At 68.8% G+C, this 109060-nt stretch carries 113 protein-coding genes (1 of these 113 running past the window's edge); 50 read left to right on the plus strand and 63 right to left on the minus strand.

The window, feature by feature from the left end; translation table 11 throughout:
• Positions 1-42: 42 nt before the first annotated feature.
• From E5P3_RS12905 to E5P3_RS12920, 4 genes are all read left to right on the plus strand, one after another.
• On the plus strand, positions 43-576 hold the full coding sequence (locus E5P3_RS12905; protein ID WP_162586341.1) for an OmpA family protein: 534 nt from the start codon (positions 43-45) through the stop codon (positions 574-576).
• A 126-nt stretch (positions 577-702) separates the two neighbouring features.
• Positions 703-2541 carry a phosphogluconate dehydratase gene (gene edd / locus E5P3_RS12910; RefSeq protein WP_162586342.1) on the plus strand — a complete coding sequence of 613 codons (1839 nt, stop codon included), beginning with the start codon at positions 703-705 and terminating at the stop codon, positions 2539-2541.
• Positions 2532-3176: a bifunctional 4-hydroxy-2-oxoglutarate aldolase/2-dehydro-3-deoxy-phosphogluconate aldolase gene (eda, locus tag E5P3_RS12915; protein ID WP_162586343.1), complete on the plus strand. Its 645-nt coding sequence runs from the start codon at positions 2532-2534 to the stop codon at positions 3174-3176. Before edd ends, eda begins: the two co-directional genes overlap by 10 nt.
• A complete protein-coding gene (locus tag E5P3_RS12920) occupies positions 3173-3898 on the plus strand; it encodes a haloacid dehalogenase type II (protein WP_162586344.1) in 726 nt (241 codons plus the stop codon). The genes eda and E5P3_RS12920 overlap by 4 nt, the downstream gene beginning before the upstream one ends.
• Positions 3899-3917: 19 nt before the next feature.
• On the opposite strand, the gene gloA is transcribed toward E5P3_RS12920, so the two are convergent.
• The 4 genes from gloA to E5P3_RS12940 form a co-directional block, all read right to left on the minus strand.
• Positions 3918-4328 (minus strand): lactoylglutathione lyase, encoded by a 411-nt coding sequence (gene gloA, locus E5P3_RS12925; protein WP_162586345.1) that lies wholly within the window; start codon positions 4326-4328, stop codon positions 3918-3920.
• A gap of 99 nt (positions 4329-4427) precedes the next feature.
• Positions 4428-5102, minus strand: coding sequence for an ABC transporter ATP-binding protein (locus tag E5P3_RS12930; protein ID WP_162586346.1), 675 nt, complete (start codon positions 5100-5102; stop codon positions 4428-4430).
• A complete protein-coding gene (locus tag E5P3_RS12935) occupies positions 5099-6751 on the minus strand; it encodes an ABC transporter permease (protein WP_162586347.1) in 1653 nt (550 codons plus the stop codon). Before E5P3_RS12935 ends, E5P3_RS12930 begins: the two co-directional genes overlap by 4 nt.
• The gene (locus E5P3_RS12940) at positions 6748-7800 is read right to left on the minus strand and encodes a Fe(3+) ABC transporter substrate-binding protein (RefSeq protein ID WP_162586348.1); all 1053 of its coding nucleotides are present in this window, start codon (positions 7798-7800) and stop codon (positions 6748-6750) included. The genes E5P3_RS12935 and E5P3_RS12940 overlap by 4 nt, the downstream gene beginning before the upstream one ends.
• 302 nt (positions 7801-8102) lie before the next feature.
• Between E5P3_RS12940 and E5P3_RS12945 the strand changes: the two genes are divergently transcribed.
• The 6 genes from E5P3_RS12945 to E5P3_RS12970 all read left to right on the plus strand — a co-directional run bounded on the left by E5P3_RS12945 (position 8103) and on the right by E5P3_RS12970 (position 14168).
• The gene (locus E5P3_RS12945) at positions 8103-9653 is read left to right on the plus strand and encodes a class I adenylate-forming enzyme family protein (protein WP_162586349.1); all 1551 of its coding nucleotides are present in this window, start codon (positions 8103-8105) and stop codon (positions 9651-9653) included.
• A 129-nt stretch (positions 9654-9782) separates the two neighbouring features.
• Positions 9783-10736, plus strand: coding sequence for an NAD(P)H-dependent flavin oxidoreductase (locus tag E5P3_RS12950; protein ID WP_162586350.1), 954 nt, complete (start codon positions 9783-9785; stop codon positions 10734-10736).
• 37 nt (positions 10737-10773) lie between these two features.
• A complete protein-coding gene (locus tag E5P3_RS12955) occupies positions 10774-11502 on the plus strand; it encodes an SDR family oxidoreductase (RefSeq protein WP_162586351.1) in 729 nt (242 codons plus the stop codon).
• Positions 11503-11524: 22 nt separating this feature from the next.
• Positions 11525-12142: a 2-hydroxychromene-2-carboxylate isomerase gene (locus tag E5P3_RS12960; protein ID WP_162586352.1), complete on the plus strand. Its 618-nt coding sequence runs from the start codon at positions 11525-11527 to the stop codon at positions 12140-12142.
• A 23-nt stretch (positions 12143-12165) separates the two neighbouring features.
• Positions 12166-13146 carry a Bug family tripartite tricarboxylate transporter substrate binding protein gene (locus E5P3_RS12965; RefSeq protein WP_162586353.1) on the plus strand — a complete coding sequence of 327 codons (981 nt, stop codon included), beginning with the start codon at positions 12166-12168 and terminating at the stop codon, positions 13144-13146.
• 32 nt (positions 13147-13178) lie between these two features.
• A complete protein-coding gene (locus E5P3_RS12970) occupies positions 13179-14168 on the plus strand; it encodes a Bug family tripartite tricarboxylate transporter substrate binding protein (RefSeq protein WP_162586354.1) in 990 nt (329 codons plus the stop codon).
• A gap of 6 nt (positions 14169-14174) precedes the next feature.
• On the opposite strand, the gene E5P3_RS12975 is transcribed toward E5P3_RS12970, so the two are convergent.
• From E5P3_RS12975 to E5P3_RS13030, 12 genes are read right to left on the minus strand one after another with little or no spacing between them, the layout of a single operon-like run.
• Positions 14175-14849 (minus strand): SDR family NAD(P)-dependent oxidoreductase, encoded by a 675-nt coding sequence (locus E5P3_RS12975; RefSeq protein ID WP_162586355.1) that lies wholly within the window; start codon positions 14847-14849, stop codon positions 14175-14177.
• Positions 14846-15580: an SDR family NAD(P)-dependent oxidoreductase gene (locus tag E5P3_RS12980; protein ID WP_162586356.1), complete on the minus strand. Its 735-nt coding sequence runs from the start codon at positions 15578-15580 to the stop codon at positions 14846-14848. The genes E5P3_RS12975 and E5P3_RS12980 overlap by 4 nt, the downstream gene beginning before the upstream one ends.
• Complete coding sequence (locus tag E5P3_RS12985) at positions 15577-16509, minus strand: alpha/beta fold hydrolase (RefSeq protein WP_197893964.1); 933 nt, start codon at positions 16507-16509, stop codon at positions 15577-15579. The genes E5P3_RS12980 and E5P3_RS12985 overlap by 4 nt, the downstream gene beginning before the upstream one ends.
• On the minus strand, positions 16509-17318 hold the full coding sequence (locus E5P3_RS12990) for an ABC transporter ATP-binding protein (protein WP_162586357.1): 810 nt from the start codon (positions 17316-17318) through the stop codon (positions 16509-16511). Before E5P3_RS12990 ends, E5P3_RS12985 begins: the two co-directional genes overlap by 1 nt.
• A gap of 22 nt (positions 17319-17340) precedes the next feature.
• A complete protein-coding gene (locus E5P3_RS12995; protein ID WP_162586358.1) occupies positions 17341-18363 on the minus strand; it encodes a LacI family DNA-binding transcriptional regulator in 1023 nt (340 codons plus the stop codon).
• Positions 18360-19217 carry a sugar phosphate isomerase/epimerase family protein gene (locus E5P3_RS13000; RefSeq protein ID WP_162586359.1) on the minus strand — a complete coding sequence of 286 codons (858 nt, stop codon included), beginning with the start codon at positions 19215-19217 and terminating at the stop codon, positions 18360-18362. Before E5P3_RS13000 ends, E5P3_RS12995 begins: the two co-directional genes overlap by 4 nt.
• Positions 19214-20107 carry an SDR family NAD(P)-dependent oxidoreductase gene (locus tag E5P3_RS13005; protein ID WP_162586360.1) on the minus strand — a complete coding sequence of 298 codons (894 nt, stop codon included), beginning with the start codon at positions 20105-20107 and terminating at the stop codon, positions 19214-19216. The genes E5P3_RS13000 and E5P3_RS13005 overlap by 4 nt, the downstream gene beginning before the upstream one ends.
• Positions 20104-21180 carry an ABC transporter substrate-binding protein gene (locus tag E5P3_RS13010; RefSeq protein WP_162586361.1) on the minus strand — a complete coding sequence of 359 codons (1077 nt, stop codon included), beginning with the start codon at positions 21178-21180 and terminating at the stop codon, positions 20104-20106. Before E5P3_RS13010 ends, E5P3_RS13005 begins: the two co-directional genes overlap by 4 nt.
• Positions 21181-21230: 50 nt before the next feature.
• Complete coding sequence (locus tag E5P3_RS13015) at positions 21231-22097, minus strand: ABC transporter permease (RefSeq protein ID WP_232073119.1); 867 nt, start codon at positions 22095-22097, stop codon at positions 21231-21233.
• A complete protein-coding gene (locus E5P3_RS13020; protein WP_162586362.1) occupies positions 22082-22858 on the minus strand; it encodes an ABC transporter permease in 777 nt (258 codons plus the stop codon). Before E5P3_RS13020 ends, E5P3_RS13015 begins: the two co-directional genes overlap by 16 nt.
• Complete coding sequence (locus E5P3_RS13025; RefSeq protein WP_162586363.1) at positions 22855-24834, minus strand: bifunctional 5-dehydro-2-deoxygluconokinase/5-dehydro-2-deoxyphosphogluconate aldolase; 1980 nt, start codon at positions 24832-24834, stop codon at positions 22855-22857. The genes E5P3_RS13020 and E5P3_RS13025 overlap by 4 nt, the downstream gene beginning before the upstream one ends.
• 54 nt (positions 24835-24888) lie before the next feature.
• Positions 24889-25704 carry an IclR family transcriptional regulator gene (locus E5P3_RS13030; RefSeq protein WP_162586364.1) on the minus strand — a complete coding sequence of 272 codons (816 nt, stop codon included), beginning with the start codon at positions 25702-25704 and terminating at the stop codon, positions 24889-24891.
• Between the two features lie 145 nt (positions 25705-25849).
• On the opposite strand from E5P3_RS13030, the gene E5P3_RS13035 reads away from it, so the two are divergent.
• The gene (locus E5P3_RS13035) at positions 25850-27052 is read left to right on the plus strand and encodes an iron-containing alcohol dehydrogenase (protein ID WP_162586365.1); all 1203 of its coding nucleotides are present in this window, start codon (positions 25850-25852) and stop codon (positions 27050-27052) included.
• A 168-nt stretch (positions 27053-27220) separates the two neighbouring features.
• Here E5P3_RS13035 and E5P3_RS13040 read toward each other — a convergent pair whose 3' ends face one another.
• Positions 27221-27757 carry a PaaI family thioesterase gene (locus E5P3_RS13040; protein WP_443083246.1) on the minus strand — a complete coding sequence of 179 codons (537 nt, stop codon included), beginning with the start codon at positions 27755-27757 and terminating at the stop codon, positions 27221-27223.
• 61 nt (positions 27758-27818) lie between these two features.
• On the opposite strand from E5P3_RS13040, the gene E5P3_RS13045 reads away from it, so the two are divergent.
• The 4 genes from E5P3_RS13045 to E5P3_RS13060 are packed head-to-tail and all read left to right on the plus strand — an operon-like array spanning position 27819 to position 31702.
• Positions 27819-28283 (plus strand): MarR family winged helix-turn-helix transcriptional regulator, encoded by a 465-nt coding sequence (locus tag E5P3_RS13045; RefSeq protein ID WP_162586367.1) that lies wholly within the window; start codon positions 27819-27821, stop codon positions 28281-28283.
• Positions 28276-29535: an MFS transporter gene (locus E5P3_RS13050; protein ID WP_162586368.1), complete on the plus strand. Its 1260-nt coding sequence runs from the start codon at positions 28276-28278 to the stop codon at positions 29533-29535. Before E5P3_RS13045 ends, E5P3_RS13050 begins: the two co-directional genes overlap by 8 nt.
• Before the next feature lie 25 nt (positions 29536-29560).
• On the plus strand, positions 29561-30964 hold the full coding sequence (locus E5P3_RS13055) for an MATE family efflux transporter (protein ID WP_232073120.1): 1404 nt from the start codon (positions 29561-29563) through the stop codon (positions 30962-30964).
• Between the two features lie 36 nt (positions 30965-31000).
• Positions 31001-31702, plus strand: coding sequence for an SDR family oxidoreductase (locus E5P3_RS13060; protein WP_162586369.1), 702 nt, complete (start codon positions 31001-31003; stop codon positions 31700-31702).
• Between the two features lie 138 nt (positions 31703-31840).
• Here E5P3_RS13060 and E5P3_RS13065 read toward each other — a convergent pair whose 3' ends face one another.
• From E5P3_RS13065 to E5P3_RS13085, 5 genes are all read right to left on the minus strand, one after another.
• On the minus strand, positions 31841-32065 hold the full coding sequence (locus E5P3_RS13065) for a hypothetical protein (RefSeq protein WP_232073121.1): 225 nt from the start codon (positions 32063-32065) through the stop codon (positions 31841-31843).
• 435 nt (positions 32066-32500) lie between these two features.
• Positions 32501-33268, minus strand: a complete 768-nt coding sequence (locus E5P3_RS13070; protein WP_162586371.1) for an aldolase — start codon at positions 33266-33268, stop codon at positions 32501-32503.
• Positions 33265-33906 (minus strand): 2-dehydro-3-deoxy-6-phosphogalactonate aldolase, encoded by a 642-nt coding sequence (locus E5P3_RS13075; RefSeq protein ID WP_162586372.1) that lies wholly within the window; start codon positions 33904-33906, stop codon positions 33265-33267. Before E5P3_RS13075 ends, E5P3_RS13070 begins: the two co-directional genes overlap by 4 nt.
• On the minus strand, positions 33903-34796 hold the full coding sequence (locus tag E5P3_RS13080; protein ID WP_162586373.1) for a 2-dehydro-3-deoxygalactonokinase: 894 nt from the start codon (positions 34794-34796) through the stop codon (positions 33903-33905). The genes E5P3_RS13075 and E5P3_RS13080 overlap by 4 nt, the downstream gene beginning before the upstream one ends.
• Before the next feature lie 26 nt (positions 34797-34822).
• Positions 34823-36559, minus strand: coding sequence for an IlvD/Edd family dehydratase (locus tag E5P3_RS13085; RefSeq protein WP_162586374.1), 1737 nt, complete (start codon positions 36557-36559; stop codon positions 34823-34825).
• A 316-nt stretch (positions 36560-36875) separates the two neighbouring features.
• Here E5P3_RS13085 and E5P3_RS13090 point away from each other — a divergent pair, with 316 nt between their 5' ends.
• The 6 genes from E5P3_RS13090 (at position 36876) to E5P3_RS13115 (ending at position 42885) form a co-directional block, all read left to right on the plus strand.
• Entirely contained in the window at positions 36876-37826 is a 951-nt protein-coding gene (locus tag E5P3_RS13090; protein ID WP_162586375.1) for a 2-hydroxyacid dehydrogenase, read from the plus strand.
• Between the two features lie 23 nt (positions 37827-37849).
• Positions 37850-38596 carry a FadR/GntR family transcriptional regulator gene (locus tag E5P3_RS13095; protein WP_162586376.1) on the plus strand — a complete coding sequence of 249 codons (747 nt, stop codon included), beginning with the start codon at positions 37850-37852 and terminating at the stop codon, positions 38594-38596.
• A 70-nt stretch (positions 38597-38666) separates the two neighbouring features.
• Positions 38667-40043, plus strand: coding sequence for an ABC transporter substrate-binding protein (locus tag E5P3_RS13100; RefSeq protein WP_162586377.1), 1377 nt, complete (start codon positions 38667-38669; stop codon positions 40041-40043).
• A gap of 22 nt (positions 40044-40065) precedes the next feature.
• Positions 40066-40944, plus strand: a complete 879-nt coding sequence (locus E5P3_RS13105; RefSeq protein WP_162586378.1) for a carbohydrate ABC transporter permease — start codon at positions 40066-40068, stop codon at positions 40942-40944.
• Positions 40941-41792, plus strand: coding sequence for a carbohydrate ABC transporter permease (locus E5P3_RS13110; RefSeq protein ID WP_162586379.1), 852 nt, complete (start codon positions 40941-40943; stop codon positions 41790-41792). The genes E5P3_RS13105 and E5P3_RS13110 overlap by 4 nt, the downstream gene beginning before the upstream one ends.
• A gap of 22 nt (positions 41793-41814) precedes the next feature.
• Entirely contained in the window at positions 41815-42885 is a 1071-nt protein-coding gene (locus E5P3_RS13115; RefSeq protein WP_162586380.1) for an ABC transporter ATP-binding protein, read from the plus strand.
• 93 nt (positions 42886-42978) lie between these two features.
• Here E5P3_RS13115 and E5P3_RS13120 read toward each other — a convergent pair whose 3' ends face one another.
• A complete protein-coding gene (locus E5P3_RS13120; protein WP_162586381.1) occupies positions 42979-44742 on the minus strand; it encodes a DEAD/DEAH box helicase in 1764 nt (587 codons plus the stop codon).
• 222 nt (positions 44743-44964) lie between these two features.
• Positions 44965-46224 (minus strand): tetratricopeptide repeat protein, encoded by a 1260-nt coding sequence (locus tag E5P3_RS13125; protein ID WP_162586382.1) that lies wholly within the window; start codon positions 46222-46224, stop codon positions 44965-44967.
• A gap of 203 nt (positions 46225-46427) precedes the next feature.
• On the opposite strand from E5P3_RS13125, the gene ettA reads away from it, so the two are divergent.
• Positions 46428-48089, plus strand: coding sequence for an energy-dependent translational throttle protein EttA (gene ettA, locus E5P3_RS13130; RefSeq protein ID WP_162586383.1), 1662 nt, complete (start codon positions 46428-46430; stop codon positions 48087-48089).
• 82 nt (positions 48090-48171) lie between these two features.
• A complete protein-coding gene (locus tag E5P3_RS13135) occupies positions 48172-49488 on the plus strand; it encodes a PQQ-dependent sugar dehydrogenase (RefSeq protein ID WP_162586384.1) in 1317 nt (438 codons plus the stop codon).
• Between the two features lie 63 nt (positions 49489-49551).
• On the opposite strand, the gene E5P3_RS13140 is transcribed toward E5P3_RS13135, so the two are convergent.
• On the minus strand, positions 49552-50895 hold the full coding sequence (locus E5P3_RS13140; RefSeq protein WP_162586385.1) for a TAXI family TRAP transporter solute-binding subunit: 1344 nt from the start codon (positions 50893-50895) through the stop codon (positions 49552-49554).
• A gap of 109 nt (positions 50896-51004) precedes the next feature.
• Between E5P3_RS13140 and E5P3_RS13145 the strand changes: the two genes are divergently transcribed.
• Positions 51005-51835: a helix-turn-helix transcriptional regulator gene (locus E5P3_RS13145; protein ID WP_162586386.1), complete on the plus strand. Its 831-nt coding sequence runs from the start codon at positions 51005-51007 to the stop codon at positions 51833-51835.
• Between the two features lie 256 nt (positions 51836-52091).
• Positions 52092-52316: a hypothetical protein gene (locus tag E5P3_RS13150; protein WP_162586387.1), complete on the plus strand. Its 225-nt coding sequence runs from the start codon at positions 52092-52094 to the stop codon at positions 52314-52316.
• Positions 52317-52434: 118 nt separating this feature from the next.
• Here the strand turns inward: E5P3_RS13150 and E5P3_RS13155 are convergent, their stop codons facing one another.
• The 3 genes from E5P3_RS13155 to E5P3_RS13165 form a co-directional block, all read right to left on the minus strand.
• Entirely contained in the window at positions 52435-52626 is a 192-nt protein-coding gene (locus tag E5P3_RS13155; protein ID WP_162586388.1) for a hypothetical protein, read from the minus strand.
• A 123-nt stretch (positions 52627-52749) separates the two neighbouring features.
• On the minus strand, positions 52750-53784 hold the full coding sequence (locus E5P3_RS13160; RefSeq protein ID WP_162586389.1) for a P1 family peptidase: 1035 nt from the start codon (positions 53782-53784) through the stop codon (positions 52750-52752).
• Positions 53785-53864: 80 nt separating this feature from the next.
• The gene (locus E5P3_RS13165; RefSeq protein WP_162586390.1) at positions 53865-54515 is read right to left on the minus strand and encodes a cation transporter; all 651 of its coding nucleotides are present in this window, start codon (positions 54513-54515) and stop codon (positions 53865-53867) included.
• A 55-nt stretch (positions 54516-54570) separates the two neighbouring features.
• On the opposite strand from E5P3_RS13165, the gene E5P3_RS13170 reads away from it, so the two are divergent.
• Positions 54571-55044, plus strand: a complete 474-nt coding sequence (locus E5P3_RS13170) for a Cd(II)/Pb(II)-responsive transcriptional regulator (protein WP_162586391.1) — start codon at positions 54571-54573, stop codon at positions 55042-55044.
• A 21-nt stretch (positions 55045-55065) separates the two neighbouring features.
• On the opposite strand, the gene E5P3_RS13175 is transcribed toward E5P3_RS13170, so the two are convergent.
• From E5P3_RS13175 to E5P3_RS13210, 8 genes are all read right to left on the minus strand, one after another.
• A complete protein-coding gene (locus E5P3_RS13175) occupies positions 55066-56055 on the minus strand; it encodes a glycerophosphodiester phosphodiesterase (protein ID WP_162586392.1) in 990 nt (329 codons plus the stop codon).
• Positions 56052-56630 (minus strand): DUF1439 domain-containing protein, encoded by a 579-nt coding sequence (locus tag E5P3_RS13180; protein ID WP_162586393.1) that lies wholly within the window; start codon positions 56628-56630, stop codon positions 56052-56054. Before E5P3_RS13180 ends, E5P3_RS13175 begins: the two co-directional genes overlap by 4 nt.
• Before the next feature lie 35 nt (positions 56631-56665).
• Complete coding sequence (locus tag E5P3_RS13185; RefSeq protein ID WP_162586394.1) at positions 56666-57451, minus strand: amino acid ABC transporter ATP-binding protein; 786 nt, start codon at positions 57449-57451, stop codon at positions 56666-56668.
• Complete coding sequence (locus E5P3_RS13190; RefSeq protein ID WP_162586395.1) at positions 57435-58088, minus strand: amino acid ABC transporter permease; 654 nt, start codon at positions 58086-58088, stop codon at positions 57435-57437. Before E5P3_RS13190 ends, E5P3_RS13185 begins: the two co-directional genes overlap by 17 nt.
• A gap of 93 nt (positions 58089-58181) precedes the next feature.
• On the minus strand, positions 58182-58844 hold the full coding sequence (locus E5P3_RS13195; RefSeq protein WP_162586396.1) for an amino acid ABC transporter permease: 663 nt from the start codon (positions 58842-58844) through the stop codon (positions 58182-58184).
• Positions 58845-58856: 12 nt separating this feature from the next.
• Positions 58857-59648: a transporter substrate-binding domain-containing protein gene (locus tag E5P3_RS13200; protein ID WP_162586397.1), complete on the minus strand. Its 792-nt coding sequence runs from the start codon at positions 59646-59648 to the stop codon at positions 58857-58859.
• The gene (locus E5P3_RS13205) at positions 59645-60433 is read right to left on the minus strand and encodes a GntR family transcriptional regulator (protein WP_162586398.1); all 789 of its coding nucleotides are present in this window, start codon (positions 60431-60433) and stop codon (positions 59645-59647) included. Before E5P3_RS13205 ends, E5P3_RS13200 begins: the two co-directional genes overlap by 4 nt.
• Before the next feature lie 100 nt (positions 60434-60533).
• Entirely contained in the window at positions 60534-60974 is a 441-nt protein-coding gene (locus tag E5P3_RS13210) for an OsmC family protein (RefSeq protein ID WP_162586399.1), read from the minus strand.
• Between the two features lie 187 nt (positions 60975-61161).
• Between E5P3_RS13210 and E5P3_RS13215 the strand changes: the two genes are divergently transcribed.
• Positions 61162-62856 (plus strand): long-chain fatty acid--CoA ligase, encoded by a 1695-nt coding sequence (locus tag E5P3_RS13215; RefSeq protein ID WP_162586400.1) that lies wholly within the window; start codon positions 61162-61164, stop codon positions 62854-62856.
• Between the two features lie 469 nt (positions 62857-63325).
• On the opposite strand, the gene E5P3_RS13220 is transcribed toward E5P3_RS13215, so the two are convergent.
• From E5P3_RS13220 to E5P3_RS13240, 5 genes are all read right to left on the minus strand, one after another.
• Entirely contained in the window at positions 63326-63715 is a 390-nt protein-coding gene (locus E5P3_RS13220; protein WP_162586401.1) for a lysozyme inhibitor LprI family protein, read from the minus strand.
• Between the two features lie 56 nt (positions 63716-63771).
• Entirely contained in the window at positions 63772-64257 is a 486-nt protein-coding gene (locus E5P3_RS13225) for a RidA family protein (RefSeq protein ID WP_162586402.1), read from the minus strand.
• A gap of 7 nt (positions 64258-64264) precedes the next feature.
• Entirely contained in the window at positions 64265-64687 is a 423-nt protein-coding gene (locus tag E5P3_RS13230; RefSeq protein ID WP_162586403.1) for a GNAT family acetyltransferase, read from the minus strand.
• Between the two features lie 67 nt (positions 64688-64754).
• Entirely contained in the window at positions 64755-65165 is a 411-nt protein-coding gene (locus E5P3_RS13235; RefSeq protein WP_162586404.1) for a VOC family protein, read from the minus strand.
• Between the two features lie 14 nt (positions 65166-65179).
• Positions 65180-66523, minus strand: coding sequence for an NAD(P)/FAD-dependent oxidoreductase (locus tag E5P3_RS13240; protein WP_162586405.1), 1344 nt, complete (start codon positions 66521-66523; stop codon positions 65180-65182).
• Between the two features lie 164 nt (positions 66524-66687).
• Between E5P3_RS13240 and egtB the strand changes: the two genes are divergently transcribed.
• The 5 genes from egtB (at position 66688) to E5P3_RS13265 (ending at position 70535) form a co-directional block, all read left to right on the plus strand.
• A complete protein-coding gene (gene egtB / locus E5P3_RS13245) occupies positions 66688-67941 on the plus strand; it encodes an ergothioneine biosynthesis protein EgtB (protein ID WP_162586406.1) in 1254 nt (417 codons plus the stop codon).
• Entirely contained in the window at positions 67938-68924 is a 987-nt protein-coding gene (gene egtD / locus E5P3_RS13250) for an L-histidine N(alpha)-methyltransferase (protein WP_162586407.1), read from the plus strand. The genes egtB and egtD overlap by 4 nt, the downstream gene beginning before the upstream one ends.
• Positions 68925-68959: 35 nt before the next feature.
• A complete protein-coding gene (locus E5P3_RS13255; protein WP_162586408.1) occupies positions 68960-69241 on the plus strand; it encodes a DUF427 domain-containing protein in 282 nt (93 codons plus the stop codon).
• Entirely contained in the window at positions 69238-69981 is a 744-nt protein-coding gene (locus tag E5P3_RS13260) for a 2OG-Fe dioxygenase family protein (protein ID WP_162586409.1), read from the plus strand. The genes E5P3_RS13255 and E5P3_RS13260 overlap by 4 nt, the downstream gene beginning before the upstream one ends.
• A 116-nt stretch (positions 69982-70097) precedes the next feature.
• Positions 70098-70535: a universal stress protein gene (locus E5P3_RS13265; RefSeq protein WP_068683349.1), complete on the plus strand. Its 438-nt coding sequence runs from the start codon at positions 70098-70100 to the stop codon at positions 70533-70535.
• Between the two features lie 12 nt (positions 70536-70547).
• Here the strand turns inward: E5P3_RS13265 and E5P3_RS13270 are convergent, their stop codons facing one another.
• Positions 70548-71189 carry an RluA family pseudouridine synthase gene (locus tag E5P3_RS13270; RefSeq protein WP_162586410.1) on the minus strand — a complete coding sequence of 214 codons (642 nt, stop codon included), beginning with the start codon at positions 71187-71189 and terminating at the stop codon, positions 70548-70550.
• Positions 71190-71236: 47 nt separating this feature from the next.
• On the opposite strand from E5P3_RS13270, the gene E5P3_RS13275 reads away from it, so the two are divergent.
• Positions 71237-72478 carry an MFS transporter gene (locus E5P3_RS13275; RefSeq protein WP_269474005.1) on the plus strand — a complete coding sequence of 414 codons (1242 nt, stop codon included), beginning with the start codon at positions 71237-71239 and terminating at the stop codon, positions 72476-72478.
• On the opposite strand, the gene E5P3_RS13280 is transcribed toward E5P3_RS13275, so the two are convergent.
• Positions 72475-72777, minus strand: a complete 303-nt coding sequence (locus E5P3_RS13280) for a 2Fe-2S iron-sulfur cluster-binding protein (RefSeq protein WP_162586411.1) — start codon at positions 72775-72777, stop codon at positions 72475-72477. The genes E5P3_RS13275 and E5P3_RS13280 overlap by 4 nt on opposite strands.
• The gene (locus E5P3_RS13285; RefSeq protein ID WP_174263066.1) at positions 72774-72923 is read right to left on the minus strand and encodes a hypothetical protein; all 150 of its coding nucleotides are present in this window, start codon (positions 72921-72923) and stop codon (positions 72774-72776) included. Before E5P3_RS13285 ends, E5P3_RS13280 begins: the two co-directional genes overlap by 4 nt.
• Before the next feature lie 77 nt (positions 72924-73000).
• On the opposite strand from E5P3_RS13285, the gene E5P3_RS13290 reads away from it, so the two are divergent.
• Positions 73001-73519, plus strand: coding sequence for a GNAT family N-acetyltransferase (locus tag E5P3_RS13290; protein ID WP_162586412.1), 519 nt, complete (start codon positions 73001-73003; stop codon positions 73517-73519).
• 20 nt (positions 73520-73539) lie between these two features.
• Positions 73540-74466 carry a DUF808 domain-containing protein gene (locus tag E5P3_RS13295; RefSeq protein ID WP_162586413.1) on the plus strand — a complete coding sequence of 309 codons (927 nt, stop codon included), beginning with the start codon at positions 73540-73542 and terminating at the stop codon, positions 74464-74466.
• 24 nt (positions 74467-74490) lie between these two features.
• Here E5P3_RS13295 and mnmH read toward each other — a convergent pair whose 3' ends face one another.
• Both mnmH and E5P3_RS13305 read right to left on the minus strand, forming a co-directional pair.
• Positions 74491-75540, minus strand: a complete 1050-nt coding sequence (gene mnmH, locus E5P3_RS13300; RefSeq protein ID WP_162586414.1) for a tRNA 2-selenouridine(34) synthase MnmH — start codon at positions 75538-75540, stop codon at positions 74491-74493.
• Positions 75540-75758, minus strand: a complete 219-nt coding sequence (locus tag E5P3_RS13305) for a hypothetical protein (protein ID WP_162586415.1) — start codon at positions 75756-75758, stop codon at positions 75540-75542. The genes mnmH and E5P3_RS13305 overlap by 1 nt, the downstream gene beginning before the upstream one ends.
• A gap of 152 nt (positions 75759-75910) precedes the next feature.
• Between E5P3_RS13305 and E5P3_RS13310 the strand changes: the two genes are divergently transcribed.
• Both E5P3_RS13310 and E5P3_RS13315 read left to right on the plus strand, forming a co-directional pair.
• Entirely contained in the window at positions 75911-78739 is a 2829-nt protein-coding gene (locus tag E5P3_RS13310) for an autotransporter outer membrane beta-barrel domain-containing protein (protein ID WP_162586416.1), read from the plus strand.
• Positions 78740-78831: 92 nt separating this feature from the next.
• Positions 78832-79230: a hypothetical protein gene (locus E5P3_RS13315; protein ID WP_162586417.1), complete on the plus strand. Its 399-nt coding sequence runs from the start codon at positions 78832-78834 to the stop codon at positions 79228-79230.
• Positions 79231-79251: 21 nt separating this feature from the next.
• On the opposite strand, the gene E5P3_RS13320 is transcribed toward E5P3_RS13315, so the two are convergent.
• Complete coding sequence (locus tag E5P3_RS13320) at positions 79252-80613, minus strand: MFS transporter (RefSeq protein ID WP_232073122.1); 1362 nt, start codon at positions 80611-80613, stop codon at positions 79252-79254.
• Positions 80614-80790: 177 nt separating this feature from the next.
• Between E5P3_RS13320 and E5P3_RS13325 the strand changes: the two genes are divergently transcribed.
• Together E5P3_RS13325 and gshA are read left to right on the plus strand one after the other, a co-directional pair.
• Positions 80791-81459, plus strand: coding sequence for an alpha/beta hydrolase (locus E5P3_RS13325; protein WP_162586418.1), 669 nt, complete (start codon positions 80791-80793; stop codon positions 81457-81459).
• 115 nt (positions 81460-81574) lie between these two features.
• Entirely contained in the window at positions 81575-83152 is a 1578-nt protein-coding gene (gshA, locus tag E5P3_RS13330) for a glutamate--cysteine ligase (protein ID WP_162586419.1), read from the plus strand.
• Here the strand turns inward: gshA and E5P3_RS13335 are convergent.
• Positions 83130-84161, minus strand: a complete 1032-nt coding sequence (locus tag E5P3_RS13335) for an ornithine cyclodeaminase (RefSeq protein ID WP_162586420.1) — start codon at positions 84159-84161, stop codon at positions 83130-83132. The genes gshA and E5P3_RS13335 overlap by 23 nt on opposite strands.
• A gap of 145 nt (positions 84162-84306) precedes the next feature.
• Here E5P3_RS13335 and E5P3_RS13340 point away from each other — a divergent pair, with 145 nt between their 5' ends.
• The 4 genes from E5P3_RS13340 to E5P3_RS13355 all read left to right on the plus strand — a co-directional run bounded on the left by E5P3_RS13340 (position 84307) and on the right by E5P3_RS13355 (position 86619).
• A complete protein-coding gene (locus E5P3_RS13340) occupies positions 84307-84684 on the plus strand; it encodes a response regulator (protein ID WP_162586421.1) in 378 nt (125 codons plus the stop codon).
• A 108-nt stretch (positions 84685-84792) separates the two neighbouring features.
• On the plus strand, positions 84793-85206 hold the full coding sequence (locus tag E5P3_RS13345; protein ID WP_162586422.1) for a nuclear transport factor 2 family protein: 414 nt from the start codon (positions 84793-84795) through the stop codon (positions 85204-85206).
• Positions 85196-85669: a MerR family transcriptional regulator gene (locus tag E5P3_RS13350; RefSeq protein ID WP_232073123.1), complete on the plus strand. Its 474-nt coding sequence runs from the start codon at positions 85196-85198 to the stop codon at positions 85667-85669. The genes E5P3_RS13345 and E5P3_RS13350 overlap by 11 nt, the downstream gene beginning before the upstream one ends.
• 20 nt (positions 85670-85689) lie before the next feature.
• Entirely contained in the window at positions 85690-86619 is a 930-nt protein-coding gene (locus E5P3_RS13355) for an aminotransferase class IV (protein ID WP_232073124.1), read from the plus strand.
• Here E5P3_RS13355 and E5P3_RS13360 read toward each other — a convergent pair.
• Positions 86522-87709: an acyltransferase family protein gene (locus E5P3_RS13360; RefSeq protein ID WP_162586425.1), complete on the minus strand. Its 1188-nt coding sequence runs from the start codon at positions 87707-87709 to the stop codon at positions 86522-86524. The two genes, E5P3_RS13355 and E5P3_RS13360, sit on opposite strands and share 98 nt — an antisense overlap.
• Before the next feature lie 141 nt (positions 87710-87850).
• Here E5P3_RS13360 and E5P3_RS13365 point away from each other — a divergent pair, with 141 nt between their 5' ends.
• Both E5P3_RS13365 and ylqF read left to right on the plus strand, forming a co-directional pair.
• Positions 87851-88741 (plus strand): LytTR family DNA-binding domain-containing protein, encoded by an 891-nt coding sequence (locus E5P3_RS13365; protein ID WP_162586426.1) that lies wholly within the window; start codon positions 87851-87853, stop codon positions 88739-88741.
• Positions 88742-88863: 122 nt separating this feature from the next.
• Positions 88864-89817, plus strand: coding sequence for a ribosome biogenesis GTPase YlqF (ylqF, locus tag E5P3_RS13370; RefSeq protein ID WP_162586427.1), 954 nt, complete (start codon positions 88864-88866; stop codon positions 89815-89817).
• Here the strand turns inward: ylqF and E5P3_RS13375 are convergent.
• From E5P3_RS13375 to E5P3_RS13385, 3 genes are read right to left on the minus strand one after another with little or no spacing between them, the layout of a single operon-like run.
• Positions 89814-90746, minus strand: coding sequence for an RNA polymerase sigma factor (locus E5P3_RS13375; RefSeq protein ID WP_162586428.1), 933 nt, complete (start codon positions 90744-90746; stop codon positions 89814-89816). The genes ylqF and E5P3_RS13375 overlap by 4 nt on opposite strands.
• The gene (locus tag E5P3_RS13380; protein ID WP_162586429.1) at positions 90727-91032 is read right to left on the minus strand and encodes a hypothetical protein; all 306 of its coding nucleotides are present in this window, start codon (positions 91030-91032) and stop codon (positions 90727-90729) included. Before E5P3_RS13380 ends, E5P3_RS13375 begins: the two co-directional genes overlap by 20 nt.
• Entirely contained in the window at positions 91029-92456 is a 1428-nt protein-coding gene (locus E5P3_RS13385) for an MFS transporter (RefSeq protein ID WP_162586430.1), read from the minus strand. The genes E5P3_RS13380 and E5P3_RS13385 overlap by 4 nt, the downstream gene beginning before the upstream one ends.
• A 218-nt stretch (positions 92457-92674) precedes the next feature.
• On the opposite strand from E5P3_RS13385, the gene E5P3_RS13390 reads away from it, so the two are divergent.
• Together E5P3_RS13390 and E5P3_RS13395 are read left to right on the plus strand one after the other, a co-directional pair.
• The gene (locus tag E5P3_RS13390; protein ID WP_162586431.1) at positions 92675-92962 is read left to right on the plus strand and encodes a putative quinol monooxygenase; all 288 of its coding nucleotides are present in this window, start codon (positions 92675-92677) and stop codon (positions 92960-92962) included.
• 104 nt (positions 92963-93066) lie between these two features.
• A complete protein-coding gene (locus E5P3_RS13395; protein WP_162586432.1) occupies positions 93067-94050 on the plus strand; it encodes an NADPH:quinone reductase in 984 nt (327 codons plus the stop codon).
• 65 nt (positions 94051-94115) lie between these two features.
• Here the strand turns inward: E5P3_RS13395 and E5P3_RS13400 are convergent, their stop codons facing one another.
• Genes E5P3_RS13400 through E5P3_RS13425 form a run of 6 tightly spaced genes read right to left on the minus strand, consistent with a single transcriptional unit; the run spans position 94116 to position 99754 of the window.
• Positions 94116-94913: a fumarylacetoacetate hydrolase family protein gene (locus E5P3_RS13400; protein WP_162586433.1), complete on the minus strand. Its 798-nt coding sequence runs from the start codon at positions 94911-94913 to the stop codon at positions 94116-94118.
• Positions 94914-94927: 14 nt separating this feature from the next.
• A complete protein-coding gene (locus E5P3_RS13405) occupies positions 94928-95920 on the minus strand; it encodes a Bug family tripartite tricarboxylate transporter substrate binding protein (RefSeq protein ID WP_162586434.1) in 993 nt (330 codons plus the stop codon).
• Between the two features lie 17 nt (positions 95921-95937).
• Positions 95938-97185: an alpha-hydroxy acid oxidase gene (locus E5P3_RS13410; protein ID WP_162586435.1), complete on the minus strand. Its 1248-nt coding sequence runs from the start codon at positions 97183-97185 to the stop codon at positions 95938-95940.
• The gene (locus E5P3_RS13415) at positions 97182-98102 is read right to left on the minus strand and encodes a TauD/TfdA dioxygenase family protein (protein ID WP_232073126.1); all 921 of its coding nucleotides are present in this window, start codon (positions 98100-98102) and stop codon (positions 97182-97184) included. The genes E5P3_RS13410 and E5P3_RS13415 overlap by 4 nt, the downstream gene beginning before the upstream one ends.
• Before the next feature lie 45 nt (positions 98103-98147).
• On the minus strand, positions 98148-99305 hold the full coding sequence (locus E5P3_RS13420) for an iron-containing alcohol dehydrogenase family protein (RefSeq protein WP_162586436.1): 1158 nt from the start codon (positions 99303-99305) through the stop codon (positions 98148-98150).
• Positions 99306-99310: 5 nt separating this feature from the next.
• Positions 99311-99754: a YybH family protein gene (locus E5P3_RS13425; RefSeq protein ID WP_162586437.1), complete on the minus strand. Its 444-nt coding sequence runs from the start codon at positions 99752-99754 to the stop codon at positions 99311-99313.
• A 175-nt stretch (positions 99755-99929) separates the two neighbouring features.
• Between E5P3_RS13425 and E5P3_RS13430 the strand changes: the two genes are divergently transcribed.
• On the plus strand, positions 99930-100895 hold the full coding sequence (locus tag E5P3_RS13430; RefSeq protein WP_162586438.1) for a LysR family transcriptional regulator: 966 nt from the start codon (positions 99930-99932) through the stop codon (positions 100893-100895).
• 106 nt (positions 100896-101001) lie between these two features.
• Here E5P3_RS13430 and E5P3_RS13435 read toward each other — a convergent pair whose 3' ends face one another.
• Both E5P3_RS13435 and E5P3_RS13440 read right to left on the minus strand, forming a co-directional pair.
• Complete coding sequence (locus E5P3_RS13435; RefSeq protein WP_162586439.1) at positions 101002-102249, minus strand: restriction endonuclease subunit S; 1248 nt, start codon at positions 102247-102249, stop codon at positions 101002-101004.
• 38 nt (positions 102250-102287) lie between these two features.
• A complete protein-coding gene (locus E5P3_RS13440) occupies positions 102288-103955 on the minus strand; it encodes an HsdM family class I SAM-dependent methyltransferase (RefSeq protein WP_162586440.1) in 1668 nt (555 codons plus the stop codon).
• Positions 103956-104083: 128 nt separating this feature from the next.
• Between E5P3_RS13440 and E5P3_RS13445 the strand changes: the two genes are divergently transcribed.
• Positions 104084-105025 (plus strand): succinylglutamate desuccinylase/aspartoacylase domain-containing protein, encoded by a 942-nt coding sequence (locus tag E5P3_RS13445; RefSeq protein WP_162586441.1) that lies wholly within the window; start codon positions 104084-104086, stop codon positions 105023-105025.
• Positions 105026-105032: 7 nt separating this feature from the next.
• Here the strand turns inward: E5P3_RS13445 and E5P3_RS13450 are convergent, their stop codons facing one another.
• A complete protein-coding gene (locus E5P3_RS13450) occupies positions 105033-106832 on the minus strand; it encodes a glutamine--tRNA ligase/YqeY domain fusion protein (protein WP_162586442.1) in 1800 nt (599 codons plus the stop codon).
• 136 nt (positions 106833-106968) lie between these two features.
• Between E5P3_RS13450 and E5P3_RS13455 the strand changes: the two genes are divergently transcribed.
• Entirely contained in the window at positions 106969-107304 is a 336-nt protein-coding gene (locus tag E5P3_RS13455) for a hypothetical protein (protein WP_162586443.1), read from the plus strand.
• A 79-nt stretch (positions 107305-107383) separates the two neighbouring features.
• On the opposite strand, the gene E5P3_RS13460 is transcribed toward E5P3_RS13455, so the two are convergent.
• Both E5P3_RS13460 and E5P3_RS13465 read right to left on the minus strand, forming a co-directional pair.
• Positions 107384-108229: a LytR/AlgR family response regulator transcription factor gene (locus E5P3_RS13460; RefSeq protein WP_162586444.1), complete on the minus strand. Its 846-nt coding sequence runs from the start codon at positions 108227-108229 to the stop codon at positions 107384-107386.
• Positions 108226-109060: the 3' portion of a sensor histidine kinase gene (locus E5P3_RS13465; RefSeq protein ID WP_162586445.1), read on the minus strand. 233 nt of this gene lie beyond the right edge of the window; 835 of the gene's 1068 nt are visible here — the last part of the coding sequence; the start codon falls outside the window, past its right edge; its stop codon occupies positions 108226-108228. The genes E5P3_RS13460 and E5P3_RS13465 overlap by 4 nt, the downstream gene beginning before the upstream one ends.

A 109060-nucleotide genomic window follows, 5' to 3' on the forward strand; every position in this document is an offset into this window, starting at 1 on the left:
CGCACCATTATTTACCGACCCCTCAGTTACGGAGTTCGACCGATGTCAGCAGTCGCCGACGACGAGAGCCAGCAGAATTTCATTCTTGCGTTCGTGCTGGGGCTGATCGCCCTGGTGATCATGTTCGTGATTGGCATCGTGCTCTACAGCCACAACCACACGGCGCGCCCGGCAACGGCCATGGCCGCCGCGCCGGCGACGACCGTGGCCGTGGTGACCGAGACCGTGTCGGTGGTCATCCCCGACGGCGCCAGCATCCGCGTCGTGGGCGACACGGTGAACTTCTATTTCGCCACTGCCAGTGCCGACCTGGCCCCGCGCGCGGCCGAGGCGCTTGCCGCGGTGATCAAGGGCGTGGAGGCCGGTCGCAGGGCGGTGGTCTCGGGCTTCCACGACACCACCGGTGAGCCGGCCCTCAACGAGCAACTGGCGCAGAAGCGCGCCGAGATCGTGCGCGATGTCCTCACCGGCCTGGGCGTGCCGGCCGCGAAGATCGACCTGCGCAAGCCCGCCGTGACCACCGGCTCGGGAAGCGATGCGCAGGCGCGCCGCGTCGAAGTCAAGCTGATCGATTGAAGGCGACTTCGCAATGCAGATATAAGCCCGGCGCACCCGGGCTTTTTCATTCGGGCTTGTTACCATCGCCCCTCGAGCCGCTCGTCCGCTGCGGCCCCCGGCAGACCTGGCAGAGCGACATACCCCATGACCCCACATCCCACCGTCCGCGATGTCACCGAACGCATCCGTGCGCGCAGTCTCGACCCGAGAAGCGCCTACCTCCAGCGACTGAACGAGATCCGCCAGCGCGACCGCGGCTCCGACCGCATGGGCTGCGCCAACGTCGCGCATGCGGTGGCCGGCATCCCGGCTGCCGACAAGATCAAGGTGGTGGCCGAGCGTGCGCCCAACATCGGCGTCGTCACCGCCTACAACGACATGCTCTCGGCCCACGCGCCGTACCAGGGCTATCCCGACATCATCAAGCATGAGGCGCGCCGCCTCGGCGCCACGGCGCAAGTAGCGGGCGGCGTGCCCGCGATGTGCGACGGCGTCACGCAGGGCACGTCGGGCATGGAGCTGAGCCTGTTCAGCCGCGACGTGATCGCGATGGGGACGGCCGTGGCGCTGACGCACGACATGTTCGACGCGGCGCTGCTGCTCGGCGTGTGCGACAAGATCGTGCCGGGCCTGCTGATCGGCGCGCTGCATTTCGGGCATCTGCCCACCGTCTTCGTGCCCGCGGGCCCGATGCCATCGGGCCTGTCGAACAGCGCCAAGGCCAAGGTGCGCGAGCAGGCGGCGCAGGGGCTGGTGGGCCGCCAAGGCCTGCTCGACGCGGAGATGCAGGCCTATCACGCGCAGGGGACCTGCACCTTCTACGGCACTGCCAACAGCAACCAGATGCTGCTGGAGGCGATGGGCCTGCATGTGCCAGGCACCGCCTTCATCCAGCCCGGCGATGCCATGCGCGAGGCGCTCACGCGCGAGGCGGTGCGCACCGTGCTCGGGCGCGCGGCGGAAAAGCCCTATGCCGTGCCGCCGATCGGCGAGCTGGTCGACGAGCGCGCCATCGTCAACGCCATGGCCGCGCTGCTCGCCACCGGCGGCTCGACCAACCACCTCATTCACTGGGTCGCGGTCGCGCGCGCGGCCGGCATCCTGATCGACTGGAACGACTTCTCCGAACTGTCCGAAGTGGTGCCGCTGCTCACGCGCGTCTATCCCAACGGCAGCGCCGACGTGAACGAGTTCCAGGCCGCGGGCGGCCCGGGCTTCGTGATCGGCGAACTGCTCGACGCCGGCCTGATGCATGCGGACGTGCTCACGGTGCGCGCCGCGGGCCTGCGCGAGTACGCGAACATCCCGAGCCTGGCCGGTGCGCCATCCGAGGAGCACGTGCTGAAGTGGCATCCCGCCGCGCCCTCGAAGAACGAGGCCGTGGCACGCCCTGCCTCGGCGCCCTTCAGCCCTACCGGTGGCCTGAAGCTGCTGAGCGGCAACCTGGGCCGCAGCGTGATCAAGGTGTCCTCCGTGCCGGACGACCGGCATGTGATCGAGGCGCCGGCGCGCGTCTTCGACTCGCAAGGCGCGCTGCAGCAGGCCTTCAATGCCGGCGAACTGGAGCGCGACGTGGTCTGCGTGGTGCGCTGGCAGGGGCCGCAGGCCAACGGCATGCCCGAGCTGCACAAGCTGACGCCGCCCCTGTCGGTGCTGCAGGGCAAGGGCTTCCGCGTGGCGCTGGTCACCGATGGCCGCATGAGCGGCGCCTCGGGCAGGGTGCCGGCAGCGATCCACGTCTCGCCGGAGGCCGCGGCCGGTGGCCCGCTCGCCAAGGTGCGCGACGGCGACCTGATCCGCCTCGATGCGGTGGCCGGCACGCTGGCCGTGCTGTTGCCGGCCGACGAATGGGCCGAGAGAGAAACCGCAACCATGCCCGATGCCCTGCGCACCGAGAACGGTCACGGCCTTGGCCGCGACCTGTTCGCCGGCATGCGCCGCAATGCCTTGACCGCCGAAGAAGGAGCCTGCACATGGCTGTAGAAACGAAGACCCTCACCGCCCTCGAGGTGATGCGGGATGCGCCCGTGATCCCCGTGATCGTGCTGCACGACGTCAAGGACGCGGTGCCGCTGGCGCGTGCGCTGGTGGCCGGGGGCATCCGCATGCTCGAGGTGACGCTGCGCACGCGCGAGGCCCTCGAATGCATCGAGATCATCGCCAAGGAGGTGCCCGATGCGGTGCCCGGGGCCGGCACCATCCGCAGCGCGGCCGATGCCCAGGCTTCGGCGCTGGCCGGCGCCAGGTTCGGCGTGAGCCCGGGCTACACGCGCGCGGTCGGCAAGGCCTGCCACGACCTCGGACTGCCGCTGCTGCCCGGCGTGGCGACGGGCAGCGAGATCATGCTGGCCGAAGAGGACGGCTTTACCGAGCTCAAGTTCTTCCCGGCCGTGCAGGCCGGAGGGATCGCCATGCTCAAGGCCTGGCAAGGTCCATTCTCCGAAGTGAAGTTCTGCCCCACGGGCGGCGTCACGGCGGCCAATGCGCACGAGTTCCTGTCGCTCGCCAACGTGGCCTGCGTCGGCGGCTCGTGGATCGTGCCCACCGATGCAATTGCTGCGGGCGACTGGGGCCGCATCGAGGCGCTGGCGCGCGAGGCGAGCCAGCTCGCACGATGAACGGCGACTTCGATCCGGGCGATCTCAAGGTCATCGCCTTCGACGTCTTCGGCACCGTGGTCGACTGGTATGCCGGCATTGCCGCCGAGGCCGAGCGCCTGCTGCCCGGCATCGACGGCGGCGCCTTCGCGCTGGCCTGGCGCGCCGGCTACCAGCCGGCGATGAAGAGCGTGATGGAGCGGCTGGCAGCGGGCGAGGGCGGCTTCACGCTGCTCGACGAGCTGCACATGGGCATGCTCGAAGGCGTGCTGCGCGACTTCAGCGTCGAGCCGCTCGACGCGGCGCGCAAGCGCGAGCTCAACAAGGCCTGGCACCGGCTGCCGGCCTGGCCTGACGCGGTCGAGGGGCTGGCGCGGCTCAGGCGCAAGTACATTGTCTGCACGCTGTCCAACGGCAACATCGGCCTCTTGACGGAGATGGCCAAGAACGCCGGCCTGCCCTGGGACTGCGTGCTGTCTGCCGAGGTCTTCAAGGCCTACAAGCCCGATCCGCGCACCTACCTCGGCGTGGCCGCGGTGTTCGACGTGACGCCCAGCCAGGTCATGCTGGCCGCGGCGCACCACGACGACCTGGCCGCGGCGCGCGGCTGCGGCCTGCGCACCGGCTACATCGAGCGTCCGTTGGAATTCGGACCGGATCGGCCCAAGGACGTCTCGCCACGCGCCGACAACACGCTGCATGCACGCGATATCGGGGCGCTGGCGGATCTGCTGGGCTGTTGACTGAAGAAGGGCGCGCGGCTCAGCGCAGCCCCGCGCCGCCGGCTTCGTTGGCGCGCTGGATGAGCTCTATCTTGTACCCGTCAGGGTCCGTCACGAACGCGATCACCGTGGTTCCGCCCTTCACCGGCCCCGGCTCGCGCGTGACGTTGCCACCCGCGGCCCTGATCTTCTCGCAGGCCGCATAGGCGTCGGGCACGCCCAGCGCGATGTGGCCGTAGGCCGTGCCCAGCTCGTACTTGTCGGTGCCCCAGTTGTAGGTCAGCTCGATCTCGGCCTGTGCCGGGTTGCCCTCGTAGCCGACAAAGGCCAGGCTGTACTTGTATTCGGGATTCTCGGAGGTGCGCAGCAGCTGCATGCCGAGCACGCGGGTGTAGAAGTCGATGGAGCGCTGCAGGTCGCCGACGCGCAGCATGGTGTGGAGAAATCGCATGTCGTGGGGTGTGGGGAGTTGTCGTGGCTCGGGATTGTCGTGTCAGTTGCGGCCGGCGGGTGTCGGCAGATGCGCATTCATCTTCTTCTGCGCCCTTCGCTAGCCGGCCCAGCGCGTGAGCCGGCCGTTGTGCATCAGGCCGATGTGGTCGGCCATGGCCTGCGCCTCGGTCTCGTTGTGCGTGACGAGCACCGCCGTCTGGCCGGCGGCCTTGAGGATCTCGCGCACTTCGACGGTGAGCCGTTCTCGCGTTGCCGCATCGAGGTTGGAGAAGGGCTCGTCCAACAGCAGCAGTGCGGGCGAGGGCGCGAGCGCGCGGGCCAGCGCGATGCGCTGCTGCTGGCCGCCGGAGAGCTCGTGCGGATAGCGTCCGCCGGACTCGGCCAGCCCGACCAGCGCGAGCATCTCGGCCACGCGTGCGCGCTGCTCCCCCTGAGGCCGCCGCCGCAGGCCGAAGCCCACGTTCTGCGCGGCCGTGAGGTGCGGGAACAGCGCGTATTCCTGGAACATCATGCCGACCCGCCGCTGCTCGGGCGGGAGGTGGACCTTGGCGGAGGACAGCAGCCGCTCGCCGAGGCGGATGCTGCCAGCGCGCACGGGTTCGAAGCCCGCGATGGCGCGCAGCACCGTGGTCTTGCCGCAGCCGGAGGGGCCGAGCAGACAGCCGATGCGGCCCGCGTCGAGCGTGAGCGAGAAGCCGTCGACCACGGTGTGCAGGCCGCGTGCGCTTTCGTAGGCGAGGCGCACGTCATCGAGTTGCAGGGCGGCGCTCATTCCGGAAGCTCCTCGATCCGCACGGCGCCCACTCCGTTGCGTGCCAGCAGTATCACGGGCAGCAGCCCCGCGACGACGATCGCGAGCGCGGCGATCGCGCCCTCCTCGTAGGTGCCGCGCGCGGCCTCGGCGTAGAGCCAGGTCGCCAGCGTGTCGAAGTTCGCGGGCCGCAGCAGCAGGGTAGCGGGCAGCTCCTTCATCGCATCGACGAAGACCAGCAGCGCGCCGGCCGCGATCGCCGGCCGCAAGAGCGGCAGGTGCACGCGGCGCAGGGTGCCGGCCGCGCTTTCGCCGAGCAGCCGCGAGGCCTGCTCGAGGGCGGGCGGGATGCGCGCGAGCCCGGCCTCGATGCCGCCCACCGGCATCGCCAGGAAGCGGATCGCGCAGGCGACCACCAGCACGATGCCGGCGCCCATCAGCGGCAGGCCTTCGCGGCCCAGCAGCTTCCCAACCAGGGCATCGAAGCCAAGGGCCGGCGTGAGCAGGCCGATGGCCAGCACCGTGCCGGGAAGCGCATAGCCCAGCGTGGCGACACGGGCCTGCCAACGCGCACGGTTGATCGTCGAGCCCTGGCTGCGTACCGCCCAGGCCACCACGAGGCCCGCGGCCACGGTGGTCAAGGTCACGCCGGTCGCCAGGGCCAGGGTGTTGCCCAGGCTGGCGAGCAGGCCGTCGGAGATGCCGCCGCCCAGGCGCAGCCGCTTGGCCGTCTCCCAGAGCAGGTAGAGCGCGGGCGCGACGAAGCCGATCGCGACCGGCAGCGCGGCCGCGATGCAGGCAAGCCAGGCCGCCGCGCCATGCAGGCGGCGCGGCTCGATGCCGCGCATGCGCTGTGCCGAGCCGAAGCGCTGGTGGCGCCGGCCATGGCGCTCGAGCAGCACCAGCGCCACCACGACGAGCAGCATGGCGCAGGCGATCTGCGCGGCGCCCGCCAGGTCGGAGCGCGTGATCCAGGTGGTGTAGACCGCCACCGTCAGCGTCTGGATGCCCAGGAACTCGGAGGCACCGATGTCGTTGAGCGTTTCCAGCAGCGCCAGGCTCACGCCGACGGCGAGCGCCGGCCGGGCCAGCGGCAGCGCGACGCGGAAGAAGGCGCCGGCCGCGCCCTCGCCGAGCGTACGGGCGGCCTCCATCAGGTGGGCGGGCTGGGTCATGAACATGGCGCGCGCCGTCATGTAGACATACGGGTAGAGGACGAAGCCGAGCACCAGGATCGCACCCGGCATCGAGCGCAGGTCCGGCAGGCGGAACTGCCGCGGGCTGTCGAAGCCCAGGGCCCAGCGGATCGCGCCCTGCACCGGGCCGATGGGATGCAGCAGGTCCAGGTAGGCGAAAGCCACGATGTACGTCGGCATGGCCAGCGGCAGCAGCAGCGCCCAGTGCAGCACCCGGCGGCCCGGGAAATCGCAGACCGTGACCAGCCAGGCGCAGCCGGTGCCGATCAGCAGCACCAGCGCGCCCACGCCGGCAAGCAGCAGCGCGGTGTTGAGCGCAGCCTGCGGCAGCACGTGCCGCGCGAGGTGCGTCCAGTGCGAGAAGTCGGCGCCGAACGCCAGCCAGGCCAGGCTGAGCACCGGCGCGAGCACGCCGAGGGCAATGACGACCGATGCAGCGCGCCAGACCGGTCCGACCGGTCTGAGAGCGGTCACTGGTCGAAACCGACCTTGTCCACCAGCGCGCTGGCCTGCTTGCGGTACTTGGCGATCTCGGCAATGGGCAGCGGGTCGATCTTCAGGTCGCCGATGCTGGCCGCGGTGATCGAGTCGAGCGCCACGCCCTTGCGCACCGGGTATTCGAAGTTGGTCTCGGCGTAGAAGGCCTGGGCCGGCTCGGACACAAGGAACTCGAGCAGCTTGACCGCGTTGGCGCGCTGCGGCGCGTTCCTGGCGACCGCGGCGCCGCTGACGTTGACGTGCGTGCCGCCGCTCTTCGAATTGGCGAAGGTCGGGCGGATCACCTTGATGGCCTCGCCCCACTTGCGCGCGTCGCTGCCTTCCTTGGCGCTCTTCATCTGGCCCACGTAGTAGGAGTTGGCCAGGCCAACGTCGCAGATGCCGCCCAGGATGTCGCGCGCCACGTCGCGGTCGCCGCCGGTGGCCTTGCGCGCCAGGTTCGCCTTGACGCCGCGCAGCCACTGCTCGGCCTTGGCCTCGCCATCGTGCGCGATCATCGAGGCGATCAGCGCCGTGTTGTAAGGATGCTGGCCGGAGCGGATGCAGACCTTGCCCTTGTACTTGGGATTGGCCAGGTCCTCGTAGCGGAAGGAGGTGATGGGCAGGCTCTTGTCGGCATAGAGCACGCGCGCGCGCATCGACAGCGAGAACCACTGGCCGTCGGCGCCGCGCAGGTTGGCGGGAATCGCCGACTCCAGTGCGGCCGATTTCACCGGCTGGGTGACGCCGCCCTCGACGAGGTCGACCAGGTTGCCGATGTCGACCGTCATCAGCACGTCGGCCGGGGAGCGGGTGCCCTCGGCCTTGACGCGTTCGAGCAGCCCGTCCTTGATGAACACCGTGTTGACCTTGACGCCGCTCTGCGTGCTGAAGGCCGTGAGCAGCGGCTGGATCAGGCCGGGCTCGCGCGTGGTGTAGATCGTGACTTCCTCGGCGGCAAAGGCCGGTGCGGCGAGCCAGCCGGTGCCGGCGAGGGCGATGCAAGCCAGGGTGCGGGCGCCGCGGGCGCGCGAAATGGTGCTCATGGGTTCCTCCGTGGGATCTGGGGATTTGGATGTGGTGAGGGTGACCAGCAGCCCTCTTGGCGCTGATACGAATCATTATCACTGTTGCTTCGAGCTTGCAGGCACATTGTCCTTAGGAGGCCGGTGGCGTCTCGCGGCCCGGGCTTGCATCGCCTGCGCTTCGGCCGGCCTCGGCTTCGCTTGCTGTTGTTCCGCTGTGCAGTACCGGGCTTTGGACGTTCCCTCATTCTTCGTTCAAAAAACTGCTTAGCGGAATAAGATTCCGCAAATCGCCATCCCAGGCGACCCGACAGGACGGAGACATGACGAGTTTTTCTCCCGGCACCGCCTCGGCGCCCATTCGCATTCATCAGCTGCTCGACGGCTGGGCGCACAGCCAGCCTCACGCGCCGGCGCTGAAGGATGCCGATGTCGCGCTCAGCTACCTGGACCTGAAGGAAGCCTCCGAATCGGCGGCCCGCCAGTTGTCCGAGCTGCAGGTGCGTGCCGGCGACCGCGTGCTGGTGGTGGGCGAGAACTGCGCGGCCATCGGCGTGCTGGTGCTGGCCCTCAGCCGGCTCGATGCGTGGTCGATCGTGGTCAACGCGCGGCTGTCGGCGCGCGAGATCGACACTTTCATCGAGCACGCCGGCGCCCGCCGCGTGATCTACACCTGCCATGTGTCGGCCGATGCGCAGAAGCACGCGCAGCGCCACGGGGCCCTGGCGCAGGCTTGGGACGGGATCGGCACCCTCTGGGTCGGCCCGCTGGCCGGCGAGGTGCGGCCCGAGCCCTGCGCGCAGGCGCCGCAGGAGCAGGTAGCTGCGCTGATCTACACCTCCGGCACCTCGGGCGCGCCCAAGGGCGTGATGCTCACCCATGCCAACCTGATGTTCGCGGCGGCCAGCGCGCGCGAGATCCGCGGCCTCGGCCCGGGCGACCTGATCTACGGCGTGCTGCCGATGGCGCATGTGGTGGGCCTTTCGACCCAGTTCCTCGGCTGCATCGCGAGCGGGGCGGCTCTGCTGCTGGAGCCGCGCTTCTCGCCGGCCGCCCTGGCGCAGGCGCTGGCGCAGCAGGGCGTGACCGCCTTCACCGGCGTGCCGGCGATGTTCGCCAAGCTGCTGGACTGGGCCCGCGAGAGGGGACAGGCGCTGCAGGCGCCGGCCCTGCGCTTCGCATGCGTGGTCGGCTCGCCGCTCACGCCCAGCCTGAAGGCCGGCGTCGAGGCCGCGCTCGGGCTGCCGCTGCACAACGGCTACGGCCTGACCGAGACCGCGCCCACCGTGGCGCAGACCCGCATCGAGGCCCCCCGGCAGGACTGCACCGTCGGCTTCGCGCTGCCCGGCGTGCAGGCGCGCGTCGTGGACGCGGCCTCGGGTGCCGAGCGGGCCGCCGGCGAGATCGGCGAGCTGCGGGTGCGGGGCCCCAACCTCATGAAGGGCTATTACCGAAACGAAGCGCTGACGCGCGAGGCGATCGACGACGAGGGCTGGTTCAACACCGGCGACATGGCGCGCCGCGATGCCGACGGGGCGCTGCACATCGTGGGACGCAGCAAGGAGCTGATCATCCGCTCGGGCTTCAACGTCTATCCGGTGGAGGTCGAGCAGGTGCTCAATGGCCATCCGGCGGTGGTGCAGTCGGCCGTGGTGGGACGTACGGTGGAGCACAACGAGGAGGTGGTCGCCTTCGTCGAGCTGGTGTCGCACGCGCAGCTGGGCGAAGAGGCGATGCGGCAGTACCTGCGCGAGCGGCTGTCGCCTTACAAGGTGCCGAGCGAGATCCGCTTCCTCGCCCAGCTGCCGGCTGCACCCACCGGCAAGATCCTGAAGAGCGAACTGAAGACCCTGGCCCTGCAGCGCATGAAATGACGCTCACCCCCAGGTTGGCTCACTTCGTGTATCCGCCCACCCCCTACCGGGGGCAACACCAGCGGCCCGGCAAAGCCGGTTCCGCAGTGTTCCCCGAATGTCCATAACCGAAGGCACAAAGGATCCAGCATGGCACTCCCGGCACTCCTGAAAGACAAGCTCGCGCTGCCGCTGATCGGCTCGCCGCTGTTCATCATCTCCAACCCCGACCTGGTGCTGGCCCAGTGCCTGGCCGGCGTGGTGGGCTCCTTCCCGGCCCTCAATGCGCGGCCGAAGGAGCTGCTGGACGAATGGCTCGCGCACATCACGGCCACGCTGGATGCGGCCCGCGCGGCCGAGCCAGCGCGCCGTGTCGCGCCCTTCGCGGTCAACCAGATCGTCCATTCCTCCAACGACCGGCTCGACCACGACATGGACCTGTGCGTGAAGCACCGCGTGCCGATCGTCATCACCAGCCTGTCGGCGCCCACGGACTACGTGGCGCCGGTGCACGCCTATGGCGGGCTGGTCTTCCATGACGTGACCAACGTCAAGCATGCGCAGAAGGCGCTCGCGGCCGGTGTCGACGGCCTCATCCTCGTGTGCGCGGGGGCCGGCGGCCATGCCGGCACGATGAGCCCCTTCGCGCTGGTGGCCGAGGTGCGGCGCTTCTTCGACGGGCCGATCGCGCTGTCGGGCTCGATCACCTCGGGCGCGCACGTGGCCGCGGCGCTGGCCATGGGGGCGGACCTGGCGTATGTCGGCACGCGCTTCATCGCCACGCCCGAGGCCAATGCGCAGGAGGCCTACAAGCAGATGATCGTCGACAGCGCCGCGGCCGAGGTGACCTATACGCCGCTCTTCACCGGCGTGCACGGCAACTACCTGGCGCGCAGCATCGCCGCCGCCGGCCTGGACCCGGCGCAGCTGCCCACGGCCGACAAGACATCGATGAACTTCGGCACCACGCGCGTCAAACCCTGGAGGGACATCTGGGGTGCGGGGCAGGGCGTGGGCAACATCGACGACGTGCTGCCCACGGCAGAGCTGGTGCGGCGCATGACACGCGAGTACCGCGGTGCCCTGGCGCAGATGGCCGCCTGAGCGCACGATTCACACAAACACCCCAAGGAGACCGAACATGAGCGACAAGAAAGCCATCCTCGTCATTGGCGCCGGCGACGCAACGGGCGGCGCCATCGCGCGCCGCTTCGCACGCGAGGGCTACATCGCCTGCGTCACGCGGCGGCAGGCCGACAAGCTGCAGCCGCTGGTCGACCAGATCAAGGCCGAGGGCGGCCAGGCGCACGGCTTCGGCAGCGATGCGCGCAAGGAGGAAGAAATGATCGCGCTGGTCGAGCAGATCGAGCGCGAGATCGCGCCGATCGAGGTGGCGGTCTTCAACATCGGCGCCAACGTGCGCTTCGGCATCACCGAGACCACCGCCCGCGTGTACCAGAAGGTGTGGGAGATGGCCTGCTTCGGCGGCTTCCTGATGGGGCGCGAAGTCGCCAAGGCGATGCTGCCGCGCGGACGCGGCACCATCATCTTCACCGGCGCCACCGCCAGCCTGCGCGGGCGCGACGGCTACGCGGCCTTTGCCGGCGCCAAGCATGCGCTGCGCGCGCTGGCGCAGAGCATGGCGCGCGAGCTGTGGCCCAAGGGCATCCACGTCGCGCATCCGGTGATCGACGGCGCCATCGACACCGAGTTCATCCGCACCACCTTCCCCGAGCGCTACGCGCTGAAGGAGCAGGACGGCATCCTGCAGCCCGACAGCATCGCCGACGCCTACTGGCAGATCCACAAGCAGCCGCGCAACGCCTGGACGCACGAGACCGAGCTGCGCCCCTGGCTGGAAAGCTGGTGAGAGAAAGAAAAGGAGCAGCGCCATGACCGTCCCCGTCCAGTTCCTGTTCGACTTCGGCAGCCCCAATGCCTACCTGTGCCACCGCGTGATCCCCGCGATCGAGGCGCGTTGCGGCGTGAAGTTCGAATACGTTCCCGTCCTGCTTGGCGGGATCTTCAAGCTCAGCGGCAACCGCTCGCCGGCCGAGGCCTTTGCGGGCATCCCGAACAAGCGCGCCTACGACCAGCTGGAGATCAAGCGCTTCGTCGCGAAGCACCAGCTCGATCGTTACCGGCACAACCCCCACTGGCCGGTCAACACGCTGCAGATCATGCGCGGCGCGGTGGCGGCGCAGAAGCAGGGCTGCTTCGAGCGCTACGTCGAGGCCGTCTACGTGGCCATGTGGGAGGAGGGCCGCAACATGGAAGACGCCGAGGTCATCGTGCGCACGCTGAACGAGGCGGGGCTCGACGGCCAGCGCCTCTACGCCGGCACGCAGGACCCGGAGGTGAAGGGCACGCTCATGGCCAACACCCAGTCCGCCTTCGAACGCGGCGCCTTCGGCTCGCCGACCTTCTTCGTCGGCGACGAGATCTTCTTCGGCAAGGACCGCCTGCGCGAGGTCGAGGAAGAGATCGTGCGCCAGGGCGCCGCCGCTTAAGCACACCCATCCACGGAGTCCTCATGAAAAGACGTGAGCTCATGCGAGCCATGGGCGTGCTCGCCCTCGCGCATCCTTCGGCGGTGCCCACGGCATTCGCCCAGGAAGATCCTGCCGTCTATCCGTCGCGCCCGATCCGCGTGATGATCGGCTTCGCGCCCGGGGGCTCGACCGACACGCCGGTGCGCGTGCTCGCCGAAGCCGTCTCGAAGATCCTGCGGCAGCCGGTGGTGATCGAGAACAAGCCGGGAGCGGCGGGCGTGATCCCCACCCAGCTGCTGCAGGCGGCCGCGCCGGACGGCTACACGTTGGCCATCGCACCGGCGGGCGTCTATCGGCTGCCCTACACCACCGATCTCAAGTGGAACCCTGCCACCGACCTCCGCTACGTGATCGGCCTGAGCGGCTATGCCTTCGGCACCGTGGTGCCGGCCTCATCGCCGATCCGCAGCATGGCCGAGTACATCGCCTACGCCAAGGCGAACCCCGAGCTGCTCACCTACAGCAGCCCCGGCGTGGGAACCACCAACCACCTGACGATGGAGCAGTTCTCGCGGGCCGCCGGCGTGAAGCTCAACCACGTGCCGTACAAGGGCTCGGCCGAATCGCTGCAGGCGCTGCTGGCCGGCCACGTGCAGTCGGCCGCCGAGACCTCCGCCTGGGTGCCGTACGTCGAAAGCGGCAAGCTGCGCCTGCTCGCCGTGTGGAGCGACAAGCGCATGGCGCGCTTTCCCGAGGTGCCGACACTGAAGGAGCTGGGCATCGACATCGTCCAGACCTCGCCATGGGGCCTGGTCGCGCCGAAGGGCACGCCACAGAAGACCCAGGCGCGGCTGCACGATGCCTTCAAGCAGGCCATGGAGATGCCGGCCTTCAAGGAGGCGCTCGCGCGTTTCGACATGGAGCCCGCCTACCGCGATCCGGTGCAATACCAGCGCTTCGCGGTCGAATCGATGAAACGCGAGAAGGAAATCCTCGACACCCTCGGGCTGAGCCGCAAGTAGACGGCAACGCGCCCATTCACCAGGAGACAAGCATGAAGACGACACGGCGATTCTTGGGAGCCGCGGCCATCGCGGCGCTGTACACGTTGGGCGGCCCAACGGCGACCGCGTGGGCGCAGGACACATCGGGCTTCCCCGCGCGGCCCATCAAGATCATGCTCGGCTTTCCGCCGGGCGGCTCGACCGATTCGCCGATGCGCGTGCTGGCGGAGGACGCCTCGAAGATCCTCAAGCAGCCGGTCGTGATCGAGAACAAGCCGGGCGCGGCCGGCCTGATGCCGGCCCAGCTGCTGCAAGGCGCGCAGCCCGATGGCTACACGGTGGGCGTGATCCCGGCCAACCTGTTCCGGCTGCCCTACACTGGCACCATCAACTGGAACCCGGCCACCGACCTGCGCTACGTGATCGGCCTCACCTCCTTCGTCTACGGCATCGTGGTGCCGGCTGCGTCGCAGATCAAGACCATGGACGACTATGTCGCCTACGCCAAGGCGCATCCCGGCGAGCTGACCTATGCCACGCCCGGCGCCTACCTCGCGCAGCACCTGGCGATGGAGCAGGTGGCGCGCATCAAGAACATCAAGCTGAGCCACGTGCCCTACAAGGGCACGGCCGAGTCGCTGCAGGCGGTGGTGGGCGAGCACGTGATGTCCGCGGCCGAGACCTCCGGCTGGGGCCCCTATGTGGAGAGCGGCAAGCTGCGCTTGCTGGTCACCTTCGGCGAGAAGCGCATGAGCCGCTTCCCCGATGTGCCCACCTTGAAGGAAGCCGGCATCGACATCCCGCCGCCGTCCGCGGCCTGGGGGCTGGCGGTGCCGAAGAACACGCCCGCCGCGGTGGTGGCGAAGCTGCACGACGCCTTCAAGCAGGCGATGGAGCAGCCGGGCTTCCGCAACGCGCTGGCGCAGTACTACATGGAGCCCGTCTACATGAGCTCGGCGCGCTACCAGCAGTTCGCGGCCGAGTCGACGCAGCGCGAGAAGCAATTGCTCGATGCGATCGGGTTCGTGCGGGAGAAGTAGGCGGGATCAGGTCACCCATCCGCCCGCGACCGGCAAGGTCTGGCCATACATGAAGTCGCTTTCCGGCCCGGCGAGGAACAACATGGCCTGGCCGCACTCGCGCTGCGTTCCCAGTCGCCCGGCCGGGCACTCGGCAAGGCGCACCCGAAACTCCTCCGTCTGCTGATACGCGGCCGAGAAATAGGTGGGGTTGTCGATGAAGGTCTGCGCGGTGGCGTTCACATGAACGTTCGGCGCCACCTCCAGGGCCACGTTGCGCATGTACGCCAGCTGCGCGCCTCGGGCGGCGGCGTACATGGCGACGCCGCCGGGACGGCCGCGCAGGGCATTGGCGCTGCCGGCCACCACGATCTTGCCGCTGCGCCTTTCGATCATCTGGGGCAACACGGCGCGCACGAGGCGGTGCAATGGGTAGTACAGCGCCTCCATCAGCCGCTGCATCTCATCGTCGCTGCCGTCGATGGCTGGCCCTGCCTTGAAGGGAACCGCAAGATTCGCGATCAGCACGTCGACGTGCCCGGCTTCGCGCACCAGGGCGTCGGCAGCGAGCGGCGGCGACAGGTCGCGCGTGTCGGCGATCACATGCGCTCCCGCTTCCCGGAAGACCTCGACGATCCCCTCGCCGCAGCATTCGTCGGCCTGGGTGACCAGGACCCGTCGACCCGCCAGGCGTGCGCTCATGAATGAATCGTTCCGCCGTCGACGTTGATGATCTGCCCGTTGACGTAGCTCGATGCCGGACTGCAAAGGAACTCGATGACGGTGGCGACTTCGCGAGGTTCAGCGAAGCGCCGGATCGGAATCTCGGACATCAGCTTGTCTGCGCGATCGGCAATCAACTGGCGCGACATCGGGGTCAGGATGATGCCGGGTGCGACTGCATTGACGTGCACGGCCGGGGCAAATCGGCGTGTCATGGCTCGCACCATCCCGGCGATCGCGCCCTTGGCGGCCGAATAGGCAATGCGGTCGAGTCCGCCCCGGCGGAACGCCAGCGAGCAGGCGAAGACCGCTCGCGTCGGCAGCTCCGCAGTGCCAGCGCAATGCGCATGGAACAGCCGCCCCAGCTGGTAGCCGTTGCGCACATTGGCCGACATCGTCTCGTCGAACAGGGTCAGATCGGCCGTGTCCTCCGGGTCGGGCAACGAAATGCCGGCCAGATGGATCAGCGCGTAGGGACGAGGGCCATCCCTCAGGGCCCGCAGGCAGTCCTCCTGGTCGGCCAGCCCGTTCGTCTGGACCTGCAGCTCTTCGGGCGCGCCCAGGGCTTGCGCCGCGCGCTCCAGCGCGTCGGCCGAGCGGTCCACCAGGCGGACGCGCGCACCTGCTTCGAGGAAGACGCGCGCGCTCTCCACGCCGATGCCGCCGGCGCCGCCGGTGATGAGAATGGTCTTGTCGGAATAGAAGGTCACGGCAGGTCCTCGGATCGATCGGGTGGTGTGGCTTGCTTGCGCTTGTCGAAGAACTGAAGGATCTCGGCAGCGGCATAGTCGGGGCGCTCGAATGCCACGAAGTGGCCCGCGTTCTCGACGATGGCGACATCCACGTCGGAAAAGTAGTCGCCCAGCCTGTCGGTGAACTCGGGCAACAGCACAGGGTCGCTGGCACCCCAGCGCACACAGGCCGGCGTTTCGATGCGGGACAGGGAAGGCGGGCCTTCGCGCATCAGGCGCTCGCGGTAGGGCTGCATGGCCTTGTACCAGTTGAAGCTGCCTTGGAGATTGCCCGGGCGCAGGTAGCTGTCGACCCACGCTTCGAGGTCCTCATCGAAGGCCCCCGGCGCATGCGACCAGTGATCGAGGCAATGCTTGAGATAGCGCCTGCAGCTGGCGCGGTCCGACGACAGCCACTCGGCGACCCAGGGCAACTGGTTGAAATACTGGTACCAGGACTCCCGGATGACGCGAGGGTCTGCCCATCGATCACCGATCCCGGGATAGGGGCAGTCAAAGAAGAACAGTCCGGACAAGCGGGCGGGCTCCCTACGGGCGTAGCCCTGAGCGATGTTCGCGCCAGAGTCGTGGCTCACCAGGCCGACGCCTTCGAGTTCCAGACCGTCGATCAAGCCTGCCAGATCGGCGATGTGCAGGTCGAGCGAATAGCTTTCCGATGCTTCGCCTGCCGGCTTGCCCGACTCGCCGAAACCCCGGAGGTCGTAGGCAATGACGTCGTGGTGGCGTGCCAGCAGCGGGATGATCTTGCGCCAGGTGCGCCAGAACTCCGGCCAGCCGTGAATGAGCACGAGAGGTGCGCCTTGCCCGCACCGCACGTAGTGCAATTGCACGCCCCCGGCATCGACGAAGCCGTCCGCGAGCCCCTCGATCCCATGGGCCATGTCCATCACGCCATCTCGCTGGCGATGGTCTGGAAGTCCTGCTCGCGCAACATCTTCCAGACCCGGCCCCTGATCTCGACGAAGCTGGGCAGGTCCATCACGTCCTCGATGCGCTCGTGCGTCGCCCATCGTTCCGCCTGGCGGATCTTGGCCACGTCGATGTCGGCCACGATCTCGCCGCCATTGCGGCTCATCACGACAACCCGATCGGCAAGGTATACCGCCTCCTCGACCGCATGGGTGATGAACATGACCGTGCGTGGAGCAATGGCGCAAAGGCGAAGGAGCTCTTCCTGCATGACCGTGCGCGTCTGCGCGTCGAGGGCGCCAAAGGGCTCGTCCATCAGAAGGACGTCTGGCTCGAGCGCATAGGCGCGGGCGATTGCGACTCGCTGCTGCATGCCGCCCGACAGCTGGTGCGGATAGGCATCTTCCCTGCCTTGCAGGCCCATGAGCTGCAGGAAGTGTTGCACGCGCTCCTGGCGCTCGGCCTCGGGCGTGCCCTTGCAGCGCAACCCGAAGGCGATGTTCTCCGCCACGGTCTTCCACGGGAAAAGGGCGAACTGCTGAAAGACCACCGCGCGGTCGGGGCCAGGACCCTCGACATTCTTTCCGCCGACGTGCACCTGGCCGGACGTCGGTGCGTCCAGGCCGGCAGCAAGCCGCAGCAGCGTGGTCTTGCCGCAGCCCGACGGCCCGACGACCGCTACGAACTCGCGGTCGCGCACATGCAGGTCGATGTCGCGCAGAACCGCGGTAGCTGCACCGGCACGCGTGAACACGCGTTCGACTCGTTGAAACTGGATATCGCTCATGACAATCCTCTTGCCTGATCAGTCAGGCGCTCTCTCGGGGCACGATCTCGAAGCCGACATCGTGCACGGGGTGTTCAATCGTCTCGCCGCGCACGCGGCGCAAGGCCAGCTCGCCCGCCTTGCGGCCGATCTCGCGCTGCCGAACGTTGACGGTCGTCAACCGCGGACGGATCGCCCGGCCGAGGGGCGTGTCGTCGAAGCCGGCAATGGCCACGTCCTGCGGAACGCGGATGCCGAGCTGCGCGGCTTCGAGCACGAAGCCGGCGGCGATCATGTCGCTGGCGATGAAGATGGCTTGCGGGCGCTTCTTGCCTGGCGGCATCGCCTGGAATTCGCGGGCCAGCTCGGCGCCGCTTTCCAGTTCCATGGGGGCCGATCCGATCCATTCCTCGGTCGCCGGCAGGTTGGCCTCGGCCAGTGCCTGCCGGAATCCCTCCTCGCGGGCACGCGTACGCTCGTTGTCGGTCTGGATGCCTCCGCGGTACGCCAGCCGCGTGTGCCCCTTGGCGATCAGGTATCGCGTCATCTCGAGGCCTGCCTTGAAGTTCGAGAATCCGACCGCGACGTCCATCGGTTCGGGCCCCACGTTCCACGTCTCCACCACGGGCATGCCCGCCTTGCGCAGCATGGTGCGCGTGGCCCGGGTGTGGCTGAAGCCGGTAAGGATGACGGCGTCGGGGCGGTAGCCGAGCAGCCCGCGCAGCAGTTCCTCTTCGCGCTGCGCGTCGTATCCGCTGTGCGCGATGATCAACGAGAAGCCGGCGCCGTTCAGCACGTCATTGATGCCGTGGACCGTCTCGGCAAACACCGAGTTCGCGATGTTGGGCAGCATCAGTGCGACCAGCTTGCTTCCCCGCCTGGACAGGGCACGGGCGGTGTAGTCGGGCACATAGCCCAGCTCGGAAACGGCGCGCAGCACGGCTTCGCGAGTTTCCGTCGTCACGGAGCCATGGTTCGCCAGCACCCGCGAGACGGTGATGGGCGAGACGCCGGCATGCAGGCCGACGTCACGCATCGTCAGCGAGGATCGCTTGGGCAACTTCATTGGGCGTACCCGTTGCGGATGACCTGCATGAAGTTGGATGCGACCGCGCCGCTGTCGGTGAAGCGCTCTTCCCAGACCGCCAAGGCGTCGGCGTGGTCGGGCGCGAGCAACTGGCGCGAGAACGCCTCGACGCCGACGATGCCGCGATAGCCGCGTCGTGCGGCCTCCCGCACCAGGCGGGTCAGATCGAGCGACCCCTGCAAGGCGTCGCCGCGATGGCTCTGGTCGAGTTCGAGGTAGGCCAGCCGCGGCAAGGCAGCTTCGATGGCGGCGACGGGATCGGATTCGTCGATGCTCATGTGGAAGGTATCGAGGTGCAGGTAGACGTTGTCGTGCGCAACGGCCTCGAGGAAGGCCAGGGCGCGGCGGGTGTTGTACAACAAAGGCGTCTCGTAGCGGTTGACGACTTCCAGCGCCAGGCGCACGCCCGACCGTGCGGCATGTTCGGCCAGGCGGTGCATCGACTCGGCGGCCCGGGCGAAGGCGTCGTCGGGCAAGGGCCGCATGGCCTTGTGAATAGGGCCATAGAGAACGCCGCCGATCTGGCTGGAGCCCATGTCGCGTGCCAGGGCGACGGCCTGGCAGAGATGCTTCACGCCTCGCTCGCGCACGGCAGGGTCCGGATCGCCGATGTCCTTATCCGGTGAAAGTCCGCAGGTGTTGAGTGGCGCAAGGCCTTCGGTCTCGAACAGGCGCGCGAGCGCCTGCGGCTCGATATCCTCGAAGCGTCGCAAGGGCACTACGACGTGGTCGTAGCCGATGGCGGCGGCATGGGCCAGCGCGGGTGCGAGACCGGCCGGGCTCCAGTCAGGTCCCCACACCGCTGCATGGATGGCCGTTCGCACCGCGGTCATGCCGTTCCTGCCTCTTCTGCAAAGAAGCGGGCGTGGATATGCCGAAGCGCTTCCGCCGGCAGCGCTTCGCCGATGGCTTCTCCCGGATCGCCGCGCATGGTGTAGCCGCCGTCGACGGGCAGCAAGGTGCCCGTGATGAATCCGGAAGCCGGCAAGGCGAAGAAGGCGATGGCATGGCCGATTTCTTCCGGCAGGCCCCAGCGGCCGGCCGGGGCGCGGTCGGCATAGAGCGCGTAGTCGAGCATTCCGGCATCCAGGCGCGCCTGGAGCGTTTCGGTCAGGATGTACCCGGGCGCCACGGCATTGACCGTGATCCCCTGGCGCGCGACCTCCACCGCCAGCGACTTGGTGAAGCCGTTGATTGCGTGCTTGGCAATGGCGTAGCCGCTGCGAAACGGGAGGCCGAGCACGCCAAGCACCGAAGAGATGTTGATGATGCGGCCGAAGCCTCTGCCGGCCATGGCGGGTATCACGGCCTGGCTGCACAGGTAGGTACCCCGTACATGCACGTCGAACATGGCCTGCACGTCGTCGATGGGCATGTCCGCGACCGTCGCCAGGCGCGGCGTCATGATGCCCGCTGCGTTGACGAGCACGTCGATGCGCCCCAGGTCCGCCTCGCACCGGGCAATGGCTGTACGCACGGCTTCGGCATCGACGACGTTCGCGCCTGCCCATGCGGTGCGGACGCCGAACCGGCGTTGCAGCGCAAGAGCCGCGCGTTCCGCCGATCCGTGATCGAGGTCCACGATGGCGATATCCGCTCCGCGGCGTGCGCATTGGGCCGCCGTCGCGAAACCGATTCCCTGCCCGGCGCCGGTCACCAGTGTGACCAGCCCGGCGAGGCTGTCGATGCCGCCTTGCGGGGCGCCGATGGAGGATGAACTCATAGCGCGCCTGGCTTGCCCTCGGCAAAGGCCTTGAGCTTCGGGTTGCTGTTGATGTAGTTCAGCACGGCGGGGTTGATGTAGGCCTTGGCGTCCAGCACGTTGGGAATGGTGCCGGCACCCTTGAAGAACTCCGCCAGGCGTGTGCTCTCCTGGTCGAGCTTGCCCGGTCCGGCGGAGCGGTCGAACCACTTGAGCTGCTCGTCGAGGCTCCAGTAGCTGCGCGTCTCGATTTCGCCGATCATCTCCTCGGGCGAGAGGCTGACGCCGCCCTTGTCGTAGAACTTCTTCATCGACGCCAGCGTTGCCGCGCGATCGGTGCGCATGACGTTCATCCCGCGCAGGAACATGGCCGCGAACCGCGCAACCGTCTCGAGGTTCTCGGTGAGGTACTCGGGGCGCACCACCATATTGCCCGTCACCAGCACGCCAGCGCTTTGCCCGTCGCAAAGGAGCTTGCCGCCGTTCTTTTCCATGCGGGCGAAGTGCGGATACCAGACGGCGCCCACCGGGATGTCGCTGCCCTTGAAGGCGTCGACGATGGCACCGGGAGCAATGTTGACCGCCTTCACATCTCCTGGCTTGAGCCCCAGCTTGGCGAAGCAGGCCTGCGCCGCATAGTCCGAGGTGGAGTTGGCAGGTACGAGATACTGCTTTCCCTTGAGCGCCTTGACCGGATCGGCCTTGATCGCGCCGTAGTCGGTCGCCCGGGCGACGACGCCGTTGGCCCGCGAATCATCGATCAGGATCAGCACGGTCTGGAGGTTGAAGCGCGATGCGCCCAGCAACGCCGGCGGGCCGCCCATCAGACCGATGTCCCACGTCTTGGACGGCACTGCCGCCACCTGCTGGGCGCCGGCCACGAAGGAAGTCATGTTGCCCGGCTTGAGGCCTGCCTCGGCCCACCAGCCTTTGTCGTCGGCAAGCTGCAGCGGAACGCCATGGATGGTGACCTGATAGCTGACGTTGACCGGCGTTGGCTCGGCCGCGAGCGAAGGCCCTGCCAGGGCGCTCATGGCAAGGGCGGCCAATGCCACGCGACGGGTGAGGCCATGAGGTTGAAGCTTGAAAGTCATTTTGTCTCCTTGTGAACATGGACATGGATCGCCGGAATCTGCCGGCGCGATCACGCGACGGCCGAGCCGAGCCGCCGCTGCACGTACCGCTCCAGGTGCCGGAACAGCACCTCGAGCAGCAAACCGACCAGGCCAATGGCGAGCATGCCGACCAGGACGATGACGATGGTGCGGTTCATCTGCCCGCGAACCATGAGGTAGGCCACTCCGGAGGTAGCCACGATCAGTTCGGCACCCACGAGCGACTGCCACGCGTTGCCGGCCGCCACGCGCAGTGCAGCGACCATCGAAGGCACGGCGCTCGGCACCACGACCTCCAGGAGGATGCGCAGGTGACCCGCTCCGAGCATGCGCGCCGCCTCCAGCAGGCGCGGGTCCACCATGCGCGCGCCGCCGTAGGCGCCGATGACGCATGCAGGGAAGGCCCCCGAGAAGATGATGAGCACCGGTCCGCCGAACCCCGTGCCGAACCACAGCACGGCAAACGGCACCCAGGCGATGGGGGCGATGAAGCGCAGAAGATTGAAGATGGGCTGGATCACCACCTCGAGCCAGCGGTTCCATCCCATGGTCAGGCCGAGCGGAATGCCCACCATCGCCGCGAGGCCGAAGCCGGCGCCGAACCGGCGCAGGCTCGCAAGCAGGTGCGCCTGCAGAGTCGAGCCCGCGAACGGCTCGTGCAGCATGTCGATGAATGCCGCGAAGACAGTGACGGGCGTGGCCAGCGTGCTTCGCTCATCGACCTGCATCGCCACCAGTTGCCAGGCCGCGAGAAAGGCCGCGATGCCCAGGGCCCCGATCCAGCGGCGCGGCGGAACGTCGGCCGCGATCAGGACGTTCGCACGCTGCCGATGCACCGGCGGCGGCGCCGATGCGGCACGCGGGTGCCGGGCGCGCGCCATCAGCGCTTCCTCCATGGCATCACCCACCTTTCCGCCCAGGTCAGCAGCAGGCTGCTGAGCATTCCCAGCACGGCGACGGTGACCATGCCGACGAGGATCATTCCGGGATAGACATCATCCTTTCCGGCAGTCAGCACCTTTCCCACGCCCCATATCGCGCCCAGCAACTCGGCCGCGACGATGACGGTCCACGAGGTCTGCAGCGCCAGGCGCAGGCCGATGGCCATGTGCGGCATGGCGCCGGGCAGGATCACATGGCGCAGCCAGGTCCAGCCGCGCGCGCCATTGACCCGGGCCGCCGCCAGCAGCGTGCGATCGATCTGCTCGACGCCGGTGGCCGTGTTGATGACCAGCGGGATCGAAGCGGCCATGGCCATGACGAACAGCTTGGATGCGTCGCCGAGTCCGAACCACAGCAGCGCCAGGGGGATCCACGCCAGCGGCGGCACCGGCCGCAGGAAGTTGAAGATCGGCATCAGGAAGTCGCGCCAGAATGCTGACAGCGATACCGCCAGACCCATTCCGATTCCGAGCACCATGGCCAGTGCGAATCCGCGCACGACCAGCCAGGTGCTGGTCACCACATGCTTTGCGAGGTCGCCGCCGGCGTAGCCGTCCAGGGTGATCTGCCTGAGCGAGCCCAGGAAGGCGGCCGGGTCCGGGAAGCGCGCGGCGTCGATCCATCCGGCCGGGCCGGTGGCGATCCACCACAGCAGCACGAGCGCGATGAGGGGACCGATGCTCGCGGCCAACCGTGCCAGGCCCGTCTGCTTCATGCGCGCTCCTCCTGGACGATGCCCGCCGCAGCGCAGGCATGCCGTGCCTCGCCCTCGCCGCCGTTGCTGTTCCATGCCGCAACCAGGGCCTCGAAGCCTGCGACCAGCGATTGCTCGAAGGCGTCGTCTTCCATCTTTCCGGCGAGCCATGCGGTGGCGGGCGCCATGAACAGGGTTCGGCCCACGGCAAAGCCGCGCACGAGCGGGCGGCCGCTGGTTGCCGCGATTGCCTTGGCCAGCTCTTCCGGGGAACGGCCACCGCCGAGCAGCAGGATCCCACGGCACATCGGGTTGTCGTTGCAAATCGCCTGTTCGATGGCGTCCCACGCGCTGGTGTCGGAAAAGGCGGGCAGCTTCCACCAGTCGGGCTTGACCCCCAGCGCCTGAATCGACCGGATGCGCCGTTCGGCAGCACGCGCGTCCTGCACCGTGTCCGGGTGCACCAGTTCGAGCAGCAGTTCCATTCCGTACATGGAAGTGGCGGCATACAACTCGCGCAGGCGCTCTTCCTGGAGCGTGCGACTCTCTTCGTCGTCCAGCGGCACCAGGCACTTGACGATGTGATGGCGCGGCCAATGCGCCAGATGGACCGCGGCGGGCAGGTCATCCTGGAAGCGGAGCGGGGCAGGGCCCGTCCTTTCGATCTTGCGGCCCACCCACGCGATGTCGGCACCGATGCGATGCAGCGCGTCTTCGCCCGCTTCATCGTCGAACAGCACGCCGACTTCCGGGCGTTGGCGGGCCATTCGCAGCGCAACTTCGGCGACGAGGCGTTTCAGCCCGGCAATGCTGCGCCCCTGTGCGCATGGCAGCCCCTCGAAGGGCGCCACGTGATCCGCTGCCATCACGAACACGGTCGATGGCCGCGGGCGCCGGGTGGTCGTGCGGTGCAGGTAGGCGAGGTATTCGCTGCGATGCAACGCATGGTCGTTCTGGCCTTCGCGCAGGAACCAGTCGAGTTCCTGGGTGGTCGGTGACGCAGGCGAGCATCCATGGCGTGACACCACCAGGGCCCCCGTGGCGTTGCCGCGGCGGCAGCACTCAGCCCATGGCATGTCGCGCAGCCAGCCCGAAAGAAAACCCGAAAGGAAGCCGTCCCCGGCGCCGACCACGTTGAACACCTCCACCGGGAAGCCCGGGCCGACCACCCCATCCTCCACGCGCGACGGAATATCGCCAGGGAACACGACGCACCCGGCGGCACCTCGCTTCAGGACGATCGGGGCTGCAGTCAGGCGCCGGATTGCCTTGAGCGCCTTGATGGTATCGATGTCACCGCCGGCGATATGAATCTCTTCCTCGGTGCCTACGACAAGATCGAAGCGGGACATGAAACGCCGAGTCGCTTCGGTGGCCCGCGACGAGTCGACGTAGCGGCTTTCACCACCGTCGCGCGACACCAAGCCCCAGAACACCGGGCGATAGTCGATATCGAAGATCACCTTCGTGCCGCGTGCCTTCGCACGCTCGACGGCAGAACCGATGTTGGCGGTAGCTGCATCGGTCGTCAGGTGGGAGCCCGAGACGAGCAGGGCGTGCGCCGAGCCGATGTACTCCTCCGTGTAGTCGCCGGGCGCGATTGCCATGTCGGCGCAGTTCTCGCGGTAGTGCAGCAGGGGAAAGCTGTCCTTGTTCCGAATGCCGAGGAAGGCCACGGCCGTCAGCCGCTGCGAATCGGGCACGACGTGGCGCGTATCCACGCCCTCGCGCTCGAGGCTTTCGCGCAGGAAGCGGCCATTGTGGTCGTCGCCAACCCGCGTGATCAGGCCGACGCGCAAACCGAGACGGGCCGTGCCGATGGCAATGTTGGCAGGGCATCCGCCCACGTATCTTGAAAACGACGAGACGTCTTCGAGGCGAGCGCCAACCTGGTCGCCATACACGTCGACGATGGTGCGGCCCATGGTGATCAGGTCCAGCGGACGAGAGTGAATCATGAAGATTTCAACGCAGTGATTGGTATCGATACCATGCATTCTCCGCCCCGCAGCGGCGTGAAAGCCATCCGTGGCAACCCTAGGACTGAGGAGTCAGCGCCGCGAGCCCAAGCCTTGTTCTATGTCGCGCACCATTGCGATCAGCCGGGGCCGAACCTCGCTAAGCAGCGTGTCTCGCGACATAGACTGCGCCGGCCCCGCCGCGTTGATAACCATCAGCGGCAGGCCGCCGCCCGGCTGGAAGGGCACGGCGATGCCGTTGATCTCCTTCTGCCATTCGCCGAAGGAGCCGACGCAGCCGTTCTCGGCGAAGTCGTTGCAGGCCTGCCGAATGCCTTTCTCGATGCGCGGCCACGCGATCGGATCGAGCGCCTGGATGCGCTCCTCCAGCGCCAGCCGCACGTTCTCCGGCGCCGCCGCAAGATAGGCGCGGCCCATCGCGGTGGTGGCCAGCGGGATGCGCGCGCCGATGTCCAGCCGCAGCGTCACGATCGAATGGCCGCGGCAGTTCTCGATGTAGAGCATCGACATCTCGTCGCGCAGGCCGAGCGAGACCTGCGTGCCGGTGTCGATCGCCAGCTGCTGCATCAGCGGCCGGCTCATCTCCTTGACGTCCAGCCGCGCCAGCGTGGTGCCGCCGAGCATCAGCGTCGCCATGCCAAGGCGATAGCGCCCCGATTCCTCGACGTGATGCAGGTAGCCGAGGCTGGTCAGCGTGTAGGTGAGGCGCGTGACGGTGGATTTGGGCAGCTTGCAGCGCTCCGCGAGCTCCTGGTTGCCAAGGCGCTCCTCGCCGGACCTGAAGCAGCGCAGCACGTCGAGGCCGCGCGCCAGGGCGGTGACGAAGTGGCGGTCTTCGCGGCCATCTTCCAGCACATCCGGATCGAAGGGGGCGGGGGAATTCTTCATGACGTCTCCTGCGTTCTGCACAGCGGTATCGAGGTGGGTGCCGCGAGGCGTCCAACCCTATGAAGCCACCCCAGGTGGACCCAGAATTGCAGAATTATGAACCGCACTGCAAAACAAGTGCAGTGCCATTACAGGAGACAACCCCATGGAGCAGTCCGTTGCAATCGGTGCCCACAATTTCGCTTCGATCGAGCGCGTCGTGTTCGGGCAACCCGCGGCCGGCGTGATCGTGGCCGAGGCGGCACGGCTGGGGAGCCGGCGGGTCTTCATCGTCGCGAGCCGCACGCTGCGCACGCAGACCAGCGTGATCCGCGAGATCGAGACCGCACTCGGCGATCGCCATGCGGCCACCTTCGACGGCATCCCGCAGCACACGACCCGCGGCGGCGTGGCGCGCGCAACGGCGGCGGCCCTGGAAGCAGAGGCCGACCTGGTGGTGGCGGTAGGCGGCGGCTCCGTCATCGACGCCTCGAAGATGGTGCTGCTGTGCATGCGCCACGGCATGACCGACGAGCACCTGGAGGCGCTCGACCGCTTCGAGGTGAAGCTGGGCGAGGATGGCAAGCCGGTCCGGCCCGTCTTCGACGGCCCCGCGCTGCGCATGATCGCGGTGCCCAGCACGCTCAACGGCGGCGAGTTCAACGGCGGCTGCCTGGTGACGGACGAGCGCCGCAAGCTCAAGCAGACCTTCTTCCACCCGCTCATGATGCCGCGCACCGTCGTGCTCGATCCGGCCTTGACGCTGCACACGCCCGAGTCGCTGTGGCTGGGCTCGGCCACCCGCGCGCTCGACCATGCCATCGAGGCGCTGCTGTCGACCACGCCGACGCCGCTGGCCGACGCCGCGGTGCTCGACGGCATTGCCCGCATGGCACGTGCGCTGCCGGCGTGGAAGGCCGAGCCGCAGAGTCTGCCCGTGCGCGCCGAGTGCCAGGTTGCGAGCTGGCTCTGCTCCTACGGCCTGTCCAGCCGCGGCCCGCAGGGCGGGGTGATGATGGGTCCCAGCCATGCCATCGGCCATGTGCTGGGCGGCAGCTGCGGCGTGCCGCACTACTACTGCACGCCCGTGATGATGCCGGCGATCTTGAGGTGGTCGGAGCCCGCCACGTCAGCGCGCCAGCCTCAGCTGGCCCAGGCGCTGGGCCGGCCCGCGCTGAGTGCGGCCGAGGCGTTTGCCGAGCTCGTGAAGTCCCTGGGCCTGCCCGCGACGCTGCGCGACGTCGGCGTGGATGCGAGCCAGTTCGAGATGATCGCCCGCACCAGCATGCGCGAGCTCTTCATCCACGGCAACGCGCGCAAGATCTCCGGGCCCGCCGAGGTGCTGGAGATCCTGCGCCTCGCAGCCTAAGAAGCTGTGAACGAACCCGCCACGCCCGCTCATCCCGCCCAGGCGGCCCCACTCTGCGTTGCAAATGCTCGCCGTAGCGCGAGCTACGGCTGCGCTTTACGCCTTGATTGGGGCCACCTGGGCGGTCTGCTCGGCCGCGCCGGGTTCATTCACAGCTTCTGAGCGCGTTCAGCGCTTCGTCTCGAACACCAGGCAGGTGGTGGTGGCGTGCGCGTACAGCGTGCCGTCGGGACCGAAGAGGCGCGCCTCCGCGGTCGCGAGCTGCCGGCCGCAATGGACCACCTTGCCCTCCGCGCGCACCCGCTGCACCTTGGGCGTGACGCCCTTCACATAGTTCACGCCCAGCTCCGCCGTGGTGTAGGCGCGCCCGGGCGGCATCATCGTGTGCACCGAGCAGCCCAGTGCCGAGTCGAGCAGGGTGGCGACCCATCCGCCATGGATGGTGCCGAGCGGGTTCAGGTGCTGCGGCAGCGGCGTGCCCTGGAACACCGCGACGCCGGGGCTCACCGAGAGGATGGTGAAGTCGAGCGTCTTGGCGATGGCGGCGTAGGGAATGTCGCCGCGCAGCATGGCCTGCATGACTTCGAGCCCGGTCTTGCCTTCGACCTGCTCGGGGCTGGCCAGGCCGGGACCCGGGCCGGCTTCCAGGCGGGCGATGACCTCGCGTTCTTCGGCGAGCCAGGATTCAAGTGAGGTGCTCTGCATCAAGGGTCTTTCTCCGATATGAAGGTTGCATATGCAATGGTTGTAGATACAATCATCGGCCATGGATGCTATCGCAAAACCGCAGGGCTGTACCAACTTCAGGTTGCGCCGCCTGACGCGCATGGTGTCGCGGCACTACGACGCCCACGTGGCCGCGTCCGGCCTCAAGACCACGCAGTACTCCCTGCTCTCGCATGTGCTGAGCCTGGGCCCGCTGCGGCCCGTGGATCTCGCGCAGGCGATGAACGTCGACGCCTCCACGCTGAGCCGCAACCTCAAGTCCATGCTCGCCGCCGGCTGGCTGATCCAGGGCGAGGGGCCCGATGCGCGCAGCCGGCTGATCGCGATCACCGACACCGGCCGCGCCAAGCGGGCCGAGGCGCAGCGCCTGTGGCGTGCCGCGCAGACGGAGCTCAACGGGATGCTCGGCGTCGAGCGTGTCGTGGCCCTGCACCATTTGATCGACGACAGCATCGCGCTGCTGCAGCGCGCCGGATTGAAAGACGAGGAAAGCAGTGATGAGTGATTCCAACCCCAACCCCGCCGCGAGCGCAGGGCCTTCCGCCGTGCGCCGCTACGCGCTGTGGCTCGTGCTGCTGGCGACCGCCGGCACTTTCGCCCTCACGATGGGCGTACGCCAGACCATGGGCCTGTTCCTGTCGGCGGTCAATACCTCGACCGGACTCGGCGTCGCCAGCATCAGCCTGGCCTTCGCCTTCGGCCAGCTCTGGTGGGGGCTGACGCAGCCCTTCGCCGGCGCCGTGGCTGACCGCATCGGCACCGGCCGCGTGATCTTCATCGGCGTGCTGCTGGTGGCCCTGGGCACCATCATCACGCCCTTCATGACGACGACGGCCGGCCTGATCTTCGCGATCGGCGTGCTGGCGGCGGGCGGCGCCGGCATGGCCGGGCCCTCGGTGCTGATGGGCGCCACTGCGCGCCTGGTGACGCCGGCGCAGCGCGGGCTGGCCACGGGCATCGTGAACGCGGGCGGCTCCTTCGGCCAGTTCGCGATGGCGCCGATCGCCATCGGCCTCACCGCCGCCTACGGCTGGGCCAATGCAATGCAGGTGCTGGGCTTCCTGATCCTGCTGGCGCTGCCGGCGGTCTTCGTGCTCAGGGGCAATTCCAATGCGCTCGCCGCGGCCTCGGGTGCCAAGCGCCTGAGCGCGCGCGAAGCGGTCGGGCAGGCGCTCGCGCTGCCGAGCTTTCGCCTGCTGAGCCTTGGCTTCCTTGTCTGCGGCTTCCACGTGGCCTTCCTCGCGACCCACCTGCCGGGCGTGATCGCAGCTTGCGGGCTGCCGCCGGAAGTGGGTGGCTGGTCGCTCGGCATCATCGGCCTGTTCAACATCGTCGGCAGCCTCGCGATGGGCTGGGCGGTGGGTCGCTGGCGCATGAAGTCGCTGCTCGCGCTGCTCTATGCAACGCGCGGCGTGGCGGTGCTGATCTTCCTGCTGGCGCCGAAGACGACGCTGGTGATGCTGCTCTTCGCCGCGGTGATGGGCGTGACCTTCCTCTCGACGGTGCCCCCGACCGCAGGCCTGGTGGCCAAGATGTTCGGCCCCGCCAACATGGCGATGCTGTTCGGCATCGTGATGCTGGCGCACCAGGTGGGCGGCTTCCTCGGCGCCTACCTGGGCGGCACCATCTTCGAGGCCACCGGCAGCTACGACTGGGTCTGGTACATCGACATCGTGCTGGCCGCCGGAGCTGCGCTGGTCAACCTGCCGATCCGCGAGGCGCTCGTGCCAGCGCGCGCCGCGAAGGCGGCGGCCTGATACAGCCGCAGGCCAAGGTACTCCAGTGAGCACCGTCGATCCGCGAACGCGCCTGCTGCTCGAGGCGCCGATCGCCCGCACCCTCCTGCGGCTCGCCATGCCCAACGTGCTGGTGATGGTCGCGCAGGCTTCGGTAGGCCTGATCGAAACCTACTTCGTAGGCAAGCTCGGCACCGATGCGCTGGCCGGCATGGCGCTGGTGTTCCCGATCGTCATGCTGATGCAGATGACCTCGGCCGGTGCCGTCGGCGGCGGCATTGCCTCGGCCATCGCGCGGGCGCTGGGTGGCCAGCGCCGCGCCGATGCCAATGCACTGGTGCTGCACGCGATGCTGGTGGCACTGGGCTTCGGCCTGGTCTTCAGCGCCGTGCTGCTCGTCGGAGGTCGCGCGCTCTATGCGCGCATGGGCGGCGAGGGGGCTTCGCTCGACGCCGCGGTGACCTATTCGCACTGGGTGTTTGCGGGTGCCGTGCTGGTGTGGATCTTCAATTCGCTGGCGGCAGTGATCCGCGGCACCGGCAACATGGCCGTGCCGGCGAGGGTGACGGTGGGCGGCGTGGTCTTCCTGATCCCGGTGTCGCCACTGCTGATCTTCGGCTGGGGCCCCATCCCCGCGCTCGGCATCGCGGGCGGCGCGCTGGCGCTGCTGCTGTACTACCTGGTCGGGACGCTGGCACTGCTGTTCTACCTGCGCTCCGATGCCAGCTACCTGAAGCTCTCGCTGGCGGGCGTGCGGCTGCGCTGGCCGCTGTTCCGCGACATCCTGCGCGTGGGTCTGATCTCGGCCATCGCCACCGTCTGCGTCAACCTTTCCATCGCGGTCGCCACCGCGCTCGCCGGCCAGTTCGGCGCCGGCGCGATTGCCGGCTATGGCACCGGCGCCCGCCTCGAATACCTGCTGGTGCCGCTGGTCTTCGGCTTCGGCGCGCCGCTGCTGGCGATGGTCGGCACCTGCATCGGCGCCGGCCAGCGCGAGCGCGCGCTGCGGGCCACGTGGGTCGGCGTGGCCATGGCCTTCGCGATGGCCGAAGCGGTCGGGCTGGCGGCCGCGTTGTTCCCGCGGCCCTGGCTGCTGCTCTTCGGCAACGATGCGGCCATGCTCGAGGCCGGCACGCAGTACCTGCGTACGGTGGGTCCCTTCTACGGCTTCTTCGGCGCCGGGCTGGTGCTGTACTTCGCCTCTCAGGGCGCGGGGCGGCTCCTGTGGCCGGTGCTGGGCAACGTGGCGCGGCTCGTGGTCGCCGCGGTCGGCGGCTGGCTGGCGCTGCGCTGGACCGGCGAGCTGGTGCACGTCTTCACGGCCCAGGCCGTGGCGCTGGTGGTCTACGGGGCCCTCATTGCCGGGGCGATCGCGGGCGGTGCGTGGTTCGGGCCGGTGGGCTGGCCGCGCAGCACTGCCGGACTGCTGCGGCGGGTCGACGCCTCCTGATTCCTTTCCCCTCTCCCAACATTCCTGGAGCTTCACATGCAGATCAAGGACGCTGTCGTTTTCATCACCGGCGCCAACCGCGGCCTGGGCCTGGCCTATGCGCGCGCCGCGCTCGGGGCCGGTGCGAAGAAGGTCTACGCGGCGGCGCGCGACCCGAAATCGGTCACGCTCGACGGCGTGGTGCCTGTCGCCCTCGACGTCACGCAGGCCGCGCAGGTCGAGGCGGCCGCACGGGCTTGCGGCGACGTGACCCTGGTCATCAATAACGCCGGCATCTCGCGCGGCTCGGGCCTGCTGTCGAGCGACGCAATCGATGCGGCCAGGGCCGAATTCGACACCAACTTCTTCGGCCTCTGGGCCGTGAGCCGCGCCTTCGCGCCGGTGCTGGCGAAGAATGGCGGCGGCGCCATCGTCAACGTGCTGTCGGCGCTGAGCTGGATCAGCTTCCCCAGCGTGGCGACCTACAGCGCCTCGAAGTCGGCCGCCTGGTCGCTGAGCAACGGCCTGCGCAACGAACTCGCGGCGCAGGGCACGCAGGTTGTCAGCGTGCATGTGGGCTACATGGACACCGACATGGCCAGCCATGTGCCGGGCGACAAGACCTCACCCGATGATGTGGCGCGGCAGACCCTCGCCGCGGTGGAAGCCGGCGAGCCGGAGGTGCTGGCTGACGCGACGGCCCGGCAGGTCAAGCAGGGCTTCGTGGCGAACCCGCCGGCGTACGCGGCGGCGCCTTGAAGGCAGGGGCGAACCAACCCTACTGGTTGCTCCACGCCTTCCTGGTCAACGGCAGCCAGAGCTGAAGCTCTTCCTCCTGCCCGCGCTGGTTGGCGGCGCGTGTGATGGCATCTTGACCAGTGTGTCCGGGCATGGCCTTCACCTTTTGCTCCGCCAGGCGATCGATGCAGCGGCGGCGGACACTTGGCGTGCGATATCAGCTACCTTCGGTAGATCCTGGTTCAGGGCGCCGTCCCAGACCGGCTGCGCAAGCCATTCCTCTTCTGCCCAGCTCAGCCCCAGCGACACACGATCGACGCAGCTTTCATCGGCGCCGTGAAGCCTGACGAAAATGCGTTCGGCCAGCTTGGGCTTGGCGGCCATGTCCTCCACCAGACGCCGAAGCATTGTCTTGAGATTCGGATTCTTCGTATCCCTCAGGGCCCTTCGCGCGGGTCGCCGCCATTCCGAGGTGAGTGTGTTCGCCCAAGGTGATCACGACGACGCATGGCTGCCCCGGGGCAGGCGGTTGGCCTCGGACAGTCGTAGTGGCCGGTCTTCCGCGTGGGGCAGGCGTGCCTCTGTCAGGGGATAGATTGCTCGAGAGGAACTGGGACGAAGTGTTGTTGCGTGTGGGAAGCATGGGGGCCTGTTGAAGTCTTGACGGGGCTCTCAAGGCAACGCCGAAGCGAAGCTTCGGTCCTGCCAGTCGATGAACGACTCAGGCTGAGTAACGCCGCTGCGGCGGCGGTTCCGGAGTAGAGGTGCCGGCGGGCGCGGTGACGCGCCAAGCCGAGAAGGATTTCGCCGCCGACCGGCCTACGCGGCGGCGCGCTGAAGCGCAGGGCGCCCGGCATGCTGCGCCGGCAGCAACCTGCGCAGTGCCTCGAAGAACAGATCGGACTGCTCGCGCTCACCCTGGATCTGCGCCGCCACGTGCGCGGCGAACTTCGCGTCGACCGGCGCTAGCGGCCGGCCCGTCGATTGCGCGATCACCTGGTGCAGGCAGGCACGCTCGAGGTAGTAGAGGTCGTCATAGGCATGCGCGATGCTCGCGCCCGCCACGATGACGCCGTGGTTGGCCAGGAAGGCGATGTCCTTGCCGGCCATGGCGCGGGCGATGCGCTCGCCCTCGCGGTCGTCGAGCGCCAAGCCGTTGTAGATTGCGTCGACGGCGATGCGGTCCATGAAGCGCATCGCGTTCTGGCTCAGCGTCGGGTCGAGCGCGCGGTCGGTGGTGAGGGTGAGCGCGGTCGCGTAGGGCATGTGGCAATGGAGCACCACCGCATGGCCGGTGACGCGGTGTACCGCGCCGTGGATGAAGAGGGCGGTGGGCTCGACGCGGTGGCGCCCGGCCAGCACCTCGCCGCGCACGTCGATCAGCACGATGTCCTCGGGGCCGATCTCGCTCCAGTGCAGGCCGCGCGGGTTGATGAGGTAGCGGTCCTGCGCGCCGGGCAGGGCCACGCTGAAATGGTTGCACACGCCCTCAGAGAGGCCGTGGTGCGCGGCAGCGCGCAGTGCCAGTGCAAGGTCTTCGCGCAGCGTCCGGATCGCGGGGCTGGCGTATTCGGCTTCGGGGCTCATGTGCGCAGGCTCCCGTTGAACGCGGCCACGAAATCCATTGCCGCCTCGCGCACCGCCGCTGCGCTCTTGCCCGGCTTGTAGAGCGCCGAGCCGATGCCGAAGCCTGCCGCGCCGGCCTCGCGCCAGGCCTGCATGCCGGCCGGTGTGATGCCGCCCACGGGCAGCAGCGGCGTGCCCGGCGGCAGCACCGCGAGCAGTGCCTTGACCACCGCGGGCGACGCGAGCTCGGCCGGGAAGAGCTTGAGCCCGTCGGCCCCCGCCGCGAGTGCGCCGAAGGCCTCGGTCGGCGTCAGCACGCCCGGCAGGCTCACAAGCCCGAGGCGTGCCGCTTCGGCCACCACCTGGGGATTGAAGTTGGGCGCGACGATCAATTGGCCGCCGGCGGCATGCACCTCGCGCACCTGCTGCGCGTCGAGCACCGTGCCGGCGCCCACCAGCGCACCGGGAAAGCGCTCGCGCAGCAGCGCGATGCTCTTGAGTGGCTCGGGCGAGTTGAGCGGCACCTCGAGCAGGCGGAAGCCGGCGCCGACGATGGCATCGCCGATCTCCGGCGCCTCGGCCGGGTTCAGCCCGCGCAGGATGGCCACCAGCGGCAACTGCCGCAGGGCCGTGGAGAAGGAGTCGTTGGGAGACGTCATTGCCTTGCCTTGTTCGCCAGATGGATGGCCGCCAGCGCATGCAGCCCGGCCCAGGTGGCCTCGGTGCCCAGCGTGCGCGCGGTGTTGCCGGAGATCTCCAGCGCCAGCAGGTAGCGTTGGGTGAGCGCAGGGCTGCCGATCAGCACCAGGTCGCCGGCGTGGATGGATTGCGTGCGCAGCTCCTCGCCGATCAGCAGCCCGGAAAGATAGCTCGCCAGCTCGCCGGCCGGCATGCGATCGAACAGCGCCAGCGTGCGAGCGCCGAAGGCGTTGTGCAACAGGCCCTGGCCGTTGTCGGCCTGCGTCACGCCTTCGAGGAAGGCGACTTCGTCCAGCGGCGCCTGCGCGTCGAGCGTGCGCGCCAGGATCGAGTGCTGGCTCAGCAGCGCGTAGAACTCGCCCGTCATGAAGGTGCGGAAGCCCGTCACCCGCCCGCGCTTCACCGTGGCCCATTTGTTGTGCGTGCCGGGCAGCACGAACAGGCCGTCGGACAGGCCGGTGAGCGCCATGGCGCCGAAGATCTGTACCTCCTCGCCGCGCATCACATCGGGCACGCCGTCGTGCATGTCGCTGAGGCCGGGCACGATCGCGATGCGGCCCGGCTCGATCTCGACGATGGCGTTGCCCACCTCGACCCGGCCCGAGGGGCAGGCGCAGTAGGGCGCCTCGACCCAGCCCTGCTTGCTGCCGGCCATGCCCGAGATCAGGCAGAAGCTGCCGGTGGGACGCATCCAGTCGCCGAACAGTTCGTCGAAGAGCGCGGGGAAGCCGCCGGGCGGCACCGTGAGGATGCCGCGCGGGTGGCTGCGTTCCTCGAGCACGTGCCCCTTGCCGTCCAGCAGTGCGCCGCGCAAGGAACTGGTGCCCCAGTCGATGGCGATCAGATGCATACGGGCTGCTTAAAGTCGTTGAACCGCTAGTGATTGTCCCTGGGAACGAAGGAACCGCGCTTGCCGCGCAGGAATCCGAGGTCGGCGCCCTGGTCCGCCTGCAGCACGTTGTCGACGTAGAGCTTCCAGTAGCCCGAGTCCAGCGCCGGCTTCGGCGGTGTCCACAGCGCCAGGCGGCGCGCCAGCTCTTCCTCGCTCACGTGCAGGTGCAACAGGCGCTTGGGCACGTCGAGCTCGACGATGTCGCCGTCCTGCACCACCGCCAGCGGCCCGCCCGCCGCCGCCTCGGGCGCCGTGTGCAGCACCACCGTGCCGTAGGCCGTGCCGCTCATGCGCGCATCGCTGATGCGGACCATGTCGGTGATGCCCTTGCGCAATACCTTCGGCGGCAGCGGCATGTTGCCGGCCTCGGCCATGCCGGGGTAGCCCTTGGGCCCGCAGTTCTTCAGCACCATGATGCAGTGCTCGTCGATGTCCAGCGCCTCGTCGTCGATGCGCTTGTGGAAGTCGTCTGCGCTCTCGAAGACCACCGCGCGGCCCTTGTGCACCAGCAGTTCCGGCGTCGCCGCGCTCGGCTTGATGATGGCGCCGTTGGGCGCGAGGTTGCCGCGCAGCACGCAGATGCCGGCCTTGTCCTTGAAGGGCTTCGACAGCGGCTGTATCACCTGCGGGTTGTAGTTCTCGGCGTCCTTGATGTTGTCCCACACGCTCTGGCCGGTGGAAGTGACGATGTCCCGGTGCAGGTGCTGCGCGATCTCCTTCATCACCACCGGTACGCCGCCCGCATAGCAGAAGTCCTCCATCAGGTACTGGCCCGAGGGCTGCAGGTTGACCAGGCAGGGGAGGTCGGAGGCCAGGCGGTCGAAGTCGTCGAGCGTGAGCTCTACGCCGATGCGCCCCGCGATTGCGAGCAGGTGGATCACCAGGTTGGTCGAGCCGCCGATCGCCGCGTTGACCTTGATCGCGTTCTCGATGGCCTCGCGCGTGAGGATCTTCGACATCAGCAGGTCCTCGTGCACCATGTCGACGATTCGGCGGCCGGCCATGCGCGCCAGCACGTTGCGCCGGCCGTCCACCGCCGGGTAGGCCGCATTGCCCGGCAGCCCGATGCCCAGCGACTCGACCATGCTCGCCATCGTGCTGGCGGTGCCCATGGTCATGCAGTGGCCGTGGCTGCGGTGCATGCAGCTCTCTGCCTCGAAGAACTCCTGCAGCTTCAGCGTGCCGGCGCGCACCTGCTCGCTCATTTGCCACACGCCGGTGCCCGACCCGAGCTCCTGGCCGCGCCACTTGCCCGAGAGCATCGGGCCGCCCGAGACGCCGATGGTGGGCAGGTCCACGCTGGCGGCGCCCATCATGAGCGCGGGAGTGGTCTTGTCGCAGCCCATCAGCAGCACGACGCCGTCGATCGGGTTGGCACGGATGCTCTCTTCCACGTCCATGCTCGCGAGGTTGCGGTAGAGCATGGCGGTGGGGCGCAGCAGGGTCTCGCCCAGCGACATCACCGGGAACTCCAGCGGAAAGCCGCCGGCCTCGTAGACGCCGATCTTCACCTGCTCGGCCAGCGTGCGGAAGTGCGAGTTGCAGGGCGTGAGCTCGCTGAAGGTGTTGCAGATGCCGATGACCGGGCGGCCGTCGAACTGGTCGTGCGGCACGCCCTTGCCCTTGACCCAGCTGCGGTAGATGAAGCCGTCGCGGTCGTGGCGGCCGAACCATTGCTGGCTGCGCAATTCGTGGGCGGGTTTGCGGCGTGGACTGGTCATCTTCTTGTCTCCGGCGGTGCCAATCGGGGGGCTCGGTGAATCAGGGTTTGTCCTGCCGGGCCTGTATTTCAATCATCATATGATAAGCCGGACCGCGCAAAGACGCACAGGGTTTTCGAGAGCGCTTCGCATGCAAACCCGCCCCCCAAAGCAGGAGACAGAACGATGCCGGATGGCGACCACGGGTATTTGAGGCACTTGGTGCAGGAAGTGGGGGGCCAGGCATGAGTGTCGCGCGGCTGCTCGAAGGTGCCTCTGGCTCCCGGACAAGGAGACGGAGCAAGACCAAGGCGGTGAACCTGCAGGAGCTTGCGGGATGAACGCCCCTGCACGTCCCGAGGTGCTGGTGGTCGCACCGTTGATGCCCTTCCTGATGGAAGCGCTGCAGCGCGAATACGTGGTGCACGACCGCACCCACATGAACGACCCGGAGGCTTTCGCCGCCGCCGCCCCCCGCATCCGCGCAGTGGTCGCGAACGGCGAGGCCAAGGTCCCGCGCGCGCTGATGGAACAACTGCCCGCGCTGGAAATGATCTCGGTGTTCGGCGTCGGCTACGACGGCGTCGACGTGCCCGCGGCGCACGAGCGCGGCGTGCCGGTCACCAACACGCCGCAGGTGCTGAACGACGACGTGGCCGATCTCGCCATCGGCCTGCTGCTCTCGGCCGCGCGCCGCATCCCGCAAGCCGATCGCTTCGTGCGCGAAGGGCAGTGGCCGCAGGGCCCGTTCCCGCTGAGCCGCAAGGTCTCGGGGGCCCGCCTGGGCGTGGTCGGCATGGGCCGCATCGGCCAGGCCATCGCGCATCGAGCCCGCGCCTTCGGCATGCAGATCGCCTACACGGCGCGCTCGCCGCGCGCGGAAGTCGAGTACACGTACCACGCGGATGCGGCGGCGCTGGCGGCCGAGGTCGACTTCCTGGTCGTCATCACGCCGGGCGGCGCGGCCACGCGCGGGCTGATCGACGCCCGGGTGCTCGAGGCGCTGGGCCCGCAGGGCTACCTCGTCAACGTCGCGCGCGGCAGCGTGGTCGACGAGGCGGCGCTGATCGCGGCGCTGTCGAAGGGCGCCATTGCCGGCGCCGCGCTCGACGTCTTCGCGAACGAGCCGACGGTGCCGGCCGAGCTGCGCGCCATGCCCAACGTCGTGCTCACGCCGCACATGGCCAGCGGCACGAAGCAGACGCGCGAGGCCATGGCGCAGCTGAGCTTCGACAACCTGCGCGCGCATTTTGCGGGCGAGCCCCTGCTGACGCCGGTCGATGCCTGAGAAGGCGTGACAACGAACCCGCCATGAGCAAGAACATCCACGGCCGCACGCTCGATCTGCTCGGCGAGGCCATCGTCTCGCGCCGCTACGCGATCGGCGCGCCGATGCCCGCGGAGCCGCTGCTGTGCGAGGAATTCGGCGTCAGCCGCACGGTGGTGCGCGAGGCGGTGAAGTCGCTGGTGGCCAAGGGGCTGATCATCACCGGCCCCAAGGTCGGCACGCGCGTGCTGCCCGAAGACCGCTGGAACTGGTTCGACCCCGACGTCATCACCTGGCAGGCGCGCGCCGGCCTCACGCCCGAGTTCCTGCGCGACCTGCTGGACCTGCGCCGGGTGGTCGAGCCGGCGGCCGTGCGGCTGGCGGCAGAGCGCGCGACCGCGGCAGACATCGAGGCCATCGAAGAGGCCTACGCCGGCATGAAGCGGGCGATCGACCACGGCGGCGACTACGTCACCAGCGACCTGCGCTTTCACCACGGCCTGCTCGCGGCCGCGCAGAACCGCATGCTGGCGCAGATGAGCAAGGCGCTCGACGCGCTGCTGCGCACCAGCTTCGAGCTCTCCACCGCCAAGAAGGACGGGCCTGCGCTGTCGTTGCCGCTGCACCGCGCGGTGCTCGATGCAGTCGTTGCCCACAACCCGGCGCGCGCCGAGCGCGCCATCGTCAAGCTGATCGACGGCGCGCGCGAGGACATCGAGGAGGTGCTCTCGTCGCGCCGGCGGCTGCCGCGCCTCGGTCGCCCACCGCCACGGCTCAAGGCCGCCGCTTGACGCAGCCGCACTCCAGTTTTTTTCCAGCCCCGCTCGTGGATCGAGCATCCCACTGAAGAGGAGACCAAGCATGAAACTCAAGGCACTCGTGATTCCCGCCCTGGCTGCGCTGGGGCTGGCTGTTGCCGGCCAGGCGGCAGCCCAGGAAAAACTCACCGTCTGGTGGGTCAAGGGCTTCTACAAGGCGGAGGACGACGCCCTGTTCGCGGCCATCAAGAAGTTCGAGGACAAGCACAAGAACGTGAAGATCGAACTCTCGCAGTACCCGGTGCAGGACATGATCCCGAAGACCGTGTCGGCGCTCGATTCCGGCAGCCCGCCCGACGTGGCCTATGCCGACGTCTACGACTTCCAGGTCACCGGCAAGTGGGCCTTCGACGGCAAGCTGGAGGACATCGGCAGCGTGATCTCGCCGATGCAGGCTCGTTTCGCGCCCAACACGGTGGAGACCACCTTCCTCTACAACGACCAGACGAAGTCGAAGGCCTACTACGCCTTCCCGATCAAGCAGCAGACGATGCACATCCAGTACTGGATCGACATGCTGACCGAGGCGGGCTTCAAGGAATCCGACATTCCGACGACGTGGAAGGAGTACTGGTCCTTCTGGTGCGAGAAGGTGCAGCCTGCCAGCCGGCAGAAGAGCGGCAAGCGCACCTTCGGCATCGGCATGCCGATGGGCGTGGACTCGAGCGACTCCTTCTACTCCTTCCTGACCTTCATGGACGCCTACAACGTCAAGCTGGTCAACGACAGTGGCAAGCTGCTGGTCGACGATCCCCAGGTGCGCACCGGCCTGATCGGCGCCGTCACCGACTACACCACGCCCTACATCAAGGGTTGCACACCGCCGTCGTCCACCAGTTGGAAGGACCCGGACAACAATGTCGCCTTCCACAACAAGACGACCGTGATGACGCACAACGCGACCATCTCGATCGCCGCGAAGTGGCTGGATGACATGAACAACGCCTCGCTCACCCCGGAGCAGCGCGAGGAAGCGAAGAAGAACTTCACCGAGCGCATCCGCACGGCCGGCTTCCCGAACAAGCCCGACGGCAGCAAGATGGTCTACCGCACGGCGGTGAAGACCGGCGTGATCTTCAAGGACGCGAAGAACAAGGCGCGCGCCAAGGAGTTCGTGAGCTTCCTGCTGCAGGAGGAGAACCTCACCCCTTACGTCGAAGGATCGCTGGGCCGTTGGTTCCCGGTCACGAAGGCAGGGCAGGCGAGCCCGTTCTGGAAGGCTGATCCGCATCGTCAATCGGTATTCAACCAGTACGCCGCCGGCACCGTGCCCTTCGAATTCACCAAGAACTACAAGTTCACCATCCTCAACAACGAGAACGTGTGGGCGAAGGCGATGAACCGTGTCATCAACGACAAGGTGCCGGTGGACAAGGCGGTCGACGAGATGATCGAGCGCATCAAGACCGTCGCGCGCTGACGCACCGGCAGGCGGCTTCACCATGAGCTCCACCGCAAGCGCCGTGGCCGGCAGCGCTGCCGGCACCGCCACGGCTGCCGCGCGCCCTGGGCGCTGGCAGTTCTGGGGACGGCTGATGGTCGTGCCCTACCTGCTGGTTTTCGCGGTCTTCGTGCTGTACCCGGTGTGCTACGGGCTCTGGCTGGCGCGCCATCCGCAGAGCTACGTGCACCTGGTCGAGGACCCGATCTTCTTCCGATCGGTGGTCAACACCTTCGTGTTCCTGGTGGTGGCGATCAACGTGAAGATGCTGACGGCGCTGGTGCTTTCGGGCTTCTTCGTGCAGTCGCGCTGGTGGATCAAGATCCTGGGAGGCATCTTCATCCTGCCCTGGGCGATGCCTTCGATCCCGACCATCCTGTCGGTGCGCTTCATGCTCAACCCGGAGTGGGGGGTGATCAACACCACCATCTTCCGGCTGACCGGCGCCGACGGCCCCAACTGGCTCAACGATCCGACGCTGGCGCTCGGCTTCGCGATGCTGATGCACATCTGGAAGTCGCTGCCCTTCTGGACGCTGATCCTGGTGGCCGGCCGGCTCGCGATCCCGAGCGAGCAGTACGAGGCGGCCTCGGTCGACGGCGCGACGTCGTGGCAGAAATTCCGCTACATCAGCTGGCCTTCGCTGCGCACGCTCTACCTGACCTCCACCATCCTCTCGATGATCTGGACGCTCGGCGATTTCAACAGCGTCTACCTGCTGACCGGCGGCGGGCCGGCCGACCTGACGCATGTGCTGGCGACGCTGGGCATCCGCTATCTCAGGCTGGACCAGGTGGACCTGTCGATGGCGTCGATCGTGGTCGCGATGCCGCTGGTGCTCCCCTTGGTGTACTTCATGATGAAGAGACTCTCCAAATGAAGCGCCTGACCTTCAAGTCCGTGACGACGGAAGCCAAGCTGCTGCTGATCGGCATTCCGGTGCTGCTGTGGACGCTGATCCCGGTCTACCACATGGTGCTGTTCGCGATTTCGCCGCGGGACTCTGCGACCTCGGGGCGGCTCTGGCCGACGGCGCCGACGCTGGACAACTTCCGCATCGTCTTCCAGCAGAAGCATTTCTACCTCGACCATTTCTGGGTGCAGCTGGGCAATTCGCTGCTGATCGCGGTTTCGGTCGGCGTGCTCACGCTCTTCGTCGCGACCACGGCGGCCTTCGCGATCAGCCGGCTCAAGGTGCGCGGTGGCCGCACGGTGATGAACATGGCACTGTTCACCTACTTCATCCCCGCGGCCTTCCTGGCGGTGCCGATGTACAAGACCATGGGCAACTACGGGCTGCTCAACAGCCAGTGGGCGCTGATCCTCGCAATGGTGACCATTGCGTCGCCGTACTGCATCTGGGTGCTCAAGCAGGCTTCGGACAAGCTGCCCTACGAGCTCGACGAAGCCGCGCGCATGGACGGCGCCTCGCCGCTGCAGCTGTTCCGCCTGGTGTACCTGCCGCTGATGGTGCCCTCGCTGGTGGCGGTCGGCACCTACTCGCTGCTGCTGGCGTGGAACGAGTACCTCTATGCCTTCCTGCTGCTGTCGAACGACCGCAGCGTCACGCTGGCGGTCGCGCTCGGCAATTTCCTCGCGGCAGACGACTCGCCCTGGGAGCTGCTGATGGCCACCGGCCTGATCTACGCGCTGCCGCCGGCGGCGATCTACTACGCCTTCAAGCGCTACATGGTCGGCGGCCTTACCGCGGGCGCCGTGAAGAGCTGAGAACGCAAGGGACGAACAGAAGATGGCAACCGTATCCTTCCGCAACGTCAAGAAATCCTTCGGCAAGACCGAGATCATCCAGGGCCTGGGCTTCGACATCGCCGACGGCGAGTTCGTGGTGCTGGTCGGGCCCTCGGGCTGCGGCAAGTCGACCTTGCTGCGCATGCTGGCGGGCCTGGAGGACATCACCGGCGGCGAGATCCTGATCGACGGCCGGGTGGTGAACGAGCTCGAGTCCAAGGACCGCGACATCGCGATGGTGTTCCAGAGCTACGCGCTCTATCCGCACATGACGGTGGGCGAGAACATGGGCTTCAGCCTGCGCCTGCGCAATGCAGACAAGGGCGTCACCGAGCAGCGCGTGGCAGACGCCGCGAAGATCCTCAACCTCGATGCGCTGCTCGGCCGCTACCCGCGGGAGCTCTCGGGCGGCCAGCGCCAGCGGGTGGCCATGGGGCGCGCGATCGTGCGAGACCCGAAGGTCTTCCTGTTCGACGAGCCGCTGTCCAACCTCGACGCGAAGCTGCGTGTGGCGATGCGCGCCGAGATCAAGGCACTGCACCAGCGGCTCAAGACCACCACGGTGTATGTCACGCACGACCAGATCGAGGCCATGACCATGGCCGACCGCATCGTGGTGATGCACGACGGCATCGTCGAGCAGATCGGCACGCCGCTGGACCTCTACGACCGGCCCGAGAACCTGTTCGTGGCGCAGTTCATCGGCTCGCCGGCGATGAACGTGGTCGAGGGGGTGCTGCGGCGCAACGGCCAGGGCGCGAGTGTCGAGGCCCATGGCGCGCACTGGCCCGCGCCGGCCGCGACCCAGGCGGCCGACGGCCAGGCGGTGCACTACGGCATCCGCCCCGGCGACATCGTGCTGGCCGACGCCGGCAGCGGCGTGCCGGCCCGCGTGATCGTGGTGGAGCCCACCGGCAACGAGACGGAACTTCTCGTGCAGGTCGGGGAAGCCAAGCTCAGCCTGGTGGTGCATGGCCGCGTGCAGGCGGCGCCGGACGACACCATCGGCCTGGTGATCCGCCCCGACAGCGCGCACCTGTTCGACCGGCAGAGCGCGCGCCGGCTGAACTAGGAACGCAGCGCATTGCGTAGGTCAACGGCTTTGCGACCCGGCAATAAAAAAAGGGCGCCGTAGCGCCCCTGGTGTGGAATGTGGGTCGTGGGCTCAGCGGCCGAACGAGCGGCCGCCACCACCACCGCCATATCCGCCACCACCGCCGGAGCGCCCGCCGCCACCGCCGGGGCGGCCTCGGCCACCGCCGCCGCCACCACCACCGCGACGTCCGCGACCGCCGAAGCTGTCGACACTCGTGCGCAAGGGATCGGGTTGGCCTGCCACGCCGACGATGGCCTCGGCACGCTGGTGAGCCACCGCGTCGGCTTGCGTCGGGCTGTGGGTGTTGCCGTGGTGGCGCGGCTGGCGCTCCTCATGCGGCAGGTGGTTCTGCGCGTGGTGAGGTGCATGATGCGGCGCGTGGTGCGGCGCGCGCGCGGGGCCCGGGCCGCGGCCAGCTTGAGGGCGCGGACCCAGGCCTTGGCCCTGGCCGCCGCCGCTGCGCCCTGCCGGGGCACCCTGGCCGCCGTTGCCGCGGCGCTGTCCGCCGCCGTTGCCGTTGCCGCCATTGCCCCGTTCGCCCTGGCCCGTCTTGTTGTCGCGGATGCGCTGCATCATCTCCTGGCGCGCGGCCTTGGCCGCCGCCTGCATCACCTCGCGGCTCGGCGGGCGGCCGGCACCGCCCCACAGGGTCTGGCGGCCCATGGCGATGGGCTCGGCGCGCTCGCCTTCCTCGGGGCCGAAGCCCTCGATGACCTTGACCGGGATCTGCTGCTTGGTGAAGCGCTCGATCTCCTGCATGAAGCCTTCCTCGTCCAGGCAGACCAGGCTCACCGCCTCGCCGCTGGCACCCGCGCGGCCGGTGCGGCCGATGCGGTGCACGTAGTCTTCGCTGATGTTGGGAATCTCGTAGTTCACCACGTGCGGCAGCTCGTCGATGTCGATGCCGCGCGCCGCGATGTCGGTCGCCACCAGCGCGCGGATCTCGCCGCTCTTGAAGCCGGCCAGAGCCTGGGTGCGCGCGCTCTGGCTCTTGTTGCCGTGCAGCGCCATGGCCTGGATGCCGTTCTTGCAGAGGAATTCGGCCACGCTGTTGGCGCCGAACTTGGTGCGGGTGAAGACGAGCACCTGGCTCCAGTCGTGCTCGTTGATGATGTGGGCGAGCAGGGCCTTCTTCTTGCCGCGGCCCACTGGGTGGATCACCTGCGAGATGCGCTGCACGGTGGTGTTGCGCGGCGTGACCTGGATGCTCTGCGGGTTCTTGAGCAGCGTGGCGGCCAGGTCGCGGATCTCGTCGCTGAAGGTGGCCGAGAACAGCAGGCTCTGCTTTTCGGTGGGCACCAGGGCGAGGATCTTCTTCACGTCGTGGATGAAGCCCATGTCCAGCATGCGGTCGGCCTCGTCGAGCACCAGGATCTGCACGGTGGAGAGATCGAGCATGCCCTGCTGCTGCAGGTCGAGCAGGCGGCCTGGGGTAGCCACCAGGATATCGACGCCGCTCTTGAGCCTGCTGATCTGCGGGTTCATGCCCACGCCGCCGAAGATCACGGTGGAGGTCAGCTGCAGGTACTTGCCGTAGGTGCGCACCGATTCCTCGACCTGGGCGGCGAGTTCGCGGGTGGGGGTCAGCACCAGGGCACGCACGCCGGTGCCGCCGAACTTGTTGGTGGCGCTGCGGCTCATCGTGAGCTTGTGCAGCAACGGAAGCGTGAAGGCGGCGGTCTTGCCGGTGCCGGTCTGGGCGCCGCCGAGGAGGTCGTGGCCTTCGAGCACGGCGGGGATCGCCTGGGCCTGGATCGGGGTGGGGGTTTCGTAGCCCTGCTCGTGCACGGCTTTCAAGATGGCCGGGGCCAGCTTCAGTTCGTCAAAGTTCATTGAGTTCAAACAAGCGCCTTCCACGGCGCAGTGGTATCAGCCCACCCGGGCGTCTTGATGACGTCGGGCCAGTAGAGGCAGATGAGGGTCAGGAGTGGAGCGCGAGGGGCCTGGATTCTGGGCCTTCTTCGTCCTCGGCAGAGAGCCGGTGTTGCGGGCAACTGGACCCGGCAACGCTGTGCATTGTCGCACGACTCGGATGGACCTTCCGAAACCCCGGGTTCATCGGCGTGCCAGGTAGACGTACATGCCCTGGATGGGCTCGCGCTGGTCTTCGCGGATCGGCGCACGAACCAGCTGCAAAAGATCGAACCCGTGCCGCGCGGCCAGGGTGCGCAGGTAGCGTTCGGATTGCGCATAGCGCAGGCTCGGCAGCAGCTCGAAGTCGGCCGCTTCGCTGGCGGTGCACTCGGCCGAGAAGCAGAAGAGCCCGTGGGGCTCCATGGCGCGGCCCAGCGCTGCGAAGACCGGTTCGAGGTCGCCGACGTAGATGAAGACATCGGCCGCCGTGACCAGGTCGTAGCGCTCATCCGTGTCTTGCAGATGGTCCACGATCTCTGCGTGCACGAGCCGGTCGTAGAGCCCGAGCGCCTGCGCCTTCTCCAGCATCAGGCTCGACAGGTCGACGCCCGCGAGCCTTTGCGTCATCGGCTTGAGAAAGGGCGCGCAGAGGCCGGTGCCGCAGCCGAGGTCGAGCGTGGAGCGGAAAGGCCCACGGCCCAGCTCCGCGAGATGTCGGGCCAGCGTGCTGTGGGCGCGGTAGCCCAGCACGCCCACCAGGTGCGCATCGAACTGCTCGGCGTAGTCATCGAAGAGCGTCTCGACATAGTGGCCCGGCGCCGAAGGCGGAACGGGCTGCGCCGAGACAGAGGCCAGGTAGTAGCGGTGCAGTTCGGGATCGGCGCCGTGCGCCATCGCCTGCCTGAAGGCCTCGGCGGCTTCCTCGTGGCGCTTCATCTCGCGCAGGATGCCGCCCCGGTTGCTCCAGGCCTGCGCCAGGCCGGGATCGGCGGCCAATGCGCGCTCGTAGGAGGCGAGGGCGCGCGCGGGCTGGTCCAGCGCCTGCAGGGTCTGGCCGTGGCGCAACCAGGGTTCCGCAGCGCCCGGCGGGGCGAGCGCCAGCGACTTCTCATAGCTGAGCAGGGCTTCCTGGTGACGATTCAACTGCCCGAGGGCGCTCGCCTTGTGGAACCAGGCATCCGCGTTGCCGGCCTCGAGCGACAGCACCTGCTGCGCAGTCGCCAGCGCCTCCTGCGGGCGCAAGAGCTTCAGCTGCGTCGCGGCAAGATTGACCAGGGTGGAGACGCGGCCCGGAAGCAAGGCCAGAGAAGCCTGGAAGCACCGTTCGGCGGCGTCGAAGCGGCCTTGCTCGAAATCCTGCAGCCCTTCGAGGAACAGTTTGCGTGCCTGCTCGAAGGCGTCGTGGGTGGGCGTTGCGCACATGGATGAAGAGGGCTGGGCCGGTGTGGGCAGGTCTCGCAAGCCGGTATCGCCCGAGAATAGCAGTGGCTCGATCCGCCTTGGAAGGGCCTGCGTTAGACTTGGCGGCAGACCCGGTCGGAAATCGCGCTGCAGCAGCAAGCGCATGCCAGAAGGCGGATTCGCACTCGATCCTTGCGCAAGATCGGTGCCTCCCCGGTTTCCCGGCCACCCCGTGCAGCCCCCATCATCGGACACAGATAGCCATGGCCCAGTACGTCTACACCATGAACAAGGTCAGCAAGACCGTGCCGCCCAAGCGGCAGATCTTGAAGGACATTTCGCTTTCCTTCTTCCCCGGCGCCAAGATCGGCGTGCTGGGCCTGAACGGCTCGGGCAAGTCCTCGCTGCTGAAGATCATGGCCGGCATCGACAAGGAATTCGAAGGCGAGGCCTTGCCCATGCCCGGCCTCACGATCGGTTACCTTGAGCAGGAGCCCAAGCTCAACCCGGCGCACACGGTGCGCGAGTCGGTCGAGGAAGCGATGGGCGCGGTCTACGCGGCCAAGGCGCGGCTCGAGGAGGTGTACGTGGCCTACGGCGCGGAAGACGCCGACTTCGACGCGCTGGCGGCCGAGCAGGCCGAGCTCGAAGCCATCATCGCGACCGCCGGTACCGACTCCGAGCACCAGCTCGAGATTGCCGCCGACGCGCTGCGCCTGCCGCCGTGGGAAGCCAACATCGGCGTGCTCTCGGGCGGCGAGAAGCGCCGCGTGGCGCTGTGCCGGCTCCTGCTTTCCAAGCCCGACATGCTGCTGCTCGACGAACCCACCAACCACCTGGACGCCGAATCGGTCGAGTGGCTCGAAGTGTTCCTGCAGCGCTTTCCGGGCACCGTGGTGGCCATTACCCACGATCGCTACTTCCTCGACAACGCGGCCGAGTGGATTCTCGAACTCGACCGCGGCCGCGGCATCCCGTGGAAGGGCAACTACAGCACCTGGCTCGAGCAGAAGGGCGAACGGCTGGCTCAGGAGCAGAAGAGCGAGGAAGCCCACGCCAAGGCGCTGAAGAAGGAACTCGAATGGTCGCGCCAGAACCCCAAGGCGCGCCAGGCCAAGAGCAAGTCGCGCCTGGCCCGCTTCGAGGAACTGTCCGACTACGAATACCAGAGGCGCAACGAGACGCAGGAGATCTTCATCCCCGTGGCGGAACGCCTGGGCAACCAGGTGATCGAGTTCAAGAACGTCAGCAAGTCCTTCGGTGACCGCTTGCTGATCGACAACCTGAGCTTCGAGATTCCCGCCGGCGCCATCGTCGGCATCATCGGCCCGAACGGTGCCGGCAAGTCCACGCTCTTCAAGTTGATCGCGGGCAAGGAGAAGCCGGACAGCGGCGAGGTGGTGGTCGGCCAGACGGTCAAGATGGCCTTCGTCGACCAGTCCCGCGATGCGCTCGGCAACGACAAGACGGTGTGGGAAGACATCTCGAACGGCCTCGACATCATCAACGTCGGCAAGTTCCAGATGGCGAGCCGCGCGTATGCCGGCCGTTTCAACTTCAACGGCGCCGACCAGCAGAAGAAGGTCGGCACGCTCTCCGGCGGCGAGCGCGGCCGGCTGCACCTGGCCAAGACCCTGATCGCCGGCGGCAACGTGCTGATGCTGGACGAACCCTCGAATGACCTGGACGTCGAGACGCTGCGCGCGCTCGAGGACGCACTGCTCGAGTTCGCGGGCTCGGTCCTCGTGATCAGCCACGACCGCTGGTTCCTCGACCGCATTGCGACCCACATCCTTGCGGCCGAGGGCGACAGCCAATGGACCTTCTTCAACGGCAACTACCAGGAGTACGAGGCCGACAAGAAGAAGCGCCTGGGCGAAGAAGGCGCCAAGCCGCATCGAATGCGCTTCAAGGCGCTGAAGTAGAAGACGGCGTGCGCTGACACCACCGGCCTGCGATCCGGCGTCCACTTCCAATCGGGTGCGTAGAGCACCGGAAGGAGCGGACATGGCAGCGGCAGCATGGCGGTGGACTGCGGGGGCTACGCTTTTTCTCGCGGCTTGCGGCGGGGGTGGGGGCGGCGGCAGCGTCGCGATCAATGCCTTCGGCGTGTCCGGGTCGGGCACTCCCGCACCGGCGCCGGCTCCGCCGCCCGGGCCTGCACCGGCCCCCGCGCCGGCCCCTGCACCTGCGCCGGCGCCCGCGCCGGCGCCCGCGCCGATGAACGTCAAGGTGGTCGAACTGGCGAGCGGGTTCGCCAATCCCTGGGGCCTCGCCTTCCTGCCCGACGGCAAGCTGCTGGTGACGCAGCGCGGCGGCCAGATTCGCCTGCGCAATCCCGACGGCACGCCGGTGAACGGCGGCGCTGACCAGGTCAGCGGCGTGCCCGCGGTCGAGGCGGTGGGGCAGGGCGGGCTGCTCGACGTCGCCGTGGACCCCGCCTTCGCCAGCAATCGCCGCATCTACTTCAGCTACGCGGAGCGCGACGGCGCCGACGCCAGCTTCAACGGCACGGCGGTCGCGCGCGCCGAGCTCGACGTGGCCAACCGCAGCCTGGCCAATGTGCTCGTGATCTTCAGGCAGCAGCCGAAGGCGCAGAGCAGCGCGCACTTCGGCTCGCGCCTTGTTTTCGATCGCAGCGGCCACTTGTTCGTGACCCTGGGCGAGCGCTCCAACACCGACCAGCGCGGCTTTGCCCAGGACCTCACGCGTGGCCACGGCAAGGTGATGCGCATCACCACCGACGGCGCGCCGGCGCCGGGCAATCCGAATTTCGGCGTGGCCGGCGCGCAGCCGCAGATCTGGAGCTACGGCCATCGCAACGTCCAGGGCGCGGCGCTGCACCCGGCCACCGGCGATCTGTGGGTGAGCGAGCATGGCGCGCAGGGCGGCGACGAGGTCAACCTCGCGCTGCCGGGCAGGAACTACGGCTGGCCGATCATCAGCTACGGCCAGGAGTACGGCACCCTCACGCAGGTCGGCGAGGGCACCGCCAAGGCCGGCATGGAACAACCGCTCAGCTATTGGGAGAAGGCCGACGGCTCGGCCTGGACGGCGGGCACGCCCAAGTCCTCCATCGCACCCAGCGGCATGGTCTTCTACACCGGCGATGCGCTGCCCGACTGGAAGGGCAGCCTGTTCGTCGGCGCACTGGCAGGGACGGCACTGTGGCGGCTCACCCTCAGCGGCAACACGGTGACCGCGCGCGAACGCCTGCTGGCCGATCGCGGCGAGCGCATCCGCGACGTGCGGCAGGGGCCCGACGGCTGGCTCTACGTGCTGACGGACAGCAGCAACGGCAAGCTGTTGCGGCTGGAGCGCTGAGCCCGCCAGCTCGCGATCTGGTCCGCCATCGCCGTCTGATCCTTCTGGCTCGCCGCCGCGCACCTAACCGGCTGCGCGCGGCATTCGTGCCAGCACCCGCTTGCGCACCGCGTAGATGTTATTGCGCAGCGCGTAGAGCTCTTCCGCGTACGAGAGGGGCACCGCCACCTTGTTGACCACGCGGTCCAGGTTGTCCAGCTCCTCGATGAGCGCCTCGCGCTCGCCCTTGCCGGCTTCGAGCTTGTTCTCGACCTCGCGCAGCCGCGCATACCAGCGGAACACGCGCCGCCGAACCCGGAACTGATACAGCGGCGGCACCACGCGGCTGAGCGGCAGCATCAGCACCAGCAGGCCGCCCAGCACCAGCCACATGCGCTCCACCAGGTTGCTGGCCCAGAAGGGCAGGTAGCGCTGCCAGAAGGGCGGCGTGCCGTTGATGGCGCGGTCGCCCTCGGGGCTCACCGGCAACTCGCTGGTGCGGGTGTTCGGGAAGTCGCGCGCGCCGTTGAACCAGCCGGCGTCGCTGTGCAGGGTCTGCGCCGCTTGCGCGAAGAGCTGGCGCAGGGCGGGATGCGTTTGCTCGCGCGCCAGCAGCGAGGTGGTGGCCGCGACCAGCGGCTCGTCGTGCGGCGGCAGGTCGGTCGCCAGGTCGACCACGCCGCGCGGCAGGGTGACGGGCTGCAGGAAGGCGAAGCGGCGCGAATAGGCATCGCTCTGGCCGAAGTCCATGAGCCGGATGTCCGGCGCGCGCAGCAGCCGCTGCACCAGCGGCGACTGTGGCGCCGAGGCCAGCACGATCACGTCGAGCAGCCCGGCCTGCAATGCCTCCGTGGCAGGCGTCTGTTCGAGATTGGACAGCTGCAGCGCTTGCGGGTCCAGGTGGTTGGCGCGGAACATCCGCTCCATCACCTCGGGCACGCCGCTGCCGGGCTTGTCGACGTTGACGCGCAGGTCTTTGAACTGGGCGAGCGATGTGAGCCGCCCGCTCTTGCGGTCGATCGCCCGTGCTGCGTCGGCGCGGTAGAAAAACCACAGCGGTTCGTAGAACAGGCTGCCCAGCGAAGTCAGCCCCGCCTGCTCGTCCGCCACCGGGTCGGCGCTGCCGCCGCGCACGAAGCCCACATCGGCTCCGCCGCTGCGCAGCAGCTGCAGGTTGTCCTGCGAGCCGTCAGTGGGTTTCAACTCGACCTCGATGCCGTTGGCCTTGAGTGCCGCTGCATAGCGCTTGCCGAACTCGGCATAGGCGCTGCCCGAGGGCCCGGTGGCCAGCGTCACGCGTTTGGGCGGTTGCGGGTCCAGCCACCAGTAGGCGGCGATCAGGAGGCCGATCACGAGGAACACCACCGGTCCGGCGGAGGCGATCAGGTCGCGGATGGACAGGAGGATGAGGCGGATGGTTCGGGGCATGCAGCAGGCGGGTAGGGGCTTGGACGCGCTGAGGCGCGCGGGAGCGCATTTTGATTGGCTTTTCGCGCCGGCTCGGTTACAAAGCGCGTGCGAATTTCAGGGAGCACGAATGAAAACACGAACGTCCGAGGACGTATTGACCGGCGCCGCACGGTTCGTCAGTGACGGCGACAGCCTGGAGTGGTGGGTCGAGGAACTGCTGAAGGCCATCTTGCCGAGCGCCGCGGTGTTGTGCGGGCAGTCGATTCCGCATTCCGGCGGCTACACGTCCATCCAGACCTGGAGCTTCGGTCTTCCGCCCGCCTATGAGGCCGCGATCGTCTGCGTGGGAAGCAATGTCAGAAGCCCGGTTCTGACGAGGTTGATCCGATCCGGCGGTCCTGAGTTTTTCGACGTCGAGGAGGATCGGGGCGTTGACGCCGACCCTTTCTGGCGCGCGAGCTTCCGGCGTGCCGGTTGGTACAACGTGCTGGGGCTGTCGCATGTGGAGGGCCAGGGGGACGGGCGCGTGCTCACCGCGGCTGCGTTCTACAACGTGGGACAGGAGATGGTTGCGGATCGCCATGCGCTGCAGCAGCAGGTGATGCCGGCGTTGCATGCCGCACTCAGCCGCCTCTATCGCTGTGAGCAGGCCCGCGCCATCGCGAACCCTGCTGCCGTGCCTCAGCTGACATTCACGCCGACAGAGCGCGCCGTGCTCGACCTGCTGCTGCGAGGCATGACCAACAAGGAAATCGGTCGGCACCTCGGCAAGAGCGGGGAGACCATCAAGCGGCAGCTCGCCATGCTGATGAATCGGGTCGGCGTGAGGAACCGCGTGGAGTTGGCGCACCGGGTCCTGTCGGGCGAGCCGCCGGGTCCGGCGCAATCATCGGCGCGCTCGCGCATGAACGGCTTTGACCCGATCGGGTCATTTCGAATAACCCGATCGGGGGATTGAGGCGGCGGCGCGCTTCCCGCCAAATGCCGGGGTCTTGAGCGGTGGGTCGCCAAGAAGCATCAGTCACGGGGAGATCGATATGCGAATCAAGAGGTGCGCCCTTGCGCGCGCCGTGGTCCTTGCATGCTGCCGGGGTTGCCCTGCCTGGACCGCTCGGTGCCTTACGAATTCAGTGGACAGAGCGTCTTCGAGCGACGCCCTGCCGCCGCGGCATGTGTCGCAGTGGATTCCATCTGACACCGGCGCTTGAGAGCCGATGCCCAGTCTTGCCATGAAAGTGGCCTTGCTGTTCAAGGCGATTGCAATGCTGTTGCTATTGGGTCTTTCGATGGCTGCAGCAAGTCAGTGGATGGTCGGTTTCATCTTGCCGTGGGAATTTCTCGTGTATTACGGCATTGGCGTGATCGTCGTTGCGATGATCGTTGCGCTGGGCGCATTCCTCAATTTATTGATGGCAAAGCTGGTGAACAAGGCGGATTGAGCGACTGGTACAGCCATCGGCGATGCAGGGCTCATCTGCTCCACTGAATCGCCAAAGTGGACGGTCGTCGTTCGCGGGGGCAGACGCCCCCGGATCTGGCTTCCAGCAGCCCCGGCGCCTAACGCCAGACGTAATGCCCCGGAACGCGCCGCCCATGCTCCCGATGTGCAGGCACCCAGACCTTGTGCTTGCGGTGATGAGGCGTCACATGCTTGCGTTCCATGCGCGAATGCGGCGACGGATGCATGGGTTGCGCCATGGCAGCTGCGCACACGGCGCAGGCCGCGAGGGCGAGAAGGATTTTCTTCATGTTGGATCTCCTTGGATGAAGTGGTGAGTGCCCGAATCGGCACCCCGCGAGGCTAAGGCTTTTTGGCGCAGCCATGCAGGTCCGATAGTGGTTGCGGACTTGGCTTGCAGGCTTACCGATCGGTCAGCCCAGCTCCGAGGCGCCCGGGAAGACCCTTTCTCCGATCCGCACTGTGCGTGCCGCCCGCACCGCCCGCAGCGTCGCCCGTGCCACGACCTCGGCAGCCATCGTGCCCAGCACCGTCATCCCCGGTGCATCGCCCTCGAGCGGAACGCGCCCGGTGGCGAGCGCGAACAGGGTGTCTCCATCGCTCATGGTGTGCACCGGGTTGATCGCGCGCGCCAGGCCGTCGTGGGCCACGGCCGCGAGCCGGTTGGCCTGGACCTTGGTGAGCCGGGCGTCGGTCGCGATCACGCCCAGCGTGGTGTTGGTGCCTGCCAGCAGCGGCTGCGGCAGCTCGCCGCGCAGCAGGGCGCGGCGCGTGTCGAGCAAGGCCCCTCCGTCCTCGGTGCGCGCGCCGGCCACGACCTGCGCGGTATCCGGGTCGAGCACATCGCCGAGCGCGTTGCAGGCAATCAGCGCGCCGACAGTCACGCCGTTGACGGTGACCGAGGCACTGCCGATCCCGCCCTTCATCGCGCGGTGCAGACCGAAGAGCTTGCCCACCAGCGCGCCGCTGCCGGCGCCGACATTGCCTTCGGCGGGGACCGCCGTCGACGCGGACTCGCAGGCCGCGTAGCCAGCAGCGGCATCGGGACGGATGCGCGCATCGCCGACAGGCAGGTCGAACAGCACGGCGGCGGGCACGATCGGCAGGGTGCCGAAGCGCACGTCGAGGCCGATGCCGCGCTCCTCCAGCCAGCGCATCGCGCCCTCGGCCGCGGCCAGGCCCCAGGCGCTGCCGCCGGCGAGCATCACGGCATGCACCTGCTGGACCAAATTGCCGGGTGCGAGCAGATCGGTCTCACGCGTGCCGGGCGCGGCGCCGCGCACGTCCACGCCGGCCACTGCGCCTTCGCGCGCCAGGATCACGGTGCAACCGGTGGGGCGACGCGGATCGCTGAAATGGCCGACCTCGATGCCGGCGACGTCGGTGATGGCGCCCGCGTTCGGCGCCGTGGAAGAGGAACAGGGGGAGGGAGAAGGCTGCTGGGACATCGCCGACGATTATGGAACCGCCGGCCGAAGCGGCCTTCGGCCACGGTGCGGTGCGACTTCGGAGCGGCCGCGCGGCTGGCTCAGGCCCGCTTCGCTTGCGCGGCGTCCGCGCGGCCCAGCTCGCCGCGCGCCTGCCGCAGCACCGACCAGCCGCCGCTGAGGGCCAGCGCCGCCATCACCGCCGCGACCGCCAGGTCGGGCCAGGCCGAGCCGGTGCCGAAGACGCCGAGCGCCGCGAGCATCACCGCCACGTTGCCGATGGCATCGTTGCGCGAGCACAGCCATACGCTGCGCATGTTGGCATCGCCCTCGCGGAAGGCGTAGAGCAGCAGTGCGACGGCCACGTTCACGCCCAGGGCCAGCGCGCCCACCAGCCCCATGGTCAGCGCCTCGGGCGGCAGGCCCTGCGTTGCCGACCAGAAGGTCTTGCCGGCCACGAAGAGGCCGAAGCCCAGCATGCTGAGCCCCTTGAGCACGGCGGCGCGGGCGCGCCAGGCGAGGCCCATCGACAGTACCGCCAGCGTGACGCCGTAGTTGGCGGCGTCGCCGAAGAAGTCGATCGCATCGGCCAGGAGGGACACCGAACCCGAACGGAAGCCGGCGCCGATCTCGACCGCGAACATGAGGGCATTGAGCGCCAGCGCCACCCAGAGCACACGCCGATAGCGCGGCGTGTCGGCGGCCGAAAGGTGTTCATGGTCGTGATCGTGTTCGCAGCAGTTCGCAGACATGGTTTCTCCAGGGATGGCACGATTGGAAAGGTTGAAGTCACTGGAAGGTCAAGCCATGCCTGTCGCAATCCCGCCCGCCCAACAGGGTTACCGCATCGGCGATGCCGCCGCGAGGAGCGGCCTGAGCGCCACCAACATCCGCTACTACGAGAAGGAAGGCCTGGTCGAGCCGCAGGCGCGCGGCGACAACAGCTACCGGCTGTACACCGATGCCGACGTGCACCGGCTGCGCTTCATCCGCCTGTGCCGCGCGATGGACATGTCGCTGGACGAGGTGCGCGCGCTGCTCGGGCTGGACCTGCGCAGCAAGGCGGACTGCGCCGCGGCGAGCGTGGCGCTCGATGCGCACCTGGGCCATGTGCGGGAGCGCCTGCGCGAGCTTCGGTCGCTCGAGAAGGACTTGATCGCCCTGCGCGACTGCTGCGACGGCAGCGATGCGCAATGCCACATCATCGAGGCGCTGCACGCGCGTGCCGATGCGCAGCCCGCAGGCGAGGCACCGGGGACGCGGGCCACCCGCCACGTTTGAGCGCCGCCGCGGCAAGGGCGCTCAGGGCTTCGAGGGCGGCGGAAGCGCCAGCCCGCGCTCGCGCATCAGGTCGCGCAGCAGCGCAGGGTCGTCGGTGATGATGCCGTCCACCTGCCAGTCCATCAACCTCGCCATGTCGGCGCGCTGGTTGACCGTCCAGGGCACGACCTGGAACCCCAGCGCCTGTGCCTCCCGGACCTGCGCGGCCGTGAGGTCGTTGAAGGCCGGCGACCAGGTCACCTTGCCCGGGGCCGTGCCGGCGGCAGCCTTCACCAGGCGCGGCGCCGAGCCGAAATCCTCGAGCCGCAGGCCCGAGGTCCAGCGCGGGTCCCTGAGCGTGCGGCCGGTCGTGAGGTAGGCGCGCTGCAGCTGCGGCGCCCACTGGCCGACCAGCGCCAGCGTGCGCCAGTCGAAGCTCTGCACGGTCACGCGCGGGCCCATGCCCGCCTTGTCGATCTCGGCCAGCAGCGAGCGCACCATCAGATCCGGTGCCGCGGTCTCGTCGGGGCGCGCCGGATCGAGCTTGGTCTCGATGTTGAAGCGGACCTGCGTGGCGTTGCGCGCACGCACCCGATCGAAGAGCGCAGCCAGGGCCGGGATGCGCTCGCCGTCGCGCGGCACCTGCAGCGCGAACTGCTTGCCGTAGGGGGTCGCGGGGTCGATGCGGCCGACGTCGTAGGCCTGCAGCTGCGAGAACGTCAGAGTGCGGATCGCCGGGCCCTTGGCCGGAAGGAAGGCGCCATTCGCGTCGCGCGTGTGGTCGGGGTTGAGCACCGTGTCGTGCGAGATCACCACCACGCCGTCGGCAGTGAGGCCGATGTCGAGTTCGAGCGTGCTGACGCCAATGTCCATTGCGTTGTCGAAGGCCGCCAGCGTGTTTTCCGGCGCGAGCGCGCGGCCGCCGCGGTGGGCTTGAAGGTCGAAGGCTTGCCGGGGACCGGGCGCCAACGCCGAGCAGGCGGCGAGCAGCGAAGCGGTGAGCAGCCATGGCACGCAGGAGGGGAGCTTCATTTGAGTTCCACCTTGATGCCGTCCTGTTGCACGGTGATGTCACCGATCTCGTAGGTCTTGCGCCCCACGGTGAGCTCCTCCGCGGTGAAGGTGCGCAGCGGCTGGCCGCGCAGCAGTTCCTGCGCGACCAACGCGCCGATCTGCTGCAGGCGCTCGGCGTCTCGCCCGGTCACGCCCTGCAGCTCGAGCCGCTCGGCCTTCGGCTGGTCGAGCCGCAGCGCACGGGCCGGCGCGTCGTACTTGAGGGCGCTGCTGACCGAGACCACGCCCTCGACGGTGGAGGGCCGAAGCAGCGGGCTGGCGATGCTGAGCGCGGCCGTGATCGCGGCGCGGTTGGCCTCGGCGTCCAGGCCCAGCTGCGGATCGCGCAAGGCGACGGTGAAGATCTCGGCATAGCGCTGCTGAACCGGAAAGCGCCTGGCGATCTGCGCCTGCAGCTCTTCGCGGCTCGCGGTGTATTCGCTGGTGAAGAAATTGAAACCCGCCAGTGCCGTGAAAGGCGCTGGCGCTGCGGCGGCCCCGATGAGCGCGCGCAGGAGCAGACGACGGGACAGCGGTGGGAGAAAGCGGTACATACCGCTCGGAGCTTGCCACAGCCCGATGGTTCAGTTCAGTCGTGCAGGGATGAGAGGAACTGTTTCAGCTCGGCTGTCTGCGGATTGCCGAACAGCTCGGCCGGCGGCCCCATCTCGTGCACCCGGCCCTGGTGCATGAAGATCACGCGGTCGCTGACCTTGCGCGCGAAGCTCATCTCGTGCGTGACCATCAGCAGCGTCATCCCCTCGTCGGCCAGCGACTCGACCACGCGGAGCACCTCGCCCACCAGCTCGGGGTCGAGCGCGGAAGTGATCTCGTCGCACAGCAACACCGCAGGTTCCATTGCGAGGGCGCGCGCAATGGCCACGCGCTGCTGCTGGCCGCCCGAAAGCTGGTCGGGCATGGCATCGAACTTCTGCTCCAGGCCCACGCGGGTGAGCAGCTTGCGCGCCTGCGAGGCTGCTTCGAGGCTGCTGCGTTTCTTGACCAGCGTCGGCGCGAGCATCACGTTCCTGCCCACCGTGAGGTGCGGGAACAGGTTGAAGCTCTGGAAGATCATGCCCACGTGCTGCCGCAGCTCGCGCATGGCCATTGCGCTCTCGTGCAGCAGCGGCTTGCCATGCACCGTGAGCGAGCCCTCCTGGAACACCTCGAGGCCGTTGATGCAGCGAAGCAGCGTGCTCTTGCCCGAGCCGCTCTTGCCGATGATGGCGATCACCTCGCCGCGCCGGACATCGAGATCGATGCCCTTCAGCACCTCGTTGCTGCCGTAGGCCTTGCGCAGGGCGGTGATGCGGACGATGGGCGCGGCGCCCTTGGCGGGCGCAGCGGCGGGTGGGGCTTCAGCGATCAGCGCCATGGATCTTCCTTTCGAGGTTCTTGGCGTACAGGCTCACGGGAAAGCACAGCGCGAAATAGAGCAGGGCCACGCAGCTGAAGACCACGAAGGGCTTGAAGGTGGCGTTCGAGATCATGCTGCCGGCCTTCGTCAGCTCGACGAAGCCGATCACCGAGGCCAGCGCCGTGCCCTTGATCACCTGCACCAGGAAGCCCACTGTGGGCGCGATGGCGATGCGCTTGGCCTGCGGCAGGATCACATGGCGCATCTGCTCGCCGAAACTCAGCGCCAGGCTGCCCGAGGCCTCCCACTGGCCCTTGGGGATGGCGGCCACGCAGCCGCGCCAGATCTCGGTCAGGAAGGCGCTGGTGTAGAGCGTCAGCGCGACCGACGCCGCGGTCCAGGCCGAGACCTCGATGCCGAGCAGCGCGATGCCGAAGTAGGCCAGGAACAGCTGCATCAGCAGCGGCGTGCCCTGGAACAGCTGCACGTAGAGGCCGATCAGCCGATCGGCCAGCGGACCGCCCGACAGGCGCAGGAACAGCAGCAGGCCGCCCACCAGCCCGCCGCCGACAAAGGCGATGAGCGACAGCACCACCGTCCAGCGCAGCGCCAGCAGCAGGTTGCGCACGATGTCCCAGAGGGAGAACTCGATCATCGCCAGGCCTCCCGCCGGGCCGCCCCAAGGGAGGCCGCCGCCCCCTCGGGGGGCAGCGAGTACACGAAGTGACGAGCGTGGGGGCTTTTCATGCTACCTCCCGAAGAAGAACTTCGGCCCTGCCCAGTTGAGCAGCCGCCGTGCCGCCACCGAGAGCGCCAGGTAGATGGCGGTCGCGATGATGAAGGCCTCGAAGGCGCGGAAGTTGCGGCTCTGGATCAGGTTGGCCGCGTAGCTCAGCTCCTCGGTCGAGATCTGGCTGCACACGGCCGAGCCCAGCATCACGATGATGATCTGGCTCACCATCGCGGGCCAGACCTTCTTCATCGCCGGCGGCAGCACCACGCGCGTGAACACCTGCACCTTGTTGAGCGCCAGGCTCACGGCGGCTTCGATCTGGCCGCGCGGCGTGGCCTCGATGCCGGCGCGGATGATCTCGGTGGCGTAGGCGCCGAGGTTCATCACCATCGCGATCACGGAGGCCATCTCCGGCGAGAGCTTGAAGCCCGCGGCAGGCAGCCCGAAGAAGATGAAGAACAGCTGCACGATGAAAGGCGTGTTGCGGATCAGCTCCACGTAGCTGCCCACGATCCAGCGCAGCCAAGCCGGCCCGCTCGCCCGGGCCCAGGCGCAGGCGATGCCGACCGCCATGCCGATCAGCGTGGCGATGAGCGTGAGGCCCAGCGTCCATAGGACGCCCCTGACCAGCAGCGGCCATTGGCCGAGCACGGCCCCGAAGTCGAACTCGATGCCCATGGCGGCGCGGTGTCAGGACGGCAGGTCGCCGGCTTCCTTGCCGAGGAACTTCTTGGACATGGCATCGAGCGTGCCGTCCTTCTTGGCGGCCGCGATGATCTCGTTGACCTTGGCCTTCAGCGCATCCTCGCCCTTGGCGATGCCCACGTAGCAAGGGCTGTCCTTGAGCAGCAGCTTGTACTCGGCGCCCAGCTGAGGGTTCTTCTGCATCATGTTCACAGCGACCGCGGCGCTGGTGGCGATGGTCTGCGTCTGGCCGGCGACGAAGGCGGCGATGGTGGCGTTGTTGTCCTCGAAGCGCTTGTAGTCGACGTTGGCCGGTGCCACCTTGGCGAGCTCCTGGTCTTCCATCGCGCCGCGCGTCACGGCCACGCTCTTGCCGGCCATGTCGGCAAAGCTCTTGATGGCGAGGCCCTTGGACGCATACACGGCCTGGAAGAAGGGTGCATAGGCGGCGCTGAAGTCGATCACCTTCTCGCGCTCGGCATTCTTGCCCAGCGTGGAGATCACGAGGTCGGCCTTCTTCGTCTGCAGGTAGGGGATGCGGTTGGCGCTGGTGACGGGTACCAGCTCGGCCTTGACGCCCAGCTTGGCGGCGATGAGCTTCGCCATTTCCACGTCCAGGCCCTGGGGTGCCATGTCGGGGCCGACGAAGCCGTAGGGCGGGTAGTCGGTGGGAATCGCGACCTTGAGGGTCTTGGACTTCAGCACGTTGTCGAGCGCGCTCTGGGCCGGGGCGGCGCCGGTGGCGAGCAGGGCGGACGTTGCGAGGCCGAGGACGAACAGGCGGCGGGAAAACTTCATAGCAGGGCTCCTAGGTAAGTCGATGAATCGTCGGGTGGGGATGGGGCGTCGGAGACCTTGGCTCGAGCGCGGGTACGCAAGACCTGTGCCTTGGGCTTCGGGGCGCCGGGCGGGTTGTCGAGCGGCGCGAGCGCATCGCGCAGCTGCGCCAGCGGATCGGCCTGGCTCTGCACGCGCAGCGCCGACTGCACGGTGCCGATGTGCTCGGTCATCAGCGCCTCGGCGCCGGCCGCGTCGCCGCGCTCCAGCGCCGCGACGATGCGCACGTGGTCCTCGCAGGACTGCGCCGCGTCGTGCGAGGACTGGTAGAGCATCGCGATCAGGGTGGTGCGCGCGGTGAAGTCGCGCAGCGTGTCGGCCAGCAGTGAATTGCCCAGGCATTCGGCCAGGCACACGTGGAAGTCGCCCAGCAGGAAGCTGCGGGTGCCGACATCGCTGCCCCTCAGGGCCGCCTTCTCACGCTGCAGGTGCGTCTTGAGCGAGCGCAGCGCCTCCTTGCCGATGCGGCCGGCGCTTCGGATCAGGCCGGACTCGATCACGCGGCGCGCCTCGAAGGCCTCGCGCGCCTCGTCCTGCGACGGCTCGATCACGAACCAGCCGCGCCTGGCGCTCACGGTCACGATGCCGCGCGCCGCCAGCCGCGTGAGCGCCTCCCGCACGATGGTGCGGCTGCAATCGAACAGCATCGCGAGCTGCTGCTCGCCCAGGCGCGAGCCCGGGGCGAGCTTCTGCGCCATCACGGCTTCGACGATGCGGGCGCTGATTTCGGGGGCGGTGATGGACATGCGCCTGCATACCAGCAGCTTTCGTGCCTGCTGGTATGCAAGGCGTGTGCACCAAATCGGGTGGCGCCTGCCCGCGGCGCGTGCACCGCCAGGAAGAGGCTCAGTTCCCGAGCGTGGCCTTCAGCGTGATCTCGGGCACGCTCGCCAGCGCCTTCGACAGCGGGCAGCCGGCCTTGGCGCCGGCGGCGAGCTCCTGGAACTTCGCCTCGTCGATGCCAGGAATCACGGCTTCCAGCTCGAGCTGGATGCGGTCGATCTTGAAGCCAGGGCCGTCCTGCGCGAGGCGCACCGCGGCCTTGGTGTCGATGCGGGTGGCGGTGAAGCCGGCGCCTTCCAGCGCGAAGGCGAGGGCCATCGTGAGGCAGCCCGCATGCGCCGCACCCAGGATCTCCTCCGGGTTCGTGCCCGTGCGATCGTCCTCGAAGCGGCTCTTGAAGCCGTAGGGATAGTCCTTGAGTGCGCCCGTCTCCGTGCTGATCCGGCCCTTGCCGGTCTTGCCGGCGCCTTCCCAGTGAACACTTGCGCGCTTGTCTGCTGCCATGAGAGCTCCTCGGTGGTGGTGGGGTGAAGGAGCCGATGTTGTACGCCGGAACAGGTGACATGTCTGTCGGCCGCCGGGATGAGCGAGCATCTCCACTTGCAGAGTCGCCGATGCGACGCGGTGGGGGCTTCCCCGATACGTCCGGCCCGTGTGGCATCGTAGGCTTGCCCGTCCCCATGGAGTCCGTATGGATCGCCCGCACTACAAGTTCTGGCCGCAGCGCCTGCCCCGTTCGATCACCGTCCCGGCCACCTCGCTGTGGCACAACCTCGCCACCGCCGCCGAGCGCTTCCCGGACAAGACCGCGCTGGTTTTCTTCGGCAGCGAGACCTCGTATCGCGAGCTCGCCGAGCAGGTCGAGCGGCTGGCCGGCCAACTGCATGCGCTGGGCGTGAAGCGCGGCGACCGCGTGGTCCTGGACATGCAGAACTGCCCGCAGCTGGTGATCGCGCATTTCGCCATCCTGCGCGCCAATGCGGTGGTGGTGCCGGTCAACCCGATGAACCGGGCCGAGGAGCTCAAGCACTACATCACCGATCCGGACGCCAAGGTGGCCATCACCACCGGCGACCTGGCGCCCGAGCTCGTCAAGGCCAGCGACGCGCTCGCGCCCGGCGAGCGCCTGGCGCACCTGATCGTCACGCAGTTCACCGACGCCTTCGACCCGGACGCGCAGGGCGACGAGGCGCCGCCGCCGGGCTGGCGGGACTGGCTGCTCACCCGCCATCCGCTGCCTTCGCTGGCCGGCGGCCGCGTCATGGCCTGGACCGAGGCGCTGGCCGCGGGCCACGCGCCGCCCGCGCATGCGGTGGGCGCCAACGACATGGCGCTCCTGCCCTACACCAGCGGCACCACCGGCCTGCCCAAGGGGTGCATCCACCATCACTCCAGCCTGATGCACAACGCCTACGCCTGCCAGCTATGGGGCCTGAGTTCGTCGGAGACGGTGGTGCTGGCGGTGGTGCCGATGTTCCACATCACCGGCACGGTGAGCGTGCTGCATACCGCCATCATGAGCGCGGCCACGCTGGTGGTCATGCCGCGCTGGGACCGCGAGGTGGCCGGCCGGCTGATCTCGCGCCGCAAGGTCACCAGCTGGACGAACATCCCCACCATGGTGATCGACCTGCTGGGTAGCCCGAACTTCGCGAGCTTCGACCTCAGCAGCCTGGTCCACATCGGCGGCGGGGGTGCGGCGATGCCGCAGGCGGTGGCGCAGCGGCTCTACGAGCAGTACGGGCTCAAGTACGCGGAAGGCTACGGGCTCACCGAGACCGCGGCGCCTTCGCACACCAATCCCTTCGACAACCCCAAGCAGCAGTGCCTGGGCATCCCCTTCATCAGCACCGATGCGCGCGTGGTCGACCCCGACACGCTGCAGGAGATGCCGATCGGCGAATCGGGCGAGATCATCATCCACGGGCCCGAGGTGTTCCAGGGCTACTGGAAAAGGCCCGACGCGACCGAGGCGGCCTTCGTGGAGTTCGAGGGCAAGCGCTTCTTCCGTTCCGGCGACATGGGCCGCATGGACGAGGACGGCTACTTCTTCATCACCGACCGCCTCAAGCGCATGATCAACGCCAGCGGCTTCAAGGTCTGGCCGGCCGAGGTCGAGCTCCTGATGTTCCGCCACCCGGCGATCCAGGAGGCGTGCGTGATCTCCACGAAGGATGCCTACCGCGGCGAGTCGGTCAAGGCGGTGGTGGTGCTGCGCGCCACCCACAAGAACACCACCGAGCAGGAGATCATCGACTGGTGCCGCGAGAACATGGCCGTGTACAAGATCCCGCGCACCGTGCAGTTCGTCGATGTGCTGCCCAAGAGCGGCAGCGGCAAGGTGATGTGGCGGTTGCTGCAGGAGGCGGAAAGCGGCGCGAAATAAAGAATTGATGCGGGCAAGCCCGTGGCGGCCACGGGAGATCGCGACAGTCCATGCAAAATGCTTTGCAAATGGGTTGCGGGTTCGCGACCGGCGTCAGGCTTCTGGGGTATCCCGGGGGCCTTTCTGCTTTGTGGGCTACGGAAAAACCTTCAGCCCGTTGCCGTTCATCGTGTGGCCTCGCCTGCCGGTGAAGAATTTCGCCTTCAGCACGTCAAACGCCTGATTGGCCTGAAGCGGCTTGATCACGGACAACCCGATCGGGCGCGCCGTCAGGTCGGCAAGCTGCAGCCCCCAGTGGTATGTCGAATTTCAGGCGGCGCACGGCCGGCGTCAAAGTGTCGGCATAGCAGGCCTTCGTGAAGATGCAGAACGACAGTACGAATACCGGATAGTCGGGGTTGATCGAGGTCAGGCTGTGGTCGCCGCTCTCGTCCACTGTCCAGGGCGACCGACGGGTGCTGCCGGCGCCTCAGGCCTTGAGCCAATCCCTGAGCTGCTTGGTGCGCTGTTCGGTGTGCTCGATCTGGCAGCCGAGCGCGGCGATGTCGCGCACTGTGCCGCCCGCGTTGAGCATGTACTTGGCCCTGCAGTCGTCGGCGCGGAACTGGATCCAGGCCCGCTGCGCCTGCCTCAGCAGCTTGCGGGTGCCGGCGTAGTCGATGGCATCGGCCTTGCCGGGAGGATCGAGCGACTTCAGCAGCGCCTGGTAGGCGGCGTTGAGCTCCCTGTCCTTGCGCTCCAGCGCCTGTTGCGCGCACTGGTTGATCTCGGCCGTGTTGCGGGTCCTGCACTGCTCCTCGGCGAAGACGATGCCGGGAAGCAGGAGCAGGGCGGTGCCAAGGCAGGACAGCTTCTTCATTTCGAAACTCCGCGATCGCTGGGGTCGGAGCTCGTATTCTGCGCCGGCCGGGCCCGCTAGGCGCGGAATTCGACCTCCGCCTCGATCTCTACCGGAATGCCGAAGGGCAGTTCGGCCAGCCCGACCGCGCTGCGCGCATGGGCGCCGGCCTCCGGCCCATAGAGCTCGAGGACCAGCTCCGAGAAGCCGTTGATCACCGCGGGCAAGCGGTCGAAGTCGGGCACCGCGTTGACCATGCCGAACACGCGCACCCAGGCCGTGATGCGGTCCAGGTCGCCGAGGGCGCGCTGCAGGCTCGCCAGGATGCCCAGCGCGGTCAGGCGCGCCGCATGGTGGCCCTGCTCGAGCGTGAGCTCGCGCCCGACCTTGCCGAGCGGCGCGGCCAGCGAGCCGTCGGCGTTCTGCGGGCCGTGGCCCGAGATCAGAGCCCGGTTGCCGACGATGCGCACCCAGGGAAAGGGCAGCACCACGCCGGCGGGCATGGGCAGAGGCGGCGGCAGGGTCAGGCCGAGCGACTGGAGCTTGCGTTCGATCTGTGTCATGTGTCGCTCATGTGTCGTGGATGAGGCGTCGTCCGAGGCTGATCACATCGTCCTGCGTATACCCGAGCCTGCGGTAGAAAGCGACGACCTCGGCGTTGGACGAGCGCACGAGGAGGTTGATCTTGGGGCAGCCGCGCTCGGTGAGCAAGCGCTCGGCCTCCCGCATGAGCGCACGGCCGATGGCCATGCGCCGATGCTCGGGCGAGACCGCGAGGTAGTAGACCCAGCCGCGGTGGCCGTCGAAGCCGACCATCGCGGAGCCGAGCAGCGTGCCGTCGTCGCCGGTGGCGACCAGGAAGAGCTCGGGCTGCTCGCCGAGCTTGCGCTGGATGTCGCGGTGGGGGTCGTTCCACGGGCGCGTGAGGCCGCAGGCCTGCCAGAGGGCGATCACACCGGCTTCGTCGGTGGGTTGGAAAGGGCGAATCTTCATCACGGGAAGAGCGAGTCGGGCGTAGTGCGAGTGTCGCCTGGAGGGGACCGCGCGGAAGCGCAGCCCTTCAGACGCTGCCGGGCGGACCCTTGAGTTCGACCACGTTGCCCTCCGGATCCCGGAGGTAGATGGAAGGGCCGCTGCCTTCCGCGCCGTAGCGCGCTTCGGTCGGCCCGGCCTGCACGCCATGGGCCGCGAGGTGGCTGCGTATCGCCGCTTCATCGAAGGGATCGACGCGAAGGCAGAAGTGGTCGAGATTGCGGCCTTCCCGGCCCGGCGGCGCGCCGCCGGCGCGGCCCAGCTCGCCATCGACGGGCACGAGATCCACGATCGAGCGGCCGGCGCGCAGCTGGATCAGGCCGATGGCCTCCTGCCGGCGCTCGACCGTGCAGCCGAGCACGTCGCAGTAGAAGCCAAGCATGGCGTCGAGATCGACGACGCGCAGGACGATGTGATCGATGTCGCGGATGTGGATCATGGCATGGCCGGCTCTCAGGACTCGCCCCTGCCCCGCACGTCCGCCACCACCCGCGCATGCCGCTGGAAGCTCCAGTAGGCGCTGGCCCAGTCCATCAGCACCACGATGCGGTTGCGAAAGCCGATCAGGAAATACGCATGCGCGAAAAGCCAGAACAGCCACGCCAGGCGACCCCAGAAGCGCAGCGGCCCCATGGGCGTGCCCAGGTCGACCACGGCCGAGTTGCGCCCGATGGTGGCCAGGTTGCCGTAGTCACGGTAGCGGAACGGGACGGTCTCCTTGCCCGCGAGGCGGCGCAGGATGTTCGCCGCCGCGGCACGGCCCGCCTGCTTGGCGCCGGGGGAGACGCCGGGCACCGGCACGGGCTCCTTGCCGGGGCGATAGCTCATGGCTGCCGCCAGGTCCCCGACCACGCTGATCTCGGGATAGCCGGGCAGGCTGAGGTCGGGCAGCACCTTCACGCGGCCGGCGCGGTCGCATTCGGCGCCCGTGGCCTCGGCCAGCATCCGACCGAGCGGCGAGGCGGCCACGCCGGCGGCCCAGATCACGCAATGGCAGGCGATGCGGTGGGTGCCGGTGCCGGCGCCGCCGTCGCTGAAGGGCGACTCGACCTCCAGCCCCTCGGGCGTGACTGCCGTCACGCGCGCATTGAGGCGCACCTGCACGCCCAGCTTCTGCAACTGCTCGAGCGCGCGCTGGCTCAGGACCTCGGGCATGGCCTGCAGCACGCGCGGGCCGCCCTCGATCAGCAGCACCTCGGCCGTGCGTGGGTCGATGTGGCGGAATTCGCCACTGAGGGTGTGACGCGCGATCTCGGCCAGGGTGCCGGCCATCTCGACGCCGGTCGGGCCGGCGCCGATCACGGCGAAGGTGAGCAGGGCGCGCCGGCGCGCCGGGTCGGTCTCGACTTCGGCAGCCTCGAAGCTCATCAGGATCCGGCGCCGGATCTCGAAGGCATCGGCCAGGGTCTTGAGGCCGGGGGCCGTGCGCGACCAGTCGTCGTGGCCGAAGTAGCTGTGGGTCGCGCCCGCGGCCAGGATCAGGTGGTCATACGGCAGGCGGGTGCCGTCGGCCAGATGCACCTCGCGCGCACCGGGGTCGATGCGCGTCGCCTCGCCGAGCAGGGTGGTGATGTTGGGCTGCCGGCGGAACAGCAGGCGCACCGGCGCGGCGATCGAGGGCGCCGCCAGGCCGGCGGTCGCGACCTGGTAGAGCAGGGGCTGGAACAGGTGGTGGTTGGTCTTGTCGACGATGGTGATGTCGACGGCCGCGTTCTGCAGCTTTCGCGCTGCCTCGAGTCCGCCGAAGCCGCAGCCGATGATCACGATTCGGGGGCGGGTGGAGGGGGACGTGCTCATCCGCCGGATGATACGCAGGCGCCGTGCAGGCCCCGGCGTCTTGTGCCAAAGTGTCGCGTTCGACAGGCCGCGCGCCGCGGTCGGGGCGCGCGCCGCGCGCCCTTGTCCTACGGCGCCGGCCTCCGTGCATGGGCTAAAACCTTCGGTCCAACAATGGAGACCCCATGAAGCTCACCCGGCCGGCCACGCCCGCGGCGGACGACCTGCGCGATCGGTTCCAGGCGGTGCGTGCGCACAGCCTCGCGCTGGCGGCCCCGCTCTCGGCGGAGGACCAGTGCATCCAGTCGATGCCCGACGCCAGTCCGACAAAATGGCACCTGGCGCACACCACATGGTTCTTCGAGACCGTGCTGCTGCAGCCGCATGCCGAAGGCTATCGCGTGTTCGACGCGGCCTTTGCCTATCTCTTCAATTCTTACTACGAGGCACTGGGGCCGCGCCATCCGCGCCCGCAGCGCGGGCTGCTGACGCGACCTTCGCTCGAGCAGGTGCACGCCTACCGGCGCCATGTGGACGAGGCGGTGGAGGCGTTGCTCGAGAACGATGACGGCGCGGCCGATTGGAATGCGATCGCGGCGATCGTCGAGCTGGGCCTGAACCACGAGCAGCAGCACCAGGAGCTCATCCTCACGGACATCCTGCATGCGCTGTCCCGCAGCCCGCTGCTGCCGGCCTACCGTGCGGCGCCCGCGCCTGCACTGCGGCTCGCGTCGGTGGCACCGGCGATGCGCTGGCTCTCTCAGCCTGGCGGCATCACCGAGGTGGGCCATGCCGGCGGCGGCTTCTGCTTCGACAACGAGACGCCGCGCCATGCGGCCCTGCTGCAGCCCTACGCCATCGCGGACCGGCTCGTGAATTGCGGCGAGTACGCGCAGTTCATTGCCGATGGCGGCTACCAGCGGCCCGAGCTGTGGCTCTCCGACGGCTGGGCCGCGGTGCAGGCGCAGGGCTGGCGTCATCCGGCGTACTGGCTTGCCGCCGATGATCCGCGCCTGGCCCACCATGGCACGACGGCGGGGTGGCAGGTCTTCGGCCTGCATGGCGTGCGGCCGATGGAGCCCGAGGCGCCGGTGTCGCAGCTGAGCTTCTACGAGGCTGCGGCCTATGCCGAGTGGGCCGGGGCGCGCCTGCCGACCGAGTTCGAGTGGGAGGCCGCACACGATGCGCCCGGCATCTCGCAGACGAGCGGCCATGTCTGGCAATGGACGCGGTCGTCCTATGACCCTTATCCGGGTTTCCGTCCGTTGTCGGGCGTGGCGGCCGAATACAACGGCAAGTTCATGGTGGGCCAGCTGGTGCTGCGCGGCGGCAGCGTCGCCACGCCATCGGGTCATTCGCGGCCCAGCTACCGCAACTTCTTCCCGCCGGCCGCGCGCTGGCAGTTCTCGGGGCTACGGCTCGCCAAGGATCTTCGATGAGTATTCCCGCCATCAGCCTGCATGCATTCCGCAGCGCACAGCGGGCAGCGCCGCTTTCCGATTTCGGCCGCGAGCTGTTCGAGGGGCTGAGCCGCAGCCCGCGCGCCATATCGCCCAAGTTCTTCTACGACGCGGCCGGCTCGCAGCTCTTCGACCGCATCTGCGAGCTGCCCGAGTACTACCCGACGCGCACCGAGATGCGCATCCTCACCGAGCGCGCGCCCGAGATCGCGGCCCAGATCGGCCCCCATGCCGAGGTCATCGAGTTCGGCGCCGGCTCGCTCACCAAGGTGCGGCTGCTGCTCGATGCGCTGCACGCGCCGCGGCGCTACGTGCCGATCGACATCTCGGGCGAGCACCTCGAGGCGGCCGCGCAGCGCCTGCGCACCGACTACCCGCACCTCGGGGTGCAGCCCGTGGTGGCCGACTACACCATGCCGCTGGTGCTGCCGGCACGGGGCGAAGGCATGGGCCAGCGCGTGGGCTTTTTTCCCGGCTCGACGCTCGGCAACTTCAGCCCCGAGGAGGCGCTCGCCTTCCTGCAGCTCGCGCAGCGCCTGCTGCGCGGCGGCGGCCTGCTGCTGGGCGTGGACCTCGTCAAGGACCCGGCGCGGCTGCATGCCGCCTACAACGACGCGCAGGGCGTGACGGCTGCCTTCAACCTCAACCTGCTGCGCCGTGCCAACCGCGAGCTCGGCACCGACTTCGACCTGGAGGGCTTCTCGCACGCGGCCTTCTACAACGCGCCGCTGCGCCGCATCGAGATGCACCTGGCGAGCCGCCGCGCGCAGACCGTCACGCTCGACGGCCAGCGCTTCCAATTCGAGGAGGGCGAGACCATCCACACCGAGAACTCGTACAAGTTCACTGTCGATGGCCTGCGGGCCCTGGCCGTGAAGGCCGGGCTCAGGCCGGCGGCGGTGTGGACCGATCCCGAGCGGCTTTTCCGCGTGCACTGGCTGCAGTCGCCCGCGGCACAATAGCTCCGTCCCGCGATCGGCGGGCCTTGGAGATCTGGATGAAAGCAACCTGGAACGGCGTCACCATCGCCGAGAGCGATGACACCGTGCTCGTCGAAGGCAACCACTATTTCCCGGCGAGCGCGCTCAATCGCGACTACGTCACCTTCAGCAACCACAAGACTACCTGCCCCTGGAAGGGCACGGCCAGCTACTACTCGCTGCTGGTCAACGGCGAGCTCAATGCCGATGCCGCCTGGTACTACGCCGACCCCAAGCCCGAGGCCGAGATGGTGCGCGACCGCGTCGCCTTCTGGAAGGGCGTGAAGGTGGGCGAGTGAGCTTCGGGGCCTTCGATCCGCCTTTTGCCCCTGTAGACCGGCTCGTTCCCGCACTGCGGCAGGACGGCTATGCGGTGCTGAGCCCCCAGGGCGTGGCCGAATGGCTGGGTTGCCCGCTCGCGGAGCTCGAACTGCTGCACGCCGACTGGGACCATCTGCCCCTGGACGAGTACCTCAAGGATGGCGGCCGCTATCGGACCCGCCGCCACGCCTGTTTCATGGTCGAGGACGCGGTCATCGAGCAGGTGCCGCACCGCGCGCACTGGCAGCCGGTCGAGTACAACGCGCTGCATGGCGGCATGCAGCGCTGGTTCGCGCCGATGGAGGCCGGCACGCTGGTGCAGCCCGCGTGGCAGGCGCTCATCAAGGGCCTGGCCGAGGTGGCGAACGGCCTGCGCGGCAGCCAGCGCTGGTACGTGGAGGCGCACCAGTTCCGCATCGACACGGCCGACGGCATCGGCCGCCCGACGCCCGAGGGCGCGCATCGCGACGGCGTCGACCTGGTCGCAGTGGCGCTGGTGGGGCGCCACAACATCAAGGGCGGTGAAACCCGCGTGTTCGAGGCCGCGGGCCGTCGCGGCGAGCGCTTCACCATGACGGAGCCGTGGACCCTGATGCTCGTCGACGACGCGCGCGTGATCCACGAATCGACGCCGATCCAGCCGCTGGTGGACAGCCAGCCCGGCTGGCGCGACACGCTGGTCGTGACCTGCCGCGCGGGCTCCTTCCAGGGCGATTGAGCACCCCGGCGCCGGGCCGTAGAAGTCCTACAGCCCGGACACCGCCCTGGATGTACATTCGAGGCCCGGTTCGGCTGAGAGCCAGAGAGCCATCAAGTGAACAAACGAGGTCTCCCATGTTCAATCACATCCTGGTTCCGATCGACGGGTCCGAAACATCGATGCTCGCGGTGAGCAAGGCCAGCGGACTCGCGTTGGCGTTCGGCAGCCGCATCACCTTGATCCACGTGGTGGACAACTATCCGTTCATCGGCGTCGGCGCCGACTACGCGCTGGGCCAGAACGAATACCTCGCGGCCGCCACCAGCAGCGCCAATGCCGCGCTGGCGCGCGGCGTCGCGGCCCTGGCCGCGGAAGGCCTGCACAGCGACCAGCGCGTGATCGACGGCCACGTGGTGCACGAAGGCATCGTCGACACCGCGGAAGCGATCGGGGCCGACCTGATCGTGATGGGCTCGCACGGCCGCTCCGGCATCGAGAAACTGCTCCTGGGCAGCGTCACGCAGCGTGTGCTGCAGGACGCCAAGGTGCCGGTGCTCGTGGTGAAAGGCTGACGACCGGGGCGCTCACTCGAAAGGCGGCGCACTCTCGAAGCGCAGCAGGCGGCCATCGGCGGGATGGGCGAATTCGAGTTCGCTCGCATGCAGCAGCAGGCGCTCTGCGCGCCGCTGCACTTGCTCGCCGCCATAGAGCGTGTCGCCGAGGATCGGGTGGCCGATCGACAGCAGGTGCACGCGCAATTGGTGGGTGCGGCCGGTCAGCGGTTCCAGCCACAGGTGACTCGCATCGCGATCGGGCAAGAGCCGCTTCACGCGCCAGCGTGTCCTGCTCGGCTTGCCGTTCAACGCATCGACCTTCTGCAGCGGGCGGTTGGGCCAGTCGGCGATGAGCGGGGCATCGATCAGCGACCACGCGTCGGACACGGGAAGCGATCCGTCCACGATGGCTTCGTAGCGCTTTTGCACACGCCGCTGCGCAAAGGCATCGCCGAGCGCGCGCTGCATCGCGGGGCTTCGCGCCATGAGCACCAGGCCGCTGGTGGCCATGTCGAGTCGATGCACCACCAGCGCCTCGGGCCAGCGCGCCTGCGCGCGGGCGCTGAGGCAGTCCTGCTTGTCCTCGCCGCGGCCGGGCACGCACAGGAGGCCGGCGGGCTTGTCGAGCACCAGCACGTCGGCGTCTTCATGGATCACGATGAGCGAGGTCATGGCCGAGCGAGTCTATGAGGCTTCGGGCCTCGGCTATCCTCGACGCGATGTCCATTCCCGCTGCCGCCTCGCCGACATTCATCGATCTCACACGCGAGCGGCCCTTCATGCGGATGTGGAGCGCGCGGCTCTTCGGAACCGCGGGCAGCCAGATGCTGCTGGTCGCGATCGGCTGGCACATGTACGAGCTGACCGGCAGCGCCTGGGACCTGGGGCTGGTGGGGCTCTACCAGTTCGTGCCGGCACTGCTGCTGGCACTGCTGGCGGGGCACGTGGTCGATCGCCATCATCGCGGCCGCATCGTCGCGGCCTGCCTGGCGGTGCAGGGGCTGGTGGCGCTGGTGCTGCTGCTTGCCGTGCAAGGCCACCACGACTCGCGTGCGCTGCTGCTCGGGCTGTCGCTGGTGCTGGGCGCGGTGCGCGCCTTCCAGATGCCGGCGCAGCAGGCCTTGACGCCGCTGCTGGTGCCGCCGCTGATGCTGCCGCGGGCCATGGCCTTCAGTTCGGCCGGCATGCAAGGCGCGATCATCGGCGGCCCGGCGCTGGGCGGCCTGCTTTTCGCTGCCGGGACCGGCGTGGTCTATGGTGCGGGCCTGCTCTTCTTCGCGGTGGGCAGCCTGCTGGTGATGAAGGTGCGCTACGAGCACGCGCCGCCGCCGCGCGAGCCGGTGTCGCTGTCGACCGTGCTGGCGGGCGTGAACTTCATCTGGCACCGCAAGCCGGTGCTCGGCGCGGTCTCGCTCGACCTGTTCGCGGTGCTGCTCGGCGGCGCCGTCGCGCTGCTGCCGATCTTTGCCAAGGACATCCTGCACACGGGCCCGTGGGGCCTGGGGCTGTTGCGCAGCGCGCCCGCGGTGGGAGCGCTCGCGGCCTCGATCCTGCTCACGCGGCGGCCCATCGAGCGCCGCGTAGGGCGCGCGCTGTTGATCGCCGTGGCAGCGTTCGGCGTCTGCATGATCGTGTTCGGCTTGTCGCGCAGCTTTCTCGTGTCGCTGCTTGCGCTGGCGGTCTCGGGCGCGGCCGACATGGTCAACGTGGTGATCCGGCAGACGCTGGTGCAGCTGGAGACGCCGGACGCGATGCGCGGGCGGGTGAGCGCCGTCAATTCGATCTTCATCGGCGCCAGCAACCAGCTGGGCGAGTTCGAATCGGGCGCCACCGCGGCGCTGCTGGGGCCGGTGGGGTCGGTGGTCCTGGGCGGCGTCGGCACCGTGCTGGTGGCGCTGGCCTGGTTCCGGCTCTTCCCGTCGCTGGCGTCGCGCGATCGGCTGGTAAAGCCGGTGGACTAGAAATGCGAGAAGGCGAGCGGCGCGTCCAGCCTCACATCACCCACCGGTTCCGCCACGCAGGGCAGGATCCAGCCCTCGGCCTTCTCTTCCCGGCTCAGGCCGGGCCATTCGATGCGGTAGCGGACCTCGCCGTCGAGCAGCCGGCAGATGCAGGTGCGGCAGGTGCCGTTGCGGCAGGAACTGGGCAGCTCGATGCCGGCGGCCTCGGCGGACTGCAGCAGCGTGCGGCCCGCCTCGGTGTCGAAGCGCAAGCCGCCCGGCTCGATCCGCGCCGTGGTGTGCGGCGCGCCCGTGCTCATTCCTTGTTCTTGATCTTCCCGCGCGGAATCACTGCCGTCGTGACCGTGCGGACCGGTTCGAAACCGGCGGGCGGCGCCTTCGGCGGCGACGTGTCCTTCTTCGGTTTCTTGGATTCCTTGTTGCTGCGCTGCTGTCCCTTGGGCATGTGTTCCTCCAGTGATTGGTGGTCGAGTTTAGCGAGGCGGCGACAATACAGTCCCTACCGATCGTTTCCCCGCATTCATGCCTGACTACGAAGTTCGCCCCGCCACGCTGCGCGATGCCAAAGCCATCGCCGAAGTCCACGTTGCCTCCGCCCGTGCCGCCTATGCCGGCATCCTGCCCGAGGACCAGTTGAGCGCCCTGGCGCCCTCCACGCGCGAGGCCAAGTGGCGCGAGGCCATCGAGTTCAGCGAGCCGCAGGTGCACGTGGCCGTGCTGGGCGAGGAGGTGGCCGGCTTCGTCGGATTCGACCGTTCGCGCGATCCCAAGACGCCCTCGACCACCGGCGAGATCTGGGCCCTCTACGTGAAGCCCGAGCACTGGGGCAAGGGCGTCGGCGTGGCCCTGTGGGATGCCGCGCGCGACGGCCTGGACGAAGAAGGCTGCACGGTGGTCACCGTCTGGGTGCCGCTGCGCAACGACCGCGCGCTGCGCTTCTACGAGCTGGCCGGCTTCAAGCGAGAAATGAAGACTGCCAAGACAACGTCATTGGGCGGCACCAAGATCGAAGAGATCCGCCTCAAGCGAAACGTCGCCTGACCCACAGGAACACAACATTCATGGCCTCCAGTCTGCTGCTCCTGCTTGACGACATTGCCACGGTCCTGGACGACGTTTCCGTTCTCACCAAGGTTGCCGCCAAGAAGACCGCCGGCGTGCTGGGCGACGACCTGGCGCTGAACGCGCAGCAGGTCTCCGGGGTGAAGGCCGATCGCGAGCTGCCGGTGGTGTGGGCGGTGTGCAAGGGCTCCTTCATCAACAAGACGATCCTGGTGCCGGCAGCGCTGCTCATCGGCACCTGGCTGCCTTGGCTGGTGACGCCGCTGCTGATGATCGGCGGCGCCTTCCTGTGCTTCGAGGGGTGCGAGAAGCTGGCGCACAAGTTCCTGCACAAGGAAGAGCACGACGCCGACATCTCGCGGCATGAGAAGGCGCTGGCCGATCCGGCCGTGGACCTGGTGGCGGTCGAGAAGGGCAAGATCAAGGGCGCGGTGCGCACCGACTTCATCCTCTCGGCGGAGATCATCGCCATCACGCTGGGCACGGTGCAGGGCCAGTCTTTCACCACGCAGCTGTCAGTGCTGGTCGGCATCGCGCTGATCATGACCATCGGCGTCTACGGCCTGGTGGCCGGCATCGTGAAGCTCGACGATGCGGGGCTCTACCTGAGCCGCCGCGAAGGTGGTGCCTCGCAGGCGCTGGGTCGCGGCATCCTGGCGGCAGCGCCCTGGCTCATGAAGGGGCTGTCCGTCGCAGGCACCGCCGCCATGTTCCTGGTGGGCGGCGGCATCCTGGTGCACGGCGTACCGGCGCTCGGCCATGCGGTCGAGGCCTGGGCGGTGGACGCCGGCGCCCTGGTGGGCGGCCTGGGCTCGATGGGCATCAACGCGGGCGTCGGCATCGTGGCCGGCGCGATCGTGCTGGCGGCCGTCGAGCTTGCGAAGAAGGCATTCGGCAAGAAGGCCGGGCAATTGTCCGAACGCTAGGAGCAGACTGCTGGGAGTTTGCTCCTAGCCCAGCTCCGCCACCCGCCGCGCCAGCGCCTCGATGGCGGCATCGGAGAGATCGTCGGTTGCCACCGGCTGCCGCTCTGCCCAGCGCTCGAAATGACTGGCCTGCGAGCGCCGGTAGGCCGGGTCGTAGTGCAGCGTCGTCAGCTCGGCGAACAACGCCGGCAGCGCGCCTTCGGTGGCCCATTGCTGCCAGCGGCCGATCACGGCCTTGCCGTGCAGCTCCTTCAGCAGCCCGAGCTGGCGTGACAGGGCCTCGGGATCGTCGCCGAGGTAGGCGTAGTCGCGCAGCAGGTAGGCCAGGCGGACCTCGGGCGCGGCCACGATCTCGATGCAGCGGCTCGCTCGCATGTGTTTCACCAGCGGCAGCGGAACGTCGAGGCGGCCGATGCGCCGGCTCTCGCCTTCCACGTAGAGCGGCTGCGCAGGATCGATCCGTTCCAGCATCTCGGCGATGCGCGTCTCGAAAGCCGTCTGCGACGGCTGCGGGGTGCCGGGCAGGGCGCCCAGCAGCGAGCCCTTGTGGGCGGCGAAGCCTTCGAGGTCCAGCACCTGTCGCCCCTGGCGCGCCATCGCCTGCAGCACGCGCGTCTTGGCGCTGCCGGTGGCGCCGCACAGCACGCGCAGGTCGAGCTGCGGACAGAGCAAGTCCAGCTGCGTGATCACGCGGCGGCGCCAGCTCTTGTAGCCGCCGGCCAGCTGTTGCGCGTCCCAGCCCACCAGGCGCAGCCAGGTGACCATCGAGCCGCTGCGCAGGCCGCCGCGCCAGCAGTAGACCAGGGGCTTCCAGTCGGCCGGCCGGTCCGCGAAGCGCTCCCTCAGATGGCGCGCGAGGTTCGCCGCCACCATCGCGCCCCCAACGCGGCGCGCCTCGAAAGCGCCTTGCTGCTTGTAGAGCGTGCCGACGATGCGGCGCTCCTCGTCGTCGAGCACCGGACAGTTGATGGCGCCGGGAATGTGGTCGATGGCGTATTCGCCCGGCGAGCGCGCGTCGATCAGCGCGTCGAAGCGCCCGCGATCGTCCACGCGCACGGGTGCGGGTGCGCGCATCAGCGGGCCTTGCTGCGGGCGCGCTGGACCAGGTCCACCACCACCAGCGCGATGCCGAGCACCAGTGCGAACCAGCCCACCACGCTGGCGCCGCCGATCATGTCGTGCCAGAGAGGCGATGTCAGGAAATGGGGCGCGATCAGGACGGCCGCGCCGATGAGGATGCACAAGAGGCCGCGCTCGAACGTGCGCGGCGCCCTGGAGGGTCTGGAGGTCATGCCCGAGTTTACGGGCGTCCGCCAGCACCGCCGGACTCGCGGTGCAATGCGCCAAGTTGGGGCATGGGCCGCCCTTTCGTGAACTACTTCCTTAGAAAATGTGAACCTAAGAACTACATTCTTAAGTATTCAATGTAATACGAAAGAACTCTATGAATCGCGTTTTCCAGGTGGTCTGGAACCCGAAGCAAGGGCTGTGGGCAGTGGCCTCCGAACTGGCCAGGGGGCTGGGCAAATCGACCACCCAGGCGCCGGCGGTGGCCCTGGCGCTGCTGAGCCTGGCCGGCACCGCGGCCGCCGATTGCGCCGGCCCCAGCGGCGGCACCATCGCCTGCACCGCCGGCACCCCCCAGACCTTCGTGGTCATCGGCGGCTACGACGCCACGCCCGGCGGCACGGTGGACGTGCAGCCCGGCGCCGTGATCAGCACCACCAACCTGCCCGCCATCAGCATGGGCGACAACGGGACCATCCTGGTGCAACGCGGCGCGACGGTCGAGAACAACGCCGCGCCCGGCGCCACCGGCCACTACGGCACGGGGGCCAACACCATCGAGTTCCGCGCGGGCACCACGCTCACGATCGAGGAGGGCGCCAGGGTGCTCTCCAACGGCACGGCGTATGACGCGGAAGCCATCAACGCACACGGCAGCGGCAACCTCATCGTCAATCACGGCGAGGTGCGCTCGCAGGCGGGCGGCGCCGCCATCTGGCTGGAGCCCTCGAGCGGTTCGAACACAGTGGTCAACGGCGCCACTGGCGTCATCGAGTACAGGGGGACAGCGGGCGACAACATCCTCGCCGTGTCGGGCACGATGGCCGTGGATTTCACGAACCAGGGCCGGCTGATCGGCGCGCTGAACTTCGCCAACGGCGACGACGCGCTGCATGTCCACACCGGCTCCTCGATCACCGGCGGTATCGACGGCGGTGGCGGCAACAACCTGCTGACGCTCGATGGCACGGGCACCGACACCTTCGCGCATGCCCTGTCGAACTTCCAGACCCTGGTGAAGCGCGATGCGGGCACCTGGACCTTCCGCAACGCGCTGCCGGGTTCGGGCATCACCAGCACCCGCGTGGCCGCGGGCACGCTGATCCTGGGCGCCGACGCCAGCAGCTACACCGGCAGCATGACGGTCGATGCAGGCGGCACGTTGCAGACACCGGCCGAATTCGCGCCGCCTTCGATCGCCGTCAATGGCCTGGTGCGCTTCGCCCAGCCCACCGACGCCGCCTACGCAGGCCTCCTGTCCGGCAGCGGCGGCATCGAGAAGACGGGCGCGGGACGCCTGGTCCTCTCCGGCACCAATGCGTATTCGGGCGCGACCACGGTCACGGCCGGGACGCTGACGGCCGGCGCTGCCGGCACCTTCAGCGCCGCCTCCGCGCACACGGTGGCGGCGGGCGCCACGCTCGACACCGGCGGCCTCGACCAGCGCGTGGCCGCGCTGCACAACGCCGGCACGGTCAACCTGCTGAACGCCAGCGCCGGCAGCACGCTCACCGTCACCGGCGCCTACGTGGGGCAGGGGGGTACCCTGAACCTCGGCACGGTGCTCGGCGGCAGCAACAGCCTGAGCGATCGCCTGGTGCTCAGCGGCCCCGGCGCCAGCGCCAGCGGCCGGACCACGGTGCGCATCAACAACCTCGGCGGCCTCGGCGCCCTAACGACGGGCAACGGCATCGAGGTGGTGAGCGCGCGCAATGGCGCCACAACCACCGCCCAGACGACGCGAGACGCCTTCACGCTCGCCAACGGCCATGTGGACGCGGGTGCCTACGAATACCGCCTCCACGCCGCCGATGCGCAGGGCGCGGGCGAGAACTGGTATCTGCGCTCCACGACGACCGTGCAAACGCCGGGCACTCCCGTCACTCCGGTCACGCCTGTCGAGCCCGCCAATCCCGCGGACCCCGCCAATCCCGCGGACCCTGCCGGTCCCGCGGACCCTGCCGATCATGGGAACCCGTCCGACCCCCTCGTCACCGTCAAGCTGCCGTTGCTGCCGGCCGAGGTGCCGACCTACCGCGCAGAAGTGCCGCTGTTCGCCGCGCTTCCGGCGCAACTGCGCCAGGCCGACCTTGCCATGCTCGGCAACCTGCATCGCCGCATCGGCGACGAGGATGCGGCCCCGGCCGGCAGCGTCCCGGCGCCGCGCCGGGCGTGGGCACGCGCGGTCTACGACGACCTGAACATCCGCCAGGACGGGATCGCCGCGGCGCACAGCCGCGGCCATGTGAGCGGGCTGCAGGCCGGCACCGACCTGCTGGCCGGCGGCCACTGGCGTGGCGGCGTCTATGCCGGGTTCCTGGACGGCGGCGCCGACGTGAGCGGCAATGCGCGCGGCACCTTCGGCCGGGTCGGCTCCAACGACCTGCGCTCGCGCTACCTCGGCGCCTACGCCACCTGGATGGACGGCAGCGGCCTCTACGCCGACGCCGTGGTCCAGGCCGGCAGCCATCGCTACAGCGTGCGGCCCGACGGCAACGCCAGCACCGCCGGCAAGGGCGACAGCTTCACCGCCTCGATCGAGACCGGCAAGTCTTTCGCGCTCACCGAGCGCTGGACCGTCGAGCCGCAGGCGCAGCTGATCTACCAGCGCGCGCATTTCGACGCCGTGCCCATCGCAGGCGCCATCGTGCGCCAGGATGCCGATGCCGGCTGGATCGGCCGCCTGGGCGTGCGCATCAAGGGCGACTTCGCTACCGGCGCGGGGCGGCTCCAGCCCTATGCGCGGCTGAACCTGTACCGCGCGAGCGCCGGCGCCGACGCCGCCGAGTTCGTCGGCCCGGCGGGCTCGACCCGATTCGCCAGTGCCAGCGGCTACAGCGCGGCCGAGCTGGCGGGCGGCTTCACGCTGGCACTGACACCGGCGGCCAGTCTGTACGGCGAACTGGGGCGCGTGTTCGCCCTCGGCGGCGATGCCCGCGTCAAGTCCTCGGTGCAGGGTTCCGTCGGGGTGAAGCTGCGCTGGTAGACGTCGCCGGGAGTCCCGGCTTCGGTTCCAATAGGGGCCTTCGCGCCCGCCGGCCGGCGGGCCCCCCCGAAGCCATCGCAGATCTTGAGACCATGGGACCTCTCCGCCATTGCCTTCTCGCCGCCCTGTGGCTCGCCGCCGCCCCGGCCGGTGCCCAGCAGCCGCCGCAGTCCGCCGACCGCTTCCCGGCCGCGGCCGTGAGCTTTCTCGGCAGCGAGCTGCCGGCGATGGAGGCGGCCATCGCGGCGCGGGACCGCGACTACTTCGAGGAGGCGATGGGCCGCATGCTGGACTTCTCCAGCAGCTGGGGCTTCAAGACGCAGGGCAACCCGGCCCTGAGCCGCTACCCGATGTGCACCGAGGCGGTATCGGATTTCCTGGTGGTCGGCATGTGCCGCATCATGACCACCGCCGATGCCTGCGAGCCCGCGCTGGCTTCGCGTTTCGACGCCAACTTGCGGAAGTGCCGCGAGCTCGCCTCGCGGCCCTGAACTTCCCCGGGGGCGCCGGCGCTATGCGCGGGCAGGGCTCGAGGAAGGTTCGGCTTCGGGCCGGTGGGCCGCGGCGTCGTCGATGTCGCGGCCGGTGAAGTCCTTGAGCCACAGCAGGCCCAGCAGCGACACCAGCGTCATGCCGAGCAGATACCAGGCCGGTGCCAGCTTGTTGCCGCTGGCGCCCACCAGCCAGGTGCTGACGAAGGGCGAGAAGCCGCCGAACAGCGCAACGCCCACGCTGTAGACCAGCGACATGCCGCTGGCGCGCACATGCTTGGGGAACATCTCGGGCAGCATGGTGATCGTGGGCACGGTCTGCACCACCAGCGCGGTGCTCAGCAGGCCCACCACGATGAACAGCACGGCCGCCGTGGGCGAGGCGTTGAGCCACCAGAAGGCGGGGTAGATCATCAACGCCATCGCGATGCGGCCCCAGAGGATCAGCGGCTTGCGCCCGACGCGGTCGGAAGCCAGGCCCACCAGCGGCGAGAGCACGAAGGACAACAAGCCCGTGAGCGCCGCGCCGAACAGCGCCACGGTCGGCGGCAGGCCCAGCTCGCGGACGGCGTAGGTCGGCATGTAGAAGGTCACGACATAGGCTGCGGCAGTGCCCCCGAGCACGCTGAGGATGGCGGCCAGCACGGTGCGCCCGTGTTCGCTGCACACTTCGGCGATGCTGCTGCGCCGCTCGGCGGCGGCCGGCGTTCCCGCGGTCTCCAGCGACTCGTCGAGATGGCGGCGGATGTACATGCCCACCGGCGCGATCAGCATCCCGATGAAGAAGGGCACGCGCCAGCCCCACGCTTCCATGCCCTGGGGACCGAGCGCCGCGGTCAGGCCGCCGGCCACCGCCGCGCCGAGCAGGATGCCCAGGCCCTGGCTGGCGAACTGCCAGCTCGCCATGTAGCCGCGATTGGCGGGCGTCGCATGCTCGACCAGCAGGGTGGTGGAGGCGCCGACCTCGCCGCCTGCGGAAAAGCCCTGGATCAGCCGCGCCAGCACGATCAGGATCGGCGCCGCGACGCCGATCTGCGCGTACGTGGGGGCCAAGGCGATCATGGCGCAGCCCAGCGCCATCAGGAAGATGGTGAGGGTCATGGCCTTCTTGCGGCCCGCGCGGTCTGCGTAGGCGCCGATCACGATCCCGCCCAGCGGCCGCATGATGAAGCCGACGCCGAAGCTGCCCACTGTCAGCAGCAGCTGGCCGTAGCTGTCGAAGGTGGGGAAGAAGAGCTTGCCGATCACCAGGGCCAGGAAGCCGTAGATGGTGAAGTCGAAGAACTCGAGCCCGTTGCCGATGGTGGTGGCGACGATGGTCTTGCGACGGGTCATTCGAGTACCTTCGCCTTTGGCGTTCATCGGCGAGTATTGCGGGGTCATCGGGCTCCTCTTGTTTTGATGGTGGCGTCGTCGCCCCGGAATGCGGGGCATTGCCGCGCGCTCATGAAAGGACGACATCCAGAGGATATCGGCAACTCGACATTCATGAAGCCGAACTGCCCTCGGACTGTCGATGCGGCACACTTGGGCCATCCCACGCAACAATCGCTTCCACCCATGTCGCTCGCCCCCATCGAAATCGAAACCGGCCCCAATCCCACGGCCACCGTGCTCCTCATGCATGGCCTGGGCGCCGATGGCAACGACTTCGTGCCCATCGCCAGCGAGCTCGACCTGTCGGCCGTCGGCGCGGTGCGCTTCGTGTTCCCCAACGCGCCGGTGATCCCGGTCACCATCAACGGCGGCTACCGCATGCCGGCCTGGTACGACATCGCCGCGCCCGACCTGGTCAAGCGCGAGGACGAGCCCGGCCTGCGCCGCTCGCAGGCCGCGATCGAGGCGCTGATCGCCAACGAGAAGCAGCGCGGCATTCCAGCCCATCGCATCGTGGTCGCCGGCTTCTCCCAGGGCTGCGCGATGGCACTGCTGGTCGGGCTGCGCCATGCCGAGCGGCTGGCCGGCATCGTCGGGCTCTCGGGCTACCTGCCGCTGGCCGCGACCACCGCCGCCGAACGCCATGCCGCCAACCATGACGTACCGATCTTCCTCGGCCACGGCACGCGCGACGGCGTGGTACAGATCGAGCGCGCCAGGGCATCGCGCGATGCGCTGGCGGCGCTGGGCCATGCGGTCGAATGGCACGAGTACCCGATGGAGCACTCGGTATGCATGGAGGAGATCGCCGACCTCAATCGCTTCTTGCTGCGGGTGCTGGGCACGCCTTGACCTCGGGGTTTGGCGCTATAGCAGAAACGCCGCCGGCGCTTTAAATACCGGTGTCAGCAGGCTGTCCGTGGCCGTGCTACCTTCCGCCCCACAAAGATTCACCGGTTAGAACGACATGAGCAAACTACCGGAGCGCCTGGGAGCGCTCGCACCCGCGCGCCTGAAGGGAGTCCGCCGAGGGATCGAAAAGGAGAGCCTGCGCGCGCAGCCCGACGGCAAGCTGGCGGCGACGCCGCATCCCGCCGCGCTCGGATCGGCGCTGACCCACCCCCACATCACCACCGATTTCAGCGAGTCGCAGCTGGAGCTCATCACCGGGGTGCATGCCGATGTCGAGACCTGCCTGGCCGAGCTCGCGGAGATCCACCAGTTCACCTATCGCGCACTGGCCGAGGCCGGCGACGAACGGCTGTGGGTGTCCAGCATGCCATGCGGCCTGCCGCCGGACGAGACCATTCCGATCGGGCGCTACGGCTCCTCGAACGTGGGCCGCGCCAAGAGCGTCTATCGCATGGGCCTGAGCCACCGCTATGGGCGGCGCATGCAGACCATCTCGGGCATCCACTACAACTGGTCGATGCCGGACGTCTCGAGCGCGGAGTACTTCGCGCTGATCCGCAACTTCCGCCGCCATGCCTTCCTGCTGCTGTACCTGTTCGGTGCCTCGCCGGCCCTGTGCTCGACCTTCGTGGCCGGGCGCGCGCACGAGCTGAAGCCGCTGGGCGAGGGCGCCATGCACATGCCGCACGGCACCTCGCTGCGCATGGGGCGGCTGGGCTACCAGAGCGAGGCCCAGGCCTCGCTGGCCGTGAGCTACAACAGCCTCGACGGCTATGCCGCCTCGCTGCAGGACGCGCTGACCCGGCCCTGGCCGGCCTACGAGGCGATCGGCATTCAGAACCTGGGCGGCGAGTACAACCAGCTCGCCACCAGCCTGCTGCAGATCGAGAACGAGTTCTACGGCACGATCCGGCCCAAGCGGGTGATCTTTCCCGGCGAGCGGCCGCTGCATGCGCTGCGCGAGCGCGGCGTCGAGTACGTCGAGGTGCGGCTGATGGACCTCGATCCCTTCGAGACCCTCGGCATCAATGCCTCCACCATGCGCTTCCTGGATGTCTTCCTGCTGCACTGCCTGCTGGCCGACAGCCCGCCCGACACCCGCGAGGAGATCGCCGAGCTGGCCCATAACCAGCATCTCACGGCCGCGCGCGGGCGCGAGCCCGGGCTGAAGCTGCTGCGCGGCGGGCGCGATGTGGGGCTGACCGAATGGGGCGCCGAACTGCTGGAGGCCTGCGGCCCGATTGCCGCCGCGCTCGACGCGGCCCAGGGCGGCAGCCATCATGCCGAGGCGGTGCGCGCCGCCGAGCAGGCGCTGGCCGACCCGGCCTTGCTGCCTTCGGCGCGCGTGCTGGAGGCGATGGAGCGCTCGCACGGCAATTCCTTCATCGACTTCGTGCGCACCCGTTCGGATGAGACGCGCGCCGCGCTGCTGGCGCTGCCTTTCAGCGCCGAGCAGCAAGCGCGCTTCGAGCGCGCGACGCAGGACTCCGTCGAGGCGCAGAAGCAGATCGAGGCCGCCGACACCATGCCCTTCGAGATCTATCGCGAGCAGTACGTCTCGCCGGCGCGCCTGGGCTTCAAGAAGCACTGGATCGACGCGCCGCAGATGGTCACCCAGCCGGCGGCGCTATGAGGCGGAACAGGTCCTTGGGGTCGCCGTCCGGCGGCGCCAGGGCGATGTCCTGCCCCACCCCGTGCTCCAGCGCGAGCCGATGGACCAGGCGCAGCGCGGAGTAGTCCTCCAGCGCGAAGCCCACGGAGTCGAAGACCGTCACCTCGGCCTCGTCCTGGCGGCCCGGCTCGGCGCCCGCGAGCACCCGCCACAGCTCGACCACCGGAAAGTCGGCCGGCAACTGCTGGATCTCGCCTTCGATGCGCGTCTGCGGCGCGTATTCGACGAACACGCGCGCGGCCTTCAGCACGTCCACGTGCAGCTCGGTCTTGCCGGGGCAGTCGCCCCCGACCGCGTTGATGTGCATGCCCGGCTCGATCATCGCGGGCGTGAGGATGGTCGCGCGCGCCTTGCGCGCCGTCAGCGTGCTCACGATGTGCGCGCCGCGCACCGCCTCGGCGATGCCGGCCGCGCGCTGCACGCGCAGGGCCGGATACGCCGCCAGGTTGTGCACCAGCTTGTCGGTCGCGGCCGGATCGAGGTCGTAGACCCGCAGCTCGTCCACCCCCAGCAGCGCATGAAAGGCCAGGGCCTGGAACTCGGCCTGGGCGCCGTTGCCGATCAGCGCCATGCTGCGCGCACCCGGCCGGGCCACTGCCTGCGCCGCGAGCGCCGACATGGCGGCGGTGCGCAGCGCGGTGGTGAGCGTGAGCTCGGCGAGCAGCAGCGGAAAGCCGGTCTCCACCTCGGCCAGCACGCCGAAGGCCATCACTGTGGGCAGGCCCCGGGCCGTGTTGGCAGGGTGGCCGTTGACGTACTTGAAGGCATAGTGCCGGGCGTCGGACACCGGCATCAGCTCGATCACGCCCAGCGCCGAATGGCTGGCCAGGCGTGCCGACTTGTCGAACTCGGTCCAGCGCAGGAAGTCCTCCCGCAGGGCCTGCGTCAGTATCTCCAGGAGGCGGGGTGCTCCCATCGCCCGGACCAGGGCCGACAAGGCGTGGATGTCGACGAAACGTGTGGTTGCCATGTTCGCAGAAACTTCCGTATTAACCGGGTAGGTCGTTGCCTACCCGCGTTGACCCTGATGACTCACCGAGCGGCGACGGTCGCGAGCCATCATGACACCAAGCAAGGACAGATTCCGACAACCCTTTCGTTTCGCGCAGCCCGCCATGACTTTCAAAACCTACCTGGTTGAAGACAACCCCGTGATCCGGGAAAACCTCGTGGGTTTCCTGGAGGACATCGCGGACGCCACTGTGGTGGCCCATGCGGCGGGCGAGCGCGAGGCGGTGGACTGGCTGGACCGGCATCGCGACGACTGGGACATGGCCATCGTCGACCTGTTCCTCGAGCAGGGCAACGGACTCGGCGTGGTCGATGCCGTTCGCCGCCGGGGGGCTCACCAGAAAGTCGTGGTGCTGAGCAACTACGCCACGCCGGACATGCGGGCCCGTACCAAGGCGCTGGGCGCGGACGCCTTCTTCGACAAGTCGGCCGAGATCGAACTGCTGCTCGACTACTGCGAGAAGCTTAGCCACCGGAACTGAGCGGCGGCGCTGCGCAGGCGTTGAGTTCGGCACGCGCTTGACCTAGAGTGCGCTCGAGCATTTCCAATGAATGAGCCGGGTCGTCCGGTCCATTCCAAGGAGCACGCCATGAGCGCCACCGCCAACAAACAGATCATCCAGCACATCCACGCCGAGCTCGCCGAGGGCAACGGCAGGCCTTTCCTCGACAGCCTGGCGGAGGACTTCCGCTGGGTGATGAAGGGCCGCACCGCCTGGTCGGGCACCTACGAGGGCCGGCAGGCGGTGCAGGATCGGCTGCTCACGCCGCTGTATGCCCAGTTCGAGGGGCGCTACCGCAACACCGCCGAGTCCTTCATCGCCGAGGACGACCAGGTTGTCGTCCAGTGCCGCGGCGAGGTGAGCACCAAGACGGGGCAGCGGTACGACAACGAGTACTGCCTCATCTACCGCCTGGCCGGCGGCAAGGTCGTGGCGCTGACGGAGTATCTGGACACCGCCCTGGTCGATGCCGTGCTGGAGGCGCCCGCGCGTGCCGGCTAGCCCCAGCCTGCGCATCGGCGAGCTCGCCGCGCGCACCGGCCGCAGCGTGCATGCCATCCGCTGGTACGAGGCCCAGGGCCTGGTGCCGGGTGTGGCGCGCGACGAGAGCGGCCGGCGCGTCTACGGCGAGCTCCATGTGGGCTGGCTGGACCTGATGGAGCGCTTGCGCGCCACCGGCATGTCGATCGCGGAAATGCGCGAGTACACGGCGCTGGCGATGCAGGGCAGCCGCAGCCTGCGCGAGCGCCGCGACCTGCTCGCCGCCCACCGCGAGCGGGTGCACGCCACCATCGCCGAGTGGAAGCGCGCGCTGACGCTGGTCGAGACGAAAATCGACTTCTACGATGCCTGGATGCAAACCGGCCACCGGCCGCCGTTGGTCCGGGCCGATGTGCCGCGACCCGCTCGCAAGCCCGCATTGCCCGCACCTTCGTCCGCCCGCAAGGCGGCCAGAGGTGCATGAAACCCAAGGAGCCTCGACCCGTGCCTGCCGCCCCCCACCCACTCGCCGATGGCGTCGCCTTCGTGCGCGGCGCCTATGTCCCGATCGCCGAAGCCGCGATTCCCATCACCGACTGGGGTTTCCTGCGCTCCGATGCCACCTACGACGTGGTCACGGTATGGGACGGCGCCTTCTTCCGGCTCGACGCGCACCTGGAGCGCTTCATGCGCAGCTGCGAGCGCTTCCGGCTCGACCCCGGCCTCACGCCGGCGCAGATTACCGAAGTGCTGTCCGAATGCGTCCGGCGCAGTGGCCTGCGCAATTCCTACGTGGAGATGATCGTCACGCGCGGCCAGCCGCCGTGGGGCTCGCGCGACCCGCGGCAGGCGGTGAACCGCTTCTACGCCTTCGCGGTGCCCTTCGTGTGGATCGCCAACGAGGCGCAGCGTGAGCGCGGCCTGCACCTGAAGGTGAGCACAGTGCAACGCATTCCGGCGGGCTCGGTCGACCCGACCGCCAAGAACTACCACTGGAACGATCTCACGATGGGCCTGCTCGGCGCACTCGACGCCGGCGCCGACACGGTGGTGCTGAGCGACGCCCAAGGCAACGTGGTCGAAGGGCCCGGCTTCAACATCTTCTGCGTGAAAGACGGCGCGCTCGTCACGCCGAAGGAAGGCGTACTCGAGGGCATCTCGCGCCGCACCGTCATCGAGATCGCCCGCGGGCTCGGACTGCCAGTCGAACTGCGCGCCCTGCCGGCGGAGGAGCTGCGCGGCGCCGACGAGGCCTTTCTCACGAGCTCCGGCGGCGGCGTGCTGCCGGTGACACGGGTGGACGACCAGGTGCTCGGCGCGGGCCGGCCGGGGTCGGTCACCCAGCGCCTGCTCGCCGTCTACTGGGACTTGCACCGCGACCCGACCTACAGCCAGCCCATCGACTTTTCCCGAACAGGGGCCGCAGCCAGCTGATGCGGCGGATGAACCCATCGGTCAGGAGCCAGCAGCCCCCGACGGTGAAAGCGACCAGCAGCAGCGGTTCGAGCACCGGGCCCAGCCCCCGGGGCGCGAGCACCACGGCCCCGGCCACGATCAAGGTCTGGTGCAGCATGTACCAGGGGTAGACCGACTCGTTGGCCCAGTGCAGCCAAGGCCAGGGGCGGTCCAGGTAACGGCGGGCGAAGCCCAGGATGGCGGCGATCGCGGTCCACAGGTAGAAGGCACGCAGCCCGCGCAGCAGCCAGGCCTCGGCGCCCACCGCCCGCAACGCCAGGTAGGCGGTCACGAAACCCACCGCCAGCGCGAGCGCCCAGCCGCGCAGTCGTTCCAGTTCCCGCCACAGGCCGGCATCGATGCCCATCCAGTAGCCGTACAGGAAGACCGTGAAATAGAGTGGGTGCAGGTACCCATCATGGATCAGGTCGTGCGTGGCCGGAAAGCGCGGCGCCAGGGTCAGCGCGTAGAGCAGCAGCGGCAGCGCGGGCAGCACCAGGAGGCGCCAGCGCCGCAGTCCGGTGAAGGCGGCGCGCAGCCGCTGCCCGGCGGCCGAACCCAGCAGCGGCTGCAGCAGCGCCACCGCGGCGGTGTAGACGAAGAGGTAGGGCAGGTACCACAGGTGGTTCCAGGTCATGCCGAAATCGGAGCCCGCGAAGGCGCCCTTCGGCCAGGGACCCATCCTCAGGTAGCGCAGCATGAAGTCGCCGAACCCGGGCGCGACCAGGCCGCGGGCCAGCGCCTCGGCATAGGCCTGGTACGGGACCACCACCGTCATGCCGAAGACCAGCGGGAGCAGGAGGCGCAGCGCGCGCTGCCGGATCAGCACCAGCGGCTCCCGGCCGCGGAACAGGAAGCCCAGCGCCACGCCCGAGACCAGGAACACCAGGTCCATGCGCCAGATGTTGACCACCTGCATCGGCGCCTGCAGCCATGCCGCCGCATGCGGGCTCTTGAGGTGCCAGGGCCAGGCGGCGACGTAGTACATGCCCACGTGGTAGAGGATCAGCAGGCCGAAGGCCAGCGCGCGCAGCGCGTCGATGTCGTGGCGGCGGGATTCGGGGGGCATGGCGGCTCCAGGTGTTCGAAGGCAGCCATGCTGGGCGCGGCTCGTGCCTGGTGGGGCTCCAAAGTGACGATCCGCCGGGCTCCTGGGACGAACGGCGGCCCGCAGGGATGAATCCGGGCCGGGATTCAGGAGAATGCCGCCATGCCCGAGACCCCCGGCCAGACCCCGAAGAACCTGTTCGAGCGCTACCAGCCCTACCGCCGGCGTGCCGAAGTCGCCTTCTGGGTGCTGTTGATGGCGTTGCAAGCCGCCTTCAACTGCGTGGTCGCGGTGATTGACGCCGATCGCGCCGGGCGGGCGCCCCCGACCTGGCAGCCGGTGACCTGGGAGCTGTCCAGCCACCTGGTGCTGCTGGCGCTGGTGCCGGCCGTGGTCGCCTTCGAGCGGCGCTTTCCGCTCGGCTTCGCCGGCTTCGCCCGCAACCTGCCCTGGCACTTGGCGGGCAGCGTGGTCTTCAGCCTGCTGCACGTGGCGGGCATGGTGGCGTTGCGCAAGGCCGCCTATGCCTGGGCCGGCGGCCGTTACGACTTCGGCGGGGCCGAGCAGTGGGTGTACGAATACCTGAAGGACGTGCGCGTCTACGCGCTGTTCTTGATCTCGATCCTGAGCTACCGCCTCTTCATGCTGCGGCTGCAGGGCGAGGCGCGCGTGCTCGATCCGCCGGAGGAGCCCGCCGGCACGGCGCCGCCTGCGCCGGAGCAGCCGCCGCAGGCGCGGCCCGAGCGCTTCCTGGTGCGCAAGCTGCGGCGCGAATTCCTGATTGCCGCCAGCGACATCGACTGGCTGCAGGCGCAGGGCAACTACGTCGGCCTGCGGGTGAAGGGCCACGATTACCTGCTGCGCGCCACGCTGACCGACTTCCTGGCCCAGCTCGACCCGGCGCGCTATGCGCGCGTGCACCGCAGCTACGCCGCCAACCTCGATCGGGTGGCCGAGATCGAGCCGCTGGAAGGCGGCGATGCGCGCCTGCTGATGCAGGACGGCACCCGCATCCCCTGCAGCCGGCGCTACCGCGACGCGCTGCGCGCCTGAGCCGCACGGCCGCTCCGAAGGCGAACAGTACCGCAGCCGAAGGCGAAGGTACCCCGGTAAGCCATCCGGGCACCGGCGACAATCGCCGCCTCCACCGATCCCGAGCAAGAAAGAAGTCCCCGATGGCCATCCAGTGGTTCCCCGGCCACATGCACCTGACCCGGAAGGCCATTGCCGAGCGCATCGCCGAGATCGACGTAGTCATCGAGCTGCTCGATGCCCGCCTGCCAGGTTCGAGCGCCAACCCGATGCTGGCCGAGCTGACCGGCCACAAGCCCGGGCTCAAGGTGCTCAACAAGCAGGACCTGGCCGATCCCGAGCGCACCGCGCTGTGGCTGGCCCACTACAACGCACAGCCGGCCACGCGCGCCATCGGCCTCGATGCGAGCCAGGCAACCCCGGCGCGCCGGCTCGTCGACGCCTGCCGCGAGCTGGCGCCGCAGCGCGGCAGCATGGCCAAGCCGATGCGGGTGCTGATCTGCGGCATCCCCAACGTGGGCAAATCGACGCTGATCAACACCCTCGTCGGCACCCGCAAGGCGAAGACCGGCGACGAGGCCGGCGTCACCAAGCTCGAGCAGCGCATCGTGCTGGCTGACGGCTTCTACCTCTGGGACACGCCCGGCATGCTGTGGCCGCGCATCATCGTGGCGCAGAGCGGCTACAACCTCGCCGCCAGCGGCGCGATCGGCCGCAACGCCTTCGACGAGGAGTTGGTGGCGCTGGAGCTGCTGGGCTACCTCAAGCGGAACTACGCCGGGATGCTCGAGGCGCGCTTCAGGCTGGAGGCGGTCGCCGGCCTTGGCGACGAGGAGCTGCTCGATGCCATCGGCCGCCAGCGCGGCGCCCTCCTGGGCAAGGGCCGCGTCAACCTCCAGAAGGCGGCCGAGATTGTGATGAACGAGTTCCGCAGCGGCAGCCTGGGGCGCATCACGCTGGAGACGCCCGAGGAGTTCGTGCAGTGGCTGGCCGCGGGTCAGGTGCTGGATGCGCAGCGGCAGGCGAAGAAGGAGGCGCGGGGGCGCAAGAAGAAGGGGCCGCCGAGCCGCGAGGACGCGCCGCCCGGCGATGCCTAGGCCGGCGTGAACCGCGCTTCCTGCGCGATGTAGGGCACGTGGCGGAAGTCGCGGATTCCGACCACGCGCTCCTCACGCCAGACCAGCTCGACGAAGTAGCCGGGATCCTCGGGACCAGGTGCCGGATACACCCCCAGCACTTCCCGCCCGTCGAGCCAGCCCGGCACCAGGTGCCAGCCCGCGATGCCCGCGTAGTTGGTGAAGTAGAGCGCCACATCGCGCCGCCCGGCCGCCTTGCGACGCGAGACCAGGTCCAGCCGCACATCGTCTGCCAGCATCGCGCGCACGCCGTCCCAGTCGTGGGCATTGAACAGCCGTGCATAGCGAAGCAGCGCCGGTTGAACAGCGCGTGCCGGCACGGGCGGCGCGCTGGTTTCGGAAAACTGGCGCAGCAGCGTGCGCCCGCGGTGCAGCGCTGCCTTGACGGCAGGCAGGCTGAGCTCGAGCTCGCTCGCGATCTCCTCGAGCGAATGGTCCAGCACGTCCTTCAGGATCACGCAGCCGCGCTGGGCCGGCGCAAGCTGCAGGAAGCAGGAGAGCGCCGCATGCACCGCCTGGTGACGCGCCAGCGCCTGGTCGGGCTCGCGCGCGGCGTCGTCGGCAATGTCGAGGGCCGCGTCGAGCGGCTCGGCGATGCGCTGGCTGTCGTGGCGCCAGCGGTCGATCGCCCGGTTGTGGGCAATGCGGAACAGCCAGGGGCGCAGCGGAGGCAGCTCCTTCAGCTCCGACAGCTGGTAGTAGGCGCGGGCCAGGGAGTCCTGCACCACGTCCTCGCCGTCGGCCACGGAGCCGGTCATGCGCGTGCAGTAGCGGTGCAGCTCGGGCCGCACGTCGTCCACCAGCGCGAGGAACTGGCGGCGCGCTTCCTCCAGCGTTCCGAGGATCGCGTCTGCGCCGGGCCTGCCCGGCTCAGCGGTCGAAGACGCCATAGGAACCGATTTCCTCCAGGTCGGTGGTCACCGGCGGCGTTTCGCAGCGCTCCCGGAGCTCGGCGAGGAAGGCCTTGAAGGCAGGCAGCGCGGTCAACGGATTGGCGCCGTCCGCCTCCTCGTTGGAGACCAGGTGGATGAAGCTCTGCCCGTCCGGCAAGCGGAAAGTCGCGTAGCGCAGGCCTGGCGGCCGCGCGCGATGCAGCTCCTCGTACACCGCGCGGACGTAGCGCTCGTTGTCGGCCACGCGCTCGGGCTTGACCTTGTACTGGACGATGCGTTTCATGATGGAAGTCCTTTCGCCGGCACGGGCCGGATGAGTCTAGAAGGAAGCTGCCAGGCTGCAAGCGCGGCCAGCAGCGAGAGCGCGGCACCTACGGCCATCGCCTGCGCGAAGCCCCGGCTGAAGGCCTGCGGCGAGGCCAGGCTGCCACTGCGCGTGAACACCTCGACCATCAGCGCGATGCCGAACACGCCGCCCAGGTAGCGGAAGGTGTTGAACGTGCCCGAGGCCTTGCCGATCTCGGCGGGCGCCACCGCGCCCAGCACCGCGTTCTGCGCGGCCGGCATCGCCATCGAGACGCCGATCCCGGCGACGATGAGCGGCGGCACGAGCCGCAGGTAGGGCAGGTCGGGCGTCGCGATCAGCGCGATCCAGCCGCTGCCGAGTGCCTGCAGCAGCGTGCCTGCCACCACCAGCGGCCGTTCGCCGACCCGGTTCACCAGGTTGCCGGCCAGCGGAGCCACCACGAGCAGCGTGGCGGTCCAGGGCAGCAGCCGCAGCCCCGCGCCGAAGGGGCCGGCACCCTGGGCCTGCAGGAACTGCGGCAGGAAGAACACGGTGCCGTACATCGGCGCGTAGAAGAGGAAGCTGGCCGCGATGCCCGAGGAGAAAGCGCGGGCGCGGAACAGCGCCGGCGGCACCATGGGCGCGGCTGCAAGGCGCTCCCTGACAGCGAAAGCCACGGCCAGCAGCAGGCCGGCTGCGAGGGTGCCGGCCACTTCGGGGCTGGCCCAGCCCGCCTCGTGTGCGCGCGTCAGGCCCCACACCAGGCCGAGGACCGCGCCGGTGGCGAGCAGCGCGCCAGGCAGGTCGAGCGCCGCGGCGGGGCCGTGGCTCTCGGGCACGCGGCGCATCACGAGGACGATCAAGGTCGCGCCGATCGGCAGGTTGATCCAGAAGATCCAGGGCCAGGCCAGCCCCTCTGCCACCGCGCCGCCGGCGAGCGGGCCGGCGATCAGGGCGAGGCCGGTGACGCTGCTGAAGATGCCGAGCGCGCGGGCCCGCTGTTCCTTCGGGAAGGCGGCGCTCAGCAGCGCCATCGCCAGCGGCATGATCAGTGCTGCGCCCACGCCCTGCAGTGCGCGCCCGGCGATCAGCGCCGCGACGCTGCCCGCCGCCGCACAGGCCGCCGAAGCCGCCACGAACAGCGCCAGGCCCGCGACCAGCATGCGCCGGCGCCCGAAGCGATCGCCCAGCGCGGCGCCGGTCAGCAACAGCACGGCGAAGCTCAGGTTGTAGGCGTTGACGGTCCACTCCAGCGCTTCGATCGGGGCCCCGAGGTCGCGGCCGATGGCGGCCAGGGCGGTGGTGACCACCATGGCGTCCAGCGCCACCAGGAAGGAGACGAGCGAGGCGAGGGCGAGGATCCAGCGTCTTCGGCGTGCCTGGTCCGGATTCGAGTCGGGTGGAACTGCAGGGGGTGCCATGAAATCTCCTTGTCGCGGGTGATGCGACAAGGACGATTGGCGGGGTGAAAAGGATGCGGTGCGGCGGCACCCCGGCTTCAGGCCTGCAGGTCTTCATCGCGACATGGCTCCATCCCGGCACTAAAAAGGTAGTAGCGCAGAGTCCTGCCATCCTTTGCTTGCGGCTCAGTCATTCTTCGGGTCAAGATGCGCTCCAAGAACTGTTGGGTGGAGCCGCCATGCACTACGTCCTCGCACGCATCACCGTCAAACCCGAGGTCGCGGAGCTCGCGAAAAGCCTCCTCCTCGACCTCGTGGCCAAGTCGCGGCAGCACCCCGGGTGCATGGCCTACGAGCTTTTCCAGCAGACCGAGGCGCCCCACGTGTTCCAGACCGTGGAGCAATGGAAGGACAAGGCCGACGCCGAGGCGCACATGAAGACGCTGCATGTCGGCGCCGCGCTCGCCGCGGCGAGCCCGCTGCTCGCGGGAGTGCCCGAGATCGTCGCGTACAGCCGGCTCGCCTAGCGCTCACCGGGGTGCCTTCGCCTTCGGCCGCGGTCCGGCTCAAGAAAGGCGGGATTTCCGATTCGTGAACGCAATGGCTCGCCGTGACCGGCAGAATGGGCCGCATGAAAGCTGCCTGGTACTCGCAAAACGGTCCGGCCCACGAGGTCCTGGTGATCGGCGAACTCCCCATGCCTGCTCCGCAGCCCGGGGAAGTGCTCGTCGAGCTCCATACTTCCGGGGTCAACCCGTCGGACGTGAAGTCGCGGGCCGGCCGGCCCGTTGAATCCGGGATCGTCGTTCCGCACAGCGACGGTGCCGGCATCATCGTCGACGTTGGCGCGGGGGTACCGGCGGAGCGCGTCGGCGAGCCCGTCTGGATCTGGAACGGGCAGTGGAAGCGGCCGATGGGGACGGCCGCGGAGTACATCGCCGTGCCGCAGGGGCAGGCCGTGCAGTTGCCGCCAGGTTTTGGATTCGAAGCAGCGGCCTGCCTGGGCATTCCCGCCCTGACGGCGGTGCATGCCGTGCGTTGTGCAGGCGATCTGCAAGGGCGCACTGTGCTGGTGACCGGAGCAGGCAGCGCCGTGGGGCACTATGTGACGCAACTCGCCCGGGCGCGCGGGGCGCGTGTGCTGGGAACGGCGGGTTCTCCCGCCCGGCGTGACCATGCCGTCGCTGCCGGGGCCGCGCACGTGATCGACTACAAGCGGGAGCCCTTGGCCGAGCGCGTCAAGGAACTCACGGCTGGGTCCGGCGCCGATGCCATCGTCGACCTGGACTTCTCGAGCATGGCGCGACTGCTGCCGCAAGGCGTGCTGAAGCCGCACGGGCGCTATGTCGGCTACGGGTCCAATCAGCGCGGCGAGGTGCCCGTCGACATCCGGACGCTCCTGTGGAGCTCGCTGGAGCTGCGCTTCTTCCTGGTTTACGACCTGCTGTCGCAGGAGCGCCAGGACGCAATCGCGGAACTCGGTGCGTTGCTGGAGGCGGGCAGCCTCGCGCATGCCGTCGGCGCGGTATTCCCGTTGTCCGACATCGTGGCCGCGCACCAGGCGGTCGAGGCAGGGGATCGTGTCGGCAACGTCGTCTTGCGCACGCGCGGGTGACGGACCGGCGCGCTCCCGGTGGCCCTCGGGCCCGCGGGCCTGCCAGGTGCGCCAGCGCCGCCGAGCTACCGAGGCATGTCCTGCGCTGCCACGAAATGGTTGCGAAGGCAGCCCAACCCGCTGATCTCGACCTCGACCACGTCTCCGGCCTTCAGCCGGGGCGACTTGCCGTCGGTGCCCATCCAGATCACGTCGCCCGGGTAGAGCGTGAGGTAGCGCGTCATGCGGCTGATGAAGGTGCTAATTCCGAACAGCATGTCGGCGGTCCGGAAATGGGTCCGTGCCTCGCCGTTCAGCCGCACGGTGGTCTCGGCCGCGTCCAGGTCGAACCCGGTCTCGATCCACGGCCCCATCGGCTTGAAGGTGTCGGTGTTCTTGGAGCGCCAGAAGGTGCGGTCCGATGCCTGCCACAATCGCTCGCTCACATCGTTGCCGATGGTGTAGCCCAGCACGCACGAGAGCGCATCGGCTTCGCTCAGGTGCCTGGCCTGCTTGCCGATGACCACGACCAGCTCGCCTTCGTACTCGACCTGCTGCGCGTCCTGCGGGATGACGACAGCCTCGTCATGCGCCACGAGCGCGTTGACCGCACGGTAGCCAATGTCGGCCTGCTTGGGCTCGGCGATCCGTTCGCCCGTCTGCTCGGCGTACTCGCGGATGTGCTTGACGTAGTTGAGCCCGGCCGCATAGAAGGTCCTCGGGATCAGCGGGACTTCGAGCTTCACATCGGCCAGCGCATGCACCGCACCGGTCGGCTCGTAGGCGTCGAAGGGACTTCCGCGGACTGCGCGGATGCAATCGTCGGACTCGAGGATCCCATAGGCGCTGGACCCGCCGGGGACAGAGAAATTGACCCACTTCATCCGTCGCTCCCGGTCTATTCGGCCTTGATGTTGGCGCTGCGGATCAATTGCGCCCAGCGCGCGCGATCCTGCCCCAGCCACTCCCGGTATTCGTCGGGGCCGAGGTGTTTCAGTTCGGCGCCCAGCGACTTGAACCTTGCCTGCATCGCGGGCTTGTTCAAGACCGCGACGATGGCGGCGTCCAGCTTGGCGGCGATAGGGGCGGGCAGGCCCGCAGGCGCGATGAAGCCGATCGGCTGGGCGTAATCCTCGAAGCCCGGGAAGCCGAGCTCGGCGGTGGTGGGCACCTGCGGGTAGTCGGGGTGGCGCTTGGCTGTCGTTGCCGCCAGGATGCGGACCTTGCCGCCGGTGACGAACTCGGACACGCCGACCATGGGGTAGAACATGAAGTCCACGCGACCTGCGATCACCTCGGTCAACGCTGGCGCATTGCCCTTGAACGGGATGTGATTCATCTTGGTGTTGCTGCGCTGCTCCAGCAGCGCAGCCGCCAGGTGCGCGGAGCCGCCCACGCCGGCCGTGCCGTAGGTGACCGCGCCGGGCGCGCTCTGCGCCTTTTTCACCAGGTCGCCGAGCGTCTTGTACGGCGAATCGCCCGCCACGACGATGAGCTGCGGCAGCACCGCGACCATGCTGACGGGCGTGAAATCCTTGACGGGGTCGTACTTGATGCGATCGGGCTGCAGCAGCGGATTGACGTTGTGCGAGATCGTGTTGACGATCAGCGTATAGCCGTCGGGTGCAGCATGCCGCACGTAGTCGGTCGCGATGTTGCCGTTGACGCCCGGCTTGTTCTCGATCACGACCGGTTGGCCGAGCACGGCGCCGATGTCCTGCCCGAGCACGCGTGCCAGCACGTCGGTGGGCCCGCCGGCGCTATAGCCGACCACGACCTTGATCGGCTTGTTCGGATAGTCACCCTGGGCGAGGGCGGGCGTGGAGAGGCTGGCGGTGCCCCACAGGGCGGCGGCGATCAGCACGAGGCGGCGGGTGGTATGTCTCTTCATGGTCTTTCCTTTTCGGTTCAGGGGTTCACGAGCTCGGGTGTTCGTTGGGCGCGGAGCGCGACATGGCGGGCCGCCGGCGGCGCAGCCGCCAAGGCAGGCCACGAAGCATCTGGTTCGGCAGGCCGCAGGAGGTCGGCCGAGAGCTGCGCCGCGGTTGGCGCGCCGCACAGGCGCATCGTCCGCAACAGTTCGTCGTGCAGGATGTCGAGGGCGCGCTGCGCGCCGGCATCGCCGGCAGCCACCGCGCCGAACAGGGTCGCGCGGCCGAGCAGCACGCCTTGCGCACCGATGGCGAGCGCCTTGGCGATGTCGCTGCCGCGGCGGATGCCGCCGTCCACCAGCACCGGCAGGCGTCCGCCCGTGCCCTGAAGCACCTCGGGCAGCGCCAGCAGGCTGGGCACCGCGCCATCGAGCTGCCGGCCGCCGTGGTTGGACACGACGATCGCATCCACGCCCATCGTGGCCAGGCGCCGGGCATCGTCGCCGCGGCTCACGCCCTTGACGATCAGCTTGCGAGGCCAGCGCTCCCGCACCTCTGCCAGCCGCGCCCAGTCGAAGGCCGGGTCGTAGCTGCGCCCGACGGACGAGGCGATGGCGCTCGCGTGGGTGGCAGTGGCTTCGAGGCCGCGCAGGTTCTCCATGACCGGCATGCCGCGCAGCAGCATGTCGAACGCCCAGCGCGGGCGCGAGGCGAAGTCGAGCACGTTGCGCGGCGTGAACCGGAACGGGATGGCGAAGTGGTTGTGGAAATCGCGTTCGCGCTTGCCGCCGACCGGCAGGTCGACGGTGATGACCAAGGCCTCGTACTCGGCCTGGCGGGCGCGTTCGATCAGCTGCCAGAAGAAGTCCCGGTTGCGCAGCACATAGGCCTGGAACCACAGGCGGCCGGGTGCTTTGTCGGCGATGGTTTCGATGGCCGTGGTGGCGCTGCTCGACAAGGTATAGGGCATGCCCATCTTGGCGGCCGCGCGCGCAAGCGCGAGATCGGCACCGCGGCAGCCGAAGCCGGCCGCGCCGGTGGGAGCAATGGCGGCCGGCATGCCGGCGGGAGCGCCCAGCAGGCTGCAGGTGGACGAGGCCGCGGAGACATCGACGAGCACGCGCGGTGCCAGGTTCAATCGGCCAAAGGCTTGGGCGTTGCCGGCGAGGGTTCGCTCGTCCTCGGCGCCGCCATCGTAGAAGTCGAACACCGCGCGCGGCAGCCGGCGCCGCGCGAGCTCGCGCAGATCGGCGATCGAATAGCAGTCGGCCACGCCGCTGGTCATGCGGCTTCGAGCTCCGTGCGGGCCACCTCGCGCGGCGTACCGTCGTCATGGAAGAAGCGCGTTGCCATGACCTGGCAGCGCTTGATGAGGCGCGGCTCGTCGGGCCGGTAGTCGGGAATCGCGTTGTGAATGGTGCCCATGTTGTCCCACATGAGCACGTCGCCGGTCTCCCATCGATGCGCATAGCGGTACTCGGGCCGCGTCTGGTGCGCGAAGAGGAACTCGAGCGCTTCGTCGCTCTCCTTCGGGTCCAGCTCGTTGATGCGCACCGCATACCCAGGGTTGGCATACAGCACGCGGCGGCCGGTGATGGGGTGGCGCAGGAAGAGCGGGTGCGACACGGGCGGGCGGGCCGCGCGTTGGGCGGGGGTGAGTGGCGGGCGGGTGCTGCCGCGCTCCCGGCGCATCATTTCCCAGAACTTGTCGAAGTCGTGCAGCACCGTCATGCCGTCGAGCCGCTGCTTCCATGCATCGGGCAAGCCTTCGTAGGCCGCGTGCATGTTGCAGAACTCGGTGTTCCCCAGGGGTCGACCGTCGCGATGGGGAATCCTGATGCCGTAGAGCACGTTGGTGAACGCGATCATCTTGTTGTAGGACATGTCGGTGTGCCAGTCCTGCCCGGCGTCGGACATGCCGATCGGCTTGCCGTTTTCAACGATGTTGGAGAGCACCATCACCTCGGGCATGCCGGGCTCCTGGTAGGCGCCGGCGACATTGACTTCGAGCCTGCCGAAGCTTGCCGAGAAGTCGCGCAGCTGCGCAGCGCTCAGTTCCTGCTTCGGATAGCTGAGCACGCCGTGGCGACCGAGCGCCTGCAGCAACTGCTCGAAGACCTCGGCCGAGAGCGGGCGCGAAAGGTCGAGGTCTTCGACGCGGGCACCGAGCGTTGCGCCAGTGGGAATGATGCGCATGGTCATGGGTGGAGCTCCTTGTGTGTGGGGGTAGTTCGGTGGCCCGCCGGCTCAGTACGCGGTGTCGAGCAGAGCGCGGATCTCGCGCTCACAGGCGACCGGGCGGGGGTTGTAGTAGAGGCCGCGCTCCCGCATCGTCTTGGCGGCGATGCGGTCGAGGTCTTCCCGCGGCACGCCGATGTCGCGCAGCCGGGTCGCAACGCCAGTGGCGGACTGCAGCTCGTGCAGCGCGCGCGCCAGCGCGCCGGCAGATGCGCCGGCGCCCAGCGCCGCTGCAGCGCGCGCCAGTGGCTCGGCCGCGGCATCGGCATTGAAGGCGACGGCGTGCGGCAGCATCACCGCATTGGCATCGCCATGACCGGCGCCGGTCACCGCGCCGATGGCGTGACAGATCGCGTGATGCAGGCAGGTGCGGGCATTCACCAGCACAAGCCCGGACAGGTGTGCGGCATACAGCAGGGCCGCGCGCGCGCCGGCGTCGCGCGGCGCGCGATGCACGGCCGGCAAGGCCTGCGCGAAACGCGCCATTGCGTCGAGTGCGAGGGTCTCGGCCAACGGCGATCGCTCCTTCGAATAAAGGCCCTCGATACAGTGGGCGAGCCCGTTCATGCCGGTGGCGCACATCAGCGAGGCGGGTATCTCGAGATTGGCACGCGGATCGATCAGCACCAGGCGGGCGGCGAGCTGCGTGTCCGTGAACAGGAGCTTGGCCCCGTCGTCGTCGCGCACGCCGAGCGAGACCGTCACCTCGGCACCCGACGCCGTCTGTGGAATCGCGACGATCGGCAGCTTGGGGGCGGCGAGGCGCGGCACGACCAGTGAAGCCGGTGGCGTGAAGCGCACCGCATGGTCGGCGAGCCGGCCGCCTTCGGCCATCAGCAGCGCGACCGCCTTGGCGGTGTCCGAGCTGCTTCCGCCACCGACGGCTATGAAGCCATCGACTCCGTCGGCGATCGATTGCGCGGCGAGCGCTTCCACCAAGCCCACGCTGGAATGTGCGGGTACCGGCTCGGCCAGCACATGCGGCAAACCGTCCAGCGCGGCGATGACACGGGCGAACTGCTCGGAGCGCTGCATGCGCGCACCGCCCAGCACCAGAGGCCGCCCGATTCCGAGTTCCGCGAGTTCGGCGCGCAGGGCGTCGATGGCGCCTTCGCGAAGGACCAGCCGCGTGGCCGTGCCGCGGTGGGTGAAGGAGGCCGGCAGCATCGGATTCATCCAGCGAAGGCGAAGGCCGCCACCATGCGTTGTTCCGCGATGCGCCAGTCGCAGTCCGTATCGCGGCGGAACACGGTGGTTGTGAGATTGAAGCGCAGCGGGCCGGGGCAGGATGGCACATCGCCGGGCTGCGCCGCGGCGGGATAGCGGTAGGCGGTCATGTAGGCCTCGACCTCTACCAATGCCCCCTGGCAGGCACTCACGTGGGCATTGGTGAGCACATGGCGGGTGTCGACGCCGGTCGGGCGGGCTTCCAGTGCCGCACGCACCGCGGCCTTGCCTTCGAGCCATTGCCCCTGGCGCAGCCAGCGGCAGTCGTCGGTGAACAGCTCGAGCATGCGCTCATAGCGGCGCACGTCGAGCGCATGGAAGAAGACGTGCAGTTGCTGCGTCAGCTCAGCGAGCAACGGTGCGGCTTGTCGTGTGGGAACAGATGTCATGGGGCGGTTGTTGCGCTCGTCGGCGCGCTGGCGTAAGGCAAAGTCTAGGCACCGCCTTGCCCCCTGGCTCACCCTGTTCGAGAATCCAAGGTTTGCGATTTGGAAACCTTGGATTGCATTGCCGACGGCCGCGAGGCTGGACAGCAACTGGAAAATAACCTCCGACGAACGCCCCGTGGATCGCCTTCGCTGCCTTCAAATCTTCACCGAGGTCGCCCGCTGCGGCAGCTTCGCGCGTGCCGCCATGCAGCTCTCGCTCTCGCGGGCGACGGTCACCAAGCACGTGGCCTGGCTCGAGTCGTCCATGGGTGCCCAGTTGCTCAAGCGCAGCTCGAAGCAGGTCGCGCTCACGGAGGCCGGCGCACGCGTGCTCGAAACAGGGCGCGATCTGCTCGAGCGCTACGAGGCGATCGAAGGGGAGGTGCGCGACGTCGTGCATCTGCCGCGCGGGGCGATCCGGGTGGGAACGCCGCCGTCCTTCGGCGCCTACCACCTCATGCGGCTGATCTCGCAGTTCACGCATCGGTATCCGGACATCGAGGTTACCGTGGTGCACGATGACGGGCGCTCCGACCTCGTCACCGAGGCACTCGATCTGTCGATCCGGATCGCGCCCTCGCTCGAAGACGCGAGCTACATCGCCCAGTCGCTCATGAAGTCGCCGCAGGTGGTGGTGGCCTCGCCGGCCTATCTGAAGCGGCATGGCCGGCCCGCGACGGCCGCCGACCTTGCGCGCCACAACTGCCTGGTGCATATCGTCAAGTCGAGCGCCGGCGTCTGGAAGTTCGCCGGCGATCCGCCGCAGGAGGTGCGCGTTCGAGGTACGGTGCGCTCCAACCTGGGCGACGCCATCAAGCAGGCCGCGCTGCTCGGTACCGGCATCTCGCTCCATCCCTACTACATGGTGTCGGAGGAGCTGCGCGCCGGTACGCTGGAGGCGCTGCTGCCTGGGTCGGTCCCCGAGGAACTCGACATCTACGTCGTGTTCTCGACCCGGCGCAATATGCCGACCCGCGTGCGGCATCTGCTGGAATTCCTCAAGGAGTGGTCGCGCCATCCACCCGACTGGGCCTTGCCCGCCGCGGCTGGCGCGACGCGTCCGAGGGCTTCGCGGACGCGGTCGCCGCCCGGTCCGACTTGAGCCCGAGCTGGCATATCAGCGGACTCCACTGCGCCATCCCGGAACGCACGAGCCCTTCGAGCTCCTGCGCGCTGGAACCTGCCAGCTCGATGGATTCAGCCGCCTGCTAGGCCTCGAAGGCGCGCGCCAGCAGCGCCGCGAAGGTTTTCTTCGCATGGGCCAACGCCGCGTCCTGCTGGAGCGCGATGGCGTGCAGCGCCGCGATCCGCTGTGCGAAGGCCTCCTGCAGGTGCGCCGCCGGCACCATCACCCGGAGCGTGCGCAGCCGCTCCTTGGAGATGTTCGGCATCGAGGCGGCGGTTCCGCTCGCCAGCAGCTGCAGCCCCCTTCGCATGGCTGGCGCCCGCAGCAGCGCCCACAGGTAGAGCGGGTGCACGCCCGCGTCCGGACGCAGGCGCAGCCGGAAGATCAGGTCGGGCAGCAGGATCCGGCCCCGGGTCTCCCACACATAGGCCGGCGTGCCCACCAGCTCCAGCGTGTTCTTGCGGCTGATCAGCAGGTCGCCGGTGCGCACCTCGTTGCGCGGGTCCGGCCGCTCGGACTCGGGCAGCGTCTTGTGGTCGGACTCGTCGTAGAGCGCGTTCTTCAGCGCGCTCAGGCGCAGCACGCCCCATTCGCCCTCGGTCTTCGGCCGGTCGTGGCAGCGCGGGCTCTTGCCGCTGTCGATGCCCTCGAGCATCTCGCCCAGCTTCACCAGGGGCCAGGCCTTCGGATTGCTCTGCGGGTCGCCGAACATGTCGTCCAGCAGGGCCGGCACCATCAGCTCGGTGAGCTCGCGGCCCCGGCGCCGCAGGCGCACCATGCTGTCGGCGCAGGCGAGCAGGTCGACCAGGCGGCGCTGTCGGGCCAGTTCAGGCACCGGGATGGCGGCGGCTGCCATGTGGGCGGTCGGCACGCGCTGCTGGCCGGCGGTGCCGGTAAGGCTGCGCTTGGCGGCATTGCGGAAGCGCTGCTGGCGCAGGAAGAAGTAGATCCATTCGGGCAGCACGGGCTCGCGGGCGCGCAGCACGTGGAACTCGGTGGAGCCGAAGCCGCGGCCCCCGGCCAGGTCGCGCGCGATGGCCACCTTGCCGTTCTCCATGCAGGGCGTGATCTTCGCGAAGAGGACGTCGCCCTCGGCAAAGGGGGTATAGCCCTTCCTCACCTCGCCGAAGGGCCGCGCCATGCGCTGGGCGATGGTGGCGCTGACCTCGTCCACCGCGGCCATCGGCACGAAGGCGACCTCGCTGTGCTCCTGCAGGCCGTGGTCCTTCGGCAACCTGGGATTGATGTCACAGACCTCCCCCAGCGTGGCCATGCGGGGGGGCGGGTGTGTCGAATCACGTTGGCCTTCGGGCAGCCCTGCAATGCTCATTGAATAACTTCCCTGATCTTGTACCTGATCTTGTCATTTCACGGATCCAGCTCCGAGAGCAAGGCGCGCAACGTCTCGATCTCTTTCTCGATCTCGGCTTCGATGGCGGCGAGTTCGTCGAGGAGCTCGCGCGGGTCCTGGTGTTCGATCTGCGAGGGACTCATCGGCCGGTAGCGGCTGGCCGAGAGACCGAAGTCGTTCGCGCGCAGCGCCGCGGCATCGGCGAACCACCATTTCTCGTGCCATTCGGCGGCCGGGTCGCGCGCCTGCCAGCGCGCCCATGCGGCCTCGCGCCCGATGAAGGCCTGCGCCAGCGCGGGCAGGTCGTCGGACTCGATAGGCGTGTCGTGGTTGGCGTCGAGCCGGTAGCCGTCGTCCTCGGCATGCAGGAACATCACCCGCTGCGTGCGGCCGCCGCGGCGGAAGAAGAGCACCGATGTCTTCACGCCCGAATAGGGCTGGAACACGCCGCCGGGCAGGCTCATCACCGCCTCGACGCAATGCTGCTCGATCAACTGGCCGCGCAGCTCGCGGTGCGCGATCGTCGAACCGAAGAGCACGCCCTCGGGCACCACCACCGCGGCGCGGCCGTCGGGGCGCAGGCTGTCGAGCATGTACTTGAGGAACAGCAGCTCGGTGGCGCTGGTGCTGCCGAGCTTCACCTCGTCGACGATGCGGTCCTTGTCGATGCGGCCCGAGAAGGGCGGATTCGCGAGCACGACGTGGAAGCCCTCGCCCGGCAGGCGCAGCCGGGTCTTGACCTTTTCGTCGAGGTGGGTCGTCAGGACGTTGCGCTGCAGGATGCGCACATGGGCCAGGCCGCGTAGCGTGAGGTTCATGGTCGCCAGGCGGACCATCTTCGGGTCGACGTCGTTGCCGAAGAAGGTGCCGCGCTGCAGCGTGGCGAGTTGCGCGTCCGAGAGCAGGTCCCCCATGCCCCGGCGGTGCGTCTTGCCCTCGAGTTCGGCTTCCACGATGCTGCCCGGCGAGGAGTTGGCCAGCCGCATGTGGTTGTAGGCCGCGACCAGGAACCCCGCGGTGCCGGCGGCCGGGTCGTAGACGGTCTCGCCCACCTTCGGATCGATCATCTCGACGATGGTGCGGATCACATGGCGCGGCGTGCGGAACTGGCCCAGTTCGCCGGCCTGCTTCATCTGGCGCAGCACGTGCTCGAACAGGTCGCCCTTGGTGTCGGCATCGGCCTGGTCCAGGCGCAGGTCGCCGACCAGGCGCACGACCTGCGTCAGCACCGTCGGCTCGTCGATGCCCAGGCGCGCGCCGCGCATGAAGTCATGGGCCGAAGCCTCGCCGATCTCGGCGAAGAAGGGGAAGACCTCGTCGCGCACGAAGCGCACCAGCGCATCGCCCGACAGCGCCTCGGACCACCAGGACCAGCGGAAGCAGCTGCGCGGGATGCAGATCTGGCCGTTGTGCAGCACGGTCGGCGGCGGCATCCCTTCGCGCGCGCCCGGCACTTGCGCATTGGCGGGATTGCGCAGCTCCCATTCGCCCTCGAACAGGCTGCGGAACGGGACGTCGAGCACCTCGGCGCGCCTCCCGGCTTCGGCGTCGAGGCCCTGGACCAGGAAGAAGAAGAACAGGAAGCAGAGCTGTTCGGTGTTGCCGACGGGATCCGGATAGCCGCCGCCAAAGAGGTAGTCGCGAATCTGGTCGATCGACCGTCGCATGTCGGCAGTCAGGGGCATGGGGGGAGGGGGCTCGAAAACATTTTGTTGTGGGCGCGAGTCTACGAGGCAAATGAGGGGGCGGCCGCAGCCCCGGCTGGAGCAAACTAAAGGACTCGTCTCACAACAGGCCGCAACGCCACTCTGCCATGACCGCGATCCCTCTCCCGCGCCTCGAAGTCGTCCAGGGCGACCTCTCCGCCTACCGCCAGGGCAACACCGGCGTCGACTACGTCCACCGCTTCGAATCCGGCAAGCCGGGCCCGCATGTGCTGATCAACGCGTTGACCCACGGCAACGAGATCTGCGGGATGGTGGCCGCCACCCGTCTGCTCGACAGCGGCGTGCGCCCGAGGATCGGCACGCTCACGGTGAGCTTCGCCCATGTGGAGGCGTACAACGCGTTCGACGCGGAGAAGCCCTTCGAGAACCGGCAACTGGTGCACAACCTCAACCGCGTCTGGTCCGACGAGTGGCTGGAGGGCCCGGAGGACAGCCCCGAACTGCGCCGGGCCCGCGCGCTGCGGCCGGTGGTGGCCGCGGCCGACCACATCCTCGACCTGCACTCCACCAGCCAGGACGTGGTGCCCTTCTGGGTCTACCCGGCCTTCCAGCGCAATGCGGAGGTGGCGCTGGCGATCGGCCGGCCCTCGGTGCACCTGGTGATGCCCAAGGGCCTGGGCTCGGGCACGCCGTTGATCCAGCACGGCCGCCATGGCGAGGACGAAGGCCCGGCCGGCGCGGCGCTGGTGGCCGAGTGCGGGCAGCATTTCCTGCAGGCCACGGCGGACATGGCGGTGGCGGTGACCTTCGATTTTCTGGCTCATTTCGGCCTGATCGAGCGCGAAGCCGCAGCGCCGGCGCCCGGGCCGCAGCGGCGCTTCGAGCTGCTGGAGACGCGCATGGTCAAGACGCCGGAATTCCGCTTCGTGCGGCCGCTCGTCGGCTTCGAGGTGTTTGCAAAGGGCGAGCTGATCGCCACCGATGGCGCGGAGGAGATCCGGGCCCCTTGCGACGATTGCACGGTGCTGATGCCGGCGCGGGTGCCGATCGTGGGGCGGGAAGCGGTTTACCTGACGCGGCCGCTGTAGCCGCCCTCTACTTGCCCCAACTGTCCTTCATCCCGGCCGCCCGGTTGAATACCAGCCCACCCGCTGCGCCTTGCCGGCTGTCCGGCACGAAGTACCCGTGCCGCTCGAACTGGAAGGCCTGGCCGGCCGTGGCCTGGGCCAGCGCCGGCTCCACATAGGCCTGCGCCACCACCAGGCTGCTCGGGTTCAGCTCGTCCTGCACCTCGCCGGCACCGGGCTGCGGCGCCGCGAACAGGCGCTCGTACAGCCTCACCTCGGCCGGCACGGCATCGGCCGCGGCCACCCAGGTGATGTTGCCCTTGACCTTGATCGCGTCCGCGCCGGGCGTGCCGCTCTTGGTGTCCGGCACCAGCTTGGCCTGTACCTCGACCAGCTTGCCGTCGGCATCGCGCGTGCCGCCGGTGCATTCGATGACGTGGCCGTACTTCAGGCGCACCTTGTTGCCGGGGAAGAGCCGGAAGAAGCCCTTGGGCTGCACGTCTTCGTAGTCGGTGCGCTCGATCCAGACCTCGCGGCCCAGCTTGAAGCTGCGTTTGCCCATGTCCGGGTGGTGCGGGTGCACGGGCGCCGTGCATTCGTCGACGAAGCCGGCGCCCATCAGCTCGTCCCAATTGGTGATGACCAGCCGGACCGGGTCGAGCACGGCCATCGCGCGCGGCGCCACCGGGTCGAGGGTGTCGCGCAGGGCCGCCTCGAGGCTGGCGTAGTCGATCCAGCCGCCGGACTTGGTGACGCCCGAGCGCTCGCAGAAGAGCTTCAGCGCCTCGGGCGTATAGCCGCGGCGGCGCAGGCCCGCGAGGGTGGGCATGCGGGGGTCGTCCCAGCCGTCCACGTGTCCTTCCTCGACCAGTTGGCGCAGGCGGCGCTTGCTGGTGATCACGTGGGTGACGTTGAGGCGCGCGAACTCGTACTGGCGCGGATGCGGCGAGGCGATCAGGTCGCCCTCGGCCAGGCGGTCCAGCAGCCAGTCGTAGAAGGGGCGCTGGTCCTCGAACTCCAGCGTGCAGATGCTGTGGGTGATCTGCTCCAGCGCGTCCTCGATGGGATGGGCGAAGGTGTACATCGGGTAGATGCACCACTTGTCGCCGGTGTTGTGGTGGGTGGCGCGGCGGATGCGGTAGAGCGCCGGGTCCCGCATGTTGATGTTGGGGCTGGCCATGTCGATCTTCGCGCGCAGCACGGCGGCGCCGTCGGGCAGCTGGCCGTCGCGCATGGCGCGGAAGCGCGCGAGGTTCTCGTCCGCGGTGCGGTTGCGGTAGGGGCTGTCGGTGCCGGGGGTGTTGAAGTCGCCGCGGGTGGCGCGGATCTGCTCGGCGCTCTGTTCGTCGACATAGGCCAGGCCGGCGCCGATGAGGTACTCGGCCGCGCGGTACATGAAGTCGAAGTAGTTGCTGGCGAAGTAGACGTGCTCGCTGGGCTGGCCGGGCCGGGCCGGATCGTCGGCGAGGCTGCAGTCGTAGCCCAGCCACTCCACCGCGTCGCGGATGGCGTCGACGTATTCCTGTTCTTCCTTCTCGGGGTTGGTGTCGTCGTAGCGCAGGTGGCACACGCCCCCGTATTCGCGGGCCAGCTCGAAGTTGAGCCAGATGCTCTTGGCGTGGCCGATGTGCAGGTAGCCGTTGGGCTCCGGCGGGAAGCGCAGGCGCACGCGGGCCGGGTCCTGCATCCCTTGGGCGTGGTGCGCGGCGTCGCCGGGGGAGCCGCCCCAGCGGCGGCCGGCGTAGTGGCCCTGTTGGAGGTCGTTTTCGATGACGTGGCGCAGGAAATTGCTTGGTTTGGCGGGGTCGTGGTCGGCAGCGGAAGTCATTTCTTCATTCTAGGTGGCGCCTCCGCGTCTTTACTTTCGGAAACATTCTTCACTTTGCGGTGTGAACCTCGTTGACAATTGGTGCGTTCAATACAGGCATGGACGCAAGGCGTCCCCCTAACAAGGAGTCCCAACCATGAGCCTCACCCGTTCCACCTTTTTCAAATGGGCTGCCGCCGGCGCCGTCGCAGCGGGCGCGCTGTTCACCGCCGCTTCGGCCAACGCCCGCGGCGACGTGAGCTGGTCGGTCGGCATCAGCGCACCCGGCGTGGCAGTCGGCGTGGCGGCTCCCCCGGTGTATTACGCGCCGCCGCCCGTGTACTACCGCCCGGCTGCCCCGGTCTATTACGCCCCGCCACCGCCGGTCTACTACCGTCCGGCCCCGGTGTATTACGGTCCGCCGCCCGCGTACTACGGCCCGCCGCGCGGCTACTACCGCGGGCACGGGCACCGGCACGGCCACTGGCGCTGAGCCCAGGCAGTCAAGATCGCCTGCTGTCACATGAAGGAACCGGCCTTGCGGCCGGTTTTTTCATGGGCTTCATGGCCGCTCACATGGCCTTGAAGAGGTGGGCGTAGAGGCGGCTGACAGGGATCTTCTCCGCACGGCCACGCAAGGCCAGGTGCAGCTTGCCAGCTTCGTCGCGGTGCACCGACTCAATGGCGTCGTTGCGCACCACGATGGCCCGGTGCACCTGCCAGAACACGCCGGCATCGAGCTGCGGCAGCAGCTGCTTGAGCGGGGTTCGGATGAGGTACTCGCGGGAGGCGGTGAGCACGCGCACGTACTTGTCGGCGGCCTCGAAGTACTGCACCTCCTCGACCGGCACCATGCGCACCGTGCTGCCTGAGCTTCCCGCCTCGCTGGCGGCGATCAGCTTGAGGGGCGCCGCGCCCGACGCGCCGGGAAGGGCTGCCGCGCCGCCGGCCGCGGCCAGCAGCTGGCGCCACTGCGACAGCGTGCCGGCCAGCGCATCTTCGGTGCCGGGCGCGGACCCGTTGCGCTGCGATGGCTCCAGGGCCTGGCGCAGCCGCGCGACGGTGCGCCGGAGCCGCTCGGGCTGCACCGGCTTCAGCACATAGTCGATGGCCTGGGCATCGAAGGCCCGGGCTGCGTATTCGTCGTAGGCGGTCACGAACACCAGCTGGGGCATCTGCGCCTCGTCGACGGGCCAGGCGTCCGCCAGCTCGGCGGCGGCGGCCAGCCCGTCCTGGCCCGGCATGCGGATGTCGAAGAACAGCACCTGCGGCAGCAGCCGCAACGCGTCGCGGACCGCGCTGTGGCCATCGGCCACGGTGGCGAGCACCTCGAGCTCGGGCCAGGCGGCGGCCAGCTCGGCGCGCAGGGCTTGCGCCAGGAGGGGCTCGTCTTCGGCAATGAGGGCGGTGGTCTTCATGCGGGCAGGGGAAGAGTGATGGTGGCGCAGGTGCCGCCGGCCGGGTGCGATGCCAGCTGCAGGGCGCCCTCCGTGCCGTAGACAGTGGCGATGCGTTCCCGCACCTGCGAGAGGCCGAAGCCGCCCTCGGGGGACGGAGCGCCGGCGCTTTCCGCGATGCCCACGCCGGTGTCGCGCACCTCGATCACCAGGCGCCGGCCTTCGCGCCGCGCGGCGATCGCGATCTCGCCGCCCTCGACCTTCGGCTCCAGTCCGTGGCGGATCGCATTCTCCACCAGCGGCTGCAGCAGCAGGGGCGGCATGGGCACCTCCCGCAGGTCGTCGGGCAGCTGGAGCCGGCAGGCGAGCCGCGGGCCCATGCGCACGGACATCAGCTCCAGGTAGTCGCCCAGCCGCTGGAACTCGGCCGACAGCGGATGCGCAAGCGCGCGCGAGCCGCTGAGGGTCACGCGCAGGTAGCTGTTGAGGCGGTCGAGCATGGCCACGGCGCGCGGCGGGTCGGTGGCGATCAGCACGCGCAGGTTGGCCAGCGTGTTGAACAGCATGTGCGGCTCGAGCTGGGTCTCCAGCAGCTTGAGGCGCGCGTCGGCCGCGTCTCGCTGGGCCAGCGCGATCTCGCCCTCGAGGTACTTGCTCTTGCCGCGGCTGTAGTAGAAGTAGCAGATCACGATGCTTGCCGCCATCGTGATCAGCAGCGTGGAGGCGACCTTGTCCGCCGAGACGCTCAGGACGTCCAGCAGCGGCTTGCCGGTCCAGGCATCTCCGATCGCGTTGCCGCCGAGGAATCCGGCCGAGGCGCCGACGAGGACCAGCGCGACGCCGCGCCAGCCC

Source organism: Variovorax sp. RA8 (assembly GCF_901827175.1).
Classification (GTDB): Bacteria; Pseudomonadota; Gammaproteobacteria; order Burkholderiales; family Burkholderiaceae_C; genus Variovorax.

Bases quoted from the DNA above. Each gene is read 5' to 3' on its own strand.
- E5P3_RS13410 (WP_162586435.1), bottom strand. From the start codon at position 97,185: ATGACCAGCGGCGTGGCCGACTGCTATTCGATCGCCGATCTGCGCGAG.
- E5P3_RS13195 (WP_162586396.1), bottom strand. From the start codon at position 58,844: ATGGGCATCGAGTTCGACTTCGGGGCCGTGCTCGGCCAATGGCCGCTG.
- E5P3_RS13385 (WP_162586430.1), bottom strand. From the start codon at position 92,456: ATGGCACCCCCTGCAGTTCCACCCGACTCGAATCCGGACCAGGCACGC.
- E5P3_RS12970 (WP_162586354.1), top strand. From the start codon at position 13,179: ATGAAGACGACACGGCGATTCTTGGGAGCCGCGGCCATCGCGGCGCTG.
- E5P3_RS13340 (WP_162586421.1), top strand. From the start codon at position 84,307: ATGACTTTCAAAACCTACCTGGTTGAAGACAACCCCGTGATCCGGGAA.
- E5P3_RS13000 (WP_162586359.1), bottom strand. From the start codon at position 19,217: ATGACCGCGGTGCGAACGGCCATCCATGCAGCGGTGTGGGGACCTGAC.
- E5P3_RS13040 (WP_443083246.1), bottom strand. From the start codon at position 27,757: ATGCAGAGCACCTCACTTGAATCCTGGCTCGCCGAAGAACGCGAGGTC.
- E5P3_RS12990 (WP_162586357.1), bottom strand. From the start codon at position 17,318: ATGAGCGATATCCAGTTTCAACGAGTCGAACGCGTGTTCACGCGTGCC.
- E5P3_RS13120 (WP_162586381.1), bottom strand. From the start codon at position 44,742: ATGAACTTTGACGAACTGAAGCTGGCCCCGGCCATCTTGAAAGCCGTG.
- gloA (WP_162586345.1), bottom strand. From the start codon at position 4,328: ATGCGATTTCTCCACACCATGCTGCGCGTCGGCGACCTGCAGCGCTCC.
- ettA (WP_162586383.1), top strand. From the start codon at position 46,428: ATGGCCCAGTACGTCTACACCATGAACAAGGTCAGCAAGACCGTGCCG.
- E5P3_RS13030 (WP_162586364.1), bottom strand. From the start codon at position 25,704: ATGAAGAATTCCCCCGCCCCCTTCGATCCGGATGTGCTGGAAGATGGC.
- E5P3_RS13295 (WP_162586413.1), top strand. From the start codon at position 73,540: ATGGCCTCCAGTCTGCTGCTCCTGCTTGACGACATTGCCACGGTCCTG.
- E5P3_RS13115 (WP_162586380.1), top strand. From the start codon at position 41,815: ATGGCAACCGTATCCTTCCGCAACGTCAAGAAATCCTTCGGCAAGACC.
- E5P3_RS13020 (WP_162586362.1), bottom strand. From the start codon at position 22,858: ATGAAGCAGACGGGCCTGGCACGGTTGGCCGCGAGCATCGGTCCCCTC.
- E5P3_RS13045 (WP_162586367.1), top strand. From the start codon at position 27,819: ATGGATGCTATCGCAAAACCGCAGGGCTGTACCAACTTCAGGTTGCGC.
- E5P3_RS13005 (WP_162586360.1), bottom strand. From the start codon at position 20,107: ATGAGTTCATCCTCCATCGGCGCCCCGCAAGGCGGCATCGACAGCCTC.
- E5P3_RS12940 (WP_162586348.1), bottom strand. From the start codon at position 7,800: ATGAGCACCATTTCGCGCGCCCGCGGCGCCCGCACCCTGGCTTGCATC.
- edd (WP_162586342.1), top strand. From the start codon at position 703: ATGACCCCACATCCCACCGTCCGCGATGTCACCGAACGCATCCGTGCG.
- E5P3_RS13435 (WP_162586439.1), bottom strand. From the start codon at position 102,249: ATGAGCATTGCAGGGCTGCCCGAAGGCCAACGTGATTCGACACACCCG.
- E5P3_RS13320 (WP_232073122.1), bottom strand. From the start codon at position 80,613: ATGACCCCGCAATACTCGCCGATGAACGCCAAAGGCGAAGGTACTCGA.
- E5P3_RS13150 (WP_162586387.1), top strand. From the start codon at position 52,092: ATGCCCAGTCTTGCCATGAAAGTGGCCTTGCTGTTCAAGGCGATTGCA.
- E5P3_RS13270 (WP_162586410.1), bottom strand. From the start codon at position 71,189: ATGACCTCGCTCATCGTGATCCATGAAGACGCCGACGTGCTGGTGCTC.
- E5P3_RS13450 (WP_162586442.1), bottom strand. From the start codon at position 106,832: ATGACTTCCGCTGCCGACCACGACCCCGCCAAACCAAGCAATTTCCTG.
- E5P3_RS13155 (WP_162586388.1), bottom strand. From the start codon at position 52,626: ATGAAGAAAATCCTTCTCGCCCTCGCGGCCTGCGCCGTGTGCGCAGCT.
- E5P3_RS13140 (WP_162586385.1), bottom strand. From the start codon at position 50,895: ATGCCCCGAACCATCCGCCTCATCCTCCTGTCCATCCGCGACCTGATC.
- E5P3_RS12955 (WP_162586351.1), top strand. From the start codon at position 10,774: ATGAGCGACAAGAAAGCCATCCTCGTCATTGGCGCCGGCGACGCAACG.
- E5P3_RS13360 (WP_162586425.1), bottom strand. From the start codon at position 87,709: ATGCCCCCCGAATCCCGCCGCCACGACATCGACGCGCTGCGCGCGCTG.
- E5P3_RS13160 (WP_162586389.1), bottom strand. From the start codon at position 53,784: ATGTCCCAGCAGCCTTCTCCCTCCCCCTGTTCCTCTTCCACGGCGCCG.
- E5P3_RS13325 (WP_162586418.1), top strand. From the start codon at position 80,791: ATGTCGCTCGCCCCCATCGAAATCGAAACCGGCCCCAATCCCACGGCC.
- E5P3_RS13290 (WP_162586412.1), top strand. From the start codon at position 73,001: ATGCCTGACTACGAAGTTCGCCCCGCCACGCTGCGCGATGCCAAAGCC.
- E5P3_RS13445 (WP_162586441.1), top strand. From the start codon at position 104,084: ATGACCGCGATCCCTCTCCCGCGCCTCGAAGTCGTCCAGGGCGACCTC.
- mnmH (WP_162586414.1), bottom strand. From the start codon at position 75,540: ATGCGCGCACCCGCACCCGTGCGCGTGGACGATCGCGGGCGCTTCGAC.
- E5P3_RS13135 (WP_162586384.1), top strand. From the start codon at position 48,172: ATGGCAGCGGCAGCATGGCGGTGGACTGCGGGGGCTACGCTTTTTCTC.
- E5P3_RS12965 (WP_162586353.1), top strand. From the start codon at position 12,166: ATGAAAAGACGTGAGCTCATGCGAGCCATGGGCGTGCTCGCCCTCGCG.
- E5P3_RS13110 (WP_162586379.1), top strand. From the start codon at position 40,941: ATGAAGCGCCTGACCTTCAAGTCCGTGACGACGGAAGCCAAGCTGCTG.
- E5P3_RS13395 (WP_162586432.1), top strand. From the start codon at position 93,067: ATGAAAGCTGCCTGGTACTCGCAAAACGGTCCGGCCCACGAGGTCCTG.
- E5P3_RS13220 (WP_162586401.1), bottom strand. From the start codon at position 63,715: ATGAAGAAGCTGTCCTGCCTTGGCACCGCCCTGCTCCTGCTTCCCGGC.
- E5P3_RS13180 (WP_162586393.1), bottom strand. From the start codon at position 56,630: ATGTACCGCTTTCTCCCACCGCTGTCCCGTCGTCTGCTCCTGCGCGCG.
- E5P3_RS13070 (WP_162586371.1), bottom strand. From the start codon at position 33,268: ATGAGCCCCGAAGCCGAATACGCCAGCCCCGCGATCCGGACGCTGCGC.
- E5P3_RS13280 (WP_162586411.1), bottom strand. From the start codon at position 72,777: ATGAGCACGGGCGCGCCGCACACCACGGCGCGGATCGAGCCGGGCGGC.
- E5P3_RS13380 (WP_162586429.1), bottom strand. From the start codon at position 91,032: ATGAAACGCATCGTCCAGTACAAGGTCAAGCCCGAGCGCGTGGCCGAC.
- E5P3_RS13015 (WP_232073119.1), bottom strand. From the start codon at position 22,097: ATGGAGGAAGCGCTGATGGCGCGCGCCCGGCACCCGCGTGCCGCATCG.
- E5P3_RS13175 (WP_162586392.1), bottom strand. From the start codon at position 56,055: ATGAAGCTCCCCTCCTGCGTGCCATGGCTGCTCACCGCTTCGCTGCTC.
- ylqF (WP_162586427.1), top strand. From the start codon at position 88,864: ATGGCCATCCAGTGGTTCCCCGGCCACATGCACCTGACCCGGAAGGCC.
- E5P3_RS13335 (WP_162586420.1), bottom strand. From the start codon at position 84,161: ATGGCAACCACACGTTTCGTCGACATCCACGCCTTGTCGGCCCTGGTC.
- E5P3_RS13145 (WP_162586386.1), top strand. From the start codon at position 51,005: ATGAAAACACGAACGTCCGAGGACGTATTGACCGGCGCCGCACGGTTC.
- E5P3_RS13200 (WP_162586397.1), bottom strand. From the start codon at position 59,648: ATGAAGTTTTCCCGCCGCCTGTTCGTCCTCGGCCTCGCAACGTCCGCC.
- E5P3_RS13210 (WP_162586399.1), bottom strand. From the start codon at position 60,974: ATGGCAGCAGACAAGCGCGCAAGTGTTCACTGGGAAGGCGCCGGCAAG.
- E5P3_RS12945 (WP_162586349.1), top strand. From the start codon at position 8,103: ATGACGAGTTTTTCTCCCGGCACCGCCTCGGCGCCCATTCGCATTCAT.
- E5P3_RS12995 (WP_162586358.1), bottom strand. From the start codon at position 18,363: ATGAAGTTGCCCAAGCGATCCTCGCTGACGATGCGTGACGTCGGCCTG.
- E5P3_RS12985 (WP_197893964.1), bottom strand. From the start codon at position 16,509: ATGGACATGGCCCATGGGATCGAGGGGCTCGCGGACGGCTTCGTCGAT.
- E5P3_RS13400 (WP_162586433.1), bottom strand. From the start codon at position 94,913: ATGAAGTGGGTCAATTTCTCTGTCCCCGGCGGGTCCAGCGCCTATGGG.
- E5P3_RS13225 (WP_162586402.1), bottom strand. From the start codon at position 64,257: ATGACACAGATCGAACGCAAGCTCCAGTCGCTCGGCCTGACCCTGCCG.
- eda (WP_162586343.1), top strand. From the start codon at position 2,532: ATGGCTGTAGAAACGAAGACCCTCACCGCCCTCGAGGTGATGCGGGAT.
- E5P3_RS13065 (WP_232073121.1), bottom strand. From the start codon at position 32,065: ATGGCCGCCAAGCCCAAGCTGGCCGAACGCATTTTCGTCAGGCTTCAC.
- E5P3_RS13415 (WP_232073126.1), bottom strand. From the start codon at position 98,102: ATGACCATGCGCATCATTCCCACTGGCGCAACGCTCGGTGCCCGCGTC.
- E5P3_RS13455 (WP_162586443.1), top strand. From the start codon at position 106,969: ATGAGCCTCACCCGTTCCACCTTTTTCAAATGGGCTGCCGCCGGCGCC.
- egtD (WP_162586407.1), top strand. From the start codon at position 67,938: ATGAGTATTCCCGCCATCAGCCTGCATGCATTCCGCAGCGCACAGCGG.
- E5P3_RS13365 (WP_162586426.1), top strand. From the start codon at position 87,851: ATGCCCGAGACCCCCGGCCAGACCCCGAAGAACCTGTTCGAGCGCTAC.
- E5P3_RS12975 (WP_162586355.1), bottom strand. From the start codon at position 14,849: ATGAGCGCACGCCTGGCGGGTCGACGGGTCCTGGTCACCCAGGCCGAC.
- E5P3_RS13255 (WP_162586408.1), top strand. From the start codon at position 68,960: ATGAAAGCAACCTGGAACGGCGTCACCATCGCCGAGAGCGATGACACC.
- E5P3_RS13310 (WP_162586416.1), top strand. From the start codon at position 75,911: ATGAATCGCGTTTTCCAGGTGGTCTGGAACCCGAAGCAAGGGCTGTGG.
- E5P3_RS12920 (WP_162586344.1), top strand. From the start codon at position 3,173: ATGAACGGCGACTTCGATCCGGGCGATCTCAAGGTCATCGCCTTCGAC.
- E5P3_RS13050 (WP_162586368.1), top strand. From the start codon at position 28,276: ATGAGTGATTCCAACCCCAACCCCGCCGCGAGCGCAGGGCCTTCCGCC.
- E5P3_RS12905 (WP_162586341.1), top strand. From the start codon at position 43: ATGTCAGCAGTCGCCGACGACGAGAGCCAGCAGAATTTCATTCTTGCG.
- E5P3_RS13440 (WP_162586440.1), bottom strand. From the start codon at position 103,955: ATGCCCCTGACTGCCGACATGCGACGGTCGATCGACCAGATTCGCGAC.
- E5P3_RS13095 (WP_162586376.1), top strand. From the start codon at position 37,850: ATGAGCAAGAACATCCACGGCCGCACGCTCGATCTGCTCGGCGAGGCC.
- E5P3_RS13285 (WP_174263066.1), bottom strand. From the start codon at position 72,923: ATGCCCAAGGGACAGCAGCGCAGCAACAAGGAATCCAAGAAACCGAAG.
- E5P3_RS13100 (WP_162586377.1), top strand. From the start codon at position 38,667: ATGAAACTCAAGGCACTCGTGATTCCCGCCCTGGCTGCGCTGGGGCTG.
- E5P3_RS13460 (WP_162586444.1), bottom strand. From the start codon at position 108,229: ATGAAGACCACCGCCCTCATTGCCGAAGACGAGCCCCTCCTGGCGCAA.
- E5P3_RS13425 (WP_162586437.1), bottom strand. From the start codon at position 99,754: ATGACATCTGTTCCCACACGACAAGCCGCACCGTTGCTCGCTGAGCTG.
- E5P3_RS13215 (WP_162586400.1), top strand. From the start codon at position 61,162: ATGGATCGCCCGCACTACAAGTTCTGGCCGCAGCGCCTGCCCCGTTCG.
- E5P3_RS13185 (WP_162586394.1), bottom strand. From the start codon at position 57,451: ATGGCGCTGATCGCTGAAGCCCCACCCGCCGCTGCGCCCGCCAAGGGC.
- E5P3_RS13085 (WP_162586374.1), bottom strand. From the start codon at position 36,559: ATGACCAGTCCACGCCGCAAACCCGCCCACGAATTGCGCAGCCAGCAA.
- E5P3_RS13265 (WP_068683349.1), top strand. From the start codon at position 70,098: ATGTTCAATCACATCCTGGTTCCGATCGACGGGTCCGAAACATCGATG.
- E5P3_RS13405 (WP_162586434.1), bottom strand. From the start codon at position 95,920: ATGAAGAGACATACCACCCGCCGCCTCGTGCTGATCGCCGCCGCCCTG.
- E5P3_RS13025 (WP_162586363.1), bottom strand. From the start codon at position 24,834: ATGCATGGTATCGATACCAATCACTGCGTTGAAATCTTCATGATTCAC.
- E5P3_RS13420 (WP_162586436.1), bottom strand. From the start codon at position 99,305: ATGCTGCCGGCCTCCTTCACCCACCGCGGCACGGCCACGCGGCTGGTC.
- E5P3_RS13090 (WP_162586375.1), top strand. From the start codon at position 36,876: ATGAACGCCCCTGCACGTCCCGAGGTGCTGGTGGTCGCACCGTTGATG.
- E5P3_RS13060 (WP_162586369.1), top strand. From the start codon at position 31,001: ATGCAGATCAAGGACGCTGTCGTTTTCATCACCGGCGCCAACCGCGGC.
- E5P3_RS13230 (WP_162586403.1), bottom strand. From the start codon at position 64,687: ATGAAGATTCGCCCTTTCCAACCCACCGACGAAGCCGGTGTGATCGCC.
- E5P3_RS13240 (WP_162586405.1), bottom strand. From the start codon at position 66,523: ATGAGCACGTCCCCCTCCACCCGCCCCCGAATCGTGATCATCGGCTGC.
- E5P3_RS13375 (WP_162586428.1), bottom strand. From the start codon at position 90,746: ATGGCGTCTTCGACCGCTGAGCCGGGCAGGCCCGGCGCAGACGCGATC.
- E5P3_RS13305 (WP_162586415.1), bottom strand. From the start codon at position 75,758: ATGACCTCCAGACCCTCCAGGGCGCCGCGCACGTTCGAGCGCGGCCTC.
- E5P3_RS12930 (WP_162586346.1), bottom strand. From the start codon at position 5,102: ATGAGCGCCGCCCTGCAACTCGATGACGTGCGCCTCGCCTACGAAAGC.
- E5P3_RS13315 (WP_162586417.1), top strand. From the start codon at position 78,832: ATGGGACCTCTCCGCCATTGCCTTCTCGCCGCCCTGTGGCTCGCCGCC.
- E5P3_RS13275 (WP_269474005.1), top strand. From the start codon at position 71,237: ATGTCCATTCCCGCTGCCGCCTCGCCGACATTCATCGATCTCACACGC.
- E5P3_RS13190 (WP_162586395.1), bottom strand. From the start codon at position 58,088: ATGATCGAGTTCTCCCTCTGGGACATCGTGCGCAACCTGCTGCTGGCG.
- E5P3_RS13075 (WP_162586372.1), bottom strand. From the start codon at position 33,906: ATGACGTCTCCCAACGACTCCTTCTCCACGGCCCTGCGGCAGTTGCCG.
- E5P3_RS13235 (WP_162586404.1), bottom strand. From the start codon at position 65,165: ATGATCCACATCCGCGACATCGATCACATCGTCCTGCGCGTCGTCGAT.
- E5P3_RS13035 (WP_162586365.1), top strand. From the start codon at position 25,850: ATGGAGCAGTCCGTTGCAATCGGTGCCCACAATTTCGCTTCGATCGAG.
- gshA (WP_162586419.1), top strand. From the start codon at position 81,575: ATGAGCAAACTACCGGAGCGCCTGGGAGCGCTCGCACCCGCGCGCCTG.
- E5P3_RS13390 (WP_162586431.1), top strand. From the start codon at position 92,675: ATGCACTACGTCCTCGCACGCATCACCGTCAAACCCGAGGTCGCGGAG.
- E5P3_RS13170 (WP_162586391.1), top strand. From the start codon at position 54,571: ATGCCTGTCGCAATCCCGCCCGCCCAACAGGGTTACCGCATCGGCGAT.
- E5P3_RS13105 (WP_162586378.1), top strand. From the start codon at position 40,066: ATGAGCTCCACCGCAAGCGCCGTGGCCGGCAGCGCTGCCGGCACCGCC.
- egtB (WP_162586406.1), top strand. From the start codon at position 66,688: ATGAAGCTCACCCGGCCGGCCACGCCCGCGGCGGACGACCTGCGCGAT.
- E5P3_RS13080 (WP_162586373.1), bottom strand. From the start codon at position 34,796: ATGCATCTGATCGCCATCGACTGGGGCACCAGTTCCTTGCGCGGCGCA.
- E5P3_RS13205 (WP_162586398.1), bottom strand. From the start codon at position 60,433: ATGTCCATCACCGCCCCCGAAATCAGCGCCCGCATCGTCGAAGCCGTG.
- E5P3_RS12960 (WP_162586352.1), top strand. From the start codon at position 11,525: ATGACCGTCCCCGTCCAGTTCCTGTTCGACTTCGGCAGCCCCAATGCC.
- E5P3_RS13165 (WP_162586390.1), bottom strand. From the start codon at position 54,515: ATGTCTGCGAACTGCTGCGAACACGATCACGACCATGAACACCTTTCG.
- E5P3_RS12950 (WP_162586350.1), top strand. From the start codon at position 9,783: ATGGCACTCCCGGCACTCCTGAAAGACAAGCTCGCGCTGCCGCTGATC.
- E5P3_RS13345 (WP_162586422.1), top strand. From the start codon at position 84,793: ATGAGCGCCACCGCCAACAAACAGATCATCCAGCACATCCACGCCGAG.
- E5P3_RS13010 (WP_162586361.1), bottom strand. From the start codon at position 21,180: ATGACTTTCAAGCTTCAACCTCATGGCCTCACCCGTCGCGTGGCATTG.